Source organism: Klebsiella pasteurii (assembly GCF_018139045.1).
In the GTDB taxonomy this organism is placed as follows: Bacteria; Pseudomonadota; Gammaproteobacteria; order Enterobacterales; family Enterobacteriaceae; genus Klebsiella; species Klebsiella grimontii.
This window is the reverse complement of the sequence record NZ_CP073236.1, coordinates 5,282,088-5,397,430: the sequence shown is the minus strand read 5'-3', so window position 1 is coordinate 5,397,430 and position 115,343 is coordinate 5,282,088. Positions and strand designations below refer to the sequence as shown.

The following is a 115,343-nucleotide window of genomic DNA, read 5'->3' as shown; positions in this document are numbered from 1 at the left end:
TGACCATGACCAACATTCGTACCGTGCTGGGCTCGATGGAGCTGGACGAAATGCTCTCCCAGCGCGACAGCATCAACACCCGTCTGCTGCATATTGTCGATGAAGCGACCAACCCGTGGGGCATCAAAATCACCCGCGTTGAGATCCGCGACGTACGCCCGCCGGCTGAGCTTATCGCCTCAATGAACGCCCAGATGAAAGCCGAGCGGACGAAGCGCGCCTATATTCTCGAGGCTGAAGGGATACGTCAGGCGGAAATTTTAAAAGCCGAGGGCGAGAAGCAGTCGCAGATCCTCAAAGCCGAAGGCGAGCGTCAGTCGGCGTTTTTACAGGCAGAGGCGCGCGAACGTTCCGCGGAAGCCGAAGCGCGCGCTACGCAGATGGTCTCATCCGCTATCGCCTCCGGCGACATTCAGGCCATCAACTACTTTGTCGCGCAGAAATATACCGATGCGCTGCAGCAAATTGGCGCGGCCAACAACAGTAAAGTGGTGCTGATGCCGCTCGACGCCAGCAGCCTGATGGGCTCTATCGCCGGGATCGGCGAGCTGCTTAAAGAAGGCGCTGGCGCGCAGAAAAAATCATGATCGCGCTAATTCTCGCCCACCCGCATATTTTCTGGCTCAGCCTCGGCGGACTGCTGCTGGCGGCGGAAATGCTCGGCGGCAACGGTTATCTGCTGTGGAGCGGCATTGCCGGCGTCGTGACCGGGCTGCTGGTCTGGATGCTGCCGTTGAGCTGGGAGTGGCAGGGCGCGCTGTTCGCCGTGCTGACCCTGCTGGCGGCCTGGCTATGGTCGCGCTGGCTGCGTAACCGCGTTAAGCGCCAGAAGCCGGCGGACGCTCAGCTTAATCAGCGCGGGCAGCAGCTGCTTGGCCGCCGCTTTACGCTGGAAACGGCGCTGGTTAACGGCCGCGGACACGTCCGCGTGGGCGACAGTTCATGGCCGGTCATTGCCGATGACGACCTCGCTGCGGGCAGCAAGGTTGAAGTGGTCGCCATCGAAGGCATAACCCTACATATAAGAGTCGTATCGCAATAATCACGCCACAGGACATCCGTCATGGTCAGGAAGACAACGTTTACCCTTTCGCTCTGCGCCCTGCTCGCGTCAGCCGCTCAGGCATTTGCTTCTGCTGATATCGAAGATTGCTCGTGGAGCGACCCGCTATGCCTGTTAAAAGGCGAACCTGTACTGACGCCGGGAAATGACTCGCGCGACAACTTACTGCGCCTGCTGAGCGAAGCGAAATCTTTCGCCCTGCCCGTTCAGGCCATTCCCGCTGATGTCAGCCGTACCCGCGATGTTTACTTCGCCTGGCATCCTGAGTGGGATAGCGCGCCGCCGCCCCCCGCGCCGCCGGCGCAACGCGAAGATGAAACCTTCATCCAACAAATGACGGCGCTGAATATCGACCCCGCGCAGGTCATGCCAGCCAATTCGGCTGAACGGCTGGGAACATCCGACTATGAACTGGAAAACCGCTTTGTCAGCAACACCCTTGCCGCCGTCAGCCAGTTCAACGCCGCCCTGCTCGCCGCGCCCTCTCTAACTCCGCAGCAGCGTCATGACCTGGCGCTGGCGCGGTTGAAACTGTTTTATGGCGCCAATATCACCGCCGTCGCTGATATCCTCAATAGCTTCCCGGCAGATGCGGACGCCGACTTATTCGCTTATTACCTTTCCGGCATCGCCCACTTCTATGGCGGCAATTACACCGCCGCGACCCACGATTTCACCCTGTTGCTGGAGAGTCAGCAGCCCTGGCTGACCGAGACCGCGCAATATATGCTGATGCGCACGGCGCTCAACAAAAGTAGCCAGAACAGCGTCGGGCAGTACGGCGATTTTGATATTGCACGCATCAATCGTGATGATGCCGCACAGGCGCAAAAAGAAGCACAAACCTATTTGCAACGCTGGCCCGCAGGGCTTTATGCCGACTCCGCGCGCAATATGCTGCGCCGCATTAACTGGTATCTCCAGGCATGGCCTCAGCTGGCCGGACTCTATGAGCAGGCCTTCCGGCAGGCTGCCGACGCCGGGGAACTGCGTAGACTGGTGAGTGAATATGATAATGTCTTCGGCATGCCGTTCTACGCGCAGCCCGTTCTGGCAGCATTCCCGGACGCCCCTCAGGTCAGCTATGTCGAGCTTCTCCGCGCCCTGCGCCTGAATGCTGATAATAAGCCAACCTTAACCCAGGCACAGCTTGACGCCAGCAAAGCGGCGTTTGAGAAGAGCGGAAATCTGCCGCTGTGGCGCGACCTGCAGCTGCAGCTGTGGAACGCGACGGGCAACGATGCCGCCATCCTGCAGGCTGTCACGCCGGCGAAAACGCTGCCGTCGAATGATATTCTCGCCTTCAGCGAACAGGTCCTCTACGGCGAAGCGCTAATGGGACAAACACAGTGGCCCGCGGCGCGCGATTTTTGGCGGCAGCTGCTACAACTTAGCCAAAACCCCGAGCAACAGCAGTATATCCAGGCAAAACTGGCGGCAACGCTGGTCTACAGCGGTAACGCAGCGGCTATCTTTGCCGCCGATAGCCCGGTGACCAATCTACGCTTTCGCTCCCGAGTGCTGAAAACCCAGGCCTCTCCTGAACTGCTACGCCAACAGGCGGCCAACGGTCCCAATAACGAAGAACGTACTATCGCTCTGCATACGCTGCTGGTGCGGGACCTCACGGAAAGTCGTTTCAGCGACTGGCTGAACGACAAAAAGCTCGCCACCGCCATTACCCAGCCGGTAATCAGCGAGGCCTTTAACGACGTCAACCTTAGCAGCTTCGACTGGGATGGCGAGGCGACCGAAGCCGGTTATGCCTGCCGCAGCCTGGATGACACCGTCAACGTGCTCAGTAAAAACGCCGACGACGCCCATGCGCTTAACTGCCTGGGCGAGTTCTTCCGCACCACGCAGACGCATGTTGATCTGTGGAAAGACCAATCCGGCAACGATATGCTTGAGGCCGCCATCAACCGCCAGCAGCCTCTGGGACAGTACGATCGCCAACGCTATTACCAGCAGATTATCACCTCGCCAAAAGCGGAGCCGGAAGATAAAAGCTATGCGCTCTATCGGGCGATTCTCTGTTACGCCCCCTCCGGTAGCAACGAATGTGGCGGCGAAGATGTCGAAAAGCTGCAGCGTAAGGGCTGGTTCACGCAGTTGAAAACGCAGTATCCGGGAAGCCCGTGGGCGCAAAAACTCAAATATTACTGGTAATCGCGCTGCTGTCCGGGTCAGCGCAGGCGGCGGAGCACGTGGATGCGCGCCAGCATTCCGCCTTCTGGCTGTGGTCCGGGGTAAAAGCCAGCAACGATCTGCAGAACGCCCAGACGGTGTATCTGCATCAGGGCGAGGTGCTGACGCGTTCGGGCGAGGTCATATTCCAGCGCCTCGGCCTGCCGGTCAGCCGCCTGACGTTTCCCGCAATCTGGCTTACCGTCCGGTTTACCACACTTGATGTGCCGCAGACGATTGTGCCGCGGATCGTACGCCTGATGCAGCGTTGGCGGGCGGCTGGCAATCAGGTGGTTGGTCTGCAGGTTGATTTTGACGCAGCCACATATCAGCTCGTCGACTACGCCCAGTTTTTGCAACAGCTACGCCAGCAACTGCCGCCAGAGTTCGCGCTAGGGGTAACGGGCCTGCTGGACTGGGCTAAAACCGGCGATATTGCCACCCTGAACGCGCTTGCGGTTGATGAACTGGTGGTGCAAAGCTATCAAGGACGCCACACGGTGGCGAATTATCAGGTCTATCTCCCCGCGCTCAGCCGGCTGCGTATCCCGTTCAAACTCGGGCTGGTGCAAAACGGCAGTCGCGATCGGCAGGCGGAAATGCAGCTGAATGACTCTCCCTACTACCGCGGCACGGTGGTCTTTATGCTCAATCCGGCGCGGCGTTAAGCCTGCGCCTTGCGGTGACAGCAGCCCGAGAGATTATCGATGATCGGGCAATCCGCGCTGTCATCGCCGGGGCAGGAGTCCGCCAGCGCCAGCAGATGCGCGCGCATGCCCTGCAGCTCGCTGATATGGCGCTCAATGTCCGCCACTTTCTCCAGCGTCCGGCGTTTCACGTCGGCGCTGTGCCGCGACGGATCGTTAAACAGAAATATCAGCTCACGGCACTCTTCCAGATTAAACCCCACCTGGCGCGCCTGGCGCAGCAGAGTCAGTTCATCCAGATGCTGCTGGCTGTAGCTGCGGTAACCGTTTTCGCTACGCAGCGGCGGCGTCACCAGCCCCTTCTCTTCGTAAAAACGGATCGCTTTACTGGTTAAGCCGGTTTTTTTCGCCACATCGCTAATATTCATCTTTCCCCCTTGACCTTCCCCTTGCTGGAAGGTTTAACCTTGCTAATACTCGATGAAAGAGTGTGTTCGGTCAATCATTAACCGGAAATTATTCAGGAGTTATTTATGTCTAACACTATCGACCTTGCGCTGGATGGCCTCTCCTGCGGCCACTGCGTTAAACGGGTAAAAGAGAGCCTGGAACAACGTCCCGACGTTGAGCAGGCGGAAGTGACCGTTACCGAAGCTCACGTGACGGGCAGTGCCAGCGCGGAAGCGCTGATTGAGACCATTAAACAGGCCGGATACGGCGCGGAGCTCAGCCACCCAAAGGCTAAACCGCTGGCAGAATCATCAATCCCGCCGGAAGCACTGACAGCGGCCACCTCTGAGCTTCCGGCAGCCCGTGACGAAGATGACAGCCAGCAGCTGTTGATCAACGGCATGAGCTGCGCCAGCTGCGTATCCCGGGTTCAAAACGCGCTCGCCGCGGTGCCGGGCGTCTCACAGGCGCGGGTTAACCTGGCGGAACGCACTGCGCTGGTGATGGGCAGCGCGTCCGCCGCAGAATTAGTTCAGGCCGTAGAGAAAGCGGGCTATGGCGCGGAAGCCATCGAAGATGACCTCGAACGCCGCGAGCGCCAGCAGGAAACCGCCGTCGCCACCATGAAGCGCTTCCGCTGGCAGGCTATCGTCGCCCTGCTGGTCGGTATCCCGGTGATGGGTTGGGGGATGATCGGCGACAACATGATGGTCAGCGATGATAACCGCTCCCTGTGGCTGGCTATCGGGGTTGTCACGCTGGCGGTGATGGTCTTTGCCGGCGGCCATTTCTACCGCAGCGCGTGGAAAAGCCTGAAAAACGGCACCGCGACGATGGATACGCTGGTGGCGCTGGGTACCGGCGTCGCCTGGCTCTATTCAATGAGCGTCAACCTGTGGCCGCAGTGGTTTCCGATGGAAGCGCGCCACCTCTATTATGAAGCCAGCGCGATGATTATCGGTCTGATTAACCTCGGCCATATGCTGGAAGCCCGCGCGCGTCAGCGCTCTTCGAAAGCGCTGGAAAAACTACTCGATTTAACCCCGCCGTCAGCGCGGGTGGTCACCGACGAAGGCGAAAAAGATCTGCCGCTGGCGGAGGTTCAGGCGGGAATGACCCTGCGCCTGACCACCGGCGATCGCGTACCGGTCGATGGCGTCATTAGCCAGGGCGAAGCCTGGTTCGACGAAGCGATGCTCACCGGCGAGCCGGTACCGCAGCAAAAAGGCGACGGTGACGCCGTTCATGCCGGGACCGTGGTGCAGGACGGCAGCGTACTGTTTACCGCCAGCGCCGTCGGCAGTCAAACCACGCTGGCGCGCATTATCCGCATGGTGCGCCAGGCGCAAAGCAGTAAACCGGAAATCGGCCAATTGGCGGACAAAATCTCTGCCGTGTTCGTCCCGGCGGTCGTGGCGATAGCCCTGTTCAGCGCCGCGATCTGGTACTTTTTTGGCCCGGCGCCGCAAATTGTCTATACCCTGGTGATCGCCACCACGGTGCTGATTATCGCCTGTCCGTGCGCCCTGGGGCTGGCGACGCCGATGTCGATTATCTCCGGCGTGGGTCGCGCGGCGGAATACGGCGTACTGGTACGCGACGCCGATGCGCTACAGCGCGCCAGCACCCTCGATACGCTGGTCTTCGATAAAACCGGTACCCTCACCGAGGGTAAACCGCAGGTGGTGGCGATAAAAACCTTTACCGCTATGGATGAATCCGCCGCTCTGCGTCTGGCGGCCTCTCTGGAGCAAGGTTCCAGCCACCCGCTGGCGCGCGCCATCCTCGACAAAGCCGCAGACCAACGCCTGCCTGCGGTAGATAATTTCCGCACGCTGCGCGGGCTGGGCGTTAGCGGCGAAGCCGAAGGCCGCCGTCTTCTGCTCGGCAACCAGGCGCTGCTGACTGAGCACAAGATTGCAACGGCTGAAATAGAAGACGACATGACCGCCCAGGCGTCACAGGGTGCGACGCCGGTACTGCTGGCGGTGGATGGTCAGGCGGCGGCGCTGTTCGCCATCCGCGATCCGCTGCGCGAAGATAGCGTGGCGGCATTAGCCAGGCTGCACCGCCAGGGCTATCGGCTGGTGATGCTGACTGGAGATAACCCCACCACCGCCAACGCTATCGCCAAAGAGGCGGGCATTGATGAGGTGATTGCCGGGGTGCTGCCGGACGGTAAAGCCGATGCGATTAAGCGCCTGCAAAGCCAGGGGCACCAGGTAGCGATGATCGGCGACGGTATCAACGATGCGCCCGCGCTGGCGCAGGCCGATGTGGGCATCGCTATGGGCGGCGGCAGCGATGTCGCCATTGAGACGGCAGCTATCACCCTGATGCGCCATAGCCTGAACGGCGTCGCCGATGCGCTGGACATCGCCAAAGCCACGCTGCGTAATATGAAGCAGAACCTGCTGGGGGCATTTATTTATAACTCGCTGGGCATTCCGATTGCCGCCGGGATCCTGTGGCCGCTGACCGGAACGCTGCTCAACCCGGTGGTGGCGGGCGCGGCCATGGCGCTCTCTTCAATTACCGTCGTGAGCAACGCCAACCGTCTGCTGCGCTTTAAGCCGAAAGAGTAGATGTTGTATCCCATACGCGCTAGCATGAAGCCTTCACTTCATGGAGCACGTATGGGCCTGTTAAACCGAATAAAAATGCTGTGGCAAGCCGCCGTCGGCTCGTCTTATTCCTGGCCCGCGCTGGATATCACCCTGCCCGGCGAGCGCTATCTGCACCTGGTCGGCAGTATTCATATGGGCACCCGCGACATGTCGCCGCCGCCCGCCCGGCTGTTAAAAAAGATCCGCCAGGCCGATGCGCTGATTGTGGAAGCGGATATTAGCGGCAGCGAAACGCCATTCAGCAACCTCCCCTCCTGTCCGCCGCTGGCGGAACGCCTGAGCCCATCCCAGCTTGCTGAACTGCAAGATCGTGCGGGAGAAATGGGGCTGTCCATCGCGCTGTTCGACAGCCAGCCGCTGTGGCAGGTGGCGATGGTATTGCAGGCGACTCAGGCGCAAAAACTGGGGCTCAGGGCGGATTACGGCATTGATTATCAGCTATTGATGGCGGCGCGCGAGAGCCATATCCGCGTGATGGAGCTGGAGGGGGCCGATAGCCAGATAGCGCTGCTGCGGGATCTGCCCGACGGCGGCCTGGCGCTGCTGGAGGATACCCTCACCCACTGGCGCACGAATGCGCGTCTGCTACAGGTGATGATCGGCTGGTGGCTGGAGCAGCCGCCGTCAACGGGCGCAACCTCGCTGCCAACCACCTTTAGCCAGTCGCTATATGATGTGCTGATGCACCAGCGCAACCTCGCCTGGCGCGAAACGCTGCTGGCGCTGCCGCCTGGGCGCTACGTGGTTGCCGTCGGGGCGCTACATTTATACGGGGAAGGGAATCTGCCGGATATGCTGACGTAAAAAAATGGCCAATATTGCTATTGGCCCGTCAAAGAGGAATTTCATCATTATTATTATTCCGGGGTTCGCGCCCCGGATCGTCTGATTGTCGCTCAAAGTGACCATCACTGCCAACACTATTGCGCAAGATGATACTATTTTTTAGACAGCCGTCGGGCGTATGCTTATGCCACGTTAAATCGGTTGGTAAGAAGGATAACGATGACTCCCGCCGTAAAATTACTCGAAAAAAACAAAATAACTTTTCAGATCCACAGCTACGATCACGATCCGCACGAAACCAATTTTGGCGATGAGGTGGTGCGTAAGCTGGGGCTCAACGCCGAGCAGGTCTATAAAACGCTGCTGGTCGCCGTTAACGGCGACATGAAGCATTTGGCCGTCGCGGTTACGCCAGTAGCGGGTCAACTGGATTTGAAAAAGGTGGCGAAGGCTTTAGGCGCTAAGAAAGTCGATATGGCAGACCCGATGGTCGCACAGCGGGTCACCGGTTATCTGGTGGGCGGTATCAGCCCGCTCGGGCAGAAAAAACGTCTGCCGACGGTGATAGATGCGCCGGCCCAGGCGTTCGCCACCATTTTTATTTCCGGCGGCAAACGTGGCCTGGATATTGAACTGGCAGCCAGCGATCTGGCGAAGATCCTTGCAGCGAAATTCGCCGATATCGCGCGGCGCGATTAATTGACGGTTTTTCGTCAGAGGACACTCCCGGAGGCGGCGCTGACGCGCCTTGTCCGGGCTACCAAATCCAAAACCGCTTAGACCTGAAGCCCCGGTGAGCGCAGCGCCACCGGGGAGTCGCTCGGACGTTACTGCCAGCTCACCTCGCCTTTCGGCTCATAGGCCGCCGCGTCCAGCGGTGAGTTTTTCTGGATATACTCTTTCAGCACTTCGGCATCGATAAAGCCGGTATTCACATAGCCGGGCCTGGTATCGATATGCGGGTAGCCGTCGCCGCCGGTGGCGTTAAAGCTCAGGGTCGCCATACGGTAAGTCTTCGCCGGATCCACCGGTTCGCCTTTGATGGTCAAATTGTTAAGCTTGCCGTCTTTGGCCACAAAACCGACGTTGGCAAACTGCGGATAGGCGCCGGAGTCGGGCTTCATCTGCGCCACTGCGGTCAGATACTCCGTCACTTCCTTACCGCTCATATCGACATACACCAGCACGTTGCCGAAAGGTTGTACCTTCATCACGTCTTTATAGGTGATATCGCCCGCTTCAATCGAGTCACGTATCCCGCCGCCGCTCATCACCGCGAAATCAGCATTGCTCCGCGCCATCTGCGCCGCCAGCAGTAGACGTCCCATATTGGTTTGCACAAAACGCACTTTGCTGCGATCGCCCTCCAGATGCGCGTTCACGCTACCGATTTTCACCTGCAGCTGCGCTTTGCCTTTATTCTGGTACGGCGTTAGCAGAGAGAGCATCTGCGGGCTTTCGGCGATTTGCGGCGTATAAAGCACGCGCTCGCTCTCGCCGTTGTCGTAAGTGACCTTTTTCTTCAGGTTGACCGGGATCAGCTGATAGTGCACCAGCTTCATTTCACCGTTGCGGAATTCAAAGTCGGCGCGGCCTACATATTTACCCCATTCATGTGCCTGCACGATCCAGATACCGTTCTGCTTGTCCGGCGCGCACGGACTGCCCGGGACATAATCCACCTGCTTTTTATTCTCCGACGCCATGCATACCGGATCCTGCGAGTGACCGCCAACGATCATCGCCAGCGCCCCCGTCGGCAGGCTGCGCGCCATCTCAACGTCGCCAGGCGCATTAGAGCCGTGGGCGCCGTTGTCATAATGTCCCATATGGGTAGTGGCCAGAATCACATCCGGTTTTTCGTTCTGCTGCAGTTCCTGGATAACCAGTTTGGCCTCTTCCGCCGGCTTACGGAACTCGATATCGGTAAAGAACTCGGGATTGCCAATCTTAGCCGTATCGTCGGTCGTCAGGCCGATAACCGCAATATTCAGTCCGCCGCGCTTGAACAGCGCCCACGGCTTGAACAAACGTTCACCGGTGCTTTTCTGGTAAATATTGGCGGAGAGGAACGGGAACTTCGCCCATTTTTCTTGCTGACGCAGTACGCTAAGGGGATTATCAAACTCGTGATTACCGACTGCCATCGCATCATAGCCAATCAGGTTCATCCCGCGAAAATCGGGTTCCGCGTCCTGCAAGTCGGATTCCGGCACGCCAGTGTTGATATCACCGCCGGATAACAACAGCACGCTGCCGCCCTCGGCCGCCACCTCTTTGCGAATGCCGTCCACCAGCGTTTTTTGTGCTGACAGCCCGTATTCGCCATAGTCGCTGCGCCAGAAGTGGCCATGATGATCGTTCGTATGCAGGATGGTAATTTTATAGGTTTTATCCTGCTCATAAGCCTGCGCAGACAGGCTCCCCAGCGATACCGCGGTGAATAGCGCCAGCGCGACGCCTCGCTTAATAAGGTGCATATTTCTCTCCCTGACAAAGTAACAAGTGCCGAAAGTATAGCGAGTTAGCGGATTAGACAAATATGTTTTCAGAATTGCGACTTCCTTCAAACCTTAGCGGCAGGTATGTTAGGCAGATAATAATTCCACCTGCATCCTCTATAAAAAACACTTAAGCGAACCTATGGCAATGAATCAGACCGCACAACCCTTATCCGGCCCTGCTGCTGCGCCGCAAAAAGCACGCACCTCGTTTCGCATTCTCGGGGCTATCAGCCTCTCGCATTTGCTGAACGATATGATCCAATCGCTTATTCTGGCTATCTACCCGCTGCTCCAGGCCGAGTTCTCACTAACCTTTGTGCAGATTGGGATGATCACCCTCACTTTCCAGCTGGCCTCATCGCTACTACAGCCTGTTGTCGGCTACCTGACCGACAAACATCCGATGCCGTGGTCGCTGCCGATTGGCATGTGCTTTACCCTGAGCGGTCTGGTGCTGCTGGCAATCTCGGGAAGCTTTGGCATGGTTCTGCTCGCTGCAGCGCTGGTCGGGACCGGATCGTCGGTCTTTCATCCGGAGTCTTCTCGCGTGGCGCGCATGGCCTCCGGCGGGCGCCATGGCCTGGCGCAGTCGATATTCCAGGTCGGCGGCAATTTCGGCAGCTCGTTGGGGCCGCTGCTTGCGGCGCTGATTATCGCCCCCTACGGCAAAGGGAACGTTGGCTGGTTTGTCCTGGCGGCGCTGCTGGCGATTGTCGTGCTGGCGCAGATCAGCCGCTGGTATGCCGCTCAGCACCGTCTGAACAAAGGTAAACCGAAAGCGGCCATTGTTAATCCGCTGCCGAAAAATAAAGTCATTCTGGCGGTTAGCATCCTGTTAATGCTGATTTTCTCGAAATATTTCTATATGGCGAGCATCAGCAGCTATTACACCTTTTATTTGATGCAAAAATTCGGATTATCGGTACAAAATGCCCAGTTCCACCTGTTTGCCTTTCTATTTGCCGTCGCAGCAGGAACGGTGATTGGCGGGCCTGTTGGCGACAAGATTGGGCGTAAATATGTTATTTGGGGCTCTATCCTTGGCGTAGCGCCATTTACCCTTGTTTTACCCTATGCATCGCTGGAATGGACCGGCATTTTGACGGTGATTATTGGTTTTATCCTCGCATCGGCCTTTTCCGCTATTCTGGTCTATGCCCAGGAGCTCCTCCCGGGGCGGATCGGCATGGTTTCTGGTTTGTTTTTCGGTTTCGCCTTTGGCATGGGCGGCCTTGGAGCCGCGGTGCTGGGGCTTTTAGCTGACCATACCAGTATCGAACTGGTCTATAAAATCTGTGCTTTCCTGCCTCTTATCGGCATCCTGACGATATTTCTACCTAACAACCATCAAAAGTCCTGATTTTTCGGCAGCCAAAGTGTAACTTTGGCTGCCACAATCCCTTACTCCACCAGCATTACCCCGCATAAGCTGATGCCATTTTGCGCTCCGTGCTTTTTAGCACGTCAATTGCATTTTTCTGCAAAATTCAACGATTATTCATAAACAAAACCGCTAAAAGTGTCATAAACTATTATTCGATTTTTTGGTTTTTGTGCCGAAAATGGATCAGCTCACCACTGCAAGGAGACGGAATGCACCACGCAACACCGCTAATCACCACCATTGTCGGCGGCCTTGTGCTCGCCTTTATTCTCGGCATGATTGCCAATAAGCTACGTATTTCTCCTCTGGTGGGATATTTATTAGCGGGCGTGCTGGCCGGACCTTTTACCCCGGGTTTTGTTGCTGATACCAAGCTGGCGCCGGAATTGGCCGAGCTTGGCGTGATCCTGCTGATGTTCGGCGTGGGTCTGCATTTCTCCTTAAAAGATTTGATGGCGGTTAAGGCCATCGCCATCCCGGGCGCTATCGCCCAGATAGCCGTGGCGACGCTGTTGGGTATGGCGCTCTCTGCCATGCTGGGCTGGTCGTTAATGACCGGCATCGTCTTTGGTTTGTGTCTTTCTACCGCCAGTACCGTGGTGCTGCTGCGCGCGCTGGAAGAACGACAGCTTATTGATAGCCAGCGGGGGCAAATCGCCATCGGCTGGTTGATTGTTGAAGATCTGGTGATGGTGCTGACGCTGGTGCTGCTGCCAGCGGTCGCAGGCATGACGGAGAAAGGCGACGTGGGTCTGGCTTCCCTGGCCCTTGATATGGGTATTACCATCGGCAAAGTCGTCGCCTTTATCGCGATTATGATGCTGGTGGGCCGCCGCCTGGTGCCGTGGATTATGTCGCGCAGCGCGGCAACCGGTTCGCGCGAGCTGTTTACCCTATCGGTACTGGCGTTAGCGCTCGGTATCGCTTTCGGCGCCGTTGAGCTATTTGACGTCTCCTTCGCCCTCGGCGCCTTTTTCGCCGGTATGGTGCTCAATGAATCCGAACTCAGCCATCGCGCGGCCCACGATACGCTGCCGCTACGCGACGCCTTCGCCGTGCTGTTCTTTGTCTCCGTGGGAATGCTGTTTGACCCAATGATTCTGCTCGAGCAGCCGCTGGCAGTACTGGCGACGCTGGCTATCATCATTTTCGGTAAATCGGCTGCCGCCTTCTTCCTGGTGCGGATGTTCGGCCACTCGCCGCGCACTGCCCTGACCATTGCCGCCAGTCTGGCGCAAATCGGTGAATTCGCCTTTATTCTTGCCGGTCTGGGAATGGCGCTGGATCTGCTGCCGCAGGCCGGGCAGAACCTGGTGCTTGCCGGCGCCATTATCTCCATCATGCTCAACCCGGTCCTGTTTACCCTACTGGAAAAATACCTCGATAAAACCGAGACGCTGGATGAACAGACTCTCGAAGAAGTGCTTGAAGAAGAGAAACAGATCCCCGTCGATATCTGTAACCATGCGCTGCTGGTCGGTTTCGGCCGCGTCGGGAGCCTGCTCGGTGAAAAACTGATGGCGCAGGGCGTTCCGCTGGTGGTGATTGAAACATCGCGGACTCGCGTAGACGAACTGCGCGCACGCGGTATTCGCGCGGTATTAGGCAACGCCGCCAATGAAGAGATTATGAATCTGGCGCATCTGGACTGCGCCCGCTGGCTGCTGCTGACCATTCCTAACGGCTATGAGGCCGGTGAAATCGTCGCTTCCGCGCGAGAAAAATGCCCGAATATCGAGATCATCGCGCGCGCGCATTACGACGATGAGGTGGAATATATCGTCGAACGCGGCGCTAACCAGGTGGTGATGGGCGAACGGGAAATCGCCCGCGCCATGCTGCAGCTGCTTGAAACGCCGCCAGCCGGCGAGCTTATTACCGGTTAATGTTTCGGCCCCGGTTGACCGGGGCCAGCTTTATCCGGGCTCTTAACGATCCCAGTAAGCTTCTTCCAGGCTGTCTTCACGCTCCGGCAGGCCACGGGTCAGGCGCGGCGAATGCTGGTTCAGCACCTGATAGCTCACGCGGTTAGCGTATTTACACACCTGTGCCAGCGAGGAATAGGTCAGCCACTTGCACTTGTGCTTGCTGGAGTTCGGCACGTTGTTGCGATGATAGTTATTGGCGGTAATATCGTGCAGCAGCGCCGCCAGCGCGCCGTCTCCCGCGCCGTTGGTATTCATGATCTTCTCCGGCCCGCCCATATAGGGTGCGATATGCGAATAAATACGCAGCGGATTTTCGCAATCCTGATGGCGCATCGCACGGCTGAATTCATACTGGTTAAACTCGGCAATCGCACCCGGCAGCAACGGATGCTGCGTTTTGCGCTTAGCCTCATCCTCAGTAAAGCTGGCCATATACAGCCCAGCAGGCCCGGCGGTGCACAGCACCAGGTCAACCCATTCCAGCGCCTTGTCGGAAGCCAGCAGCGGGTCGGACAGCCCGGTCAGCGCCTCCGCCTCCTCTTCATTCATCGCCAGAATGGAAACGTGCTCTTTAAGGAACGTCTGCCACCACGCCGGGTTATCGGCGACGACGTATTTGGTGCCCAGCGTCAGAACCACCGGTACATCGTGCTTTTTCGCATATGCGATGGCCTGCATCGTCGCGTCCGGCATCGGCTCGCCCGGCTTACAGCGTACGAGATAGGAGGTCAGCACCAGCGCGGAAGCGCCGGCGATCACGCTTTCCGGAATGCTTTCCGGACGGAGCTTGTTCATATGCCCGGGGCTGATCGCAAAGGTGCGCTCGCCGGAGTCGCTAATCAGCGTAAAGCAGCGCCCAATCGCCCCATCCACCCCTTGCAGATAGTTCAGATCGGTACGGCTGGAGGTGTTGCACAGGTAGCGGTAAGCGTAGCCGCCGATTTCAATATTGCTGCACATGACGCCAAGCAGAACCGAACGGTCATCCGCCAGCACCGAGTAGTTGTGCATAGTGTTACCGATGGTGCCGCCGGCGAACTGGTGGGTAATCAGGTCGTTGCGAACCAGTTCCTGATACAGCGCTTCGGCGACATCATCTTCAATCACCAGCGAATGCCCGGCGCTCAGGCCGTAGCGTACGATAAACGCCTCATCCACTTTCGCTTCGATATCGACCAGGGTTTGATCGATACCAACCACCCAGGCGACGTTAGACTCATTGTCCGGCTGAATTTGCTGCAGCAGCGGATCGCGAGCGTTGACGGGAAAATAGTGTTTGGATTTGCGTTTACCGGGAAATTTCATAGTGGCGATTTATTGACAGTGAACAAGCGGGGAATAGTAGCATACTCCCCGCCGCACGCGCGATCAGCGATATTTCGCCGTCAGGTTGACCATCATTTCAATATGCGCGGTGTCCGCATTAAGCGCCGGAATGTACTCATATTGCTGGCCGCCGGCTTCGAGGAAGATTTCCCGGTTCTGCACCGCGATCTCCTCCAGCGTCTCCAGGCAATCGGCGGAAAAGCCGGGGCAGATAACCTGAATATGCTTCACCCCTTTCTCACCGAGCATTTTCAGCGTTTCGTCGGTGTAGGGCGTCAGCCAGGGCTCTCGACCAAAGCGCGACTGGAACGTCATCATCACCCGGTCAGGCGGCAGCCCCAGGGCTGAAACCAGCTCACGGGTGGTATCGCGACAGCGCTGAGGATAGGTGTCCCCTTGCTGGGCATACCGCTGCGGGATGCCATGATAGGAGAGCAGCAGTAAATCCGGCTCGCCGTGCACCGCAAAGGACGCGCGCACGCTGGCGGCCAGCGCGTGAATATAGTCCACGTCATCGGCGTAGTCGCGAATAAAAGAAATTCCGGGGATCGCGCGTTTTTTGGCAAGGATACGTCCCAGCTCATCCCACACCGCCGCCACGGTGGAGCAGGAGTATTGCGGATAAAGCGGTAGCACCACGATGTGATCCACCCCCTGCTCCAGCAACTCATCAACCGCGCTCTCCAGCGACGGCGAACCGTAGCTCATTCCCAGCGCCACCGGCGTATCCGGAAGCCGCGCAGCCAGCGCCTGCCGCTGCTGCTGGCTATAGACCATCAGCGGCGAGCCGTCTTCCATCCAGATGGACTGATAGAGCTTAGCGACCCGGGGCGCGCGCAGGGGCAGTATCACGCCGCGCAGCAGCGGCCACCACAGTAGGCGGGAGGTATCCACCACGCGCCGATCGCTAAGAAACTGCCGTAGATAGCGCTTTACCGCGTCGGGCGTGGGCGCATCGGGAGTGCCTAAATTGGCTAATAAGATACCTGTTTTCGTCTGATGCATTACCGCCTCTTAACCATTTGAATCGCTGACAATTGTAGCTGAAATGGCGCTAAACGGAACCAATCATAGAAAAAGGTAAAATGAGAGGAGTTCTCACCCCGCCGCGACGGGATGAGAACTAACGGAATTAACCGAGGATTTTTTCCAGTTCAGCGCGAACGTCGGCCACCGCTTTGGTGCCATCGACTTTCGCGTATTGGGTGTTGCCCGCTTCTGCTTCTTTCTGATAGTAGCCGATCAGCGGCGCCGTCATCTGATGGTATTCAACCAGACGCTTACGCACGGTCTCTTCCTGATCGTCTTTACGGGTGGTCAGCTCTTCGCCGGTCACGTCGTCTTTGCCTTCAACTTTCGGCGGATTAAATTTAATGTGATAAACGCGGCCGGAAGCTGCGTGAACGCGACGGCCGATAATGCGGTCAACGATCAGTTCGTCAGGAACGTCGAATTCCAGCACGTAATCCACGGTGATGCCCGCTTCTTTCATGGCGTCAGCCTGCGGAATGGTGCGCGGGAAGCCGTCCAGCAGGAAACCATTGCGGCAATCTTCCTGAGTAATACGCTCTTTAACCAGGGCGATAACCAGTTCGTCGGTGACCAGCTTACCGGCGTCCATAATATCTTTCGCCTGTTTGCCCAGCTCGGAGCCTGACTTCACCGCGGCACGCAGCATGTCGCCGGTGGAGATTTGCGGAATACCGTATTTCTCCATGATGAACTGAGCCTGAGTTCCTTTACCCGCGCCCGGAGCGCCAAGCAGAATAATACGCATTACGAAAATCCCCTCAAAAGTTGATTCAATTTTTCAAAAAACGCTAAACCATACCACCAGAACGCGGATGGCTCAAGGAAGGCGGGGCGGCTGAAACGGTTAATGGTGAGATATTTTACGTAGCGTGCGGTTTGATACCCTCACCCCGGCCCTCTCCTGCCGGGAGAGAGTGAGGGTGAGGGTAAAGATTACGACGCCAGCAGCTGGTTCATACGGCGGATAAACTGGTTCGGATCTTCCAGCGTACCGCGCTCGGCCAGCAGCGCCTGATCGAGAAGCAGCTCAACCCACTCGCCGAACTGCGTATCGTCCTGAGTATCCGCCGCGCGTTTTACCAGCGGATGCAGCGGGTTCAGCTCAAAGATGTACTTCACTTCCGGCGCGGCCTGGCCCGCAGCGGCAAACAGTTTCGCCATCTGGGTGCTCATTTCATCCGCGTCGGTGGTGACGATGGCCGGCGTATCGGTCAGACGATGGGTCAGACGAACCTCTTTCACCCGGTCGCCGAGCAGGGTTTTGGCACGCTCAACGAACGGCTCCAGCGCCTTCTCGGCTTCTTTAGTGGTTTCATCCACTTCGTCCGTCAGCTTATCCAGCGACTCATCGGCTTTCGCCACCGACTGGAACGGTTTGCCGTCGAACTCGGTCAGATAGCTCATCATCCACTCGTCGATGCGATCGGAAAGCAGCAGCACTTCAATGCCTTTCTTACGCAGCAGTTCCAGATGCGGGCTGCTCTTCGCAGCGGCGTAGCTGTCGGCGGTAATGTAGTAAATCTTCTCCTGCCCTTCTTTCATGCGGGAGACGTACTCTTCCAGCGACACGGTCTGCGCGGCGGAGTCGGTATAGGTACTGGCGAAGCGCAGCAGTTTGGCGATGGCCTGCTGGTTAGCCTGATCTTCCGCTGGGCCTTCTTTCAGCACGAGGCCAAACTGCTGCCAGAAGGTCTGATATTTTTCCGCGTCGTCTTTCGCCAGTTTTTCCAGCATCTGCAGGGCGCGCTTGCTCAGCGCGGTGCGTAGATTGCGGGTGACGCTGCTGTCCTGGAGAATTTCACGCGACACGTTCAGCGGCAGATCGTTGGAGTCGACCAGGCCGCGAACGAAGCGCAGATAGTTGGGCATAAACTGCTCGGCGTCATCCATGATGAAGACGCGCTGCACGTACAGCTTCAGGCCGTGTTTATGATCGCGATTCCACATATCCCACGGCGCCTGCGACGGGATATACAGCAGGCTGGTGTACTCCTGCTTACCTTCAACGCGGTTGTGGCTCCAGGTCAGCGGATCGCTGTAATCGTGGGCAATATGCTTGTAGAACTCGTTGTACTCGTCGTCTTTGATTTCCGACTTATTGCGCGTCCACAGCGCCTGGGCTTTGTTAATTTTCTCCCAGGAGATCACGGTTTCGCCGTCCACTTCTTCGCGTTTTTCAATTTCTACCGGCAGCGCGATATGATCGGAGTATTTACTGATGATCGAACGCACGCGCCAGTCGTTGAGGAAATCATCCTCGCCTTCGCGCAGGTGCAGCGTGATCTCGGTACCGCGATCGGCTTTGTTAATGTCGGCAACGGTATATTCGCCTTCGCCAGCGGATTCCCAGAATACGCCGTTTTCGGCGCTGTCGCCCGCCGCGCGGGTACGGACGGTGACTTTATCGGCGACAATAAACGCCGAGTAGAAACCTACGCCGAACTGACCAATCAGCTGGCTATCTTTCGCCTGGTCAGAGCCCATGGACTCAAGGAACGCCTTGGTGCCGGACTTCGCGATGGTGCCGAGATGGTCGATGACTTCATCGCGGTTCATACCAATACCGTTATCGGCGATGGTCAGGGTGCGGTTGTCTTTATCAAATGAAACACGCACGCGCAGTTCGCCGTCGCCTTCGTACAGATCCGGCTGGGACAGCGCGCGGAAGCGCAGCTTGTCGGCCGCATCGGAGGCGTTGGAAATCAGCTCACGCAGGAAAATTTCTTTATTGGAGTAAAGAGAATGGATCATCAGGTGCAGAAGCTGTTTGACCTCTGACTGAAAACCACGAGTTTCTTGTCCTTTCATCTAAATCAACCTCAACAATGCCATTGTTAATGGTAAAAAAACCGTTGAGGGTGAGATGGGGACAGAGGGAGAGGTTTTCAAGCGGAGGCCCCGAAAAGCGCCTCCGTTTGATTAAAAACGAATCTTATGCCGCCCGGCTAGAGAGTGGGACAGCGTCGTGCCGTCAACCATTTCCAGCTCGCCGCCAACCGGAACGCCATGGGCGATACGGCTCGCGTCTACGCCATACTGCGCGCAGAGCTCGGCGATATAATTCGCCGTCGCCTCTCCTTCCACCGTTGGGTTGGTCGCAAGGATCACTTCCTGCATCGATTCGTCACGCAGACGCTGTTCCAGACGATCGAGCCCAATGTCATCCGGCCCAATCCCGTCAAGCGGCGACAGGTGGCCCATCAGCACAAAGTAGCGACCGGAAAACTGCCCGGTCTGCTCGATAGCGTAGATATCCGCTGGGCTCTCTACCACGCAAATCTGGCCGTTTTCCTTGCGCCGAGGGTTGCTGCAAATATTGCACACCTCCTGCTCGGTGAAGGTGCGGCAATCGGCGCAGTGGCCGATTTCCGACATCGCGCGCGTTAGCGCCTGCGCCAGGCGCATCCCGCCGCTGCGGTCACGCTGCAGCAGGGTAAACGCCATGCGCTGCGCCGACTTCGGGCCGACGCCCGGCAGGCAGCGCAGTGCTTCCATAAGCTGCGTTAACAGCGGACTGGTCTGCATCAGAACGGCATCTTAAAGCCTGGCGGCAGCTGCATACCGGCGGACACGGACGCCATTTTTTCTTTCTGCGTTTCTTCGATGCGGCGGGCGGCGTCGTTAAACGCGGCGGCCACCAGATCTTCCAGCATGTCTTTGTCGTCTTCCAGCAGGCTCGGGTCGATCTCAACGCGACGGCAGTTGTGCGCGCCGTTGATGGTGACTTTTACCAGCCCAGCGCCGGACTCACCGGTCACTTCCAGACGGGCCACTTCTTCCTGCATCTGCTGCATTTTTTCTTGCATCTGCTGGGCCTGCTTCATCAGGTTACCCAGACCGCCTTTTCCACCAAACATAGGCTTCTCTCTCAGTAAGTCATCGTTAAGGATGCTGACCGCAAGTCAGACTTGCAATCAAATGGGGCGAATACTCTCTTCATCCAGGTCCGCATCGAAGAATCGACGCAGGGTCTGAATGTTATTATCCGCAATAATCGCTTCACGCGCCTGCGCGAGCTTTTCTTCATAAATTGCCTGCCGCCACTCAAGCGGCGTTCGCATCGCGGGATTATCATCTTCCACGATGGTCAATTCAACCGGCGTACCGTACAAAATGCCGAGCGCTTCCGCCAGCTTTTGCTGCGCACCCGCCGAATTCAGGTGACGCTGGCTCGGACGCAGATGCAGGCAGACGCGATTGTCCTCCTGCTCTTTCCAGGCGTTAAGGGCCACCTGCTCCACCAGTTTTGGCACCGCGAGCTGGCTGACTTCCGCCGCCCAGCTATCGCGCTCGACCGCTTCGACTGCCAGTTTCGCCGCCAGTTCCGGCGTTTTTTCATGCTCCAGCGCTTTTTTCAGCGCCTTTGGCGTCGCCACTTCTTCTTTTACGGTTTCAACAACCGTCGTTGATTTCCAGCGATAGGCTTCTTTTTTCGCCGGGGCTTTTTCCAGCGCAGCCGCAGCCGGACGCGCCTGTACGCGCTCGGTAATCGAACTCAGTCGTTCCAGCGCAGCGTTATTCACCGGCCGCGCGCGAGAAGCGGCTGCCGGTTCACTCTTTTTTGGGGTGGGCGCTCCCTGGCTACGCTGCAGCTGGCTGCGGGCCGCCAGCACCTGGCTAGTGGTCTGCGGCAAATTCGGCGGCGGCGGCGCGGATTCTGGAACGGCCTGCTGGACGGGTGCGGCCTGAATGGCCGGCACCGGCGGCGCCTCCGGTTCCGGTAACGGCATACGCGGATGGAAAGCCAGCGCACGCAGAAGCGTCATCTCAACCCCCATTCGTCTGTCCGGGGCGTACGGGAGCTCTTTGCGGCCAATCAGTAGCGTTTGATAGTACAGCTGAACATCGGTTGGCGGCACCGTCCGCGCCAGCTCGCGCATGCGCAGCTCAATCGCGGCCATATCCGTTCCCAGCGCCGACGGCGAGAGCTGAACCATCGCAATACGGTGCAACAGGCTCTGCATCTCCACCAGCAAGGCCTCCCACTCTACGCCGCGGGCGGCAGCCTCATTCACACCGGCCATAACCCGCTCGCCGTCGGCAGCCACCAGCGCCTCAATCAGCGATAACGCCTGATCGTCGTCAAGGGTGCCGAGCATGGCGCTGACGGATTCTGCCGTCAGACGACCATCGCCGCTGGCAATGGCCTGATCGGTCAGGCTTAACGCATCGCGCAGGCTACCGTCCGCTGCGCGCGACAGCAGCTGCAGCGCGCGCGGTTCAAACGCGATCTGCTCGGCGCCGAGAATATGCTCCAGCTGATGGCGAATCTGTTCGACGTCCAGCGCCTTGAGATGAAACTGCAGGCAGCGGGAAAGAATGGTCACGGGCAGCTTCTGCGGATCGGTCGTCGCCAGCAGGAATTTAACGTGCGCCGGCGGCTCCTCCAGCGTTTTTAACAACGCGTTGAAGCTGTGGCGCGAAAGCATATGGACTTCATCGATCAGATAGACCTTGAAGCGGCCGCGGGCCGGCGCGTACTGAACGTTATCCAGCAGATCGCGGGTATCTTCGACTTTGGTACGCGAGGCGGCATCGATCTCGATCAGATCGACAAAGCGCCCCTGTTCTATTTCACGGCAGTTATCGCAGACGCCGCAAGGCGTGGCGGTGATGCCGGTTTCGCAGTTTAATCCTTTTGCCAACAGACGCGCGATAGAGGTTTTACCCACGCCGCGGGTGCCGGAAAAAAGATATGCGTGATGAATGCGCCCTAACGACAAGCCGTTCGCCAGTGCGGTCAGCACATGTTCCTGGCCGACGACGTCAGCAAAGGTTTGTGGGCGCCATTTACGGGCTAAGACCTGATAACTCATGGGCTGGCTCTGAAACGCTGGAAGGTGAAATCACGAGGGGTCATGCTATCACAGCCCCGCTCAATCAGCGAGGCTATGTGGCGGGAAATGCTTAGTGGCCCGGGAAAGGGACCAGGCTATAGCAGTTGATTCCCAGTTTTTCCAGGCGCTGCTCGCCGCCCAGATCGAACAGATTGATAATAAAGGCCGCGTCATGCACTTCACCGCCCAGACGACGGATGAGCTTCACGGTGGCGTCGATGGTGCCGCCGGTCGCCAGCAGATCGTCAACCACCAGCACCTTATCGCCTGCTTTAATGGCATCAACATGGATTTCCAGCTGATCGGTGCCGTACTCCAGCTCGTAGCTTTCCGCGATGGTTTCACGCGGCAACTTACGCGGCTTGCGTACCGGAACAAAGCCTACACCCAGCGCCAGCGCAACCGGTGCGCCAAACAAAAAGCCGCGCGCCTCGGTGCCCACCACTTTGGTAATACCCGCGTCTTTATAACGCTCGGCCAGCAGTTCAATGCTGAGCGCATAGGCCTTTGGGTCTTCCAGCAAGCTGGTGACATCACGGAAAAGGATGCCAGGTTTCGGGTAGTCCTGGATGCTTTGGATGCTGTTCTTCAGATATTCAAGCTGCTGTGCTGTTGCGGTCATAAGTTTATGCCTGATTAAAACGGTATTACTCGCGGACATGCAAAATGGGCCAAGGAAACTTTTGTTTAACCTTTGACCAGGCTTACCCGCGCTCGAAAACGCCAGAATTTACTGGCTGTCAGCGACAATTGCAACCATCATTATTGCGCATCAGTGCTTTTGTTGCTTTGCATCAACCACCGGAATGCGCCACATAAATATCAGCAGACAGGCCAGAACGATCAGCAGAAAGATGCGCACCCAGGTAAGATTAACCAGCCATAGAGAAATAGCAAAGGTCAGTAAAATCATCACCACCGCCCGCGGCTTAGCGCCTGGCGGCATGGCACGGTATTGCTGCCAGTGGCGCAGGTAGCCGCCAAACCATGAGCGGTACAATAGCCAGTGGTGAAAGCGCGGCGACGAGCGGGCGAAACACCAGGCGGCAAGCAGGATAAACGGCGTCGTCGGCAGTAGCGGTAAAAAAACGCCCAGCGTTCCCAACGCCACCGACAGCCAGCCAATGATGATCAAAATAATACGTGGCATAATGCGAATCGTTATCAAGAAGATAACGTTAATGTAGCACAGTTGCTTATCAGGGGATGGAGGAGTTATTTGAAAACCACCCGGCTTTTACATTCGCTGGAAAATCAGCTTGCGGAACTGGCCGCTCAGGTAGCGCCGATGGCGAATCACGCGACCCTCAGCCCGCGTTTCGATCGCCAGTTGTTCCGAACCCGCAGCACGCAGATGCAGGCTTATCTTGATGAAGCCAGAAGTCGCTTTACGGAATTAAAACAAGCGGTCGAGCACCAGCAGCTGGCGCAGGTTGCCTGGCTGGCGGAACAGCTTGTGGCCCAAATCGCCGCAATTAGCCGGGAAACGGCGACCTGGTCATTACGTGCCTGGGATAGCGCGTCGCCAACGCTTGGCCGCTGGCAGCGGCGACGGATACAGCATCAGGAGTATGAACGGCGCCTGCTGGCCATGCGCAACGATCGCCAGAGACGGCTGGCGCAAGCCATCAGCCTTGATGACCAGCAACGGCTGGCAAAGGAAGTTGAAGCCTATACCGGGCGCCTCGCCCGCTGTCGCGATGCGCTGGAAAAAATTGAAAACAGGCTGGCCCGCTTAACACGCTAACTGGAGGTAGAAGTATGTCGCTGGAAAATGCGCCTGACGAGATCAAGCTCGCGGTCGATTTAATTATGCTGCTTGAGGAAAATAAAGTCCCTGCGCAAACCGTACTAGCCGCGCTGGAAATTATCCGTCGTGACTATGAAAACAAAGTAAAAAGTGCGGAAGAAGCCTCGCAAAACGCGCCTGAGTAGTCTGTTGGCGGATCGGTAGGGGTGGCAGAGTCATCGCCTGCCCTTTACCACAACGGATAGATGCTCATGGAAAGATTCTCACGTACGCCGCACGATGCCATTTTCCGTCAAATGCTGACCCAGAAAGAGGTCGCTCGCGACTTTTTACAGCTTTACCTTCCCGCGCCGTTTTTAAGTATCTGCGATCTCAATACGCTGCAGCTGGCGTCCGGCAGCTTTATCGAAGAGGACCTGCGATCCAGCTACTCCGACATTCTCTATTCCCTGCAAACGAGGCACGGGGCTGGGTATATCTACGCGCTGATTGAACACCAAAGCTCGCCGGATAAGCTGATGGCTTTTCGCCTGATGCGCTATACGCTGGCGGCCATGCAGCGCCACCTTGACGCCGGCCACGAGACGCTGCCGCTGGTGGTCCCAATCCTGTTTTATCACGGCTCCGTCAGCCCCTGGCCACATACGCGCAGCTAGCACCAACTTTTTGACCATCCTGAGCTTGCCGGCGCGCTGTACGGCGGCGATTTTCCGCTGGTGGACCTGACCGTTATGCCAGATAATCACATCCTCCGCCACCAGCGTAAGGCGATGCTGGAACTGTTGCAAAAGCATATCCGCCAGCGCGATCTGGCCGAACTGCAACCCATGCTGATTACGCTACTGGCGCAAGGATATCTGACGGAAAATCAGATCAATACCTTAATCCGCTATATGCTGCAGGCGGGATCCACGGAAAAACCCAGGCCACTCATTCGCGAACTGGCGAAGCAGTCGCCCAGGCACAAGGAGCTCATGGTGACGATTGCCGAATGGCTGGAAGAGAAAGGTCGTAAAAAAGGTAGAAAAGAAGGAAGGCTGGAGGGGCGTAAAGAAAACTCGCGCAGCATTGCCCTGAAAATGCTCGCCAGCGGGCTGGATCCAAAGATGGTGATGGAGCTGACCGGCCAGAATCAGGAAGAACTCTCCTCGCTCAGCCATTAAAACCTGCGGGGCGGCATCCCCGCCGCCCCATTATGCTTAGCCCATCGTCGGCGAGGCATCGCCGCCTTTATCACGCTTCACCTCAGTGACTTCATCGCCTTTCTCATTGCGCAGATGAACTTCAAGCTGGTTAAAGGCAATATCAATATTGTTCTCGCGACACAAACGATCGATAGCGCGGTTAAGCTCATCCACCGCGTAGCTGCGATCGCGAAGTTCACGCACGTACAGGCGCAGTTCATGATCGAGCGTACTGGCGCCGAAGGTGGTAAAGAAGACCGCTGGCGCGGGCTCTTGCATGACTTTCGGATGCTCATGCGCGGCCTGGAGCAGCACTTCTTTAACCTTATCCAGGTCGGAACCATAGGCCACGCCAAGGCGGATGACCACGCGGGTGACGGTGTCGGATAGCGACCAGTTGATCAAGCGTTCCGTCACGAAGGCCTTATTCGGGATAATGACCTCTTTACGGTCAAAATCGGTAATGGTCGTGGCGCGAATACGGATTTTGCTGACGGTACCGGAGAAGGTGCCTATGGTCACCGTATCGCCAATACGCACCGGGCGCTCAAAGAGAATAATCAAACCGGAAACAAAGTTACCGAAGATCTCCTGTAGGCCAAACCCTAAACCAACCGACAGGGCGGCTGCCAGCCACTGAAGTTTGTCCCACGAGACGCCCAACGAGCCAAATACCGTCATCGCGCCAATAACAATAATGGCGTAATTAAGGATGGTCGTAATCGCATACGACGCCCCCTGGCGCATATTGAGTCTCGATAGCACCAGCACTTCCAGTAGGCCCGGCAGGTTGCGAATTAACGCCCAGGCGACTATCGACGCGACAATCGCGAACAGCAGGCTGCCCATGGTGACGCTTTTCACGGCGCTGACGCCGGCTTCCGTACCGTTGTAATGCCACAGCGTAATACTGTCGAGATAGGCGAAGACGGTGATCAGATCGGACCAAATCGCCCAGAAAAGCACGGCAAACAGCGCAATCATCACCAGCATCGTAATACGCAGCGTTTGCTGGTTAACCTGCTCCAGGGCAATGGTCGGTTCTTCCTGGGGTTCGGCCCCTTCAGCGCCCTCTTTAACCAGATGCTGACGGCGCGCCAGCGCACGGCGCCAGGCAATACGCCGGGCGGCCACGCTCAGGCCGCGCAGAACGGTCTGATAGAGCAGGTTCCACAGCATCACCAGATAAACGGTTTCAATCCAGCGGCCGGCAAGACGCAGCGTGGTGTAGAAGTAGCCGGTTGCCGTCAGCACCATCAGGGCGATAGGAACAATCGATAGCACGGTGACCGTAATAAGGCGCAGGCTGTGGGATTCTTTATCGCGCCAGCTCTCGCGGCACATCGGCAGGACAAGCACCGCGATCAACAGCAGGTTGAGGAAAATCACAAACTGCCCGAGCACGTCATCCATCAGATGAAGCGGCGACAGCTCCGACATCACGGACCAGAAATTCAGCGGCAACAGGGCAAGGCTTACGCGGACAATCTGCCGCCGCCAGTGGCTGGTCAACTGCGACGGCATATTAAAGTGGCTCACCGCCACACCGTCTTTTTCCAGCACCTTCCAGCACAGGCCAAACACCAGCCAGAACAGCGCCAGCTTCTTGCTGTAGGCCCACAGCAAATCGCTGATATTCAGCTGCATCGTCAGCAGAATCAGACCAATGGCCAGAATCAGCAGCACCACCGGCAGCGCGCGGATCAGATCGATAAGAATCGCTTTCGGCGTGTGGAGCTGAGTATCATTGCGCAGTTGCCCCACCTGTGAAGCCAGCTTCGCCTGATACGCTTTAAGCCACTGCAGACGCCAGCGAATAAGCCCAGCGATCAACAGCAGCGGCAGCCCGGCAAGGAAAGCGATAAATACCGCAGGCCAGGCCTTTTCCCAGTTTACGGTGATTTTCATCGCCTTAAACTGCCCTTTCAGCGCTTCCGGGAAGGATTTAACCCATTCCCAGTCCATCGGACGGTTGCTGTTTACCCAAAAAATCTGCTGCGTCAGAATGGCTTTCAGGTTGGTCGACACGCTCATTAACTGCTGCTGGTTGATCTGCAGGTTAATCGCCATCATCAGCTGGTTACCCAGCTGTTTGTTAAACTGATCGAGCAGTTCACGGCGCATATCAACGATCTCGAGAAGCGCGTCATGCACCTCGGAATTCACCTCGCTACTATGCCCCTCCTCCAACTTCGCGACGTACGCATCGCTCTGGAACAACGCATCGCGCTGCTGGTTAACCTCAAACTGCTCGAGGCGCAGGTCAGCGATGCGGTTCGTCATATCGCTCAGCTCCTCCGCAGAGGGCAGCGTTTGCTGCTGCTGATAAAGGATACGCGACAGCAGCAGGCTGCCTTTCAGCACGGAGATCTGCTCTTTTATGTCACGCTCGGATTGCAAAGCGCGATCGAGCCAGGTCTTCACTTTGATATTGCGCTGAACCAGCTGATTACCATTTTCCGTCGCTGAAATAAGCCTTTCGCTAAGCTGGTGGTTAATATCCAGCTCCTGCTTCACCAGCGGGTTGGCCTGAATACGCGCCGTTTCGTCAGGGGACACGGCTTCCTGCGCCGTCTTTTCCGTCAGCGTCAAGCGCTTGCTATTCACCGCTTCCTGCAATAGCTGCAGCTGGTGTTCCAGGCGATTACTGTAGGCGGTGACGTAATCACGCTGCTTTTGCAGGGTATCCTGCAGCACCGTGTTGCCTTCCAGGCTTTTGCGCTGCTGGTCTATCTGCGCATTCAGCAGAGCCTGCTGCGCCAGCAGTAAATTCTGCTGGGTAGGACGCAGCGTCTCCTCGCCCGTCGAGGTGCCATTCAGACGATTACGGATCTGCTGCAGCTGCTGCGAAGCGGAATACATCGCATTCTGCACGCGTTCCGGCTGCGTCTGTAGAGAAACGAGCTGGCTGTTGTAGGTTGCCAGGTCGTTCTGCGCGTTTTGCAAATCGTCCAGCGTCTGGGAGACGCGCGCTTCCAGCTGACGTAACGATAACGTGCTCAGCGTTTTACGCGTCGCCTCATCATCGGGTACATCGCTTAGCGCGTTGAGGCTATCGATAGCCTGATTCATTTTCGCTGGCGCCTGAGTCACCTGCTGACGCAGTTGCGTCGTCTCCGTCTTAATGCGTTCGATTTTATCGAGGGTTTCCAGGGTCTGGGTCAGGTCCTGCTGAACCAGCTTGTCCTGCGGGGTCAGATCCTTTTGCTTACTCAGCGTCGTAAGCTGGCTTTGGACCTCAGAACGTTCAGGTAAATCAGCCGCCAGCGCCGGGTTAACGCTAATACAGCCGATAAAAAACATCAGGGTAAGAACAACAACGGATATGGCGTTTCGCCAACGGATAGTATGCAGCATAGTGTTAACATGAGTGATTGCAAAAGCCGGAGAATACCGGGGATCGTCGCAGCGCGAAGAATAGCACTTCTGTTATCGCGCGAATAGCGGCGGACAGCAGGAAAAATGTTCCTGATGCCCGCAAGGAGACTTAAGCTTCCCGTTCTTCACAACCGCGTAGGGAGGGACAAAATTGATACATTTCAAGCAGCGTTTCGACATAAGCCCGCGCTTCTTTTCGCAGATCGAAGGCGTTGGGCGCCAGCAGCCAGTTTTCCATCAGGCCAGAAAGGTAGCTGCGCATTAAAATCGCCGCCCGGCGGGTCAATAAATTCGCGGGCAGCATCTTCGCCGCAATGCACTCTTTTAATGTTTGTTCGATACGATCGTAGCTATCAAGGCATAAACTTCGCTGTGCTTCCTGCAACGTGACCATCTCACCGACGAATTCACATTTATGGAAGATGATTTCCATCATCAGGCGGCGGCGTTCCTCTGTCACAGTTGCTTCAAGGATATACACTAAGATCTCTCTGACAACTGACAGTGGATCGTTGGGGAATTTTGCCCGATACTCAACTTCGAGATCGTTGATGTTGGCTTCTGAAAGTACCCATATTTCATTAAATAAATCTGATTTATTTTTGAAATGCCAATAGATAGCGCCCCTCGTCACACCGGCCTCTTTTGCAATTGCGGCCAGCGAGGTGGATGATACCCCTTGCTGCGAAAACAAACGCAGAGCAACATCCAGAATATGTTGCCGGGTCTCAAGCGCCTGTTGTTTGGTTTTTCGTGCCATAGGTCGATGAGTTTATAGAGGTTACGTTTACATACATTTATGAATGTATGTACCATAGCATGACCATAATAGAAACACAGCAGTGGGTTTGTGGTCGATTGAGCCACTGAACAATTTGAAATTGGACACTCGAGGTTTACATATGAACAAAAACAGAGGGTTAACGCCTCTGGCGGTCGTTCTGATGCTCTCAGGCAGCTTAGCGCTAACAGGATGTGACGACAAACCGGCTCAGCAAGGGGCCCAGCAAATGCCGGAAGTCGGTATTGTGACGCTCAAATCCGCTCCTCTACAAATTACTACCGAACTACCAGGCCGTACCAGCGCTTATCGCGTTGCGGAAGTTCGTCCTCAGGTCAGTGGCATTATTCTTAAACGTAACTTCACTGAAGGGAGCGATATCCAGGCAGGCGTATCTCTTTATCAAATCGATCCGGCGACCTATCAGGCCACGTATGAAAGCGCGAAAGGCGATTTAGCCAAAGCGCAGGCGGCGGCAAATATGGATCAGTTGACGGTTAAACGTTATCAGAAACTGTTGGGCACTAAGTACATTAGCCAACAGGATTACGATACTGCCGTGGCGACGGCTCAGCAGAGCAACGCCGCCGTGGTCGCCGCCAAAGCTGCAGTTGAAACCGCGCGCATTAATCTGGCCTACACCAAAGTCACCTCGCCAATCTCCGGACGCATTGGTAAATCCGCCGTCACGGAAGGCGCTCTGGTGCAAAACGGGCAAACCACCGCGCTGGCGACCGTGCAACAGCTGGATCCTATCTACGTTGACGTGACGCAATCGAGCAACGATTTCCTGCGTCTGAAACAAGAGCTGGCCAACGGCAAGCTGCAGCAGGAAAACGGTAAAGCGAAGGTTGAACTGGTCACCAACGACGGACTGAAATACCCGCAGAACGGTACGCTGGAGTTCTCTGACGTCACCGTTGACCAGACAACCGGTTCTATTACGCTGCGCGCTATTTTCCCGAACCCGGATCACACTCTGCTGCCCGGCATGTTCGTCCGCGCACGCCTGGAAGAAGGTGTAAATCCTGATGCGTTGCTGGTTCCTCAGCAGGGCGTAACCCGCACTCCGCGTGGCGATGCCAGCGCTATGGTTGTCGGCGAAGGTGATAAAGTCGAAGTTCGCCAGATTACCGCCACTCAGGCTATCGGTGATAAATGGCTGGTCACCGAAGGGCTGAAAACGGGCGATCGCGTCATCATCACCGGTCTGCAGAAAGTCAGACCAGGCGTACAGGTTAAAGCGCAGGAAGTCGTTTCTGACGATAAACAGCAAGCCGCAGGCAACGCTCAGTCAGAACAAACCAAGTCTTAACTTAAACAGGAGCCGTTAAGACATGCCTAATTTCTTTATCGATCGCCCCATATTTGCGTGGGTGATCGCCATTATCATCATGCTGGCTGGGGGGTTGTCGATCCTCAAATTGCCGATAGCGCAATATCCAACGATTGCGCCGCCGGCAATTTCCATTACAGCCATGTACCCCGGTGCCGATGCTGAAACCGTGCAGAACACCGTGACCCAGGTTATCGAACAGAACATGAACGGTATCGATCACCTGATGTACATGTCTTCCAATGGCGACTCCACCGGTACAGCAACCATTACGCTAACCTTTGAATCAGGTACCGATCCGGATATTGCCCAGGTACAGGTGCAGAACAAGCTGGCGCTGGCGACACCGCTGCTGCCGCAAGAAGTTCAGCAGCAGGGTATCAGCGTTGAAAAGGCCTCCAGCAGCTTCCTGATGGTTGTCGGCGTTATCAATACCAACGGCACCATGAATCAGGATGACATTTCTGACTATGTCGCCGCCAACATGAAGGATGCGATTAGCCGTACCAGCGGCGTCGGTGACGTCCAGCTGTTTGGTTCCCAGTACGCCATGCGCATCTGGATGGATCCGAACAAACTTAATAACTTCCAGCTGACGCCGGTTGACGTTATCAGCGCACTGAAAGCGCAGAACGCCCAGGTTGCAGCAGGACAGTTAGGCGGTACGCCGCCGGTGAAAGGTCAGCAATTGAACGCCTCCATCGTGGCGCAGACCCGTTTAACCAATACTGAAGAGTTCGGCAATATTCTGTTGAAGGTTAACCAGGACGGTTCCCAGGTGCGTCTGCGCGACGTCGCGAAGATTGAGCTGGGCGGTGAAAACTATGACGTTATCGCGAAGTTTAATGGTCAGCCCGCATCTGGTCTGGGTATTAAATTAGCAACCGGCGCGAACGCGCTGGATACTGCCAACGCCATTCGTGCCGAACTGAAGAAAATGGAGCCTTTCTTCCCTTCAGGCCTGAAGATTGTTTATCCGTATGACACCACCCCATTCGTGCAGATCTCCATTCACGAAGTGGTGAAAACGCTGATCGAAGCAATCATTCTGGTGTTCCTGGTTATGTATCTGTTCCTGCAGAACTTCCGCGCAACGCTGATTCCGACTATCGCCGTGCCGGTCGTATTGCTGGGGACGTTCGCTATCCTCGCGCTGTTCGGCTTCTCGATAAACACGCTCACCATGTTTGGTATGGTGCTCGCCATAGGCCTGCTCGTGGATGACGCCATCGTGGTGGTGGAAAACGTCGAGCGTGTGATGGCCGAAGAAGGGCTACCGCCGAAGGAAGCCACGCGTAAATCAATGGGCCAGATTCAGGGCGCGCTGGTGGGTATCGCGATGGTGCTTTCCGCGGTGTTTATCCCGATGGCCTTCTTCGGCGGTTCTACCGGTGCGATTTACCGTCAGTTCTCGATCACCATCGTTTCCGCAATGGCGCTGTCGGTACTGGTGGCATTGATTCTGACCCCGGCGCTCTGCGCCACGATGCTGAAGCCCATCCAAAAAGGCAGCCATGGCGCAACCACCGGCTTCTTCGGTTGGTTTAACCGTATGTTCGATAAGAGCACGCATCACTACACCGATAGCGTAGGCAACATCCTGCGCAGCACCGGTCGTTATCTGGTGCTGTACCTGATCATCGTTGTCGGCATGGCCTGGCTGTTCGTTCGTCTGCCAAGCTCGTTCCTGCCGGACGAAGATCAGGGGGTATTCCTGAGCATGGCGCAGCTGCCTGCGGGCGCAACTCAGGAGCGTACCCAGAAGGTTCTGGATGAGATGACCGATTACTATCTCACCAAAGAGAAAAATAACGTTGAATCGGTATTCGCCGTTAACGGCTTTGGTTTCGCGGGTCGTGGGCAGAACACCGGCATCGCGTTCGTCTCTCTGAAGGACTGGAGTCAGCGTCCAGGCGAAGAGAACAAAGTTGAAGCGATTACCGGGCGCGCAATGGGCTATTTCTCACAGATTAAAGACGCAATGGTGTTCGCCTTTAACCTGCCGGCAATTGTTGAACTGGGTACCGCAACGGGCTTTGACTTCCAGCTGATCGACCAGGCAGGGTTAGGCCATGAAAAACTGACTCAGGCTCGTAACCAGCTCTTTGGTATGGTTGCGCAGCATCCTGATGTCTTAAGCGGCGTTCGTCCAAACGGTCTGGAAGATACTCCGCAGTTCAAAGTGGATATCGATCAGGAAAAAGCGCAGGCTCTTGGCGTTTCTATCAGCGATATTAACACGACGCTTGGCGCAGCATGGGGTGGTAGCTACGTCAACGACTTCATTGACCGCGGTCGTGTGAAGAAAGTGTATATCATGTCTGAAGCGAAATACCGTATGCTGCCGGAAGATATCGGTAACTGGTACGTACGCGGTAGCGATGGACAGATGGTGCCCTTCTCCGCCTTCTCGACTTCACGCTGGGAATACGGCTCACCGCGTCTGGAGCGTTACAACGGTCTGCCATCGATGGAAATCCTCGGCCAGGCGACACCGGGTAAGAGTACCGGTGAAGCGATGAACCTGATGGAAGAGCTGGCGGGTAAACTGCCTGCAGGCATTGGCTATGACTGGACCGGCATGTCTTATCAGGAACGGTTGTCAGGCAACCAGGCACCTGCGCTGTACGCCATCTCGCTGATTGTCGTCTTCCTGTGTCTGGCTGCGCTGTATGAAAGCTGGTCGATTCCGTTCTCGGTAATGCTGGTCGTTCCACTCGGGGTTGTGGGTGCGCTGCTGGCTGCCACCTTCCGCGGATTGACCAACGACGTTTACTTCCAGGTTGGTCTGCTGACGACCATTGGCCTGTCGGCGAAGAACGCGATACTAATCGTTGAATTCGCCAAAGATCTGATGGATAAAGAGGGCAAAGGTCTGATTGAAGCAACGCTGGAAGCCGTTCGTATGCGTCTGCGTCCGATTCTGATGACCTCGCTGGCGTTCATCCTTGGGGTCATGCCGCTGGTTATCAGCTCCGGCGCAGGCTCCGGCGCGCAGAACGCCGTTGGTACTGGCGTAATGGGCGGGATGGTGACCGCGACGGTTCTGGCGATTTTCTTCGTGCCAGTGTTCTTCGTGGTAGTCCGTCGCCGCTTTAGTAAGAAAAATGAGGATATTGAGCACAGCCATCCGGTTGAGCATCATTAATCTCTCTTCACAGGGCCGCATACGCGGCCCTTTTCTTTTCCCTGATTTAAAGCGCACGGATTGTTATTGTTTGTTTTATAACCTGAGATATAATATTTAATGATGAGTCGTGGTGCTTATCTCCGTTTTTCTCTGCGACTTTCCTTCCCGCTCACCCTAACTCAGAATATTCTCAATCACTGACTTTATGTATGGTTGTCTTCGTATAACGGCAAAACGCAGCGGCTAACTTGATGAAATATAAGGTCAGTATTCATTTTTACCGATCGGGTTAACGGCACGATATAATAAAGACCGAGGCATTGAAGATAAATGGACGCTGATAATTGTAATTTTTCGTAATAGCACGATGAAATCTTTTTAAGAGTGGATTATAGTTAAACAGCAAGATTACAATGTATGTGTCAGGTCTGTTAGTCGTGTTCATCCCACAACGGTCGTTTAAACCACTCAAAAGGGGATGCGTTATGGACGAATACTCGCCAAAAAGACATGATATTGCGCAGCTTAAATTTCTCTGCGAAACCCTGTATCATGACTGTCTTGCAAACCTGGAAGAGAGCAACCACGGCTGGGTTAATGACCCAACTTCGGCTGTCAATCTTCAACTTAATGAATTGATCGAGCACATTGCCGCGTTCGCGCTTAATTATAAAATTAAGTATGCTGAGGATAATAAGCTGATTACTCAGATTGACGAATATCTGGATGACACTTTCGTCTTGTTCAGCAACTACGGCATTAACAGTGCGGATCTGCAGAAATGGCGCAAATCTGGCAATCGGTTATTCCGCTGCTTTGTCAACGCCAGTCGGGAAAACCCGGCCAGTCTTTCTTGTTAGTATTATTACAATCAAAAGGTGGATTTATGTCTGATAAAACATTAACCAAAATAGACTATTTGATGCGCTTACGACGCTGTCAGACAATTGATACGCTGGAGCGCGTAATTGAAAAAAATAAATATGAACTTTCCGATAATGAACTGGCGGTATTTTACTCAGCGGCCGACCATCGTCTTGCTGAGCTGACGATGAATAAACTGTATGACAAGATCCCACCTTCAGTCTGGAAATTTATCCGCTAGTTTATTTCAAATGAAAGTCATACATCTCGTGTCGAAAACACCCCGCTTTGGTGATGAGAATAAGTGTGACTGTGCTCACAGATGTTGGCTTAATGCAAAGATGAAACCGGTTTCTTTTTATACTATGGCGGCCTGACGATAAGGAAATAAGGGAAGCGTCCATGAGTGAAGAGAAACAAAAAATGATTGCCGGCGAACTATATCTGGCAGGTGACGCCACGTTGAAAGCCGATCGCCTGCGGGCCAGGCAACTGTTGCACCGCTACAACCATTCGGCGCCTGAAGAACATGAATTAAGAAAAGCATTATTGTCTGAACTGCTTGGGCACGCGAGTGATGCGTATATCGAACCCACCTTTCGCTGCGACTACGGCTACAATATCTCCCTCGGCAAAAATTTCTACGCGAACTTTGATTGCGTCATGCTGGACGTCTGTCCGATTCATATTGGGGATAACTGCATGCTGGCGCCGGGCGTACATATTTATACCGCCACGCATCCCCTTGACCCTGTCGACCGCAATAGTGGTCAAGAGTACGGAAAACCCGTCACCATTGGGCACAATGTATGGATTGGCGGGCGGGCAGTAATTAATCCTGGCGTGGCTATCGGCGATAATGCCGTGGTGGCTTCGGGTTCCGTGGTAGTGAAAAATGTGCCCGCCAACGCCGTCGTCGGCGGAAACCCGGCACAGATTATCAAAATGCTGGAGAGCGAAAAACGGTAACTGTTATGCTTTTCTGCAACCAATCTGTTACTTTCCCCATAGATTTACGCAACATAAAATAGCCCTCAGGCTGAGCCCGATTTGTCACGCCTGCATACGGGCTCATGGCAGAATTTGGGGAATAAGATGACAGAAATACAGCGGCTGCTGAAGAGCACCATTGATGAACTTAATGTGAAAGAGAAACGCGACAACCGTCCGCGTTTTAGCATTAGCTTTATTCGCAACCACCCATGGCTTTTTGTCGCCATGTACGCGGCTTTCCTGGCCACGCTTATTGTGATGCTTCGTTCCGAAACGCTGGTGGATTCTGTCTGGCTGTTAATTGTTTTATTTGTTCTGCTAAACGGTTTCTTCTTCTTTGACGTCTATCCACGCTATCGTTATGAAGATATCGACGTTCTTGATTTCCGCGTTTGCTACAACGGCGAATGGTATAACACCCGGTTTGTCCCTGAACAACTTCTCGAGCGTATTCTGCAATCGCCACGCGTCGATCGCGAGCAAAAGGCGCAGCTACAAAAAATGATCGCCACCAAAGGCGACCTCTCATTTTACGATGTGTTTTCTCTTACTCGCGTCGGTTCTGCGCAATAAGACGATTGAGCGTCCGTACCGCAGCAATGAAATGTGAGGCGGACGTATTTCCGTAGCCCAGAACCAAGCCGCTTCGCGCCGTTTTTACATCTAGATAAAAACGGCTTAATGCCCCGGGCGCCAACTGAAAGCGCCGGGCCTGCTGCACAATCGCCTGGTCATCCATGTTGTCAATAGCGACGGTCAGGTGCAAGCCTCCCTCTCCGCCAAAGAGTTCATAAGGATGGTTAAGTTCTTGAGCCAGGACGTCCCGCAGGTGCTGCTGGCGTTTGCGGTACAAACGGCGCATCGCGGCCAAATGACGTGCGTAGTGCCCCTCTTCAATGAACAACGCCAGCGCCTTCTGTTCAGCCCGGTGCCCGCCGCGTAATAGCGCACCAATGACGCCTCGTGCAGCCTCCGCCAGCGCGGGAGGCATCACCATAAAGCCAATGCGCAGCGCCGGAAATAGCGTTTTGCTGAATGTCCCCAGATAAACCACCGGCGCCTGCCTGGCCATCCCCAGCATGGCCGGAATGGGCTCACCGCTATAGCGAAATTCGCTGTCGTAATCATCTTCGATAATCCACGAATCATGCCGGCGGGCATATTCCAGTAACGCCAGTCGTCGCCCGGCGCTCATCACGGCTCCGCAGGGGTATTGATGTGAAGGTGAAGTAAAGATCAATCGCGGCGCTTTGCTATCAGCAGAGGTATCTAAACGCATTCCTTCACGATCAACCGGTACACCCTTTATATGAAGACCTGATTTGAGAAATATGCTTTTTGCTCCCGGATACCCGGGCTCTTCCACCCATGCCATATCGCCGGCTACGCTCAGCAGGTGCGTGCATAAATCGACGCCTTCCAGCGCCCCTTCTGTAATCACTATCTGGCTGGCTTCGCAGCGGATCCCCCGGGAGAGCGCGAGGTGGCGAGCAATGGCTTTTCGTAGTACGAGCTCTCCCTGCGCATCGCCGTAGCCCAGTAATGTGCTGCCCTCTTCGCGCAGTACCCGATCGAGCAGCCGACGCCAGATGGAAAGTGGAAAGTAATTCACCGCAGGCATTCCCGGCGTAAAGAGCAACGCGGGCGAATCCCGGTGAATTGCTGCCGGCAATCCCTGTAAATATTCAGGAAGCACAATAACGCGCGCCTCAATGTCCTCTTCTCCCTGAGACCTCAGGGGCGCGACGTACGTTCCCTGACGACTACGCAATAGATATCCTTCTATTGCCAGCTGCTCCAGCGCGCTGTTGATGGTATTGCGCGAAAGCCCCAGATGCTGCGCCATGGCGCGCGAACCGGGTAGACGACTATCGCCCGCCAGCGTGCCCTGCAAAATAGCCTCGCGCAGTTGCTGATAGAGGGTTCGCTGTAGGGTTTCACTTCCTCTACCGCATAGGGCCTGCTCGAGTAAAGTAAAAAAAGCATCATCCGGAATATTCATCACCGCTCCTCGTGGCACCATATAAACATACTCTTATGGCACTTTTTATGGAACCAATAAGGGCTTAATCTCATGGCATTCACCCACAAAGGAACCCCCATGAGCCATCTTAATCAATTCGATCAACCCGTTGGCGCTGCCCTGCCCGACTGGCAGCCTCGTCAGCACCCCGAGAGATTGAATCTGCAAGGTCGCCTTTGCCGGCTTGAGCCATTGCGCTCCACGCACGCCAGCGCGCTGTTTGATGCCCATCGCTTAGCCCCGGACACCCGAAGCTGGACGTGGCTGCTGCGTGAGCCGGATAACAGCGTCGAGGAATATCGCGCGTGGATAGAGAGCGTGGCCATGCAGGCCGACCCCATTCACTATGCCGTGATAGATCAGCTGACAGACCAGCCCGTTGGCTCACTGGCGTTGATGAGAATTGATGCCAAAAATGGCGTTGTTGAAGTCGGCCACGTACACTTTTCGCCTCTGTTGAGCCGGACGGCGATGGCAACCGAGGCCCACTCGCTACTGATGCACTACGTATTTGATACGCTCGGCTATCGTCGCTACGAGTGGAAATGCAACAGCCTGAACGAGCCTTCACGCCGGGCGGCGCTGCGGCTGGGATTTCAGTATGAGGGACGCTTTCGTCAGGCGCTGGTGATAAAGGGCCACAACCGCGATACCGACTGGTTTTCGATTATCGATTCAGAGTGGCCGCAGATTCATAGAGCAATGCGACAATGGCTGGCCGCCGACAACTTTAGCGCCGATGGCCAGCAGTTACGGACGCTGGAGAGCTTCCGTTAACGTCTTTTCTTGCGACCCTGTACGGCCTTAAAGCGGGGATTACTTTTGCAGATAACGTAAAGCCGCCCTTTTCGTTTCACGATCTGGCAATCCGGATGGCGCTGTTTCGCGCTACGCAATGAGTTGAGTACCTGCATTATTTGCTCCTTTTCGCATCAATAAAACCGCCGAAGCGCTGGCGGAAACGAGCGGTGCTGCCTTCATTGTTGAAGGCCTTCTGTTTACCGGTGTAATACGGATGCGATTTGGAGGAGACGTCGAGCGTGACGTAGGGATACGTCTCGCCATCCAGCTCAATCTCACGCTCGGTGCGGATCGTTGAACCAACTTTAAAGAATTCGTTAGCGCTGGTGTCGTGAAAAACCACCGTACGATAATGCGGATGAATATTGGGTTTCATAGCGACCTCAATCATTACGTTATAACATAACAATATCGTACGCCGTGCGAATCTAAAGATCAACCCTGAGAATAAGAAGGATTATGGGCGGCGCAGGCCGCCCGTTACGGATTAAGGGCTCAGCTGATGCGCCAGGGCCCTGAGCTGTTCGGCAATAGACTGAAGGTTTTTGCCGGGCTCCGTTTTCGCCCCGGTAGAGTGGCGCACGACAAGACGGGCCGGAAGAATTGAAGAAGTATGGGAGGTTTCGTTATCGCCGCTATCGAGTAGGCGCCGAACGGCCTCTTTTCCTTGTAAGTCAAGATCCAGCGAAACGGTGGTTAGCGCCGGGTAAAAAAACGAGCTTTCATAGGTATCATCATAACCAATAACCGACTTTTCCCCCGGGATCGGTACCTGATGCTGATGAAACGCGCTAAGCACGCCCAGCGCCATCTGATCGTTCCCCACCAAAACGGCGGTAAAGTTTGGCGTCTCTCGCAACATTTGCAGCGCGCCGGCATAGCCGCTCTGCGCATCCCAGTTACCGCGAATCACCGTGACCGGCTGTAGCCCATAACCTTCGAGGGTTTCTATCCAGCTTTTCAAACGCAATTTGGCCGATACCGAGCTTTCCGGACCGGCCAACAGCGCTATCTCCCGATGCCCCATTTCATAGAGATATTTGACGCTGGCTCGGGTGCCGTCTGCCGGATTAAACGAAACGTTAAACACGGAGCTATAGGGATCGACATCTAAAAAAAGACAGACGATATCATCGTTATCAGCGGCAATTTTCTGAGCCTGATCAGTCTCCAGAGGCACGTTGATGATGACCTTATCCACCAGCTGAGATTTAAGTTCATTAATGGAATCTTGAATGCTTTGGTTGACGCTCTCATCGATCATTGAAATGAGTACCTGATAACCTTCCACATTCGCATAGCGTTTAACCGCCGCGGCCACCTGAGAAGGCGCATGCAATGCGAGGGAGATCGTAACCAGACCTACGGTACGGCTTTGCTTGCCTACCAGCTGTTGCGCCAGGCGGTTTGGGACATAACGCAGCTCCTCAATGGATTTCTCCACCTTGCTGCGCGTGGCTTTGGATACATTAGCAGATTTGTTGAGTACCCTGGACACGGTCTGATAGGAGACGCCCGCATGGCGAGCAACGTCTTCTAAGGTCGCGCTTTTAGACTTCATGGTCCGGTTCCTTATGTTGTTATCCCTGGATTGTAACAGGGGCAATGTAAAAAAACGCTCATTGCCGCCTTCCTCGAACAACAATCAACATTAAAAGTATTACGCTCACAATACAACAAATTGTGAATAGACTCACCACCTGCAACAAAACCCGCTAATTTATTTGCAGTTAATCACACTATAGCGATCATTCAATTGCCTGTATTTTGGTTTAGGGATTTTATAACACCGGTTATGTGAACGTAATACAAAAAATAAGAGGATAGACATGAACACTACGCTGCGCACACTCTCCGCTGCGTTGGCCGCTGCGCTGATTTCACCATCCGTGTTTGCTGCTTCCGCCACGCTTCCGGGTATCGATTTTCATGGCTATATGCGCGCCGGGGTTGGGGTCTCCGGCGACGGCGGTCAGGCCGAATGGCAAAAAAACAAAATTGGCCGTCTGGGTAACGAGTCCGATACCTACGGCGAGCTGGAGTTGGGCTCGGAGGTCTACAAGAAGAATGACGTGAGCTTCTATCTCGATAGCATGGTCAGCATGGTTTCTGACGGTTCGAACGATAACGAAACCACGCTCGATGATGATGCGCAGTTCGGCCTACGCCAGCTCAACCTGCAAATTAAAGGTCTGGTCCCGGGCGATCCTAACGCGGTCATTTGGGGCGGTAAACGCTACTACCAGCGCCACGATCTGCACATCATTGATACCAAATACTGGAACATTTCCGGATCCGGCGCCGGGATAGAAAACTATACCCTCGGCCCTGGCGCCGTCTCATTTGCCTGGATCCGCGGTGATGCGAATGACGTCGACTACCGCGTCGACGGCGACAGCAACGTGAATATTAACTACCTTGACCTGCGCTACGCAGGCTGGAAGCCATGGACCGGGTCGTGGACCGAATTTGGTATCGACTATGCGATGCCTAACACCACCAAAAAGCAGGACTCCTACGGCGGCCTGTATGATGCAGAAAACGGCGTCATGCTAACCGGTGAAATCAGCCAGGATATGCTGGGCGGTTACAACAAAACGGTGCTGCAGTACGCAAACAAAGGGCTGGCGCAGAACATGGTTTCCCAGGGCGGCGGCTGGTATGACATGTGGAACTACGTCAATGACGCCACCGGCTATCGGGTGATCAATACCGGTTTAATTCCGATTACCGAAAAATTCTCTATTAACCACGTTCTGACCTGGGGATCCGCGGACAACATCACCGATTACACGGATAAAACGCGCATGCTGTCGCTGGTGGCTCGCGGACAGTATCAATTCACGGAATACGTACGCCTGATTGGCGAAGTGGGCGGTTTTTACCAAAAAGATAGCTACAAGAACAATACAGACTATAAGCAGGCTGGTGAGAAATATACCATCGCGCTGGGCCTGGCCGATGGCCCTGACTTTATGTCTCGCCCGGAACTGCGTATTTTCGCTTCGTATCTGAATGACTCAGAAAATGGTAAACCTTTCGAAGATCAAACAGCCAATAACACGTGGAACTTTGGTGTACAGGTCGAAGCCTGGTGGTAGTCGTCATTTAACTGTTTTATCTCCAGCTGTAAGGTCGTTAATTACCCTCCGGTAATGATTATTGCCATTGATACTTTGTTTTCTTTTCGGGATAACCCATTATTGCGTTATCCCGTTTTATTTTATTTACGGCTGGCAAAGTGTTCGTCAAGTAATTGACGCAAAGCATCCGACTGTTTACCGAAAATAGCATGCACCTGCTGCCCAAGGATAATAACGCCAAGCGCTCCCTGCTGCTGTAGCTCCTGAGAGTCAACAATCGACAGATTATTCACCGTGACGCGTAAGCGGGTGATACAGGCGTCAACGTTGACAATATTCGCCTCGCCGCCGAAAGCCTGAATTAAACGTTCAATCTGTTGTTGTTCCCCAGGGCTTAACGTTACCGCCGGACGCGACTGGGAGAAGTAATTCAGAAAGGATTTTAAACTCACCATAATAAGCTCCTGATAAGCAGATAAAAAAACGCCTGCTCGCAGGAGCAGGCGCGGATAGAGAAAAATTACGCGTGACGACTGAGGATGCGGCAATCCCACGCTTTTAAGGTCAACGGCGCGTTCAAGTCCGTGCCGGTAAGGCTGTCCTGGTAGCCCTGCGGTAAGGTCACCTGCTGCTGCTGCGCGCTGTAGTTTTGCAGGAACACGTAGGTAGTCTCACCGTCCGTGCGCGCGGTCGCCACCACGCCCGGCGGGAAATCGGCCTCCACCGCGCGCGGCAGCGCCAGCTCTTTACTTATGGCGCTGAAGAAGTCCCGCTGGAAAGCCAGATCGTTGCGCGAAGCGACATGCCAGGCTTTACCTTTACCCACGTGATTAACGGTGACCGCCGGTCTTCCCGCGTAAAAATCATCGCGGTAGGTCGCCAGCGGCTGCGCCGTTTCGGCGTGGATCAGTTCACACAGATGGCGTACCTGATACGGTCCCTGCAAACCTCCTTCATTGCCCGCCAACCCCTGTACCAGATTACGTTCGCCATCGTTCAGGCAGTCAATCTCTTCCGCCCAGATGCCCAGCAGCTTGCGCAGCGGACCCGGGAAGCCACCGAGATAGCATAGGTCAGATTCGTTAACAATCCCCGTCCAGTATGTTGTAACTAAATGACCGCCGTTGGCCACAAACGCCTCGGCGCGTTCGGCAAAGCCGTCGCGAACCATATACAGCATCGGGGCAATGACCAGCCGATAAGCGCTCAGGTCGACGTCGGCATCAATGATATCTACCGCAATCCCCTGTTCCCAGAACGGACGATAGTGCTCGTTGACGGTATTTTCATACTCCATCCCGAGATTACGCGGCCCCTGAGCATCATCCAGCGCCCAGCGGTTTTGCTGGTCAAAGATAATCGCCACTTTCGCATCCGTCCGGCAGCCCACCACGTCCGGCAGCTGGCTTAACATCTCGCCAAGCTTTGTCACTTCACGGCCCACGCGCGTATCCAGGTGACCGACGTGATCGATAATTGCGCCATGGAATTTCTCTACCGAACCGCGGCTCTTACGCCACTGGAAATACTGTACCGAGTCGGCCCCGTGCGCTACCGCCTGCAGAGAAGAGAGAATATGCATTCCCGGTTTTTTCAGCTTGCTGGTCGGCTGCCAGTTAGTCGCGCTCGGCGTGGACTCCATCAGGACAAACGGTTTTCCGCCCTTCAGGCTGCGCATCATGTCGTGATACATGGCGGTGTAGCAGGCCAGCGTGGTTTCATCTTTATCGCGATGCCACATGGGGTAGCTGTCCCACGAGATGAAGTCCAGCGCCGGCGCCAGCTGCCAGTAGTCGTAATCGTAGAAATACTCCATAAAGTTGGTTGTCACCGGCAGCTCAGCATTCGCCGCTTTCAGTGGCGCAATTTCGTGGCGGCAGAAATCCGTCACCTGAGCGGTATTGAAGCGATGCCAGTCAAGGTTCAGACCATGAATGGAGACTTCCCCCTGCGGAGCCGGAGATTCAATTTGCGACCAGTCGCTATAGGTGTGGCTCCAGAAAGTGCTCCACCAGGCATGATTGAGATTATCCAGCGTTTCATAGCGCGCTTTCAGCCAGTCACGGAAACGCTCCTGGCACAGGCTACAGTGGCATTCGCCGCCATACTCATTGGAGATATGCCAGCCCAGCACCGCCGGATGCTGCGCATAGCGCTCCGCCAGCAGGGTGTTAATTTTCAGGGTTTTCTCACGATAGACCGGCGACGACATACAGTGGTTGTGACGCCCACCGTGCAGCGCAGGCACCCGATCGCGACCGACGCGCAGGACCTGAGGATATTTCTGCGACATCCAGGCCGGGCGTGCGCCGCTTGGGGTCGCGAGAAAGACATGTATTCCGGCGGCATACAGTTTATCCAGGATACTGTCCAACCAGCCAAACTCAAATACGCCTTCCTGAGGTTCAAGTTTCGCCCAGCTAAATATCCCTACCGACATGACATTACATTTTGCCTGCTGCATCATGGCAATATCTTTATCAATAATATCGGGATAGTTTTCCCACTGCTCCGGATTATAGTCGGCGCCATGCAATAGCGCATTGACCTTCGGACTCAAAGGCGCAAATTTTTTCATAATAAACATCCTGAAGTTTAAAGCTGAATAATTAATTAAATACCTTCATCGACGGCAACGCTTTCCCCTGGCAATCAAACAGCGCCTGATTTTCCCGGGCATTACCCTCTTTCCACTCATCGTGGATATATTTCATTCCGGCAGGTGTCGCCCAGGTATTTCCCGGTACGGCAATCCACGTCGGCTCCCAATAAAAAATACCTTTACCACGATGGTTTGGAACATCCGCAACGGCCTGCATTAAGTCGTGAATATAATTATATTGCCCCTGTACGGTGGCGGGATAACCGCCATCCTTTTCCTCTTTTGCCTGGAAACTATTTTCGGCGTTGTCGCAGTTCTCCAGGGTATAGGCATAAGCGGCCTCTACCACAATCACGTCTTTGTTATAGCGCTTGCTGATATCATCCATATTGGCTTTCAGCGCGCTAATCGGTCCATTCCAGTAGGTATACATCGACAGACCAATAATCTCGTAAGGCACGTTACGCTTGCTGATTTCATCAAACCACCAACGGAAGGTGTCGTTTTTCGTGCCTTCGGCCAGATGAAGCATAATTTTAACCTGCTCACCGGCGGTGAGGTTTTCCTTCAGGCCATCGATGGCGGCGTTAAGCAGCCCCGCCAGGCGATCGAACTCGCCGCCACCCTGCCCCCAGCTTTTGCCCTCCGGCCACAGCATACCGCCGTTGATCTCGTTGCCGATCTGCACCATATCCGGCAGTACGCCCTCCTGCTTAAAACGGGCGATCGTGTCGCGGGTGTAGTCATGAATAGTGGTTTTCAGCTGCGGATAATCCATTTTCTCCCATGCCTTCGGCTTGAACTGCTTGCCGGGATCTGTCCAGAAATCGCTGTAGTGAAAATCAAGCAGCAGCTTCATCCCCTGCGCTTTTGCCCGCTTCGCCAGCGCCAGCGTCGCCGCGAGATCGTTATCGCCGCCGCCGTAGCGCTGACCCTGGGCGTCTTTTGGATCGACCCACAGGCGCAGGCGAACATAGTTCACGCCGTCGGCCTTCAGAATCGCGATCGGATCCTGCTGCTGATTGTGGTGGTTAAAAAACTTTGCGCCATGCTTTTCCGCGTCCAGCAGCGTGGAGATATCCGCGCCTTTAATAAAATCAGCGGGCATGTTGCTAAACGCTCTGGTTTGTAGCGCGTCCGCTGCCAGCGTACTGGCGGAGAAACAGCATGCCAGAGAAACAGCAAGCCACGCGGGTGTTAATCTTTTCATGGGGTTATCCTTTTGTGCTGCCAGAGGTGAGGCCGGAAACAAAGTATTTTTGTAGCGCCAGATAGAGAATCGCTACCGGCACGGCAATCAGCACCGCGCCCGCCGCATAGGTGGTGTAGCTGGCGCCCATTTTCTGCGCCACCAGGTTATACAGGCCGATCGGCAGCGTGTACTTATCCGGGGTACGCAGAATGGTGCTGGAAAGGATGAAATCCCCCAGCGGGCCGGTAAACGAGAACAGCGCCACCACCGCCAGTATCGGCTTCGACAGCGGCATAATGATTTCGATAAAGATGCGGAAGCTGCTGGCGCCATCCATCCGCGCAGATTCATCCAGATCTTTAGGGATCGCGTCCAGGTAGCCCTTCATGAGCCAGGTATTCATCGGGATCATGCCGCCCACGTAGATCAGTACCAGCGCCAGATGGCTATTGATCAGCCCCAGCAGCTGAGAGAGAACAAAGATCGCAATCAGCGCCGAGAACTGCGGGATCATCTGCAACAGCAGAAATAGCATCAGCCCGTTCTGCCGCCCTTTGAAACGAAAGCGCGAAAACGCATAGGCGGTGAAGCTCACGCTGAATAAGGTCAACACCATAGTCATGAAGCTGATTTTCATCGAGTTCCAGTACCAGGTGAGATAATTCACATTGCCGTTAAACAGATCCGCGTAATGCTGGAACGACAGATTTTCAGGAATAATCGACGTACTCAGCAGACTGTTCCCGGCATTCAGCGACGCCCCTACCGTCCAGACCAGCGGGTATATAATGATCGTCGATACAAAGATGACCACCAGCCAGGTGAGTGACAGGCGAATCCACTTTTCGCGTTTAATACTCGGTGATTTAGCCATGTTGCTTCCCTTACGCCATGTCGTCGTTTTTGAAGGATTTCGTGGCGCGGAACTGCCACAACGCCAGGCCGACGACAAAAATCGACAGCAGGATCGTGATGGTGGCCGCGATGGCGTATTGCGAAGACGACATGGTCAATTTGTAGATCCACGACACCAGAATATCCGTACCACCGGCATTCGACCCGGCTACTGCCGGCCCGCCGTTGTTGAACAAGTAGATGATGTTGAAGTTGTTAAAGTTGAAGGTGTACTGGGTGATGATGATCGGCGCAATGGAGTAGAGTACCAGCGGCAGAGTAATGGTCCGCAGGCGGGTAAACGCGCTGGCGCCATCCATGGTGGCCGCTTCATACAGATCGTCCGGGATCGCCTGCAGGACGCCGGTGGTCATGGCGAAAACAAACGGGAAACCCAGCCAGGTCTGCATCATAATCAGCGCCGTCTTGGTCCAGAACGGGTCGGTCAGCCACGCCTTTGGACTGATGCCAAAGAAGGACAAAATGGCGTTGTTAATCACCCCGAATGAATCATTGAACATACCGGCAAAAACCAGAATCGTCACGAATCCCGGTACCGCCCACGGCAGAATGAAAATTGTACGGATCATCGGCTTAAAGCGCAGATCTTTCTGATTGACCAAAATCGCCAGCAGCACGCCGACAGTACACTGCAGGGTCGTCGCCAGCAGCGTCCACACCACCGTCCACTGCAATACATCAAAGAAAGTCGAACGCCAGATGGATAATGTGAAGATGTTGATGAAGTTTTTGAATCCCACCCAATCCACCAGCTTCGCCGGCGGCGTGTGATAGAGATTGTAGTTAGTAAAGGCGATAGCAAAACCAAACAGGATCGGGAAGATGACCACAAACACCAGCAGTATGAAGCCGGGCGTGATCATCAGATACGGGAACCCTTCGCTGAGCAGCATCTGATACTGCTTGCGTACGCTATTCAGCGCCACGCCTTCATCGCGCTTTTTGCCGTTAACCCAGGCGTCGCGCAGCGAGAGGAAATATACCAACAAACCGAATGCGATAATCAGTACACTGATTATCCCTTCCGCCAGCAGGAAAATAGAGTTATCCCGCGGGACTTCCTCGCCTAAGGTATATAACCCCCACAGGCCTTCGCTGAGAAAGTCATAGAAAATGCTCATAAAACTGCTCAGCAGCGCCAGGAAGACAATCCCCTTCAGCCACTGGCGGTGATAAAACTGCCCAAAACCCGGCACGATAGCCAGCAACAGGCCGCACCACGCATGGCGTCCTGCGCCGCGCGCTTCGGCAATATTTTCGCTGGGATTGATAATCACACACGACTCCTTCTGAAAACGGGAGGACGGCCCTCCCGTTCTGTTACATCACCGGATTATTGATTGCTGGCCTGCATGGCTTCGATCTGCATCTTGATCTGCTTCTCTGCGTTATCGAGCGCCGCCTTCGGTTCCTGTTTACCGGTCAGGCTAAGCTCCAGCGCGGCGTTCGCCGGGCCCCATACTTCGCCCATCTCCGGGATCCCCGGCATCGCCGTCGCCCGCGCTGACTGAACCGCCACCGCGCTGGCCTTTTCGTCATTCTTAATCAGGGGATCGTCAATCATGGCCTTCAGAGGCGGGATTTCCCCGGTGGCGACATAGCGCGCTTTCACATACTGCGGCTGGTTGATGAACTCGATAAACTGCTGCGCCAGCGCTTTATCTTTACTCCACGTCGAGACCACATAGCCTTTCACACCGAGGAAGGAGCTCATCGGTTTGCCATCCGGCAGCGTCGGCAGAGGCGCGACGCCATAATGAATGCCTGCCGCTTCATACGGCTGGAAGGCCCATGGGCCGTTAATCACCGCTGCCGCTTTCTTCTCGGTAAACAGCGAGTCGATGGCGTTCAGCCCGTTATCGCCGAGGATCCCCGCCGGGAATACCTTGTCGGTGTAGAATTTTTTCAGGAAAGTCACCGCTTCCACCGCACCGGGCTTATTCAGGCCGACATCCTGCGGGTTGAAGCCGCCCTTATCGTTTTTGCCAAAGATATAACCGCCCATCGGACCGATGGCGCCCCAGCTGTAATAAATTTGGTCAAACTTAGCCAACAGGCCGTACTTACCCTCTTCGCGCTGCTTCTTCGAATAGTCGAACCACGCCTGCAGGCTATCCAGCGGCTTGTCGATCAGGTCTTTGTTGTAAATCAGCACCAGGGTTTCCACCGCTTTCGGTACGCCGTAAAGCACGTTATCCATATGGAAAGCGTTGATTGATGCCGGCGTAAAGGCCTCCTGCTTCGCCTGGTCCAGCGTCAGGGGAGACAGCAGCCCCTGGACGACCGCACCGCCTAGCTGGTCATTAGGGATCACCAGCACGTCCGGGCCAATGCCCGCCGGGCCATCAAGGCGCAGCTTTTCCAGCTGCTGGGCATACGGCATTTCCTGCACGTTCACCTTAACGTTGAACTGCTTTTCAAAATCGCTTACCGCGGCCTTAATGCCGTCGGATTTTTTGATGTCTTCCCAGACGTTGAGCTGTCCGGCCGCGTGCGCCTGCAGGCTCACCAGCTGCCCGGCAGCCAGAGTAGTAAGGATCAGTGCAGCAAGAGTGTTCTTTTTCATTATCAACCTCATGTGAAGGTATAACAATTTAATGGTTTTTATTGGGCGATGTGACTTCCGAAAATCTTTCATTTAACTGATAAACGGTGATTCATAAAGAAATCTGCCGTTATTTTTGATTTGTTATACGGTACGCTTTGAATGCTGACAAAACTACTGAAAGCTGCCAGTTGTGTGATCGTGATTGCAGAAATGAAACATCGATATAGGGTGCTAAAACTCTGGAAGTTATAGTCACTGCATGATTTTAGTGTCGTTGAGCATCGCTCGGCTGAATTGTTACACGTTATACAAATAGCGCGTCACAGCCCAAATCCCAACGGCAAAAACGGCTACTAACCCGGGGAATGTTGATGTCCAATATACGACTGAGGAATGTCACCAAACGGTTCGGCAGTACAGTGACGCTGCATCAGGTAAACCTTGATATTGAAGATGGCGAATTTGCAGTTTTCGTCGGCCCGTCCGGCTGCGGTAAATCGACGCTACTGCGAATGATTGCCGGTCTCGAAGAGGTGAGCGAAGGTGAAGTACTGATCGGCGATGAGGTCATGAACGACGTTGTTCCCGCCCATCGCGGCGTCGCCATGGTATTCCAGTCTTATGCGCTCTATCCGCACATGACCGTGGCGGAAAATATGGGCTATGGCCTGAAGGTGAATAAAGTGCCAAAAGATGAAATTCGCCGCCAGGTTGAAATGGTGGCGAAAACGCTGCAGCTCTCTCATCTGCTGGATCGTAAACCTAAACAGCTTTCCGGAGGCCAGCGTCAGCGCGTGGCGATCGGTCGCGCCATCGTGCGTAATCCACGGGTGTTTATGTTTGATGAACCCCTCTCCAACCTTGATGCTGAGCTGCGCGTTGAGATGCGTCTGCATATTGCTAAACTGCATCATGAACTCAAAACCACCATGGTTTATGTTACCCATGATCAGGTTGAAGCGATGACGCTGGCCGATAAAATCGTGGTGATGAACTACGGCAAAGTTGAGCAGATGGGTTCGCCGATGTCGCTGTATTACAACCCGGTCAATAAGTTCGTTGCGGGATTTATCGGTTCGCCGAAAATGAACTTCCTGCCCGCGACGGTCACCGCATGGCAGCCGGGCCAGCTTAGTGTGAAGATGGCGCAAGACCATAATCTGACGCTCAATATCACCACATCGCCGCTGCAGCCCGGCGCTACCGTTACCCTCGGTATTCGTCCTGAACATCTCTCAACTGATGTGAATATTGGCACCGTGGTTGAATTTCAATGTGAAGTCGTCGAGAGACTGGGTAACAACACCTATCTGTTCGGTCAGTGCTATGGCCACGATAATGTCAAAATTCTGCTGCCCGGCGACGTTCATTTCCGTCCCTGGCAGAAAATTAGCGTCGCGTTCGACGATCGCTACTGCATGGTCTTCGACGAAAATGACCTGCGGATTAGCGCCGACATCGCCGCGCCGGACGCTCATTAAACGCAACATCTGATTGTCATGATTGCGCTTTAGAATATGAGTCTGTGCTGACAACGCTTATTGTCAGCATACCAGCCCTCGTTTTTCTCCGCGACGCTTCATGCCTTGAGCGTCGCGGTTCATCCACTGTTAGCCCGAATTCGTTGCTATCTTGCGATTCGGGCCTTTTTATCCCGCGTGGTGAATCCCTTTTTATCTTTCGCGTATACTCATCGAACCCCTCCATAAAATAAGGAAATACTCATGACGACCCGGCATCAGGTGAGTCTGGTTACAGGGGTATTGATACTTGCCATTATCTTGCCGGTCGCGCTGAGCATCTGGCTGGCAACGCAGCAGGCCAAAGAGCAGTTTTATAGCGAGCTGGACAACTTTTCCGTCCGCGTGCTGGCGCGCGTTCAGCAGGTTGCCGATCAGGCAAGAGAGGCGCTGAAAGAAGCAGATGCGCATACGGCCACGACCTGCAGCCCGGAGCATCTGCTCACTATGCGACGGATCGCCTATACCCACCGTTACATTCAGGAAGTGCTGTGGTTACGCGAGGGTATTCCGCAGTGCTCCTCTCTTGAAGAGCACCAGGTGTCGGCCACCTTTCCCACTCCCGACCATCTCACTGCCGATGGCTACCGTACCTGGCTGACGTCGGTTAGCGACCTGGGACTGAAACATAAAATGACGGCTATGGGCAGCGAGCATCACGTGGTGATGATCGATCCTGTGTCGTTTATCGATGTCATTCCGTTAGGCCATGAAGAAATTCACACCCTTTTGTTTGGCACGAAACGCGATCAAATCATCATCAGCAGTAAACCACTCAACGCTGACGTCTGGGAGAAAATTAAGCATCAGAATGCCGAAACCTTAACCCTCAATAGCACCGTTTATCGTCTTCATCGTATCCCGGAACTGGGGTTGGCTATCGTCACCTGGTCCTCGACGTTGCCGCTGCAGAATAAGCTACATCAGCAGCTGATGCTGTGGCTGCCGATTGGTCTGTTCACCAGCCTTCTGGCCTCATTTCTGCTGCTTCGCCTGCTGCGCAGGCTGCGCTCGCCGCGTAATGGGATGCTTGATGCGCTGAATTCCCATGCCATTCAGGTCTATTACCAGCCTATTATTTCGTTGCAGAGTGGAAAGATCGTCGGCGCGGAGGCGCTTGCTCGCTGGAGGCAGCCCGATGGAAGTTTTTTATCGCCGGATATTTTTATTCCGCTTGCCGAACAAACCGGGCTGATAACGCGCTTAACCGAAGATATTGTACGGAAAATTTTTGCCGATCTCGGTAACTGGCTGCGCCGGCGTCCGGAGATACACATTTCGATAAACCTGTCGGTTGATGATTTGCGCTCGCCAAAGTTGCCGCTCCTGTTGCAAGAGCAGCTTCAGCTTTGGGGCATCAGCGCTCAGCAGATCATTCTGGAAATCACCGAGCGCGGTTTTGTCGACCCGCAAACCACTTTACCGGTGATCGCCGGCTATCGTCAGGCCGGACACCGTATTTCCATCGATGACTTCGGCACCGGCTACTCCAGCCTGAGCTATTTACAAAAACTGGACGTAGACACCCTGAAAATCGATAAATCGTTTGTCGATACGCTGGAGTATGAACTGCTGACGCCGCACATTATTGAAATGGCGAAAGCGCTCAATCTGGCGACCGTCGCAGAAGGCGTCGAAACCGAAAGCCAGCGCGACTGGCTACGTATGCATGGCGTGCAGTATGCCCAGGGCTGGCTTTATAGTAAGGCGCTGCCAAAGGAGACATTTATCCTCTGGGCTGAGAATAACCTGAAGGCGGATTCCGCGCCCTCCGGTATTGCTCACGTCTGACTCTATTTCAGATAGGATTTTATTACCTGCATCACTACATCAAGGTCAGCTTCGCGCTGGCCCTCCTCCGGCTCTTTAACGACGTGATCCGTTAAATGCCCCTGGATAACCTGCATCATCATGCCGTTTACCGCACCGCGAATTGCAGCCAGCTGCTGTAAAACCTCGGCGCATTCATGTTCGCGGTTTAGCATTTTTTCCAGCGCGGCGCTTTGCCCCTGAATTTTCTTCAATCGGGTCAATAACATCTTCTTGTGACGAACGGTATGTGACATTTCGCGATCCACTATTTGATTAATCGATCGTTTCCACTAACGACCCTTGTATGCAATCAGAACAGCATAACATGCCCTACTCCCCCGGAGTATTTTTCTACTGGGGGGTAGTATTTATGTACTGGGGGGGAGTAGCATACAAGCACTTTTTAGTTAGGGATCACGTTATGAACGATTTCGCTTCACTCCTGCAGCAGGGCAACGCCTGGCTATTTATTCCAAGCGCGATTCTGCTGGGCGCGCTGCACGGCCTTGAGCCCGGGCACTCAAAAACCATGATGGCGGCATTTATCGTGGCGGTGCACGGAACATTAAAGCAGGCGGTGCTGCTGGGGCTGGCGGCGACGGTATCGCATACCGCGGTGGTCTGGCTGGTGGCCATGGCAGGCCTGTGGTTCGGCCGCGGCTGGAATGCACAAACGTCGGAACCCTGGTTTCAACTGTTCTCAGGGATCCTTATCGTACTGATTGCCTGCTGGATGCTGTGGCGTACCTGGCGCGAATCTCGTTCATATCACCATGAACATGAACATGAACATGAACATGAACATAAGCATGAACACGAACACGAACACGAACATAAGCATGAGCATCACCACCACCATCCGCATGAACATTATCCCCACGTTCATCAACATCCGCTGGTTGCCGCCGATGACTGGCAGGACGCCCATCAGCGCGCACATGCGCAAGAGATCAATCGCCGCTTTAACGGGCAACAGGTCACTACCGGGCAGATCGTCTTGTTTGGACTGACGGGGGGACTCATTCCCTGTCCAGCGTCAATAACCGTGCTGCTTATTTGCCTGCAGTTGAAAAAGTTCTCGCTGGGCGCAACCCTCGTGCTGGGGTTTAGCGTTGGGCTGGCGCTCACTCTGGTGGCTTCCGGTGCAATTGCCGCGCTGAGCCTGAAGCACGTAGCCAACCGCTGGCCCGGGCTGAACGATCTCTCGCGCAAAGCGCCGTGGATTTCCGGCACCCTGATTATGGTGGTGGGTTTTTATATGCTGCTGCATGGCTGGGGCCATCTGTAACGCGTCTATCGCCATACCCACAAACGATGGGGATGGCAAAGATGAATTATTCATCCAGAAGCGGGGCGAAGCCGCCGTATATCATTCGTTTTCCATCAAAGGGCATATTTTCGCCAAACTCTTTCATTCGCGGGTCGGCCATCATTTTGGCATTGGCGGCATCGCGAGCCTCTTTAGAGGGGTACTCAATCCAGCTGAACACTACCTCTTCACCCTCTTCAGCTTTCACCGCCATGCGAAAATCGGTCTGCTTGCCATCCGGGACATCATCCGCCCAGCACTCGACCACACGTAATGCGCCAAACTCTTTAAATAATGGCGCGGCCTTTGCTGCCATCTCGCGGTATGCCTCCTTATTTTCCGCCGGTACGGCAACGACAAAACCATCAACATACTTCATGAGTCTGATCTCCGAAGTGAACAGTACGACCGGAGAATCCGGCCGTATCTGAATTGATAAGTTTAGTCGCCAGGCCTGATAACAGCGTAAAATCAGGAAATAGCCTCACCGGGTTTCGCCAGAGCCTTACGCGCGGCTGGCTGATGGAACCACGGCAGGCACAGCTGGATCAGCGGACCGATAGTTAACGCGTAGAGTACGGTTCCCACGCCAAACTTGCCGCCCATCATCCAGCCAATCAGCAGAACCGAAACTTCAATCGCGGTGCGAATACCGCGCAGCGACCATCCCGTACGGGCATGCAGGCCGGTCATCAACCCATCGCGCGGCCCTGGACCGAAACCCGCGCCAATATACATCCCCGTCGCCAGCGCATTCAGAACGATAGCCCCAACCAACAGCAAGCTACGCGCCACCAATGAATCAAACGGCGGCAGCACGGCCAGAGTCGCGTTTGCCGCCAGCCCCAGCACAATGACGTTGCTTACCGTCCCCAGCCCAGGCATTTGCCGCAGCGGGATCCACAGCAGCAACACTGCCGCTCCCGTCAGGATCATGACCGTGCCGAAATCCAGATTAAACTGTTTGCCGATCCCTAAATGGAAAACATCCCACGGGTCGGCCCCCAGATTGGCGTGAACAAATAACGCGGTCGACACGCCGTACAGGACCAGACCAATATAAAGTTGTAGCAAGCGACGTACCATTTTTCACCTCAAGACAATTGCGATCTCCCCCATCATCAGCAAAAATGGATTGATAATTAATGGCCAGTTTTTAAAAAGTGGATTGCTATGTCATCTCGTCGCTTTGGTTCACAATCGCTGGTACGGCTGCTCGGCAACTGGCAGGAGTCCACCTCTCGTACGCCTATCTGGCGTCAGTTGGCGGAAGCGCTGCGCCTGCTTATCCTCGATGGCCGCCTGGCGCTGGAAACCCGCCTGCCGGGCGAACGTGAACTGGCGGCAGCCCTGAATATCAGCCGCACCACGGTTGCCAGCGCGCTCGGGCAACTGCGGGAGGAGGGCTATCTCTATAGCCGCCAGGGAAGCGGTTCGCGGATCGCCCTGCCGGAGCGTCCGGTGGAAACGTCAGCCCAAAAACCGGACCCGCTCTCGGTGAATTTGGCCGTTGCCGCCCTGAGCGCCGGACCCGAGATCCATCAGGCCTACAGCCAGGCCCTGAAGATTATGCCTGAGCATTTATCCAATACCGGTTACGATCAACAAGGGCTAGCGCTGCTGCGCGAAGCTATCGCCCGCCGCTATAGCGAACGCGGGCTGCCAACCCGCAGCGATGAGGTGATGATTGTCAACGGGGCGCTTAGCGGCTTTGCGCTGGTTCTGCGTTTATTCACCGGGCCCGGCGATCGAGTGGTGGTGGATGCGCCAACTTATCCCATGGCGCTTAGCGCGATTCAGGGCGCATCATGCCGTCCGGTTAGCGTTGCGTTACCGCAGCAGGGATGGGATTGCGACGGTTTGGCGGCAACGATCGCCCAAACGGCTCCGCGCCTGGCCTGGCTGATGCCGGATTTTCATAATCCTACCGGCCGATGTATGGATAGCGCCACGCGCCAGCGGGTAGCGGATATCGCCGCGCAAAGCCGCACCACGCTGGTGGTAGACGAAACGATGGTAGATTTATGGTACGACGCCCCGCCGCCGCCGCCTTTAGCGGCGTTTAATCCCGATGCCCCGGTGATAACCATCGGCTCGGCAGGAAAAAGCTTCTGGGGCGGTCTTCGCATAGGCTGGATCCGCGCCTCTTCACGAACCATTGCCTCGCTGGTTCAGGCACGCGACTCTCTCGATCTCGGTTCCCCACTGCTGGAACAGCTGGCCTGCTGCTGGTTACTTGAGAATGAGAACAGACTGCTGCCGTCACGCCGCGCCATGCTGGCGACCCGCAGGGACATGTGCGGGGCGCTAATGGCGGAATATTTTCCCCACTGGCGCTTCACTCCGCCGGAAGGGGGACTCTCTTTTTGGGTTGAATTACCCGGCATGCTGGCGACGCTCTTTTCCGTTCGCGCTGAAAGCCGCGGAATTCACATCGGGACAGGCACACGCTTTGGTCTGGCCGGCGCGTTTGATCGCTATCTGCGTTTGCCCTTTACTCTTTCGGATGAGGAACTACGCAGCGCGTTTAATACATTGCAGCCGCTATGGCATAGTCTTACGGAGCAGAAGGAGAACTTTCGTCTGAGGAAAATCATCTAATAAAATATCGACGGGCTGGAGCCAGCCCGTCAAAAACCATCATCCGTGATGCATATGAGATGTTTTTATAAAATTGCCGTTCAATTTTGTCTTTCTGACGTGTCAGCCCGATGACAAAATTGAAATAGTTTCATTAATGCTGACGCGGGATCGGAAACCCTTTCAGAGAAATAATAAAGCCGTCTTCATCTTTTTTAATTTTTGCACCTGTGTCACACCAATCGGAGGCAATGCGAAAAAACTCATCGCTACCGATATTCCAGTTCAGGCGTACGTGCTTGACGTAGCCGGAACGCAGCATGTCGCAGGCTTCGCTATAGTTGCTGGCTGTAGAGAGTTGTTGTTTCATTTTCTCTTCTTCAGAATTTTACGTAATGCTTTGATTTCTTTAGGGGTTAATGGAGACGCTTCCTCTTCGGTATGCTGGCTATCGATATCTTCTTCCGAAACCCCCGCCTCGTCTGCCGATTCCACTGCCTGAAAGGCCAGGAGTAGCAGTTTCTCCGTAGCCGTTCCTAGATTTTCGTTATTTTCTTCCGCATACTGACGCAGCTTTTCTTTTAACTCGCCATCAATTTTTACGTTCAGAACTACAGTGGTCATAGTCACGCTTCCCGTGAAATAAAATCATCATATAATTAATACACGAAGTTAACATGCTGATCCAGAGATATATTTTTAGCTTATATCTAACAACATTTTCCCATGAATAATCTGCACGTTATATATGACATAAAGATGACATTAATATTTCAGTTAAATTTCAATTTTATGACGTAGCGAATTTTTGGCATAAAAAATAGATGTTTTAGAAACTGAAAAAATACACACTTTATTTGTGGATATTAAATATGAAGGGATCAGCGAAGTCGCTTTTTGGCTGCACAGAGCGCTGGGGGCACGCTGAAATGGGTGGGGGCCCTGCCAGCTACATCCCGGCACACACGTCGTCTGCTCTGGCTGCTTCCTTCCGGACCTGACCTGGTAAACAGAGTAGCGTTGCGGGAGAACCAACAGAGCCCCCATTGAGAGCGCTAGTTACCTAACGCGCTGGCGCATTATCCCTGCTGAACCCCTGAATTGCAAGCCGCCGCCGATTGGGTGCTGGTTTATTGCGCAAAGTCGCGTAGTCAGAGCGATATCGCGGCTTTTTAGCGTAAATTCTCCCGTCCCTGAGAGGAGATTGCGAGCGTACTCTCAGCACAAACGCCTCTCAACATCCATAATGTTCGCTATAAATTGAATGTTTTTTACCATGGTATCTGAATGAGTGAATCACCGCGTTTAATCACTACCCTGGCGATGCCGCCAATCGACGAAGTCACCGTTTCCTTCCGCGGTTTAAACTTTCTGCGCCCGGATCTGCTTCTTGATTTTGTGACCATTAGCCAAAATCCGCTACTTGCCGTCACCCCGGTCGCGCTGCTCTACTCTAGCGTCGGCGTCCTCCAGCACATTGAATTACGTAAACTCCCTATCGAAGTCAGCGGTCGCGTGGTCTATCCAATATCAACGCTTAAGCTTCCGGCCATGCGCGCAAAACTGGTGATCAACGCTCAGTCAAAACGCCTGAAGTTTCTTGAAACCCTGTTGACCAATACGCCGAATGAGAATGTCCATGGCATGCAGGTGCTTGGCCTGGCACTGGAATTTACCGTCATTAAAACGGCTTAAGCCGTTATCTGTACAGCCCGTCGTACAACGATTATCCTGAGCCTTTACCGGCAGCAGGACGTACCATGGATTCTCACGATACTTTTCCGCAGCGAGTCTGGCAGATAGTCGCCTCGATCCCAGAGGGGTACGTTGCTACCTACGGTGACGTTGCTCAGTTGGCTGGTTCACCGCGCGCGGCGCGTCAGGTCGGCGGGGTTTTAAAGCGTCTGCCTGAAGGGTCCCATCTTCCCTGGCATCGGGTCGTCAACCGCCACGGCGATATCTCGCTTACCGGACCAGATCTACAGCGCCAACGCCAGGCGCTCCTTGCGGAGGGAGTCCAGGTCTCAGGCAGCGGTCATATTGACCTGCAGCATTACCGCTGGATTTATTAAAGGCAAAAAAATGCCCCTGAAAAGGGGCATAGTCGGGGTTATTGCGCGGCGGGAACGTTGGTATTTGCCACCGGTACCGCGGTTTGCTGGACCGGTACCAGCAGCAGGTCGGCGCGATTGCCGCCCTGATTAATCACCGTCTGCACGGTATCGGTAATAAACATCAGCTGACCGTTGACGGTAATCGCTGAACTTAACAGGATGCGTGCATTAGGCTTAATATCCGCCTGGTTGTAAGGCAGAACAAAGTTAAATGGCGCCTGCTTCCCTTCAGTCCTTACCGCTTTTTGCGACAGCACGTGCGCTGGCGCATCGGCCAGGGACGCATCCGACAAGGTTACGGTTAACACCGCATCCGGCGGTAACGCCACGCGCTGTCGAATATTAATGGTCCCGGAAACGTTAGGCTGCTGCTGCGAGGAGCTTAGTGAGGCAATGCCGTAAGGATCGGGCGCAGCCTGGTTCGCTGCATTGCTGCTGTGATTGTTCGCACAGGCAGACAACGTAGCCGCGACGGCTAAGGCACTTAACATATAGGCAAATTTCATTCTTTTCTCCTTTTCATCCCTTCTTTAACAGGAGTACATCCAGCCACAATCGGGGACAGGACATTAGTATCGTAAATAAGTGTGGCACAGATCTCAGATCTCTTCCTGGAAAAGAGCCCATATTCAGATTATTGCACCCATCGGACCACTTGCGATTCCAGGTTATACTTTGCCTCAATAACGCGCTGCGCAAAGCAGTCATCATTGATTGAGGGTCACTATGAGTCAGGCATTAACCAATCTGCTGGCATTGTTAAATCTGGAAAAAATTGAAGAGGGATTGTTTCGCGGTCAGAGCGAGGATCTGGGATTGCGTCAGGTCTTTGGCGGTCAAGTGGTTGGCCAGGCGCTATACGCAGCAAAAGAGACGGTCCCCGCAGAACGCCTGATTCACTCGTTTCACAGCTACTTCCTGCGTCCCGGCGACAGCCAGAAACCCATCATCTATGATGTTGAAGTCCTGCGCGACGGCAATAGCTTCAGCGCCCGCAGGGTGGCGGCGGTTCAAAACGGGAAGCCGATTTTCTATATGACCGCCTCTTTCCAGGCGCCAGAACCCGGCTATGAACATCAAAAAACCATGCCCGCGGCGCCCGCTCCGGACGCCCTGCCCTCCGAAACGGATATCGCCCGCAAACTGGCCCATCTGTTGCCGCCGCAGGTTAAAGAGAAATTTCTCTGCGATAAACCGCTGGAGATTCGCCCGGTCGAATTTCATAACCCCTTGAAAGGCCACGTTGCAGAACCGACGCGTCAGGTTTGGATCCGCGCCAACGGCGCCGTTCCGGAAGATCTCCGCATCCATCAGTATCTGTTAGGCTACGCTTCGGATTTTAACTTCCTGCCCGTCGCCCTGCAGCCGCATGGCGTCGGTTTTCTGGAGCCCGGCATGCAGGTCGCCACCATCGATCACTCAATGTGGTTCCACCGTCCGTTCAATATCAACGACTGGCTGCTTTACAGCGTTGAGAGCACCTCCGCCTCCAGCGCGCGCGGTTTTGTGCGCGGCGAATTCTATACGCAGGACGGCACGCTGGTAGCTTCCACAGTGCAGGAAGGCGTCATGCGTAATCGCAATACATAAAAAAACAGAGCCTCCCCTTGGGGAGGCTCTGCAGCTTCAGGAGATAACGCAATTTATCAGGCGTTGTAGGCGTTTTCGCCGTGGCTGTTTACGTCCAGCCCTTCACGCTCTTGATCTTCCGGTACGCGCAGACCAACGGTCATATCGGCAACTTTGTAACCAATGAAAGCGACAACGCCGGACCAGACAATGGTAATACCGATACTTTCCAGCTGTACCAGAACCTGATGGCCCATGGTGACGCCTTCCGCGTAACCGACACCGCCCAGAGAAGTCGCGGCGAAGATACCGGTCAGGATGCAGCCTACGATACCGCAGACGCCGTGTACGCCAAACACATCGCACGGGTCATCAACGCGCAGCCAGCGTTTCAGTACGGTGACGCCCCACAGACCCGCCAGGCCCGCAGCGATACCGACAATCAGAGAGCCGCCGACGCCGATGTAGCCGCACGCCGGAGTGATGCCGACCAGCCCGGCAATCGCACCTGAACAGGCGCCAAGCAGAGACGGTTTACCGCGGGTTGCCCACTCGCCGAAGGTCCACGCCAGGATTGCTGCCGCCGTTGCCACCACGGTATTTACGAACGCCAGACCGGCAATTTCGTTCGCCGCGCTTGCAGAACCGGCGTTAAAGCCGAACCAGCCAACGTAGAGGATCGCGGTGCCGGTGAATACCATCGGCAGGTTATGCGGTTTGAACGCTTCTTTACCAAAACCAACGCGTTTGCCCATCATATAGGCACCCACCAGACCCGCTACCGCGGCGTTGATGTGAACCACCGTACCGCCGGCGAAATCAAGCGCGCCGTGCGTGGCCAACAGACCGCCGCCCCATACCATGTGCGCAATCGGCACATAAGAGAGCGTCATCCATACCACGACGAAAATCAGTACCGCCGAGAAGCGAATACGTTCCGCCAGCGCACCGACGATCAGACCAACGGTAATACAGGCGAAGGAGCCCTGGAAGGCAACGTGGATGTACTGATAGAAGCTTCCCATCAGCGCTTTCAGTTCAATGTTTTTCAACAGTACCCAGTCGAAGTTGCCGAAGAAGCTGCCGCCAGCGCCGAAGGCCAGCGTGTAGCCATAAACCACCCACAGCACGCAGACCAGCGCAAAAGTCACGATCACCTGAGTCAGCATGGAGAGAACGTTTTTACCGCGGATCAGCCCGCCGTAGAACAGCGCGATGCCCGGAATCGACATAAACAGCACCAGCGCGGTGCAAATCATCATAAAAGCATTGTCGGCTTTATCCGCTACCGCCGGTGCGGCCATCGCCAGCCCCGGAAGAAGAGCCAACGCTCCCAGACCTGTTTTCATTGTTGCTATCTTCATTGTTTCGTTCCCCATCACTGTGTGGTCTGAAAGTTACAGTGCCGCTTCGTCAGATTCGCCGGTACGGATGCGAATCACGCGCTGCAGCTCGGCGACAAAGATTTTGCCGTCGCCAATCTTTCCGGTATACGCCGCTTTACTGATGACATCGACGACTTCGTCCAACTGATCGTCGGCAATCGCGACATCAATCTTCACTTTCGGTAGAAAATTGACGCTGTATTCGGCGCCGCGATAGAGCTCCGCGTGGCCTTTCTGACGGCCGAACCCTTTAACTTCAGTGACCGTCAGGCCCTGAATACCCATTGAAGACAATGCTTCACGCACGTCTTCCAGTTTGAATGGTTTGATTACCACCGTAACCAGCTTCATAAGTCCCCTCCAGTCAGAATTCGGTAATGGCCGCAGCTAACACGTATCTACTAAAGCAAGGGCTATGCCAGAAATGAAAAAGGACCGCCAGGCGGCCCTTTTTGAGGGAGAAGGTGAAGAATTCGCTGGAAACGAAGCGGCAAATTGGCTCTTTCGGCTAAAGTTGCACCATTTCAGTGCGCAATGTGTGACGTTTTTGCACCACCTCAGGCCGCGCTATCGCGACTGCCTGATTATGGTGCATCAGGCGATCAGCGACTCTTCCTGCGAGCTGGCCGCCAGTTCTTCGCCAACCAGCTGCAGCTGATACATCTGCCAGTAGCGGCCTTTGGCCGCCAGCAGCTGCTGATGGTTTCCGCGCTCTACGGCCTGACCGCGGTGCAGCACCAGGATCGTATCGGCCTCGACGATGGTCGATAAGCGGTGCGCAATCACCACCAGCGTCGTGTGCTCACGCACTCGCGCCAGAGCTTGCTGAATCGCCTGCTCGGTACCGGAATCAATATTGGCCGTCGCCTCATCAAGAATCAGCACCTGCGGCGTATCAACCAGCACCCGCGCCAGCGCCAGCAGCTGTTTCTGACCAACGGAGAGATTATTCCCCTGCTCGCCCAGCAGCGTATAAATCCCCTTTTCCATTTCACGGGCCAGATCTGCCAGCTGGACCGCTTCCAGCGCCTCCCAGACCTGCTCTTCGCTAATGTCGCGACCGAGGGTAACGTTGGCATAGAAGGTATCAGCCAGCACCACCGGATCCTGCTGCACCATCGCAATCCCCTGACGCAGCGCGCTGTGGCTCAAGGAAGAAAGCGGCCGACCGTCGATGCGAATCTCTCCCTGAGTTAACGGGTAGTAGCCCATCATCAGGCTGGCCAGGGTGCTTTTACCGCTCCCGGTATGGCCAACCAGCGCTACAAAGCTGCGGGACGGGATATCGAGATTAATATCCTGCAACACCAGGCTATCGTCGCGGTAGGCAAAAGAGAGATGATCGATGCTAATTGCTCCGCTGCGCAGCGGCTCGCTATCTTCACCCCACGCCTGACGCGGTTTATCCATCAGCTCGAAGACGCGCTCGCCCGCGACGACCGCCTGCTGCAGCATTGACTGCTGGGTGGTCAGCTCGATCAGCGGCTCGTTCAGTCGTCCAAGATAGCTAATAAAGGCGTAGAGCACCCCGACTTCGATCGTTCCGCTACTGCTGAAACCAAACAGCATCAGCAGGCCGCAGAGAATTAATGAAGAGAACAGGCTTAGCAGCGGACGCAGCAGGAAGCCATCAAGACGCAGAGTTTGCATACGCGCCAGATAGTGCGCATAACTGGCCTCGCGCATCCGCTCGCCGAAACGCGCCTGCTGGCGGAACTGCTGGATAACGCCCATGCCGTTAATCACTTCATTAAAACCATCGTTGATATCCGCCAGCCAGGCGCGGACCCGTCTGACGATTGGCGTGCTGTAGCGCTGATAAATCATCATCACGATCAGCACCGCCGGGAAAATAGCGATAGCCACCAGCGCCATCCGCCAGTCAAGGCTGAACATCGCCACCAGCATCGCGCCAATCAAGGCGGCGCTCCGCAGTACGGTGGCCACCACGGTCACGTACAGATCACGAATGACTTCGGTATCGTTGGTCACCCGTGAGATGAGCTGCCCGACCGGCTGCGTATCAAACTCGCTGAGCGGCTGGCGCAGCGCGGCATCCATGACGTCGCTGCGCAGCTGCTGCACCACGCCGACCGCCGCACGATTAAACAGCAACGCCTGGCAGTAATGCAGGCCAGCGGCAAGGAGTTGCAGGCCGATATAGGCTACGGCGAGACCACAAACCAGCTTCAACGGCAGCGAGTTCTTCGCCACCATATTGTCGATGAAATAGCTGATCAGCAGCGGACCGCTGACTTCCGCCACCGCCGCAACCCACATGATGGCAACGGCAATCACCAACGGTTTACGCCACGGGGAGCCGTAGGCCAGCAGGCGCTTTAAGGTCGGCCAGAGTTCAGTGAAACTACGCACCGGTGATCTCCTCATCTTCCAGCGGGACATCATCCAGCGCCGCTTCCAGCTGCTGATAACGGTACATGTCCCGATACCAGCCCGGCTGCGCCGCCAGCGCCTCATGGCGACCGCGCTGGGCAATATGCCCGTGCTGCATTACCAGAATTTCGCTGGCCTCGGTCAACGCCGACAGGCGATGGGCGCTAATGATCACCGTCCGCCCTTCTCCCCACTGCCGCAGGTTATGCAAAATCTCGTGCTCTGTTCTGCCATCCACCGCCGACAGGGCATCATCAAGGATCAGAATCTCCGCCTCCAGCAGCAGCGCGCGGGCGATGGAAATTCGCTGCTTTTGCCCGCCGGAAAGCATCACGCCACGCTCGCCGACTTCGGTGTTATATCCCTGCGGCAGGCGCAGGATATCCTCATGCACGCTGGCAAGCCGCGCAACGTGCTCGATTTGCTCCTGCGTGGCGTCCGGTTTACCAAGGGCGATGTTGCTGGCGACGGTATCGGAGAACAGGAACGGTGTCTGATTAACCACCGCCAGGCGGGCGCGCCAGCTATCGAGCTGTAGCTGGGTCAGGGGAACGTCGTGGAAGCGGATATCGCCTTCAGTCACGTCAAAGTGGCGCTGAATCAGCGCCAGAATAGTGCTCTTGCCGGAGCCGGTCGGCCCGCAAATCCCCAGCATCTGCCCGGGCTGTAGCGTAAAGTTGACCTTTTCCAGCGAGCTCTTATTCGCCTGTGGGTAGATAAACTCGCGCACGGCGACGCTGAGCGTACCGCGGCCTTCCGGCGTCGGCTCGCTGCCGTCGTTCACCGCCGGCGCCTCTTCCAGCATGGTGCGAATGCGCGCATAGGCCGCGCTACCGCGCTCAACGATGTTAAACATCCACGCCAGCGCCAGCATCGGCCAAATCATCAGGCCAAGGTACATCACAAAGCTGGTGAGCTGTCCAAGGGTCAGACTGCCCTGGATCACCATCCAGCTGCCGCCGCCGATGGCCAGCAGGTTAGCAGTACCGATGGCGATATAAATCGTCGGGTCGAAGCGCGCGTCGATGCGCGCCACGCGCATATTTTTGGCGCCGGTATCCGCGGCATCGGCGGCAAACAGCGCCGACTGTCGATCTTCGAGACCAAAGGCTTTGATCATGCGGATGCTGGTGAGGCTCTCCTGGGTGCGGTCGTTAAGGCTGGAGAACGCCGCCTGAGCGACGCGAAAACGCTCGTGTAATGCATCGCCGTTACGTTTGATCGCCAGCGCCATCAGCGGCATCGGCAGCAGCGCCAGCAGGGTTAACTGCCAGCTGATTTGCGTCGACATCACGATCAGCACCGCGCAGCCCATCACCAGGGAGTCCACCAGCGTTAACACCCCTTCGCCAGCGGCGAATACCACCCGATCCACGTCGTTGGTCGCCCGCGCGATCAGATCGCCGGTACGATGGCGCAGGTAAAAGGCCGGATGCTGGCGGCTGAGCTGGCGATAGAAATCCTCACGCAGTTCGACGGCCAGCTGATAAGAAGCGCCGAAAAGCAGCACCCGCCAGACGTAGCGCAGCAGATATACCATCACCGCAATAACGACCAACAGGCCAATCCACATCCACACCTTTTCCGCGGTGTAATGTTGTTTTGTGACGCCATCAACCACGATGCCCACCACCTTTGGCGGCACCAGTTGCAGGATGGCAATCACGATCAGCAGAGCAATAGCGCCAAGGTAACGGCGCCACTCCCGGCGGAAATACCAGCTAAGTTGAGCAAATAATCGCAAGCAGTTAAATCCTGAGTGTGTAATTCGTAGCGGCTGATGCCGTTAATCAATCGGCAAGGCTGTCGTGTATTTTATCTGTTCCATGGCAAAACTCGAAGTGACATCCGAGAGCCCCGGTACGCTGTTTACCAGGCGTTTATAAAAATCATCATAGCTTTTCATATCCGCAACCTGGACCCGCAGCAGGTAGTCATACTCCCCCGCCATACGCCAGAAACCGAGAACCTCCGCCATCTGGGTGACCTCGCTGACGAAGCGGCAATACCAGTCGCTACTGTGGTGCTGAGTCTTAATCAGCACAAACGCCGTCAGCCCAAGCCCGACCTTTTCCGCATCCAGCAGAGCGACTCGCCCGCGCAGGATACCTTCGTCTTCCAGACGCTTCAGGCGCTTCCAGCATGGTGTGGTGGTCAGATTAACGGCATCAGCCAGCGCCTGCAAAGAGAGGGTACAGTCGGTTTGCAGTAAAGAAAGCAGCTTACGGTCAATTTTATCTAACATTACTCACCTCAGGAGAAAAATTTACTCCATTAATTGTAATTCAAAGGCTAAATGGCAACAATTTTTCCTTCGAATTCCGCTAAGCTGGGCACAAAATGACAAACAGGAAACCGAGATGAACAGCGCCTGGATAAAACACGCGATTAGTGAAATTAATGCCGATTATCAGCGTTCCGCCGATACGCACCTGATTCGTCTGGCGCTCCCGGAGTTCCCTGGGATCCAGCTCTATCTGAAAGATGAAAGCACCCATCCAACCGGTAGCCTGAAGCATCGTCTGGCCCGCTCGCTGTTCCTCTATGGTCTGTGCAACGGCTGGATTAAAGAAGGGACGACGATTATTGAATCCTCTTCGGGTTCGACCGCCGTCTCCGAAGCCTACTTCGCCCGTCTGTTAGGTCTGCCGTTTATCGCCGTGATGCCTTCCTGTACGGCAAAACGTAAAATTGAACAAATTGAGTTCTACGGCGGCCGCTGTCATTTTGTCGATAGCGCCTGCGAAATCTATGCCGCCTCCGAGACTCTGGCTCGAGAGCTGAACGGGCATTATATGGATCAGTTTACCTTTGCCGAACGGGCGACCGACTGGCGGGGAAATAATAATATCGCCGACAGTATCTTCCGTCAGATGAGCCATGAGCCGCACCCGCAGCCGTCGTATATCGTGATGAGCGCGGGCACCGGCGGTACCTCAGCAACCATTGGCCGCTACATTCGTAGTCAGGGTTACGATACGCAGCTGATGGTGGTTGACCCACAAAACTCAGTGTTTTTGGACTACTGGCAAAGCCGCGACGCCAGCCTGCGCAGCCCGGTCGGTAGCAAAATTGAGGGTATTGGCCGCCCACGCGTCGAACCTTCATTTATTCCCGATGTGGTCGATGAGATGCTGCGGGTACCGGATGCCGCCAGCGTCGCCACTGCCCTATGGCTGGAAACGCTGCTCGGGCGTAAAGTCGGCGCATCAACCGGCACCAATATGTGGGGCGTGCTGCAGCTGGCCGTACGGATGCGCCAGGAGGGGCGCAGCGGCTCCCTCGTTACGCTGCTGTGCGACAGCGGCGAACGTTATCTGGAGAGCTACTACAATCCGCAGTGGGTGACGGCCAATATTGGCGATATTTGCCCGTGGCAGGCACAGATCGCCGACATGCTGCGAGCAAAATAAAAAAAGCCAGATATCACAGGATATCTGGCTTGCTGGCAGGGTCTCTTTATTCGGGGGAATAAGGAAGATCAGGATTATCCAGCCAATGAGTCAAAAAGTGGGAAACGGCCTGATGACGGCAGTCGCCAATAACCGGTAGATGCGGAAGTTCATTTTTCAGCTGATGCATCGCATTGCCCATAATCACCCCCCGGCCAACGCTGCCGAGCATTTCCCGATCGTTCATGGCGTCACCGAACGCCATGCAATCCTGCAACGTCAGGCCAAGATGCTGGCTTAGTACCGCCAGAGCCGCTCCTTTGTTACAGCCGCCGGGCAAAACTTCAAGACAATCCATCGCTGAAAAACAGAGATCCGCCCGGCCGCCGAGCGCTTCATTCAGCTGGATCCGCAGCCGCCGCAGATCGTCATGATCGCCGCAGAAGCAGATTTTCGTAACCTGATGCGCCGGCATCCGTTTTGGATCGTACAGCTGGTAACGAAAACCGCTAAAAACGTGCGCTTTCAAAATTTCGGGAATCTCCTGCCCGGTGTACCAGCCGCCGTCGTTGAAGAAATGCATACTGGCCGAGGTTTCCCAGGCGCTGTGCAGCACCTCTTCCGCCACATCGGGGGCCAGATCGCGGCGATACAGCTCTTCGCCCTCCAGAGAGTGAATGCGCGTCCCGTTGCCGGTAATTAAAAACGCATCCAGAGAAAACTCGCCAATAACGTGGCGCATCTCCAGGGCATGACGGCCGGTGGCGAAAGTCAGGGTGATATCGCGCTCGCGCAGACGTTTTAGCGTCGACAGCGTTTTTTCTCCCAGACGATGGTCCGGCATCAGTAGCGTACCGTCCATATCAAATGCAGCCAGTCTTGCCATCTCCTGCTCCCCAATGGTGGTGGATTTTGCTTGTGTTGCAGTATCGCCTGAGATATACGGAAGTAATAGTGAATAGATGAATTTTATTGTTCCTGGTTTACGAATATAGCGCAGGATTAAACAGATATGAGGCTATTAAACCGTCTCCATCAGTACCAGCGGCTCTGGGAACCCTCCTCGGGCGAGCCGCAGCAGGTTACCGTCGGCGAGCTGGCGGGACGCTGCTTTTGCAGCGAACGCCATATCCGTACCCTGCTGCGCCAGGCGCAAGAATCCGGCTGGCTAAGCTGGCAGGCCAGCTCCGGTCGTGGAAAGCGCGGATTGCTTCAGTTTTATAAAGCGCCGGAAACGCTGCGCAACGAAATGATGGAACAGGCGTTGAATAAAGGGCAGCAGCAAAATGCCCTCGAGCTGGCCCAGCTTGCGCCGGTGGAGCTTAAAGCGCTGCTTTCCCCCTTTCTCGGCGGCCAATGGCAGAACGATACGCCAACCCTGCGTATTCCTTATTACCGTCCACTGGAGCCGCTACGCCCGGGTTTTATGCCGGGAAGGGCGGAACAGCACCTGGCCGGGGAGATATTTTCCGGCCTGACCCGATTTGATGCGCGCAGTACCTGTCCAATAGGCGATTTAGCCCATCACTGGGAAGTATCGCCTGACGGTCTGCGCTGGCATTTTTATATTCGTTCAACCTTGTTCTGGCATAACGGCGATCCGATTAAAACCTCTCAGCTACAGCAGCGGCTTTTGATGCTACTGCAGCTACCCTCACTGCGTAAGCTATTCGCCAGTATTAGCGAGATTAACGTCCCCCACTCCCAGTGTCTGACTATCACCCTGCATCGCGCCGATTACTGGCTGCCGTTCCGCCTTGCCAGCTACTGCAGCGTGCTGGCGCATCCGGACAATTCGGCGATCGGCAGCGGACCATTTCGCCTGAAATTATTTACTCCGGACCTGGTACGGCTGGAAAACCATCAGCGCTATCATCTCACTCACCCGCTGCTGCAGGCCGTGGAATTCTGGATCACGCCGCAGCTGTTCGAGCAGGATCTGGGCACCAGCTGTCGTCATCCGGTACAGATAACCATTGGCGATCCTGACGAGCTGACCAGACTACGTCAGGTCAGCAACAGTATTAGCCTCGGTTTTTGCTATCTAACGCTGCGCCAAAGCCCTCGTCTTAACAAAGCGCAGGCGCAAAGGCTGGTCTCGCTGATTCATCGCTCCACTCTGTTAGAAACCCTACCGCTGGATGAGGATCTGATCGCGCCCAGCAATGAAGTATTGCCGGGCTGGTCTATTCCGCAGGGGCCTGAAAATCATGATACCCCTCTGCCTGAACGGCTTACCCTGCTCTATCATCTTCCCGTAGAGCTACACGCCATGGCGGAGCAGCTTCGGCAACGACTGGCAGAGCTGGGCTGCGAGCTGACGATTATTTTTCATGATGCAAAAAACTGGGATGGCTGCGAGCAGTTTGCGAAAGCAGACCTGATGATGGGCGACCGCCTGATCGGCGAAGCGCCGGTCTATGCTCTGGAGCAGTGGCTACGCTGCGACGCGCTGTGGCCTAATTTGTTGACCGGGGCGCAATATGCACATCTTCAGGCGACGCTGGATGCCGTTCAGGCCCTACCGGACGAGCGCAGCCGCAGCGAAGCTTTGCGCAACGTCTTTGACAGATTGATGGATGATGCCATCATGACCCCACTGTTCAATTATAATTATCGGATCAGCGCACCGCCGGGGGTTAATGGGCTACGACTCAACGCGCGAGGCTGGTTTGACTTCGCCAGCGCCTGGCTACCGGCCTCAGCGCCGTGACAGAGCTGGTGGTCGCGCTCATCAGGCGCTACCATATGCGCCTCACTTCGATTGTCAGGAATTATCATGAAACGCGCCGTAGTTGTCTTCAGCGGAGGACAAGATTCGACGACCTGCCTGGTGCAGGCTCTGCAACAGTATGATGAAGTGCATTGCGTCACTTTTGATTATGGCCAACGCCACCGCGCGGAGATTGACGTTGCTCGCGAACTGGCGCTAAAACTGGGGGCCGTCGCCCATAAGGTCCTTGATGTCACGCTGCTTAACGAACTGGCGGTCAGCAGCCTGACCCGCGATAGCATTCCGATTCCGGATTACGAGCCGGACGCCAGCGGCATCCCCAATACTTTTGTCCCCGGTCGCAACATTCTGTTTTTAACCCTGACGGCGATTTACGCGTATCAGGTTAAGGCAGAAGCTATTATCACCGGCGTTTGTGAGACCGATTTTTCGGGCTATCCGGACTGCCGAGACGAGTTTGTGAAAGCGCTGCACCATGCCGTCAGCCTCGGAATGGCGAAAGATATTCGCTTCGAGACGCCGCTGATGTGGCTTAACAAAGCCGAGACCTGGGCCTTAGCCGATTACTGGGGCCAGTTAGAGCTAGTGCGCCATGAAACCCTGACCTGCTATAACGGCATTAAAGGCGACGGCTGCGGGCAGTGCGCCGCCTGTAATCTACGCGCCAACGGCCTGAGCCACTATCTTGGCGATAAGGTTGGCGTGATGACGGTGATGAAGCAAAAAACCGGGCTCCAGTAAGCGGTTACTTCCCGGCGGCGCAATAGCCCCGCTGGCGGCCGAAGGCGATTAGCCCGGTCAGATACGCTGCAGCGCCTACGGGGAAATTCCGCAACTTTCTGCGCCCTCGCCCCGGGGACGGCGCGATGCGCCTGCCCGGGCTGCCGGAGCGCAGGCTGCCGGGGGACGTGTAGCCCCGGCAGGTGCGCAGCACCGCCTCCGGGACATCTCCCTCCGGCTGGCCAGTTAGCGCGGCTCAAGCTGCTCCAGCTTCTCCCGCAGTTCGCCCTCCAGCGGCAGCGCTTTCTGGGTTTTAAGATCGATACAGACAAAGGTGATAAGCGCATCGGCGACCACTTCGCCGTTAGGATTGAGGGTAACCACCTGGCTTAACGTCCCGCTTTTTCCATTGAGCTTTTCGAGCTTGCTGGTGACGGTTAACACATCGCCCAGTACCGCTGGTCGGCGATAGTTGATATTGATATTCACCACCACAAAAGCGATGTTGCGCTCGGTCATCCAGTGGAAGGCCGGGCTGCTTTCCAGACCATCCCAACGCGCCTCTTCGAGAAACTCCAGATAACGCGCATTGTTGACGTGCTGATATACATCCAAGTGATAGCCGCGAACTTTGATTTGAGTCTGCATAGCGCGAATGCCTTATCTCTAATTGTTGTTTTGAGGTCAGAGGTCACACCACTGGTGTAACCTCTTCATTCTGGCAAATAATAACAACTGTGCAAACTTCCGCTGAAAATTTACAGCTTCAGATGTGACAGATTTCTCTCTACCAGCGAGTTGCCCATACCGGGGACCTGCTTAAGGTCGTCAACGGTTTTAAACGGCCCGTACTCTTCGCGATAGCTCACGATAGCCTGCGCTTTCTTCAGACCGACGCCATTCAACGCCTTAGCCAACTCCTCCGCACTGGCGTGATTAATACTCACCCTGGTGCCCTCACTGTCGGCCGCGTTTAACCCATCCGGCGCTTTTGCCTGCGGCGACTGCACGCTCTCCTTTACCGTCGACGACGCTTTACCCGCAGAGGGCGCCGCCTGCGCTATCTGACTCCCCGCCGCCGCACAAACCAGTACTGCGGCAATAAGCGTTTTCATTCCTCGTTTCATGCTGTTATCTCCTTGTTTGTTGACAGCAAGAGCACGATAGCGATGAGGGAAAAAGAGTACAAAAGGCAAAATGCAGAAATGGAAAAGGCCGCGAAAGCGGCCTTTGAGGATTACATCACGTTACTTGCTTTTGCGAAGCAGCGCGAAATTATTGTTGCTGGTCGATGATGTCGCCGACCTTAATTTTAGCCGCTTTACGCAGGTTGCTCATCAGCGCTTCGAAGGCGATCTGGGCGTTATTCTGGGTGATCCCCTGAATCATCGCTTTTTTCTGCTCTTCCGGCATCGTACCCGCTTTCACTTCCTCCAGCGCCAGCAGCACTACGTTGCCCTGCAGATCGGAGCCCACGCCGTAGCTTGGCTTACCCGACTGCGGCAACGGTAACGCAAAGACTGACTGGCTCAGCGCTTCCTGACCGGTGCGTGACAGCGTCTGCGGCGCGCCAAAGCTCAGGCCTGCGGCTTTCATCGCTTCATCGCCTTTACCCTCTTTCAGGGCCGTCAGCAGCTTATCAGCATCCAGCTTTGCCTGCTGTTCCGCTTTGTTGCGCTTAACAATATCGCTTACCTGCGCTTTCACATCCGCCAGCGGCTTAACCGCCTCCGCTTTGTGCTCGCTGATGCGCAGAACAAACGCGCGATCGCCGTCAACGGTGATGATATCGGAGTTGCTGCCCGGCGTGCCGTTGTCGCCAACCAGGCCGCCGTTGAAGATAGCTTCAGAGACCGGCTTGAAGTTCAGCTCTTGCGGCAGGCTGTCACGGCCAAACCAACCTGTTTCAACCACTTTCAGACCGGCAACCTGGGCGGCGCCCGCCAGCGACTCATTATCGTTGCTCGCCGCGTCGCTCACTTTCTGCTGCAGCGCGTAGTACGCATCCAGCGCTTTTTCCTGCTTCACTTTCGCCGCGATATCATCGCGAACCTCAGCCAGCGGTTTAACCTGCGCAGCCTGAACGTCGTCCAGACGGGCAACGAGGAAACCCACGGAGGATTTAATCACGCCAGAAAGCTGGCCTTTTTCTTTCAGACCGGCTTCTTTCAGCTCCGGCACGGTTGCGGCATCGTCCATCCATCCCATGTCGCCGCCGTTGCGGGCAGAGATGATGTCGGTTGATTTCTCTTTTGCCAGAGCGGCGAAGTCTGCTCCTTTCTTCAGCTCATCGAGCACAGCCTGGGCATCCGCTTCGGTTTTGGTCTGAATGATGCTGTAGCGGTTACGCTGCGGCTGAGTGAACTGATCCTGATGCTGGTCGTACCATGACTGAATTTCTTCGTCAGAGGCGTTTTCCTGCATGCTCGCAGCGTCCATCTTGATATAACTTACGCGGAACTGCTCCGGGGCCATAAAACGCGCCTGGTTCTGCTGGTAGAAGGCGTTGATTTCATCGTCGGTAGCGGTTTGCTTCGCCGCCAGCGCGTTCACGTCGATAGTTGCTTCACGGACGACGCGCTGTTGAGAAACCAGCGCCGCCAGCTGGTCGGATTCGCCCTGCAGCATAAAGTCGGTACCGGCTACGGCGTTGATCAATTGCTGAGTCGTCAGCTGATTACGAAGCGCCTGCGCGTACTGATCCGTCGTCATCCCCATCTGATTAACGATACGACTGAAGCGCTCGTTATCAAATTTGCCATCCGCCTGGAAAGCCTGGGTCTGGAAGATCGCCTGCTTAACCTGGTCATCGCTGATGCTGAGACCAAGCTCACGGGCATACTGATCGAGCAGCGCCTCGTCAATCAGACGGTTCAGCACCTGCTGACGCATGGTCTTCATGTAATTTTCATTAGCCGCCAGCTCTGAGAACTGGTCGCCAAGCTGCTGCTGCATGCGATTACGCTCGCTGGCAACGGCATTCTCAAACTGTGTGCGACCAATCTCCTGGTCATTAACTTTTGCGGCATAGTTGTTGCCACCGCCAATCAGGTAACCACTCACCCCGGTCAAAATGAACGAGACGATAATGATACCGAAAATAATCTTGAGCACGACGCTGTTGGCGGCCGTGCGTAGGTTGTCCATCATGGTGTAACAACGCTCCGCTGTAGATGACTTTAGCTCGCGCAGCATAGCATGTGATGGCCGCCGCGCGTGAGGACGTATTTTGACAAGAAAACGGGGTGATTGTCAGCCCACAAGTGCGTATAAACTCACATTAAGTCGCATTCTGGCAAATAAAAAAGGCACATCTTGCGATGCGCCCTTGTACTTCGTCACAGACCCCAGTGGGGAAGTCGATCAGTTTACCGCGTCTTTCAGCGCTTTACCTGCGCGGAAACCCGGTACTTTAGCAGCAGCAATGGTGATTTCTTTGCCTGTTTGCGGATTGCGACCAGTACGGGCAGCGCGCTCTTTAACAGCAAAAGTACCAAACCCTACCAGCGCAACGTCATCTCCAGCCTGCAGAGATTCAGTAACAGAAGCGATTAAAGCATCTAACGCACGTCCAGCTGCGGCTTTAGAAATGTCCGCACCGGCAGCAATTTTGTCAATCAGTTGAGATTTATTCACTGTTCTCTTCCTCTCTTTATAATTTATATCGCACCAGAATCCTTCGTGGTGCGACCGCGCAGCAGTTATATCAGGACTGTCATGCCCTTACAACAGAGTTGTAATTGACCCCCCTGCCAGCGATCTAAGTTAGCTACACAAAAAAAGGCTGGCAAGTACGAATTTACTTACCAGCCCTATTTTTCTTAGCGCTATTTGCGCGAAATCACTATTTTGCCGTGACGACTTCCATTCCAAACGGTTCGTTCTGCAGCGCAAGTGCCAGAACTTCCTCGATTCGTTTTACCGGATGGATATCTAAATCAGCGATAACGTTATCCGGAATTTCTTCAAGGTCGCGTTTATTTTCATCAGGAATCAGAACAGTCTTAATGCCGCCACGATGCGCGGCCAACAGTTTTTCCTTCAGACCACCAATCGGCAATACCTGGCCACGGAGGGTAATCTCGCCGGTCATCGCCACGTCAGCGCGTACCGGATTACCCGTCAGGCAGGAAACCAGCGCGGTGCACATCGCGATACCGGCGCTTGGACCATCCTTCGGCGTAGCGCCTTCCGGCACGTGAACGTGAATATCACGTTTTTCGTAAAAGTCTGAGTTAATACCCAGCTTATCCGCACGTGAACGAACCACCGTCAACGCCGCCTGGATGGATTCCTGCATGACTTCACCCAGTGAACCAGTGTAGGTCAGCTTGCCTTTACCCGGAACGCAGGCGGTTTCAATGGTCAGCAGATCGCCGCCCACTTCCGTCCACGCCAGGCCGGTCACCTGACCTACGCGGTTTTCGCTATCCGCACGGCCATAGTCATAGCGCTGCACGCCAAGGAAATCGTGTAGGTTGTCGCCATTAATCTCGATGTGTTTCAGCGACTTATCCAGCAGAAGCTGTTTCACTGCTTTGCGGCACAGTTTCGAGATTTCGCGCTCCAGACCACGCACGCCCGCTTCACGGGTGTAGTAGCGAATGATGCCGATAATCGCGCTATCATCCACCGTCAGCTCGCCTTTCTTGAGCGCGTTACGCTCAATCTGTTTTGACAGCAGATGGCGTTTGGCGATGTTCAGCTTCTCATCTTCGGTATAGCCGGAGAGGCGGATCACTTCCATACGATCCAGCAGCGGCGCCGGAATATTCATGGAGTTAGAGGTCGCAACGAACATCACGTCGCTGAGATCGTAATCCACTTCCAGATAGTGGTCGTTAAAGGCCACGTTTTGTTCCGGATCCAACACCTCGAGCAGCGCCGATGCCGGATCGCCGCGCATGTCAGAAGACATCTTGTCGATCTCATCCAGCAAGAACAGCGGGTTTTTAACGCCCACTTTAGCCATTTTCTGGATCAGTTTGCCCGGCATTGAGCCAATATAGGTACGGCGGTGACCGCGGATTTCCGCTTCATCGCGCACGCCGCCCAGCGCCATACGCACATATTTGCGTCCGGTTGCTTTGGCGATAGATTGGCCGAGAGAGGTTTTACCTACCCCCGGAGGCCCAACCAGGCACAGGATCGGCCCTTTAAGCTTGTTAACACGGCTCTGCACCGCGAGGTACTCAAGAATACGATCCTTCACGCGCTCAAGGCCGTAGTGATCGGTATCGAGGATCTCCTGAGCCTGACGCAGGTCTTTTTTAACCTTGCTGCGGGCGTTCCACGGTACCTGCACCATCCAGTCAATGTAGCCGCGAACGACGGTGGCTTCCGCCGACATCGGGGACATCATTTTCAGTTTTTGCAGTTCCGCTTCGGTTTTCTCTTTTGCCTCTTTCGGCATTTTCGCCGCGTCGATCTTACGCTTCAGCGCTTCGTTCTCGTCCGGAGCGTCATCCATCTCGCCGAGCTCTTTTTGAATGGCTTTCATTTGCTCATTCAGATAGTACTCGCGCTGAGATTTCTCCATCTGCTTTTTCACGCGGTTACGAATACGCTTTTCAACCTGCAGCAGATCGATTTCCGACTCCATCATCGCCATCAGATATTCCAGACGTTCGTTCACGTCGGACATCTCCAGCACGGACTGTTTGTCCGCCAGCTTCAGCGGCATATGCGCAGCGATGGTATCCGCCAGACGCGCCGGATCGTCGATGCTATTGAGCGACGTCAGCACTTCCGGTGGGATTTTCTTGTTCAGCTTGATGTAGCCTTCAAACTGGCTGATGGCGGTACGAACCAGCACTTCCTGCTCGCGTTCGTCAATCGCCGGCGATTCAAGATATTCCGCTTTCGCCGAAAAATGCTCGCCGTTATCAGACAGCGCAGAGATGCGCGCACGCTGTAAACCTTCGACCAGCACTTTCACAGTCCCGTCCGGTAGCTTCAGCATTTGCAAAATAGACGCCACGGTCCCGACGGTGAAAAGATCGTTTACACCCGGCTCATCCGTCGAGGCTTCTTTCTGCGCAACCAGCATGATTTTTTTGTCATGGTCCATGGCTGCTTCGAGACAACGGATAGATTTTTCCCGCCCTACAAACAGGGGTATGACCATGTGCGGATAAACCACCACATCGCGCAACGGCAATACGGGGATTTCAATGCGTTCAGAACGCTCAGGATTCATAGAGCTCTCTCTTAGTTTAAAGTCCGCCAGGTAGCCGACGACGCAATTCAACGACGCGTCGCCGTTAATATGTAAACCAGTATATGGGGATGTATTCCATACATTCAACGGCGGGAATGCAGGAAAAATAAAAGGGGAGATAAAATCCCCCCTTTTTGTTAACTGCTTGAGCAAACTGGTTAATTATTCACCAGACGCCTGCTGCGCTTCCGGTTTGCCGTAAATCAGCAGCGGCTTGCTCTGACCATCGATAACCGAAGCGTCGATGACCACTTTTTCCACGTCTTCCATTGACGGAAGATCGTACATGGTATCGAGCAGCGCGGCTTCAACGATAGAACGCAGGCCGCGAGCACCGGTTTTACGCGCCATCGCTTTCTTAGCGATAGCGTCCAGCGCTTCGTCGCGGAACTCCAGCTCGGCGCCTTCAAGGCTGAACAACGCCTGATACTGCTTAGTCAGGGCGTTTTTCGGCTCTTTGAGGATCTGAATCAGCGCTTCTTCGCTCAGCTCGCTCAGGGTCGCCACCACAGGCAGACGGCCAATGAACTCAGGAATCAGACCAAACTTGATCAGATCTTCCGGCTCAACCTGGGACAGCAGTTCACCTTCGCTGGCTTTATCGGACTTCGCCTTAACCGTCGCGCCGAAACCAATGCCGGAGCCGGTTTCGACACGGTGGGAAATGACCTTATCCAGACCGGCAAACGCGCCGCCGCAGATAAACAGGATTTTAGAGGTATCAACCTGCAGGAACTCCTGCTGCGGATGCTTACGCCCGCCCTGCGGCGGAACCGCGGCCACGGTACCTTCAATAAGCTTCAGCAGCGCCTGCTGCACGCCTTCGCCGGAAACATCGCGGGTGATCGACGGGTTATCCGATTTACGGGAAATTTTGTCAATCTCATCAATGTAGACGATACCGCGCTGGGCTTTCTGCACGTCGTAGTCGCACTTCTGCAACAATTTCTGGATGATGTTCTCCACATCCTCACCCACGTAACCCGCTTCGGTCAGGGTGGTGGCATCAGCCATGGTGAAAGGCACATCCAGCAGGCGCGCCAGCGTTTCCGCCAGCAGCGTTTTACCGGAGCCGGTTGGCCCGATCAGCAGAATGTTGCTTTTACCCAGTTCAACGCCGTTGCTGGTGTCGCCATTGCGCAGACGTTTGTAGTGATTGTATACCGCCACTGCCAGCACTTTTTTCGCCGGCTCCTGGCCGATAACGTAATCGTCCAGATGGTGGCGAATCTCGTGGGGAGTCGGCAATGCACTGCGCTCGCGATGCGGCGCGACTTCTTTAATTTCTTCGCGAATGATGTCGTTACATAAATCAACGCATTCGTCGCAGATATACACGGATGGCCCGGCGATTAGCTTACGCACTTCATGCTGGCTTTTGCCGCAAAAAGAGCAGTACAACAGTTTGCCCGAACCATCTTTGCGTTTATCTGTCATGAGTCCAAACCTCTTATTAAGTTCTTTGTGCCGCACACGACGACGCAAATGCCATTCTCAGGCGCAAACCGCTGGAAAGCGTTGTGCCGCCCTCTTACAAACAAGTATAGCGGCCCCCTTGCGCCCGGGGCATCAATTACGATGAGTCAAAATGGAGTCGACGAGGCCGTATTCCACTGCTTCTGAGGCAGACAGGAAACGATCGCGCTCGGTATCACGCTCGATCTGCTCAAGGGATTGACCCGTATGATGTGCCATTAGTTCATTCATGCGGCCTTTCACTTTCAGGATTTCGCGGGCGTGGATTTCGATATCCGTCGCCTGGCCCTGATAGCCGCCCAGCGGCTGGTGAATCATCACGCGGGAGTTCGGCAGACAGAAACGCTTACCTTTAGCCCCAGCGGTCAGCAGGAAGGCGCCCATCGAAGCCGCCTGCCCCATACAAATAGTGCTGACGTCCGGTTTGATGAACTGCATAGTGTCGTAAATCGACATCCCGGCGGTAATCACGCCGCCCGGAGAGTTAATGTACAGATAGATATCTTTTTCCGGGTTTTCCGCTTCCAGAAACAGCATCTGCGCCACGATCAGGTTAGCCATGTGATCTTCTACCTGGCCAGTCAGAAAAATGACGCGCTCCTTGAGCAGACGGGAGTAAATATCAAATGAACGTTCGCCGCGTGAGGTCTGTTCAATGACCATCGGCACCAGGGCCATATGGGGTGCAAAGTTGTCTCGTTCGCCACTGTATGACATTTCCGTCTCCTGGATTAATTTGAAAAAAACCGCTGCACTGATTGTAACCTTACGGACGGATTATCAGCCAGAATTTCTGCCATCGGGCAGAAGTGCATTGATGCACGCTTCATTACGGCGCATGGTTATACCGCTGCGGTTACGTCTCCCGGTTATGGGGATGACGTTGCCTTAATTCAAGCATAACAATCTTTTGTCGTAACGCTATCACTGAAATCGCCTTTTCGCACGTATCCTAAGGCTATCATTGCAATAAAAAAACCCGCGGCCTTTCGGCAACGGGTTTTTACTCAAACCTTAAACCTTGCGGCGAAATTACGCTTGCTGGTTCATCAGTTCGCTGAAGGAAGTGGCTTTTTCAGACACTTTAGCTTTCGCCAGCACGGCTTCAACAGCCTGCTCTTCCAGAGCGACGTTGCGCATGTTGTCCATCAGCTCTTTGTTTTTGCTGTAGAACTCAACGACTTCTTTCGGATCTTCGTAAGCGGAAGCCATCTCTTCGATCAGGCCTTTCACGCGATCTTCGTCAGCTTTCAGCTCGTTGGTACGAATCACTTCGCCCAGCAGCAAGCCAACAACAACGCGGCGTTTAGCCTGCTCTTCGAACAGCTCACGCGGCAGTTCCAGAGCCTGTTGCTCGTTACCGCCGAAACGCTGAGCAGCCTGGCGGCGCAGAACGTCGATTTCGCTGTCAATCAGCGCAGCTGGAACATCGATATCGTTAGCTTTAACCAGACCTTCGATAGCCTGAGATTTAACGCGGTTACGCACAGCGCCTTTCAGCTCGCGCTCCATGTTTTTACGCACTTCAGCGCGCAGACCGGCTACGGAACCATCTTCAACGCCGAAACGCTTGATGAACTCTTCAGTCAGCTCTGGCAGTTCACGTTCTTCAACTTTCTTCAGGTTGATAACGAACTTAGCCGCTTTACCTTTCAGGTTTTCAGCGTGGTATTCTTCCGGGAAGGTCACGTCGATGGTGAACTCTTCGCCAGCTTTGTGGCCTTTGATACCATCTTCAAAGCCCGGGATCATACGACCCTGGCCCATCGCCAGTACGAAGTCAGAAGCTTTGCCGCCTTCGAACTCTTCACCATCAACGGAACCGGTGAAATCAACGGTAACGCGATCTTCGGCATCAACAGCGCCGTCTTTGTCTTTCCAGTTAGCCTGCTGCTTACGCAGAGTATCCAGCATGGTGTCAACGTCAGCGTCGGTCACTTCAACAACCGGTTTTTCAACTTCGATCGCTTCCAGACCCTGCAGTTCAACTTCCGGATAAACTTCGAACTCGACCGCGTAGGTGAAATCTTCACCCAGCTTGTATTCGCCCGGAACATAGTTCGGCGCGCCGGCCGGATTAATTTTTTCTTTGATGATCGCGTCAACGAAGTTACGGCTCATCAGGTCACCCAGCACGTCCTGGCGAACAGATGCGCCATAACGCTGAGCAACAACATTCATCGGCACTTTGCCTTTACGGAAGCCGTCAATGCGAACTTTTTTCGCTACGTTGACCAGCTCGCTTTTGACAGCATTCTCGATGCTGTCAGCGGCGATAGTAATCGTTACACGGCGCCCAAGGCCCTGAGTGGTTTCAACTGAAACTTGCATCTTGTTACCTCAAAAAAATCACAGTGCTCGGTCAACTCTGGAAGCGCGAACAGGTTGCTTCGCAGAACCGGGATGCCCTCTTCAAATCAGAAACACATTCCCTGTCGTCAGAATCATCCCGAAGACATTCATAATAAAAGACGCGGCATTATAGCGGCATCACTTTTGTGAGTCGAGAACGGTTGTCGCCCACTGCTGCGGCTTTTTTCACATTTCCCGAGCAAATTTGCCTGTAAAAAAGCGCAAACTGCACATTTTCCAGGCAAAACAAAACGGCCCGCAGGCCGTTTTCTCATAAATCTTCACGCAACATACTGGAAAAGCTCCAGCGGTTGCAAATGCGATTTCTACGCGATACTCCCAGCCCCGCGACAAGGAGGAGAAGCAAAGACGGTATCCTGTAGCCCTTCCCACTCTTTGATTGTGTAGGTATGCAACGCCAGAGCGTGCACGGTGCTTGATAGTTCCTCAGTCAACGTTCCGTAAATCATACGGTGACGATTAAGAAAACGCTCGCCAAGGAAGCGATCGCTCACCAACACCACTTTAAAATGACTTTCAGAGCCCGCAGGAACGTTGTGGCGATAACTTTCATCCACGACTTCAAGATACACCGGGTCGAACGCTGCCCTAAGTTTTGCTTCGATCTGTTCACGTATCATCATGAATTTTCTCCTCCGACAACGCTGTATTGCCGCCATTCCCTTTAAATGTTAGCCGCTTTTACCGCTTCCATTGGGCGAAAACAACAAAAAATTGGCATTCCTCTGATATTTTCATGCAAAAGTATCGGCTTTACTGGTCTGGTATCCTGAAAGCCCCATCTGAATTGCGATATGCGATGCTGCAAGGACAGAAAACGCACAAGACGATGAATTTACATGCGTTGCCACTTCCCCTTGCCGTTGGCGATGTTATGATGGCGGGAATTGTCCTCATTACTACTCCCATGCGTTGAGACCCTGAACATGTTTAAGAAAATTCTTTTGCCTTTGGTCGCGCTGTTTATGCTGGCCGGATGCGCCACTCCGCCGACCACTATTGATGTATCACCGAAAATTACCCTGCCGCAGCAGGATCCCAGCCTGATGGGCGTGACCGTCAGCATTAACGGCGCCGATCAGCGTCCGGATCAGGCGCTGGCGAAAGTCACTCGCGATAACCAACAGGTTACGCTGACCGCCTCCCGCGACCTGCGTTTCTTATTGCAGGAAGTCCTCGAGAAACAGATGACCTCCCGCGGCTATATGATTGGTCCGAACGGCGCCGTTGACCTGCAAATTATCGTCAATAAACTGTACGCCGACGTGTCACAGGGCAACGTGCGTTACAACATCGCCACCAAAGCCGATATCGCCATCATCGCCACCGCCGCCAACGGCAACAAGATGACCAAAAACTATCGTGCCAGCTACTCTGTTGAAGGCGCATTTCAGGCCTCGAACAAGAATATCGCCGATGCGGTTAATAGCGTTATGACCGATACCATTAGCGATATGGCGCAGGACACCAGCATTCACGATTTTATCAAGCAAAACGCTCGTTAATTTAAGTTGCAGACCCGGCCCCGCGTCGGGTCTGCACGACAAGACATGTCCAATCATTACTTACGCATTTTTACGCAGCCAAAATCAGCGATCCTGCTGATCCTTGGTTTTGCGTCTGGATTACCGCTCGCCCTGACCTCAGGCACGCTGCAGGCGTGGATGACCGTTGAAAATATCGATCTGAAAACCATCGGTTTTTTCTCTCTCGTCGGCCAGGCCTACGTCTTTAAGTTCCTCTGGTCGCCGCTGATGGACCGCTACACGCCGCCGTTTCTCGGCCGTCGTCGCGGCTGGCTGCTGGCAACCCAGTTTCTGTTACTGATTGCTATTGCGGCGATGGGATTCCTTGAACCCTCCACGCAGTTGCGCTGGATGGCGGCGCTAGCGGTCGTCATCGCCTTTTGCTCCGCGTCTCAGGATATTGTGTTTGACGCGTGGAAAACTGACGTGCTGGCCGCGGAAGAGCGAGGCACCGGCGCGGCAATCAGCGTGCTGGGCTATCGTCTGGGGATGCTGGTTTCCGGCGGGCTGGCGCTATGGCTGGCCGACCGCTGGCTAGGATGGCAGGGAATGTACTGGCTGATGGCCGCGTTGCTGATCCCCTGCATTATCGCCACGCTGCTGGCCCCGGACCCCAGCGATGTCATTCCGGTGCCGAAAACGCTGGAACAGGCGGTTGCCGCGCCGCTTCGAGACTTCTTCGGTCGCAATAACGCCTGGCTTATCCTGCTGCTTATCGTCCTTTATAAGCTTGGCGATGCTTTTGCCATGAGCCTGACCACCACCTTTCTGATTCGCGGCGTCGGTTTCGACGCCGGCGAAGTGGGCATGGTCAATAAAACGCTCGGCCTGTTCGCCACGATTGTCGGCGCCCTGTACGGCGGCGTGCTCATGCAGCGCCTGACCTTATTCCGCGCACTGTTGATTTTTGGCGTGCTGCAGGGGATATCAAACGCCGGATATTGGCTGCTATCCATTACCGATAAGCACCTTTTCTCCATGGCGACGGCGGTATTTTTCGAAAACCTGTGCGGCGGGATGGGCACCGCGGCGTTCGTCGCGCTGCTGATGACGCTGTGCAACAAATCCTTTTCAGCCACCCAGTTTGCCCTGCTCTCGGCGCTTTCCGCCGTCGGGCGCGTTTACGTCGGCCCCATCGCCGGCTGGTTCGTCGAGGCTCACGGCTGGCCGGCCTTCTATCTCTTTTCCGTCGTTGCCGCTGTGCCGGGTATTTTGCTGCTGTTAATTTGCAGGCGTACCCTGGAACACACCCAGCGGTCAGAGAGTTTTATGCCGCGCACGCTCTTTCCTCAGATCTACGCGCTGGCCTTAATTATTCTGGCGGTTGGCTGCCTGATGCTGGCGATATGGCTACTGCTGCTGGTGCTGAACGCGCTGGATTACACCAATTTCTCCTTCCTCGCGGGCCTGCTGGAGATCGCCGTACTCACCGCCGTTGCGGGTATTTTACTCGGCGCTTTCCTTGACTACCTGGCATTACGCAAAACCGAGCTGATTTAATCGTTACAGAAACGTTATTGGACGTTGTAATTACCATGGGTAATTATAACGTCTTATTAACGATTTTATATTTAGACTACTGAGTTTGTTGTTTTGTGCGTTTTAGATTTCTGGAAATTATTGACAATTTTTATGCGAATCTTTAAATAATTTAAACGATTCAGCTTTACTGGTTTTATTTTCCGCTTTTATGATGTCTTTTATTTGATAATTAATTGTTAATTATTTGTGTTGTTTTGCAGATGGTTATGCTCATTCTCTTATAAACCCCCTGGTTCTTATCCCTTTCGTTATCAATCCCGCGTAAATCAAGCTTTGCAAGCGATAATGTCACACTCCGTAACATATGTGACAAGGCAGGCAGAAGCCGCTAACATAGAACAGACACAGCTCCAACTATGTTTACAGTAATGCAACCTTCCCGTAAAATGCCCGTACACTTTAAGCGCCACCAGATTCCGTGGAATTGAGGTCGTTCAATGAGACTTAGGAAATACAATAAAAGTTTGGGATGGATGTCATTAATCGCAGGCACTGTATTACTCAGTGGTTGTGATTCTGCACTCCTCGACCCAAAAGGACAGATTGGACTGGAGCAACGCTCTCTGATTCTGACGGCTTTCGGCCTGATGATGATCGTCGTTATTCCAGCCGTCTTGATGGCAGTAGGATTTGCCTGGAAGTATCGTGCGAGCAATAAAGATGCGAAGTATAGCCCGAACTGGTCACACTCCAACAAAGTTGAAGCCGTGGTCTGGACGGTTCCTATCCTGATCATCCTGTTCCTGGCCGTTCTGACCTGGAAAACAACTCACGCATTAGAGCCAAGCAAACCGCTTGCTCACGATGAAAAACCCATCACTATCGAAGTCGTTTCGATGGACTGGAAATGGTTCTTCATCTATCCGGAACAAGGTATTGCTACCGTCAACGAAATCGCCTTCCCGGCGAACGTACCGGTACACTTCAAAGTGACCTCCAATTCCGTGATGAACTCGTTCTTTATCCCACGTTTAGGTAGCCAGATTTACGCAATGGCCGGGATGCAGACTCAGCTGCACCTCATCGCGAACGAAGCTGGTACTTACGACGGTATCTCCGCCAGCTATAGCGGCCCGGGCTTCTCTGGAATGAAGTTCAAAGCTATCGCCACGCCGGATCGTGCAACCTTCGATCAGTGGGTAGCGAAAGCCAAACAGTCTGCGAATACCATGGACTCCATGGAAACATTCGACAAACTGGCTGCGCCTAGCGAATACAACAAAGTGGAATACTTCTCTAACGTGAAACCGGATTTGTTTAAAGATGTTGTTAACAAATTTATGTCTCACGGTAAGAGCATGGATATGACCCAACCGGAGGGCGAGCACGCAGCGCACGAAGGAATGGAAGGCATGGACATGAGCCACGCGGAAACCGCTCACTAAGGGGCCGAGGAAGAAAACGATGTTCGGAAAACTTACACTGGATGCAGTGCCCTACCATGAACCCATTATTGTGGTTACGGTGGCTGCAATTATCATTGGGGGACTGGCGCTTCTGGCAGCCATCACTTACTTCGGTAAGTGGTCCTACCTTTGGAACGAGTGGCTGACTTCGGTTGACCACAAACGTCTCGGTATCATGTACGTTATCGTAGCAATCGTTATGTTGCTGCGTGGCTTTGCTGACGCCGTTATGATGCGTAGCCAGCAGGTGCTGGCCTCGGCCGGGGAAGCAGGTTTCCTGCCGCCTCACCACTACGATCAGATCTTTACCGCCCACGGCGTTATCATGATCTTCTTCGTAGCGATGCCGTTTGTTATCGGTCTGATGAACCTGGTGGTTCCGCTGCAGATCGGCGCACGCGACGTTGCTTTCCCCTTCCTTAACAACCTGAGCTTCTGGTTCACCGTTGTGGGTGTGATTCTGGTTAACCTCTCTCTGGGCGTCGGTGAATTCGCGCAGACCGGTTGGCTGGCCTATCCGCCGCTGTCGGGAATTGAGTACAGTCCGGGAGTCGGGGTCGATTACTGGATCTGGGCTCTCCAGCTATCCGGTATTGGTACAACGCTTACCGGTATTAACTTCTTCGTAACGATTATCAAGATGCGTGCCCCTGGCATGACCATGTTCAAGATGCCGGTGTTTAGCTGGGCATCTCTGTGCGCCAACATCCTGATTATCGCCTCCTTTCCAATTCTGACCGTCACCGTCGCGCTGCTGACCCTGGACCGCTACCTGGGCACCCATTTCTTTACCAACGATATGGGTGGCAACATGATGATGTACATCAACCTGATTTGGGCCTGGGGTCATCCGGAAGTGTACATTCTGGTTCTGCCGGTATTCGGTGTCTTCTCCGAAATCGCAGCGACCTTCTCGCGTAAGCGTCTGTTTGGCTACACCTCGCTGGTATGGGCAACAGTGTGTATTACCGTTCTGTCGTTCATCGTTTGGCTGCACCACTTCTTTACTATGGGTGCGGGCGCGAACGTAAACGCCTTCTTCGGTATTACGACCATGATCATCGCTATCCCAACCGGGGTTAAGATCTTCAACTGGCTGTTTACCATGTACCAGGGCCGCATCGTCTTCAACTCAGCAATGCTGTGGACGATTGGCTTTATCGTGACCTTCTCCGTAGGTGGTATGACCGGCGTTCTGCTGGCGGTACCGGGCGCAGACTTCGTGCTGCACAACAGCCTGTTCCTGATCGCGCACTTCCATAACGTCATCATCGGCGGCGTAGTGTTCGGTTGCTTCGCAGGTCTGACCTACTGGTGGCCGAAAGCCTTTGGCTTCACCCTGAACGAAACCTGGGGCAAACGCGCTTTCTGGTTCTGGATCATCGGCTTCTTCGTCGCATTTATGCCGCTGTACGTGCTCGGCTTTATGGGTATGACCCGTCGCCTGAGCCAGCAGATTGACCCGCAGTTCCACCCGATGCTGGTTGTTGCAGCCTGCGGTGCGGCGCTGATCGCCTGCGGTATCCTCTGCCAGCTGATTCAGTTCTACGTGTCTATCCGCGATCGCGAGCAGAACCGTGACCTGACCGGCGACCCGTGGGGCGGCCGTACGCTGGAGTGGGCAACCTCTTCTCCTCCGCCGTTCTACAACTTCGCTATCGTTCCTGTGGTTCACGAGCGTGACGCGTTCTGGGAAATGAAAGAGAAAGGCGACGCGTACAAGAAACCGGCTGGCTATGAAGAGATTCATATGCCGAAAAACAGCGGCGCGGGCATCGTTATTGCTGCTTTCGCAACGGTGTTTGGTTTCGCAATGATCTGGCACATCTGGTGGATGGCGATTGCAAGCTTCGTCGGCATTCTGGCGACCTGGATTATTAAGAGCTTTGACGAGGACGTGGATTACTACGTGCCGGTTGCAGTAGTCGAAAAACTGGAAAATCAGCATTTCGATGAGATTAACAAAGCAGGGCTGAAAAATGGCAACTGATACTCTTGCGCATAACGCCCACGCGCACGAACACGGGCACCATGATACAGGACCGATGAAGGTATTCGGTTTCTGGATCTACCTGATGAGCGACTGCATTATCTTCGCCACTCTGTTCGCGACCTATGCCGTTCTGGTGAACGGCACGGCAGGCGGGCCGACCGGTAAAGATATTTTCGAACTGCCGTTCGTTCTGGTTGAAACCGCGCTGCTGCTGTTCAGCTCCATCACCTACGGCATGGCGGCTATCGCCATGTACAAAAACAACAAGAGCCAGGTGGTTTCCTGGCTGGCGCTGACCTTCCTCTTCGGGGCAGGGTTCATCGCAATGGAACTCTATGAATTCCATCACCTGATTGTTGAAGGTATGGGTCCGGATCGCAGCGGCTTCCTGTCAGCGTTCTTCGCGCTGGTCGGTACCCACGGTCTGCACGTAACCTCTGGTCTGATCTGGATGGCGGTGCTGATGGTACAGGTTTCTCGTCGTGGCCTGACCAACACTAACCGTACCCGTATCATGTGCCTGAGTCTGTTCTGGCACTTCCTGGACGTCGTGTGGATCTGCGTGTTCTCTGTTGTTTATCTGATGGGGGCGATGTAATGAGTCATTCTACCGATCATAGCGGCGCTTCTCACGGCAGCGTGAAGAGCTACATGACGGGGTTCATCCTGTCGATCATTCTGACGGTTATCCCGTTTGCAATGGTGATGAGTGGCTCCGCATCGCATGCGGCTATTCTGGGAACCATCCTGGTCACTGCAGTTGTGCAGATTGTGGTACACCTCGTGTACTTCCTGCACATGAACAGTAAATCGGACGAAGGTTGGAACCTGACCGCATTTATCTTCACCGTAATCATCATTGCTATCGTAGTCGTCGGTTCCATCTGGATTATGTGGAACCTGAACTACAACATGATGATGCACTAAGAGCGGCGAGTATGTTTAAGCAATACCTGCAAGTAACGAAACCAGGCATTATTTTTGGCAACCTGATCTCCGTGATTGGCGGTTTCCTGCTGGCCTCAAAGGGCCACATAGACTATCCGCTTTTCATCTGGACGCTCCTCGGAGTATCCCTGGTGGTCGCCTCGGGTTGTGTTTTCAACAACTATATCGACCGTGATATCGATCGTAAGATGGAACGGACGAAAAACCGGGTGCTGGTCAAAGGGCTGATCTCGCCAGAAGCTTCGCTGGTATACGCCACCCTGCTGGGTATTGCTGGCTTCATGCTGCTGTGGTTTGGCGCCAACCCCCTCGCCTGCTGGCTGGGGGTGATGGGGTTTGTGGTTTATGTCGGCGTTTACAGCCTGTATATGAAGCGCCACTCCGTCTACGGCACGCTGATTGGTTCTCTCTCCGGCGCTGCGCCGCCGGTGATTGGCTACTGTGCGGTGACCGGTGATTTTGACAGCGGCGCCGCTATTCTGCTGGCTATTTTTAGCCTGTGGCAGATGCCTCACTCTTACGCTATCGCGATTTTCCGCTTCAAGGATTATCAGGCGGCGAATATTCCTGTTCTGCCGGTAGTGAAAGGCATATCTGTGGCGAAAAACCATATCACCGTTTACATCATCGCTTTCGCCGTTGCGACCCTGATGCTCTCTCTGGGCGGCTACGCCGGATACAAATATCTGGTTGTCGCTGCGGCAGTGAGCGTCTGGTGGCTCGGAATGGCGCTGCGCGGTTACAAAGTGGCGGATGATAAAGTCTGGGCGCGTAAGCTGTTCGTCTTTTCCATCGTGGCCATTACCGCACTGTCGGTGATGATGTCCGTCGACTTTATGGTACCGGATTCACATAATTTACTGACTATGGTTAGATAAAACCCTAATCAGCACCTGCCGAACGGCTCCCGCTTGCAAGACCGGGAGCCGTTTCTTTATCCCCCCTTCACTCTTCTGATTCATATTATGCAAATCAACTCCCTCCATTCGTTCATATCTATCGAAGTTACCTTCCTTCTCAACTCATTAGGTTCATAGAAAAATCATATAAAAATCATAGCCCTGGCCGGAACACCATCTGGTTTATCTCTATTTAGCGGTGTTAGTCTTTCGCGGTGAGCTTGTGCTCACTTATCCCGTTTAATAAGGAAATAAAAATGAAAGAATTAACATTTAACGAAATGGAGTACGTTTCTGGTGGTTTTAATTTAGTTGGCGCCGCAACCGGCTTTACCGATTTTGTGGTCAATTCCGGGCTGGGATTCAGCTCTTTTGTCGCTACCTCAGGAGCTGCATTCGCAAGCTTCGTGATCGACAGCACCGTTGAAATTGGCAAGTTTGTTGCTGGTCAAACCAACTGGAATACCTTTGTTACTAACGGCGCCAATAACTGGAATGGCTTTGTCAACACCGCGGCAAACAGCTGGTCAACATTCGTGAACAACGCTGGTGCAGACTGGAACGGCTTTATCGACACCGCTAAAGCATAATACATCGGGCAGGTGCCCACCTGCCCTCTCTCTGACTACCCCACCAGCATTGCCTGAGCGCTATAAAGCAAATCCAGATGATCGCGGCACAGGGCCTCAATCGAGGTTCTGGACTGATGGCTGGTTAAGCTCAGCGCTCCCCAGTAGATCCCTTCCCGGTCTGACAGCGGTACGGCCAGCACTAGCATGCCAATTTCAAACTCCTGCTCAATCGCGGCATATCCCTGGCGGCGCACCTGGGCGATCTTCTCCAGCAGGGTCGTAACGTCGGTTACCGTATAGGGCGTGCGCTGTTCGCGTTTGATCCGTTGCAATACATTCTCACACTCGGCTTCCGCTAACGACGCCAGCCATAGCCGACCACCAGCGGTACAGTAAATCGGCACCCTCTCCCCCAGGCGTACTGAAGTCGAGTTAAACGGCGTATGCTTACTGCGGGCGATATACACCAGCTCATCATCATCTATCACCCCCACCGAAGCGTGCTCTTCCGTCCGGCTGGCGATGTACTCAACGATCGGCCGTACCATGCGCGGGAACTGCGCTGAATCAACATACGCCTGCCCCAGCCTCAACGCTTTGGGCGTCAGCCAGTAGTAACGTCCGTCGGTTTGCAGGTAGCGCTCGTGCAGCAGGGTAAGGAAAAACCGCCGCGCGGCGCTTTGCGTCAGGCCGCTCATTTTCGCCGCCTGCGGCACGGTGAGCCGCGGATGCTCTTTTGAAAATAGCTGGATCAGCGCCAGCCCCTTTTGCAGGCCGACGATCAGATCGCGGGGATGAATCTGGTTTTGCATACTTGTTCACACTTTCGCAACAATTAGATCGGTTTAGTGCGATTATCGCAGTGGTGGTGCGATTAACAACCAGTATGGTCGAATTCTGCGTTGTCGCTCTCAGCTTCCGCTGAAATACTTTCACAACATTCATTTAACAAAATGAGGTTTGAAATGGTCAGTGGATTCACTCAGGTCGTCGCCGTCATCGGTCACCCGATTACCCAGGTTAAATCGCCGGAGAATTTCAACCGCTACTTTGCAGACCAGCAGATGGACAGCGTCATGATCCCGGTGGATATCGCACCGGAAGCCGTTGCTGACTATCTGAAGACGCTGCGCGGCTGGCACAACATGAGCGGCGTGCTGGTCACCGTTCCACACAAACAGCGGGCCGCCGCCCTGGTCGACGAGTTAACACCGCGAGCTCAGCACCTCAATGCCATTAACGTCATCCGTAAGCTGGCCGATGGCCGTTTACAGGGCGATATGCTCGATGGCGTCGGTTTTCAGCTTGCCGCAGAGGCGCACGGCTTTAGCGCCGCCGGTAAAAAGGGGCTGCTCTCCGGCTGCGGCGGCGTCGGCAGCGCTATCGCGTGGGGGCTTTGCGAAGCAGGCATCCATCAACTGGCGCTTTATGATCAGAATCCCGCCACGCTCCAGCTGCTTCATAACCGACTGGCGACGCATTTTCCGCACGTTCACCTTACCGATCTGCCCGCTACGCTCAACGGCCTGGATTTGCTGGTGAACGGTTCCCCGGCGGGAATGGCCGGTTTCGATCCGTTACCGCTGCCGCAAACGCTGCTGGAAACACTCCCGGTATCAGCGCATGTCGCGGACGTGGTTACCGCCCCGGTTATCACCCCGCTCCTCGACTTCGCCCGGGATCGCGGCTGCACGATCCAGACCGGGCCGGAGATGGCGCTGGCGCAGATGAAACTGATGGGGCAGTTCATCGGCGCCATTGCGCAGGAACAGGGAGCGGCGGCATGAAAAGCTGGGACGTCATCGTTATTGGCAGCGGCGCCGCAGGCTTTGCCGCGGCAGTGACCGCCTGCTGTAAAGGACTGTCGGTGCTGATGCTGGAAAAAGCTCCGCAGTTTGGCGGCACCTCCGCCATTTCCGGGGGCGCGGTGTGGATCCACGACAGCGATCAGGCGCGGAAAAAGGCAGCAGGCGGCAGCCCGCAGGAAATCGAAACCTATCTGCGGACGATTATCGGTGAGCCTTATTATCGTCAGGATCTGGTAGATGCCTTTATCGCTTCGGGACGCGAGGCGCTGGCGTTTCTGGAAAAAGAGGGGGCAGTGAAATATAACCTGCGCCCGCTCTCTCCAGATTATTACCCGGATGAGCCCGGCGCCGTTGATGTCGGACGGGCGCTGGAGGTGGTGGAGTTTGACGGGCGGGAGCTGGGTGAGCATTTTCGCGACCTCCGCTCTCCCCCACCGGGAATGCTATTGTTTGGCGGGATGATGGTTAACCGGGTTGATATCCAGCACTTTCTCGATATGCGCCGCTCCCTTAGCGCGTTCGCGCACTGCGGCAGACTGCTGCTGCGCTACGGTCGCGATCGCCTGAGGTACCATCGCGGTACCCGCCTGGCGATGGGCAACGCGCTGATCGCCCGCATGGCGACGCTCGCCTTTCGCAAAGGCATGCAGCTCAGGCTCAACGTCAACGTGCTTTCGCTGAGCGAACACAATGGCGAGGTGACCGGCGTAGAAATTGAGCACGAGGGTCAAAAGCAGGCTCTTGAAGCCCGCTGCGGCGTGGTGCTGGCAGCAGGAGGTTTTGCCGCAGGCAAGCTGGCTGAACGCTATCGCCCCCAGACCCGCGAGCACTACACCATGTCCCCCGCCGCCAACGACGGCGCCGCGCTGCGCCTTGCCGCCGCGGTCAATGCACGGGAAGGGGCTGACTTGCCGTCTAACTTTTTCTGGGCGCCGGTCTCGGTTTTACAGCATCCCGACGGCACGCAAGAGCGCTTCCCTCATCTGGTCACCGATCGCGCCAAACCCGGCGTGATTGCCGTCAACCAGCGCGCGGTGCGCTTCGTGAACGAGTCTAACTCTTATCACCACTTCGCCAGCGCCATGCAAAGCCGGGCAGAAAATGCCCCCTGCTTTCTGATTTGCGATGCCCTGGCCATGAAGCGCTACGGCCTCGGCCTGGCGCGCCCTGCCCCGGTCAATAATGACGCGCTGGTGAAAGCGGGCTATCTGCATAAGGCCGATACGCTGCCTGAACTGGCGCAGCGGCTCGGGCTGGATCCGCATACGCTCGCTGAAACGGTGGCTCGCTATAACCGCGATGCCGCTCAGGGCCTCGACCCGGCGTTCACCAAAGGCGGCAACAGCTATAACCGAGCGATGGGCGACCCTGGCCACCGGCCAAACGCCTGTAACGCTCCGCTGACCCGCGCACCGTTTTATGCCGTCACCCTCTATACCGGCGATCTCGGTACCTCACGCGGCCTGGTCACTACCGCCGATGCTCAGGTGATTAACCAGCAGGGTGAACCGATTAAAGGCCTCTACGCCGTGGGTAATGATATGGATTCGATGATGGCCGGAACCTATCCCGGCCCCGGCATTACGCTCGGCCCGGCGCTAACCTTCGGCTATCTCTCAGCCAGCCATATGGCGCAACAACACGCACTGTAAACAGGAGAAGATCATGATCTATGAAAAACGCACCTACACCATCAATCCGTTGAAAATGGTCGACTGGCTGGCGCTGTACAATAGCGATGCTTACGCCGTGCAAACCGAGCATCTCGGTAAGCTCATCGGTTTCTTCTTTACCGAAATTGGCGTGGTCAATCAGGTGGTACATATCTGGGCCTACGAGAGCCTCGACGATCGCCTGGTGCGTCGGGCGCGTATGGCGCAGGACGAACGCTGGCTGACGTTCTCGCGCAAAAACCGCGAGCTGGCCGCCGTCGAGCGCCTGGAGTCGGTGCTTCTGCGCCCCACTGATTTTTCACCACTGCAATAAGGAGAGAGTTATGAGCGGGCAGATGAACGTGGATGTTCTGGTCGTCGGCTCCGGCGCTGCGGGGCTCTCTGCCGCCGTCACCGCCGCGCTCGGCGGCGCCAGCGTGCTTGTTGCAGAGAAAGAGTCGGTCATTGGCGGCACCAGCGCCTGGTCCGGCGGCTGGCTGTGGATCCCGCGTAATCCGCTGGCGCGTGAGGAGGGTATTGAAGAAGAACCCGACGCGCCGCTCGCTTATTTACGCCATGAAATGGACGGTGAGCCTGCCGATGCGCGTCTGCTCGCTTACTTACAGTACGGACCGGAGATGATCGACTTTTTCCGCCGCCGCACCGCCGTGCAGTTTCTCTCCGGCAGCAAAATGCCTGATTTTCACGCTTCGCCAGGCGCTGCGCTGGGCGGCCGCTCAGTCACGGCACAGCCTTTTGACGGGCGGTTGCTGGGCGACTGGCTACATCGCCTGCGGCCTCCGCTGGAGACCATCAGCCTCGCGGGGATGGGCATTGCCGGCGGTACGGATATGGCGCACTTTTTTAACGCCACCCGCTCACCGCGCTCGGCGCTGTACGCCACCCGCCGCCTGCTGCGTCACGGCTGGCAGCGGCTGCGCGCCGGCCGCGGACAGCATCTGGTTAACGGCAACGCGCTGGTCGCCCGCCTCCTGCGTTCGGCGCTGGATGCGGGTGTGAATTTTCAGCTTAACGCGCCGGTAGAACGTCTGCTCACCGACAACAATGGCGTTACGGGCGCGATAGTACGTAGCGACTGCGGCGCGCTGGAGGTTCGCGCCGGCGCGGTGATCCTCGCCTGCGGAGGCTTTCCCCACGACAGGCAGCGTCTGGCCGAACAGGTGCCGCACGCCGCCAGCGGCTACGGCCACTTTTCCGCCGCGCCTCCGGGGAATCAGGGGGATGGCATTCGGCTCGGCGAAACGGTCGGCGGCCAGTTTGATCATTCGCTCAGGCACGCCATGGCCTGGGCGCCAGTGTCGCGTGTTACCCTCGCCAGCGGAGTGCAGCTCCCCTTTCCGCATCTGATTGAGCGCGCGAAACCCGGCTTTATTGCCGTGTTGCCCAACGGCAAACGCTTCACCAATGAGGCCGACTCTTATCATGATTTTATTGCCGCGCTGCTGGAGGCGACGCCGCCGGGCGACACGCCGCAGGCGTGGTTGATTGCCGACAGCCGGGCGCTGCGGCGCTACGGATTGGGCCATGCTCGCCCCTTCCCGTTTACCCCAGAGGCCTGGCGCAGGACCGGATATCTGCAGACGGGCGAAACGCCGGAAGCGCTGGCAAAAGCCTGTGCCATGAATCCGCAACAGCTAACGGAAACGATCGCCCGGTTTAACGACTTTGTAGACCAGGGCGAGGATAAGGATTTTCAGCGCGGCGCATCGGCATACAACCGCACGCAGGGCGATGCCAGTCGCTCTTCGCACCCAACGCTTGGGAAGCTCAGCCATGCGCCTTTTTATGCGGTACGCATTTTGCCCGGCTCGCTGGGCTCCTTCAGCGGATTAATCACCGATGAAAATGCGCGGGTTCTCAACGCGCAGCAGCAGCCGATTCAGGGGCTTTTCGCCGTCGGCAACGACATGTCGAGCGTGATGCGGGGATTCTATCCCAGCGGCGGTATCACGCTGGGTCCGGCGATGACCTTTGGTTATTTGGTCGGAAAAAACCTGGCAGAAAATATAAATAAAACAACTCAGTAAAAGCATTCCACCAGGGACGGCAATACGCATAACAACAACCTGCAACTGTACTGGAGTCCTTCATGAACATGCGAACCCTGTCACTCGCCGCGCTTACCCTACTTGATGTCCCACCACCGGAACAGGTGCGCATTGCGGCCCAGGCCGGCTTCACTCACGTTGGCCTGCGCCTGCTTCCCGCAACCCCGTCGGATCCGGATTACGCCATGCTCGGCGATACCCCCGCCGTTCGCGATACCCTGGCGGCGCTGATGGCAACCGGCGTTCGCGTTTCCGACGTTGAGATTGTCCGCCTGACGCCGGATTTTGCCCTGAATACCCGATTGAGGCTGTTCCTTGATACCGCCGCGCGCCTTGGCGCGAAGCAGGTTTTAGTCGCCGGCAACGATGATAACCGGGCCCGCAGTGCGGAAAATCTCGCCCAACTGGCCGAAGCCGGCCAGGAGTATGGTTTAACCATGAACCTGGAGCCTATGCCATGGACCCACCTGCGCACCATCGCCGAAGTCCAGGCGCTGATCGCCGTCAGTGGCCGCAGCGATATCGGTATTTTAATTGATGCCATTCACTTCTGGCGGGCAGGCGAATCCCTTTCGACCCTCGCCACGCTCCCGCAAAATTGCCTCAACTATATGCAGCTTTGCGATGCCTTAGCGCAATCCCCCGCTAACGAGCAAGAGTTGATTTACCAGGCGCGCGCCGCGCGCCAGGTGCCCGGTGAAGGCGGACTCGACCTGCACGGTCTGATGGCAGCGCTTCCGGCCACGCTACCGGTATCCATCGAGGTTCCGCTAAGCGGCGCTCGGGGGGCGCTGCCGGCGCTCGCTCGCGCTCAGCTGCTGTTTAACGCCGCGCAGTCCTACCTGCGCCCTTGCGCATAAGGAGAGTCCCATGACACAGACTCAACGCCTGGACGTCAGGGAGTTAATCAACGCCAATCCGCTCAGCCGCTTTCAGAAGCTGGTGGTGTTCTTAGGCTTCTGCGTTATCGCGCTGGACGGCTTTGATATCGCCATCATGGGATTTATCGCCCCAACGCTGAAGCAGGAATGGGGAGTAAGCAACCACGAGCTCGGTTTTGTCATCAGCGCCGCGCTGATAGGCCTGGCGCTGGGCGCTATTTTCTCCGGCCCCCTCGCCGACTGGCTGGGACGGAAGAAAATTATCATCAATAGCGTCTTCTTCTTCGGCTTTTGGACCATCGCCACCGCCCTTTCACAAAATATTGAGCAGATGATGGTCTTTCGTTTTCTGACCGGGCTGGGGTTAGGCGCCGCCATGCCGAATATCGGCACCCTGGTGTCAGAGTATGCGCCGGAGCGTCAACGCTCGTTCCTGATTACGATTATTTTTTGCGGCTTCACCTTTGGCGCGGCAGCGGGCGGTTTCTCTGCATCCTGGCTGATCCCGCAGTTTGGCTGGCACTCGCTGATGCTGCTTGGCGGGATCCTCCCGCTGCTGTTCGCTCCGGTCCTGATCTGGCTGTTACCGGAATCGGTGCGTTTTTTGGTAGTTAAGCGCGCGCCTGCTGAACGTATTCGGCGGATTATGCAGCGCCTCTATCCGGGACAAATTCCCGATGAGGCAGAGTTCAGCTTACCGGCCCAGCCCGTCCAGGCAAATGCCATGCGCATCGTTCTCTCCCGCCAGTATCGCTTCGGTTCGATGATGCTCTGGCTGGTTTACTTTATGGGGCTTTTTTTGGTCTATCTCCTCGGTAGCTGGCTACCGACGCTGGTAAAAGAAGTCGGCTTAACGGTCGGCCAGGCGGCGGTGATGACCGCAATGTACCAGGCGGGCGGAACCATCGGCTCGCTGTTTGCAGGCTGGCTGATGGACCGGATCAACCCCCATCGGGCTCTCGGACTGATTTACGCGGTTGGCGGCCTGTTTACGATGGCAATGGGCTATGCCGCGGCAAGCTTTGCGCTCATCTGCCTGCTGGCATTTATCAGCGGAGCCTGCTTAAACGGCGCCAATACCGGCATGAACGCGCTCTCCGCCCGCTACTATCCTACCGAAGCGCGGGCTACCGGCTCCAGCTGGATGCACGGTGTTGGCCGCATGGGCGCGATCCTGAGCGCCTTTGCCGGAGCGGAAATGCTGGCGCTGAATATCAGCTTCGAAAGCGTTTTCCTGATCCTTGGCATTCCCGCCGCGATAACCGTCGTCGGGCTGGCGGCCAAAGGTATTTTCGCTGCTGGTCCGACGGCAAAAGCCACCGCTTCAACCACGCCCGTCAGAAGTACATTTTAAACGGTGATGCTAAGGCAGGCGTGTTTCAAAAACACGCCTGCCAAAAAAGAAAAATTAATTTCATTTAAATAAATAATGAAAAATGAAAATACCGTGCAGTATCGATTCACTTCACAAAATCACAGCGCAAAATCATTAAACCCATACAATAAACAAATCAAATATCGTTCAGAAAAACACTTAATAACCTCATCAATCAGAATGACTTGATAGCTGTAGCCAAAAAATTTACGGCTCAATTCTTACGGTTTTTCGATCCGCCTCGCATATACAGAAATTAAATTCCAAACAAACATTGAAATGAAATAAATATTTCCTTATGTTCTGGCTGATATTCAGGATAAGGTCGTGCCGGCGGAACTGGCGCAGAGGTCCTGACTTGTCCTTCCAGACAAAGGAATTGACCATGAGTGAACAGCAGATTCTTCTCTCTCCCGCGGCAGCACGCGGCGATAAGCTAAGCTGGGCTACCCGAATCGCTTACGGCGGCGGTGATACCGCCTGTAACGTCGTTTTCGGCATGATCGGCACGGTTTTAACCCTCTTTTATACCGACTATGTCGGCATCAGCATCGCCACCGTTGGCCTGGTGATGCTGATCTCACGTCTGTTTGATGGCGTTTCCGATGTCATCATGGGCCTGATGGTGGAACGCACGAACTCTCGCTGGGGTAAATCACGCCCCTGGCTGCTGTGGATGAGCGTGCCCTACGCCGTATCGGCAATTTTACTGTTCACCGTCCCGCAGACCACTGGCACACTGCAGTTTCTCTATCTGCTGGTCGCCTATAACTTCTGCACCACCGTGTGCTATACCGCCATCAACCTCCCCTATGGCAGCCTCTCCGCGATGATGACCCGCGCCTCCTGGGAAAGGGATATGCTCAGCATCACCCGAATGTCGATGTCGCCTTTTGGTCGTATTCTCGCCGTTGCCTGCACATTGCCGCTGGTGAAGTACTTTGGCGACGATCAGGCGGCGTGGATCAAAACCATGTCTATTTGGGCTTTTCTGGCGCTGCTGTTGCTGCTGTTTTGCTTTTATAAATGCGAAGAGAAGGTCGTCATCAAAGCGCGAGAGAAACAGGGAAACGTACCGGTAAAAACCCAGCTTTCCGCGCTTTTTCGTAACCAGTACTTCTGGGCCAGCGCAATCCTGTGGACCGCACAAAGCGTTTACTACACCGTGGTAGGGATCGCCCTGCCTTACTACTGCCGCTACGTGCTCGGCGATGATACCTTCTATAGCTCCATTTTCGTTGCCGAAACCGCGTGCATTATTATTTTCACCTTCCTGAGCTCAGTGCCTATCCGTAAATACGGTAAACGCAACGTTGCCCTCTGCGGCATTGTGCTGGCGACCATCGGCCAGGTGCTGTTTATGTTTAACTCTGATGATTACCACTGGGCGCTGGCAAACGCGATTATTCGCGGTATTGGCTTCGCCCCGCTGAATGCCGTGCTGTTCGGCTTCTGCGGCGATGCCGTCGAATTCGGCCAGTGGAAAACGCGCGTCAGACAGGAAGGGATGATCTTCTCCGCCGGTTCCGTAGGGACGAAACTCGGTGCAGGTATTGCCGCCGCGGTTATCTCCGGCCTGCTGAGCATGGCGGGTTACGTCAGCTCCAGCAGCGGATCCGGCGTTCAGCCGCAAAGCGCTATCGACATGATTAACCACGTCTATCTCTACGGTTCTTTCTTCCTGTGGATAGTCGTCATTATCACCCTGCTGTTTTACCGCCTGGATAAGCAATACCCGCAGATCATGCATGACCTGAAAGAACGCGAAGCGCGTGGCGAGATGTAAAACCTTAGAACCAGGCCCGCGCTCGGCGAGCGCGGGAATACAGCAGAACATCTGAAATCCGTAGTATCTCTATCATTGAGGAGTGCACCATCATGTTAAACGGCATGAAACCCTTATCCCGCTCCCTGCGCTGGGGCATGGTCGGCGGCGGCGGAACCAGCCAGATTGGCTACAGCCACCGCTGTGCGGCGCTTCGCGACAACGTCTTTACTCTGCTCGCTGGCGCGCTTGATATCGATGCCGAGCGCGGCCGTCAATTCGGCGAGCAGCTCGGCATCGCTCCTGAACGCTGCTATGCCAATTATCAAACGCTGTTCGCGGAGGAGGCCAAACGCCCTGACGGCATTGAAGCCGTATCGGTGACTACGCCGAACAATACTCACTTCGCTATCACTAAAGCGGCGCTTGAAGCCGGGCTGCACGTTATTTGCGAAAAACCGCTGTGCTTCACCGCCGATGAAGCGCGCGAGCTGCTGGCGCTGAGCAAAAAGCAGAATAAAATTATCGGCGTCACATACGGTTATGCCGGGCACCAGATGATCCAGCAGGCGCGACAGATGATAGCGGAAGGGATGCTCGGCGAGATCCGCATTATTAATATGCAGTTCGCCCACGGTTTTCATAATGAAGCCGTTGAGCTGCAGGCTGAATCCACCCGCTGGCGGGTCACGCCAAAATATGCCGGCCCTAGCTATGTGCTGGGGGATCTGGCGACCCACCCGCTATTTATTGCCGAGACGATGGTGCCGAATCTGAGCATCACCCGCCTGATGTGTGCGCGTCAAAGCTTCGTCAAATCCCGCGCGCCGCTGGAAGATAACGCCTTTGTGCTGATGGAATATAACAACGGCGCCGTTGGTTCACTGTGGACCAGCGCGGTCAACAGCGGCGCAATGCACTCGCAAAAAGTCCGCGTCATTGGCGAAAAAGCCAGCATCGAATGGTGGGATGAGCGTCCAAATCAGCTCAGCTATGAGGTACAGGGCGAACCGGCCCGCGTCCTCGAGCGTGGGATGCCCTATCTCAGCCAGCAGGCGCTGGCGGACGACCGCATTGGCGGCGGTCACCCTGAAGGGCTGTTCGAGGCGTGGGCCAACCTCTATCGCCGCTACGCCATCGCCATCGACGCCATGGATCGCGGGGACCGGGCGTTCCTCGAGACCTTCTGGTATCCGGACGTCGAAGCCGGCCTGCACGGCGTTTACTGGGTTGAGCAGTGTGTCAAATCCGCCGACGCGGGCGGCCAGTGGGTTGACTTTAACTGCCATTAATCTCTGCACACCAGTGGAGGCTCCTCCACTGGTTTTTTTCTGCCTACCGTACTCACCTCATCATGCAACACAGTCGTAATATCTGTTAAACAAACATTTATTTACGCTTCTGTTTCCCCCCACTACACTAGGCGCAGTTTTTATATTGAGGTGGTAATGAACGATAATAAAATGACGCCAGGCGAACTGCGCGCGACCTGGGGTTTGGGGACCGTATTCTCTTTGCGCATGCTCGGCATGTTTATGGTTCTGCCGGTTCTGACCACTTACGGCATGGCGTTACAGGGCGCAAGTGAGGCCCTTATCGGCCTGGCAATCGGCATTTACGGGCTGGCCCAGGCGATATTCCAGATTCCTTTCGGACTGCTTTCCGACCGCATTGGGCGTAAACCGCTGATCGTCGGCGGCCTGTTAATCTTCGTCATCGGCAGCGTTATCGCGGCGCTTTCCGACTCTATCTGGGGCATTATTCTTGGCCGCGCTCTGCAGGGTTCCGGGGCGATTGCCGCCGCGGTCATGGCGCTGCTTTCCGATTTAACCCGCGAGCAGAACCGCACTAAAGCCATGGCGTTTATCGGCGTCAGCTTTGGCATCACCTTTGCTATTGCAATGGTTCTCGGGCCTATTGTTACCCACCAGTTGGGCCTGCACGCCCTGTTCTGGATGATCGCCTTCCTGGCGACGCTCGGGATCCTGCTAACGCTGTGGGTAGTGCCAAACAGCCAGAATCACGTGCTGAACCGCGAGTCTGGCATGGTGAAGGGCTGCTTCAGCAAAGTCCTTGCTGAGCCAAAACTACTGAAGCTCAATTTCGGTATTATGTGCCTGCATATCATGCTGATGTCGACTTTTGTCGCCCTGCCGGGACAACTGGAAGCCGCCGGTTTCCCCGCCGCCGAGCACTGGAAAATCTATCTGGTCACCATGTTGGTCTCATTTGTGGCGGTGGTACCATTTATTATCTACGCCGAAGTGAAGCGCAAAATGAAACGCGTCTTCCTGTTGTGCGTCGCCATCCTGCTGATTGCTGAAATCGTACTTTGGGGCGCCGGAGGCTATTTCTGGGAACTGGTTGCCGGCGTTCAGCTATTTTTTCTCGCGTTTAACCTGCTGGAAGCGCTGCTGCCGTCGTTAATCAGCAAAGAATCACCGGCCGGCTATAAAGGCACTGCGATGGGAATTTATTCTACCAGTCAGTTCCTCGGCGTGGCCATCGGCGGAGCGCTCGGCGGCTGGGTGGATGGCTTTTTTGATTCGCAAACCGTCTTCCTGCTCGGCGCCCTGCTGGCGATGCTGTGGCTGCTGGTGGCCAGCACCATGAGCGAGCCGCCGTACGTTAGCAGTCTGCGGGTCGAGATCCCTGCCGATGTGATGGCGGATGAAATGCTACAGCAACGTCTACAGGCTCAAGCAGGAGTTAAAGAGGTACTTGTAGTTAGCAACGAACGTTCGGTGTATATCAAAATCGACAGTAAGATTACTAACCGCTTTGAGATTGAGCAGGTGATTAAACAAGGAGCAGTTCAGACCGCTCCCATATAAGGTGGTTAAGCAGTCAGGGACATGATACGTGACTTATGTGATTGTCCCTGTTGCGTACTGGCAAAAGCTTGCGTTACGGTCTCCCCTCCCAATTATCTTCGCTGCTTTAAGCGTTGGTTATGAGTTATCCTTCTCATCGCCTTAAAGCTAGCGCTACGCTTCAAATTCTCACTTCAACCCACTATGAGTCCTCGACAAACAAGCAGAAAGCGGCATGAGAAGCATCGTAATAAACGCACCGGGAGGATACCAGCTCCGCAAAGTCCCCTGGAATTATAACCATTCAGTTGCCCTGGCCAGGAGATAACCTTCAAAAGTAGTTTTATTAGCATTGGAAATGATAAGCATGTGCTGACTGCGGGAGTATCTATGTTAGAACGAAGAAAACTATGTTCAACTATAGATAGCTTATTCTAATGGATAGCAGAATACAGCCATTCACAAACGACAACATAGCATCACTTTGTGAATTCACAATATCCGCAAAATAAATTTTAATATTCACGATAAAAAAAGGGACATAGTCACCACTTTCAGTAAAAGTGATAAAAGGTTGATAGTGAATTAATAGCCATAAAACATAAAGCTAATCAATTATAAAAACTCAATTATTTAGCATTTTGATTGGAAGCGCAAATTTATCATCACGCTAACGATTCATAATGAATTACCGATTCATTTGAATATTCACTATTATCGCAACAGGTCTCTGGTTAATATTTACGAGGGTTTACTCTGCATGCCCGCAACTAAGTAATTGTAAATAGTCATATCACAGGAATAAAAAATGAAAGAATTAACACAATATGAAATGGAAAATATCTCGGGTGCTGGCCTCTTTGACCTGCCTTGTGCACTAGTTGATTTCACTATTCAATCAGCATTTGGTCTGATTAAAGTCGGTATTGATGGCTCCCTGACCGTTGCCAAAACGGCGGTGGAAACCTCTCTGGATATATTCAGCAACTTACTAAGCGGCTCCCCATCCAGTATTGGGAGCATTCTGGGAGATCACTTCAATTCAATGATGTATGAAAAATCAGGTATCTGGTCAAACTTCGCCTATGATGCAGCGACGGGCTGGGGCGACGTGGTCTATTCTTTACAGAAATAAAAAACAAGCCAGTCAGGAAACTGACTGGCTTTATCCATTCAACAACACGTCTGTTCCGATTAATACTCAAATATGTAGTTCCATATAATCCGAGCCCTCTCATTCAAGACTGTAATGTGCAGTGCTATCGTGCATATCTCCTTAGTAACTCTGGTTACATTTTAACGTTGAATTCGATCACAACGAAAATACATATCACATGCGATGATATAATCATTATGCCAATGCCAGTAAGCATGAAAGTAGAAATAAAAAAACGAAGGCAGAGAGCTGGATAAAAAATAAATTACAAAACAAATCTTAAAACCAGAAAATGCCAAAATCACATTGAGCGAAATTATCCAAAAAAATTGAATGATTAAAACCAAGAATAATCTAAGCCATATTGCTTTATTATAGAGCCATGGCCAGGGTATTGACTTTGATAGATGGAAATCAAATTCCCGCAGGAACAATCTTCCGAGAAAAATGTAGCGTTTCGACGGGCGTATGAAGATCATGTCTAAGAACAAAACAATAACACAAAGAATAAACATCGCTATTATTAGTCTAGCTGAAAAAAAACCATCGGCCAAAGAAAAATCATCCTGATTTGCCAAAGGGCTTACTATCAAGCTATTCATTAAAAAGGTGATAAAAAGATTGAAACAGACGTAATGATGAAGATTCCTCCAGACTACCTTTTGAACAGTTAACTCCTTCATTCGCTTCACATAGCTATAACGTGCAAAATTAAATGCCAGGTAAATAGTAAATGGGGTAATAAATGCAATACAAAGTAGTGCATGAACAGATGACATAAACGACAGACAGCCCGTAATGAGAAGATAAAACATCACAAAGCATGCGAAGGTGACGACCGCCGGATGCCACAAAAAGGCCTCATGCGATGATATGGTTTTTCCCTGGAAGCAAGAAAAATCAATATGTTGCATGACACATTTATATCCCCAGTAATTTTTCAGCTCGTAAATAAAAGAAAATACAATTAATGCCAGGATGATGCTCAGGCTCAATATATTACTCGGCAGTAAGATATAACCATTGTTCTTCCAGAAAAGAAAAAGTAAAAAAACAGTTAAAAGGTAAAGATAAATAATCACTCGCTTATCCTGATAACGAGTAAATTTTGAATAGTCCGGGATCATAGCATCTCCATTACAAGCCAATCAGTTTTCTACAATGCACGATATTGTCTGGCGTTAAACGCCGGAAGTCATAAAGTAGTTGTCCTAAATAGGCTTTATTGCTGAACTCCAGAAAGGTTACCGGCTGAGAATTATTTAATTGAGCCGTAATAGAATTTGTCCATTGCACTGTATGAGTCAGATGTAAAGCCAGATTTTCTTTGATCTGTTCGGGAAGAAATTCTGCTTGTCCGGTAACATTCATCAGCACGCTGTGCTTAGGTGAACGAATATCGATTTTTTGCAAAAAATCTCGCATCAACTGCACACCATCGGTCATTAAACATGTATGCCATGCTCCGCTAACCCCCAACTTAACCACCTCCAAACCGGCACCGTTCAGAATATGTGATATGCGCCCCAGGTCAGCAGTTGCGCCGCCGATAACCTGCTGACGACAGCTATTATCGCAACTCACTTCCACAGGTATCCCAGATGCAGAAATCATATTAGTTAAGGTTTTAAAATCCGCCCCCTTAACCGCTAGCATAGTTCCTTTATGAATTTTACTTAAATCATTCATAATGTTTGAACGGGTTTGTATCATCTTAAAAAGTGCCTCCAGGCTAAATGCACCCGCAGCGAAAAGCGCACTGTATTCGCCAACGCTATGCCCACAAGAACCCACGATTGACAAATTGGTCATTTTTTCAAGACAGAGACAATGGAGCGTCACGTTAATAGCCGTAACGGCAACTTGCTGAGCTGTTGTCTGGACCAGGCGATTCATCGGCCCGCGCTCACATAAACGACGAATATCCATTTGGGTAATGTCGCTAGCGCAATCCCAAATATTCTTTGTCACTGCATTCAGATCCCATAAATCAGCCCCCATTCCAATAACAGGATTACCTTGGCCTGCAAAGATAAGAGCGACAGGACGTGTTGATAGCTGTGATACCATAAAATATCCTTATAGGTAGTATTTAAAACCGACATAAATGCTTAAGGTTTCACCAAAAAGAGCAAACTCTGATTCAGAACTTCCCAATGAGCTGTATGCACCGGAATATAACTCAAGCGGCGCCCACTTACCTTGCAAGGGTTTAATAAAATGGGCGCCAAACAATACACTTCCATCCGTTATATTTATCATTGTATAGGGTTGCAAAGTAGACTGGTCATTATTATGCAGACTAAAATAGGTATTAAAATAATGTTTGGATAACAGCATGCCTCTATTTGAAGTATTACTAATTTCTGAGGCCATAAGATACTTATAATTATCAAACGCCCGATCTAAAAAATCGTAGCCAGTCCTGTACCCCATCAAGCGAATGAAATCAATTTGATCCTGCCAGGCCTTTTTCGAATATCCCTCACTCTGAAAATAGTACTCTAAACCGAATACGCTAAAGCTATTTGTCGTATACTGCCCACCAAGCGCAAACTCAACGCCTTGTTTATCCTCCGCAGAATAGAGTGAGGATGGAAAAACACCAGCCAGTACAGCCTCTTTTTTATCGGTTGAGAAGTGGCGCCACTGCTGGCCTTTATGCCAGGAAAACTCTGCATTAATTAAAAACTGTGATGTATAATTATATATTTCTGATAATGAAAATGCCGAATTATCACCTAATAATAGATTAGCGGACAGCCGATGGTTAGCCAGGCGGTAATCATTATAGCTTAATAGGTAGCGCTCTTCGCTATTTGAGCGCTGTGCTGTAGACCAATTACCTGATGATTCATAGTACTTATCGATACTGCTGAATCGGGGAGCTACTGTAAGTAAAAAATTATACTCCTGGTACTCTTTGGATAATGTGGCACCCCAAAAAGATTCGCTATAAGCTGATTCCATTGCTGGCCCATAAATCCGAGTGGCTTTAAAGCCGGAATAATAATTTGTCAGCAGTGTAGCAGGGGATTTTAAGAAAAACGCCCCCTTCGAAGGTCGCAGCTTCCCACCTTCAAGTCGTGTTGTATCAGATAAAGCATAGGTAAAACGCAGTTGATCTATCAATATTCTTGCATGATTTTTATCTTTTTCAAAAGCTCCTGGGCTGCGAATCGCATAATAACCTAAGGAATAAAATGAAAAATCCATATTGAGGTTATTATCTATTAGTTCGCACTGGCCTTTTATACCTAACGCAACATCATTATAAGCGTTGTTGGTTGTGTACGGATTGCGACCATCAATTTTCCAAATTGACGGCGCTTTATTTACATATGAAATCTGCTCTGTCAAAGTAATATCCATATTATCTTTCAACTCACTCCCGGACAGGCAATGTCCATGAACCCAGGTAGAAACAAAAGTAAAAAAAGGAATAAGGACCGGGAGAGATATTTTCATTGCCCCCCCCTTAACATCGCCTCTTTCGTGAAGAAATACTCAGGTAATGTTTCAAGTCTGACGTTACTATATTTCATCACTGAATAGCCTTTAGCATATCTAGTACTCTGTACAACAATTTCAGATGGTCGATATTTCCCTAAAATCTGCTGATAATTCCTATATAAGACTTTTTTGAGCAATTGGTTGTCAAGGGAGTAATAAGATGCTTGATAGGGCCTGAAATCCTCTCCTTTTTCGACCAGATATATCACCTTTGGATAAGTTACCTTATCCGATTTACGCTTCAGTGATAGTCTGTAACAGACTTTCTGTCCGCAAGATTCAGTGCCTTCGATTATAGAATCGTAGGCGTACTCAAAATTAGTTACGATAACGTCTGCATTTGAAATTTGGCCACTCAGTCTTTGTGCCGGTGAAATAGGTATAGGTTTTCGCAGATCAGGTGTATAAAACCAGAGTTCGTACCAATCAGAGAGCATAATCTTCCCTTTATCCCGTGGAGGATAAACAAATCGAACTAAAGAACGTGCATCTGCCCGCGAGCCATTTTCAGGTTTCATAAAACGCATTGACACATCGAGAATTTGTTTACTCTCCGGTTGTTCGCCACCCTCTTTATATTCAAGAACCGTTACCGTATAGCGGAAAGGTACATTAGGCGAACGAATATCATCGGCCAAACGTATAATATCCGTGGCCTGTAGCGCCAGAGTCTCGGCTATTGAATAGGACGAAGAGAAAAAAGCAATAAAAATAAACAAGCGCCATTTCAGGTGTTTCATATTCATCCCTCAGGAATATTTAAACGCAGCAGAAATATTGAGCCGTGATGCACGATACGAAGGAAGAATAGACGCAAGAGCTGATGTTAAAATCGGTAAAACCAGCGTAGTCCAGAAAAGCTCGACATTATCGGTCTTAATAAATGCGGTATAACCTACCGATTGGCCGGGGGATGGCGACATAGCAATCCCATAAACATTGATCATCGCAGCCAAACAATATCCCACCACAAGACTCCCTATGGCACCAAACACGCCGATAAAAATGCCTTCCAGCCAAAATAATAATGTCACATGGGAGGCCTCCAGACCAATAGCTCTCAGGGTGGCTATTTCACGCGTTCTCTCAGCGATATTCATCGTTATTGAATTACCAATCATAAATACGACAATCAGCGCCACAATAAGTTTGATAAAAAAATATATACCTGAGAGCATTCCCTCAACCTGTTGATAAAAAATAGATGTTTCTTTCCAGTCCTTTGCAACCAGCGGCAAATTATTGTCAGTAATATATTTTTTTAGTTTGACCATAAATGCATCAACGTTATTATTATTCAGCAATATAAGCACTTTACTCACACCATCTGTGCCCATAATCCTTTGTGCTGTATCTAGCGGAACTTTCAATGCTACATCATCATAATCTTTAATACCGGATTCAAATATCCCACGCAATTTTAACGATAAAGCTCCCTGGCCACCTGACGTGTTAACCACCATAACATCAAGCCAGTCACCATAACCAGCGGCAAGCGTTTTTGCCAGCCCACTACCTATTGTTGTTTCATTACGTTTTACGCGAGATAAATCACTACCCAATATTATTTTATCAAAGGCGCCTAATTTCAGGGCAGGTAAAGGCTCAACCCCCTGAGCAGAAAAATAGCTTGAGGTTTCATTTTCATATTGAGAAATAATTCCTGTAAACTCAAGCTGCCCCGAAAGAGTCGATATATCACCAGCTAGCGAAGAATTATTCATCATATCATGCTTTAGATCAGCATAATTATTGATAAGGTATTTACTCTTATTTGCAGTATCAAAATACCCCTTATTATACACTTGTACATGACCAATATTTGTCCGGATTATTTGCTGCTGGAGAATCCAGAAAGAATAACTAATGAAACCGCCATATAAAAAAATGGCCACACCGCCAAGAATTATCGCACACGTCGTCGACAAAGATCTTCTGCGATGCCTTAATAAATTCAAAAAAGAAAACCTGGCATCACGAAAGCGGAAAATGACACAATAGATGAGAAATAAAAAAATTATAATCACAAAACCATTTACGAAAACCATATCCATTGACATTATTTGACCCTCGCTAAGGGATTAATAATTTGCGTAACTTCGTCAAGATCCCAACTAGATGAACCGTTATAATACATATCAATTTTTTTATTTGGGTTATGCGCCTGTAACATTGATAATAATTGGCTTGCCTGTTGATATAGTTTACAGTTATAAAGTGCTCTGTAACGCATATCATTGACGTTATCTCGAATTCTACTACTTAATTTTTGTTTTAATAGTATGTCGCTGTCCTCGAGAGTAATGACGCAACGTCCCAAATCTGCAGGTAGGTACGCATCGACCTTAGCACGCAGATATCTGATAAGTGGTTGGTTTTGATTTAAATCCACAGCTTCATCGAGATAAAAGAAACCTGTTTTTGCGTACTCAGAAGCCTTAATAATATCATTAGTACCCACAAAATAATTTGCTTGTCTCAACATCCCGTAGGCGTAAAAAACCAGCGAAGCAATGTTCCCTGTCTCTTTGAACTCATCGGATAAAGATTGGGTTGTTTTTGCTAACACGTCAGGCTGAGTTGGAAACCCATTATGGAGTATGCTTTCTACTACAGGCGCATAAGAGGCGGCAGCAGTGGCGGATACTACAATCATAGACAGGCTCAAGCATAGTAACCTGAATAAATTATTTATATGAATCATAAGCTAATTCTCCATCACGGATTTCCACCACTCGTCGCGCGCGCTCAGTTAGCTGAGTAGAATGGGTCGAGATGATAAAAGTGGTGCCTGTTTGATGATTGATATTTAGTAGAAGATCCAGAATTGCGTCTCCCGTCGCCTGGTCAAGATTTCCCGTAGGTTCATCTGCAACGACAATCTGAGGTTCATGTGCAAGTGCTCTTGCTATGGCGACACGCTGTTGTTGTCCGCCAGATAGCTGCCCCGGTTTCCGATGTCTCAGATCGGATAATCCCACGCTATTCAGAAAATGGAGGGTTCGCTCCTTTGCCGTTCTGGCATCAAAATGGCCATTTAGTATCAATGGATAAAAAACATTATCAAATACATTAAGTACTGGAATTAAATTAAAGAACTGGAAAATAAATCCCAGATGTTTACTACGAATTGCTGCCAGATTTCTCTCTGACAACGCATTCATATTTTTATTGAGAAAAATAACATGCCCCGCAGAGGGGTTATCAATTCCGGATAATATATTTAGCAATGTACTTTTGCCGCTTCCAGAAGGCCCACATAAAGCCATAAATTCTCCAGCAGCTATATCAATGTTAATATTTTTAAGCGCGACAACCTCATTCTCATCCATTCCGTAATTTTTATAAACACCACACAATGAAATATCTGGCAATTCTTTAATATTAGTTCTCATTGTTGCCTCACGGTTAATACCAGGTATCAAAATAACTAAAGCCGTTATTACAGTCAGGTAAGATTGTTCTCATGCGACCGCCATTAAATGCGTGCTGAAAAATATAACACCAGCTTAAAGCTGGTGTTATACAGCCACTGAAACCATATTTCTTCTCAAGATCAAGTAATTTTACAGAATTGTTAAAAAACGGCGTTATTGAACAGCCTTCGCCAGAAAATGCGATCAGATCAATATCTGATTCATGATATTTATCATACCGAGAAAAGTCTGTACTCAAATAGGGTCCACAGTTTATTTTTAGGTCACCGGTAGCCTGGCTAAAAATAAAACATCCTACGCGTTCAATGGATAAATTCATACCAGGGATGTTTCGCGATTTTTTCGTTTCACGCCGGGGGGTGATATTTGCTGCGGTAAAAGCTAACAATGGTATGGAACGATAACCACCACAAATAATGACAAAATCAAAGACATCCCAGTTTAAATAGTCCTGTGCCAGACGCATTGCCTGAATCAGCGCATTTTTTTCCCCGCGGATTTTACAAGTCACATTATCTACAGAAAATTTTTTTACTAAGTTTTTAGGTAGCGTATCAATAGTAGATAAATGCAGCGTACTAATATCATATTCAAAGCTAGCCGCTTCTCCCCATGAGTCAACATAGATGAAGGCGGTTCGTGATTTCATCAATAGCATACGTTCCTTCTGGGATAACGTCTGCATTGCGGCATCGGATACTTTTTCTAACGCCGAGATATACGCCATGTAATTAGTTCTGTTCACTACTTCTTTAACATAGGCATCTGTGCGAGTACCAAATCGCTTAAAAGCCCAGCTATTTGCATCAGTATTTTTCAAGGCCATATTATAGGAATGTGCTTCCCAAACATTAAGCCAACTGGGACTGTATAAAAATAAAGGCGCCTCTGGCTCAATAAGAGACCATGATAATAAATGCATAACATCATCCATTTAGCTAGCTTCCCTGCCGGTATTGGACAGCAATGCTGTGATAATAGATCCATCTACCCCTAAGCCGGTTTTAAGTAAATAGTTTTTGTTATGTTTTATTACCCCCGGTCCGGTAAGAAAGTGGCGTGCTATATCATTAATAATAGGTTCATTAATTACCGGTTTTATTAGCTCATGACAACTAATTGTATAATGACCAATTATTAAATCTACCAATCCAGAACCAGTGGCGGTATAACCTATTTGTCCTTTGTAAGCGAGGACTGGTAGCGTATCCCCCCCTGCCAGAATAGCAATAGCTTTTGCTTCAATGCTGTCACTGAACGCTGTACCATTACCATGAGGGATAAACGCGCACACATCCTCAATTTTAACTTTCGTATCATTCAATAGTTTATTGACTAGTTTTAATATACAAGTACTCTGCCAGTAAACATCGTTACTTCTATTGGCATTAATCTGTTTATAAGTAGTCTTGATACTCACTCCACCAACAATTTGTCTGGCCTGGCGATGGAGGTCACTTTCAAGTAGCATAACGCTATAACCTTCAGCAAAGATCACCCCTTTACTATTTACACCAAACGGTTGAACGATATCTGTATCCAACATTGATTGAGTTGAGAGAAACCAAATATCTTGGGATTTTATCTGAGATATATTAATAATGAGCGCAAGCTCTATACCACCGCTTTCAATTGCCTGACTTGCCAAATGCACGGCTGTAAGCCCGGAGTTACTGGTGCAATTAATATTAGGTGGTAGATGCCTCAAACAATATTTTTTAGCCAAAAGCGCTGCGATTATGTCCTGAGACATATTTTTGACGCATAAATTTGTTATTGAAGGAGTCAGCGCGAGATCTTCAATGTCATTATAAGTAGTGAAAGAATGATAATCGATAACATCAACTCGAGGCCCTATACCAGTAGTATAGACTCTGATATTATCTTCTCGAAGACAACTCACATCCAGCATTGACTGCTTCAAGGCCTCATCAATAAGGCGATAGAGTAATTCAGGAATACTATCATTGCTATATTCCATCTTTGCAACATTGACATTATTACGAAGCCCACACTTAATAGCTTCATCATTCGACTTGAACCAAGGTGAAGTTTTCACACTCTTTCCCTGTTTCAGATTTGCAATGAGCTGTGAACTATCATCGGCAAATGGTAAATGAACGCTATAGCCTGATATAATAGACTTCCTGTCCATCGTATTATCCTTTGATAATAATTGCGTAGTAGTTTCCGCCTTCCGTAGCCCCTACTAGCAATATGTATTTAATTTTGATACTCAAAGGCTGATGCACAAAATTTATACGTTGATCATTAAACTCGCTGGTATAGGGTATAGCCGGAACTGCCTGCTTTTTAATGCAATCAAGAAGTATGACCAGGTTCAACAAGCCTGAGCACGAAGCCACGAAGCCAAAAAAGGCGTTGTAGTTAACTACCGGGACTGCTGGATTAACCTGACGAAATGATTCATGTATAGCATTCAACTCGATAGTTGAATTCTCGATGCTTCCATTGCTAGTACCACATACCAAATCGATATCTCTGGCATTGATTCCTGCATCATTAAGCGCGCGTTCGATGGCTAACGCCATTGCGCTGGATTTTTCATCAATTTGAGTAACATCAAAATAACTGTTATTGCATGATTTACCATACCCGACAACTTCCGCTAAAACTTCTGCACCACGTGCAACCGCATCCAGCGGATCTTCGAGCATTAACATACACGCACCTTCACCAGGTACGTAACCCTTCACTTCTTTAGCATAGACCTGATAGTCACTGACTTCAGAAGCCTCGAGGATCTTCTGCGTCACAGCATCCATATATAAAGACATTGAAGGGAAATACTCATCAGCGCCCCCGACAATAACTTGCGGCTGAAGCTGCTGGCGAATGATTTCATAACCATATGTTAATGCACCAAGAGCCGCATTTTCACCGGTTGCAAGAGTAGTGGTGTAACCTTTTACCCCTTCAGAAATACCGCAAAAAGTTGCAATCGCATTCATCAATGAGCCAGGAAACTCCGACGTGCGTACCTTTCCAGGGTCTGGCTTAAGGCTCTGCAAATATTTATAAGTCGTCTCTTGTGGACCACGTGCCATGCCCATAATCAGACCGAGTTCTTCTCCATCACGCTTAATACGTCGCTTAGCCATATTTAGTGCTTCCGTAAGCGCAATTAGGGCAAAGGTGCCGCCGCGAGTAGCCTTACGCGAATCGAAACGGCGCAGGTGTTTACGCGGTTCAAGCCCTTTGACCTGGAAAGTTTTAAAGGTGGTTGGTTCATGCGAAACTTCATGGCGGGCGATGCCATAATTTTCCCCAAAAAGCTCCTCAAACTGTCTGCTCTTTATTAAAACATCCAACAAATCTTCAGCTTCATTTAATACATCTTGAGGGAAAATAATTTTCTCAAGCTCGACGGCACTGCTTTCAATTTCATTAATATTCGTAAGTATTTCATTGATACGATGCCCAATAGCGGATACAGCCCCTATGCCAGTTATCGCTACCCTTTTGGCCTCATATGAAGTAACCGGAACCGACCCTGGCCTGGTGCTAACGATCATGCAGCAGTTGTTACCACCGAATGCGTAGTTATTCTTCATAAAGATATTAATATCTTTTTTCAGGAACTCATTCGGGACATAATCCAGATCACAGTTAGGCCGTGCCTCAGTGAAATTAAGGGTGGGTAGAACCTGTTGGTCAGGCAAAGTTACCAGGCAAGCTATAAGTTCAACGATTCCGGCAGCGCCAATATTATGGCCAAAGTAGGATTTAGTAGAGCTGATCGGAATATTTTTAATGTCGCGAAATACTTTCTTCATCGCCAACGTTTCGATTTGATCGTTAGCTTCAGTACCGGTGCCGTGCGCATTTATATAATCAACCTGATCAGGTGTAATCCCCGCATTAGCCATGGCCTTTAGCATAACCTGTACTGCGCCGCTGGCTCGCGGATCGGGCCCTGTTTCGTGGTAAGCGTCGCAGGATGTGGCATAAGAAAGAATCTCGCCATAGATGGTAGCGCCGCGTGCAATGGCGTGTTCATACTCTTCTAGTACAATAGCCCCCGCACCCTCGCCAATTGACATACCGGATTGGCCGGAGAAAGGTGAACAGGATACAGGATGCATGACATTGAGTGCATAAAATCCAGCAAAGGTCGGTAAATAGATCGGTTCCGTCCCAACTGCCAGCATAGCTCTACTCTTACCATTCTGAATAAAATCGAATGCCATACCTACAGCATTAGGGCTCGCGGTACAGGCCGTTGCAACCAATTCGACCCCACCTTTCAGTCCTAACAATGTCGAAACGCTGGAGCAACAGGAAGAGAAGCCACCGGAGTACAACGCCTTACGTAAGGAAAAATCTTGAATTCGCTGCTCAAAAAATGGCAGGAAGGCTTCAGTACCTGCAGAGGAAACACCAACAATTAAGCCCATCTCATCAAGGCAACGATGGCTGTTTACCAGGCCGGCCTGTATCAAGGCGTCCCTACCAACCTTATATGCCCACAGCGCAGCATTATCGAGCGAAGCGATAATCTCCTCAGATAATTCAGAACAGTCGATATCATGTAGTACTTCGGCCGCCCGTGCGTTTTTAAACCATTCCGAAAAACGCACGCTATCTGTAATACCATTTTCCTTCTGTAACAGCGCTAGCCTGAAATCTTCAATGTTATCCGCAAGAGATGACAGAATGCCCATCCCGGTGATAACTACTCTTTTCCTGTTTGTTTTCATAATATCCGGAAAACCCTTGATTTAAACAACAAAAAAAATAACGACCGCTGGTTAGCTAGTTAACCTTAATACTATCTAAGCTTTATAAAACACTTTTTGCCTTTGATAGGTCAATATAACTATGCGTTGTTGGGTTAACCAGCAAACTAAAGTTATATATAAAAGGTAAGGTTTTGGTTTTTGCCGCAATATCACCATAAGCAGTTTTTATTGTATAACCATCTATATCTGATAGTGCATAAGGATTATTAATAAACGCCAACGCTATCCAACTTTGCGCAGCAGGAGAATATACGGCATTAATCACAAGCCCAACAGTCTGTCCATTAACCAGGATTTTATCACCCTTGCTAAGCGACGCGCAATTAACGCACGGAACAATACCAACGACTTTACGAGCAGTAGTCTGGGCAGACATCAGCTCTGCAGCAGCTTTACCATTGAAATCTTCCTTGTCATACTGGATAGCCCACTGCAATTGTAATTCGACAGGGTTTGTTGAATATTCGGCATAAATGCTTTTATCCCAACCAGGGTTTTCTACACGAACTATACGCTGGTAATCTAAGCCGCCAGTTTTAAGTAAGTACTTAGTTCCAAGTTTTTGTAATTTAACCCATAGCTCCACAAGCAAAATTTGAGGGCCAATCACCTGATAGGCAAACTCCCCATGCTTACCGCAGCGAAAGACAATTAAGCCATCGTCAGTATTCATATATTCGCAATAAGGAAGACCGATGATATCATATCCATAGATCTCGGACATCAACTCCCAGGAATATGGGCCTTCAAGCATGATAGCACCCCAGTCATCTTCTTCCATGGATTTTATTTCCGGGATCTCCTGAATACCTAAATCATCATAGTTTGCCGCTGCTATATTAAGGACTTCTATAATTCTGGCAACAGAAATATCTTCAGACAGGATATAATAACCATCCATTGTACATAGCACATACATATCACCAAGGATAGTCCCGTCGTCATTCAAGACGAGTGAATAAATGCCTTGTTCATCTCTTACAATTGAAATGTCAGCAGAGGCAATATGATTTACCAGGATCCATGCATCATCGCCTGTTACGCTAACAATTGCCATATGAGAATAGTCAACCAGCAAAGCATTTTCTCTCACCGCTTTATATTCATCTAAAATATCATGATAGGAAGAAGGTATGCTCCGGTTGTTATAATTTCCCATCACAGCATTACTTTTTAAATGTAAATCGAAAAGCGAGCTCATAAAACACCTTTATAAATTAACATTATTGATATCAGGAATGTTTTTTCTGAATAATAAATGACGCAAGGCTATTAA

Annotated in this window: 105 protein-coding genes, 1 other RNA gene, 1 pseudogene and 1 other annotated feature (2 of these 108 cut by a window edge); of the genes and pseudogenes, 48 read left to right on the top strand and 59 right to left on the bottom strand. The window is 53.3% G+C overall.

Annotated features, from left to right (window positions below; genetic code table 11):
• The 4 genes in view from KCG39_RS25235 to KCG39_RS25220 are tightly spaced (at most 21 nt apart) and all read left to right on the top strand, a layout consistent with a single transcriptional unit that may run on beyond the window.
• Window positions 1-587: the 3' portion of an SPFH domain-containing protein gene (locus KCG39_RS25235; protein WP_004129981.1), read on the top strand. Its footprint begins 331 nt before the window's first position; only the last 587 of its 918 coding nucleotides appear in the window; its start codon lies off the left edge, out of view; it ends in the stop codon at window positions 585-587.
• A complete protein-coding gene (locus KCG39_RS25230) occupies window positions 584-1,042 on the top strand; it encodes an NfeD family protein (RefSeq protein ID WP_004129978.1) in 459 nt (152 codons plus the stop codon). The genes KCG39_RS25235 and KCG39_RS25230 overlap by 4 nt, the downstream gene beginning before the upstream one ends.
• A 21-nt stretch (window positions 1,043-1,063) precedes the next feature.
• Window positions 1,064-3,232 (top strand): PA5441 family protein, encoded by a 2,169-nt coding sequence (locus KCG39_RS25225; RefSeq protein ID WP_087828749.1) that lies wholly within the window; start codon window positions 1,064-1,066, stop codon window positions 3,230-3,232.
• Window positions 3,202-3,918, top strand: a complete 717-nt coding sequence (locus KCG39_RS25220) for a DUF3142 domain-containing protein (protein WP_004129972.1) — start codon at window positions 3,202-3,204, stop codon at window positions 3,916-3,918. The genes KCG39_RS25225 and KCG39_RS25220 overlap by 31 nt, the downstream gene beginning before the upstream one ends.
• On the opposite strand, the gene cueR is transcribed toward KCG39_RS25220, so the two are convergent.
• A complete protein-coding gene (gene cueR, locus KCG39_RS25215; RefSeq protein WP_004129970.1) occupies window positions 3,915-4,325 on the bottom strand; it encodes a Cu(I)-responsive transcriptional regulator in 411 nt (136 codons plus the stop codon). The two genes, KCG39_RS25220 and cueR, sit on opposite strands and share 4 nt — an antisense overlap.
• A 105-nt stretch (window positions 4,326-4,430) precedes the next feature.
• On the opposite strand from cueR, the gene copA reads away from it, so the two are divergent.
• The 3 genes from copA to ybaK all read left to right on the top strand — a co-directional run bounded on the left by copA (window position 4,431) and on the right by ybaK (window position 8,459).
• Window positions 4,431-6,932, top strand: coding sequence for a copper-exporting P-type ATPase CopA (gene copA / locus KCG39_RS25210; RefSeq protein WP_142467851.1), 2,502 nt, complete (start codon window positions 4,431-4,433; stop codon window positions 6,930-6,932).
• 51 nt (window positions 6,933-6,983) lie between these two features.
• Complete coding sequence (locus KCG39_RS25205; protein WP_004129964.1) at window positions 6,984-7,778, top strand: TraB/GumN family protein; 795 nt, start codon at window positions 6,984-6,986, stop codon at window positions 7,776-7,778.
• 201 nt (window positions 7,779-7,979) lie between these two features.
• The gene (gene ybaK, locus KCG39_RS25200; RefSeq protein ID WP_004129961.1) at window positions 7,980-8,459 is read left to right on the top strand and encodes a Cys-tRNA(Pro)/Cys-tRNA(Cys) deacylase YbaK; all 480 of its coding nucleotides are present in this window, start codon (window positions 7,980-7,982) and stop codon (window positions 8,457-8,459) included.
• A 128-nt stretch (window positions 8,460-8,587) separates the two neighbouring features.
• Here ybaK and ushA read toward each other — a convergent pair whose 3' ends face one another.
• Entirely contained in the window at window positions 8,588-10,240 is a 1,653-nt protein-coding gene (gene ushA, locus KCG39_RS25195; protein ID WP_049115812.1) for a bifunctional UDP-sugar hydrolase/5'-nucleotidase UshA, read from the bottom strand.
• A 163-nt stretch (window positions 10,241-10,403) separates the two neighbouring features.
• On the opposite strand from ushA, the gene KCG39_RS25190 reads away from it, so the two are divergent.
• Window positions 10,404-11,624 (top strand): MFS transporter, encoded by a 1,221-nt coding sequence (locus tag KCG39_RS25190; protein WP_004129958.1) that lies wholly within the window; start codon window positions 10,404-10,406, stop codon window positions 11,622-11,624.
• Window positions 11,625-11,857: 233 nt separating this feature from the next.
• Window positions 11,858-13,534 (top strand): YbaL family putative K(+) efflux transporter, encoded by a 1,677-nt coding sequence (ybaL, locus tag KCG39_RS25185; protein ID WP_004129956.1) that lies wholly within the window; start codon window positions 11,858-11,860, stop codon window positions 13,532-13,534.
• 42 nt (window positions 13,535-13,576) lie between these two features.
• On the opposite strand, the gene KCG39_RS25180 is transcribed toward ybaL, so the two are convergent.
• From KCG39_RS25180 to KCG39_RS25140, 9 genes are all read right to left on the bottom strand, one after another.
• The gene (locus KCG39_RS25180; RefSeq protein ID WP_004129955.1) at window positions 13,577-14,881 is read right to left on the bottom strand and encodes an inosine/guanosine kinase; all 1,305 of its coding nucleotides are present in this window, start codon (window positions 14,879-14,881) and stop codon (window positions 13,577-13,579) included.
• A gap of 63 nt (window positions 14,882-14,944) precedes the next feature.
• Complete coding sequence (hemH, locus tag KCG39_RS25175) at window positions 14,945-15,907, bottom strand: ferrochelatase (protein WP_004129953.1); 963 nt, start codon at window positions 15,905-15,907, stop codon at window positions 14,945-14,947.
• A 127-nt stretch (window positions 15,908-16,034) separates the two neighbouring features.
• Complete coding sequence (gene adk, locus KCG39_RS25170; protein ID WP_004129951.1) at window positions 16,035-16,679, bottom strand: adenylate kinase; 645 nt, start codon at window positions 16,677-16,679, stop codon at window positions 16,035-16,037.
• Window positions 16,680-16,867: 188 nt separating this feature from the next.
• Window positions 16,868-18,742, bottom strand: coding sequence for a molecular chaperone HtpG (gene htpG, locus KCG39_RS25165; protein ID WP_004129949.1), 1,875 nt, complete (start codon window positions 18,740-18,742; stop codon window positions 16,868-16,870).
• Between the two features lie 111 nt (window positions 18,743-18,853).
• The gene (recR, locus tag KCG39_RS25160) at window positions 18,854-19,459 is read right to left on the bottom strand and encodes a recombination mediator RecR (RefSeq protein ID WP_004129946.1); all 606 of its coding nucleotides are present in this window, start codon (window positions 19,457-19,459) and stop codon (window positions 18,854-18,856) included.
• Window positions 19,459-19,791 (bottom strand): YbaB/EbfC family nucleoid-associated protein, encoded by a 333-nt coding sequence (locus KCG39_RS25155; RefSeq protein ID WP_004129943.1) that lies wholly within the window; start codon window positions 19,789-19,791, stop codon window positions 19,459-19,461. Before KCG39_RS25155 ends, recR begins: the two co-directional genes overlap by 1 nt.
• A 57-nt stretch (window positions 19,792-19,848) precedes the next feature.
• Entirely contained in the window at window positions 19,849-21,750 is a 1,902-nt protein-coding gene (gene dnaX, locus KCG39_RS25150; protein ID WP_123828388.1) for a DNA polymerase III subunit gamma/tau, read from the bottom strand.
• Window positions 20,452-20,516, bottom strand: a sequence feature (DnaX frameshifting element). (Overlaps the previous gene by 65 nt.)
• 91 nt (window positions 21,751-21,841) lie before the next feature.
• Window positions 21,842-22,393 (bottom strand): adenine phosphoribosyltransferase, encoded by a 552-nt coding sequence (apt, locus tag KCG39_RS25145; RefSeq protein ID WP_004129935.1) that lies wholly within the window; start codon window positions 22,391-22,393, stop codon window positions 21,842-21,844.
• 150 nt (window positions 22,394-22,543) lie between these two features.
• Window positions 22,544-22,921 (bottom strand): DUF454 family protein, encoded by a 378-nt coding sequence (locus KCG39_RS25140; protein ID WP_004129932.1) that lies wholly within the window; start codon window positions 22,919-22,921, stop codon window positions 22,544-22,546.
• Between the two features lie 69 nt (window positions 22,922-22,990).
• On the opposite strand from KCG39_RS25140, the gene priC reads away from it, so the two are divergent.
• The 3 genes and pseudogenes from priC (at window position 22,991) to KCG39_RS25125 (ending at window position 24,684) form a co-directional block, all read left to right on the top strand.
• The gene (gene priC, locus KCG39_RS25135; RefSeq protein ID WP_142446251.1) at window positions 22,991-23,518 is read left to right on the top strand and encodes a primosomal replication protein N''; all 528 of its coding nucleotides are present in this window, start codon (window positions 22,991-22,993) and stop codon (window positions 23,516-23,518) included.
• A 14-nt stretch (window positions 23,519-23,532) separates the two neighbouring features.
• Window positions 23,533-23,706, top strand: coding sequence for a pleiotropic regulatory protein RsmS (gene rsmS / locus KCG39_RS25130; RefSeq protein WP_004129925.1), 174 nt, complete (start codon window positions 23,533-23,535; stop codon window positions 23,704-23,706).
• A 66-nt stretch (window positions 23,707-23,772) separates the two neighbouring features.
• Window positions 23,773-24,684, top strand: a pseudogene (locus KCG39_RS25125) (Rpn family recombination-promoting nuclease/putative transposase).
• 36 nt (window positions 24,685-24,720) lie between these two features.
• Here the strand turns inward: KCG39_RS25125 and mscK are convergent.
• Entirely contained in the window at window positions 24,721-28,062 is a 3,342-nt protein-coding gene (mscK, locus tag KCG39_RS25120; protein WP_142467852.1) for a mechanosensitive channel MscK, read from the bottom strand.
• A gap of 130 nt (window positions 28,063-28,192) precedes the next feature.
• Window positions 28,193-28,843, bottom strand: coding sequence for a multidrug efflux transporter transcriptional repressor AcrR (gene acrR / locus KCG39_RS25115; RefSeq protein ID WP_004129917.1), 651 nt, complete (start codon window positions 28,841-28,843; stop codon window positions 28,193-28,195).
• Between the two features lie 142 nt (window positions 28,844-28,985).
• On the opposite strand from acrR, the gene acrA reads away from it, so the two are divergent.
• The 5 genes from acrA to maa all read left to right on the top strand — a co-directional run bounded on the left by acrA (window position 28,986) and on the right by maa (window position 35,163).
• Window positions 28,986-30,179, top strand: coding sequence for a multidrug efflux RND transporter periplasmic adaptor subunit AcrA (gene acrA, locus KCG39_RS25110; protein WP_004129915.1), 1,194 nt, complete (start codon window positions 28,986-28,988; stop codon window positions 30,177-30,179).
• Window positions 30,180-30,201: 22 nt separating this feature from the next.
• Window positions 30,202-33,348 (top strand): multidrug efflux RND transporter permease subunit AcrB, encoded by a 3,147-nt coding sequence (gene acrB / locus KCG39_RS25105; RefSeq protein WP_004129913.1) that lies wholly within the window; start codon window positions 30,202-30,204, stop codon window positions 33,346-33,348.
• Window positions 33,349-33,815: 467 nt separating this feature from the next.
• A complete protein-coding gene (tomB, locus tag KCG39_RS25100; protein WP_004129911.1) occupies window positions 33,816-34,190 on the top strand; it encodes an Hha toxicity modulator TomB in 375 nt (124 codons plus the stop codon).
• 26 nt (window positions 34,191-34,216) lie between these two features.
• Window positions 34,217-34,435: an HHA domain-containing protein gene (locus KCG39_RS25095; RefSeq protein WP_004099646.1), complete on the top strand. Its 219-nt coding sequence runs from the start codon at window positions 34,217-34,219 to the stop codon at window positions 34,433-34,435.
• Window positions 34,436-34,596: 161 nt separating this feature from the next.
• Window positions 34,597-35,163 (top strand): maltose O-acetyltransferase, encoded by a 567-nt coding sequence (gene maa, locus KCG39_RS25090; RefSeq protein WP_049114562.1) that lies wholly within the window; start codon window positions 34,597-34,599, stop codon window positions 35,161-35,163.
• On the opposite strand, the gene KCG39_RS27830 is transcribed toward maa, so the two are convergent.
• Window positions 35,135-35,269: a hypothetical protein gene (locus KCG39_RS27830; protein WP_224326009.1), complete on the bottom strand. Its 135-nt coding sequence runs from the start codon at window positions 35,267-35,269 to the stop codon at window positions 35,135-35,137. The two genes, maa and KCG39_RS27830, sit on opposite strands and share 29 nt — an antisense overlap.
• Before the next feature lie 20 nt (window positions 35,270-35,289).
• On the opposite strand from KCG39_RS27830, the gene KCG39_RS25085 reads away from it, so the two are divergent.
• Complete coding sequence (locus tag KCG39_RS25085) at window positions 35,290-35,760, top strand: YlaC family protein (RefSeq protein WP_004129906.1); 471 nt, start codon at window positions 35,290-35,292, stop codon at window positions 35,758-35,760.
• Here KCG39_RS25085 and pdxR read toward each other — a convergent pair.
• Window positions 35,735-37,189 carry a MocR-like pyridoxine biosynthesis transcription factor PdxR gene (pdxR, locus tag KCG39_RS25080; RefSeq protein WP_049114563.1) on the bottom strand — a complete coding sequence of 485 codons (1,455 nt, stop codon included), beginning with the start codon at window positions 37,187-37,189 and terminating at the stop codon, window positions 35,735-35,737. The two genes, KCG39_RS25085 and pdxR, sit on opposite strands and share 26 nt — an antisense overlap.
• Before the next feature lie 99 nt (window positions 37,190-37,288).
• Between pdxR and KCG39_RS25075 the strand changes: the two genes are divergently transcribed.
• The gene (locus KCG39_RS25075; RefSeq protein ID WP_049114564.1) at window positions 37,289-37,987 is read left to right on the top strand and encodes a GNAT family N-acetyltransferase; all 699 of its coding nucleotides are present in this window, start codon (window positions 37,289-37,291) and stop codon (window positions 37,985-37,987) included.
• Here the strand turns inward: KCG39_RS25075 and ykgO are convergent.
• From ykgO to KCG39_RS25060, 3 genes are all read right to left on the bottom strand, one after another.
• Window positions 37,984-38,124, bottom strand: coding sequence for a type B 50S ribosomal protein L36 (gene ykgO / locus KCG39_RS25070; protein ID WP_003859006.1), 141 nt, complete (start codon window positions 38,122-38,124; stop codon window positions 37,984-37,986). The genes KCG39_RS25075 and ykgO overlap by 4 nt on opposite strands.
• Window positions 38,124-38,387 (bottom strand): type B 50S ribosomal protein L31, encoded by a 264-nt coding sequence (locus KCG39_RS25065; protein WP_004129897.1) that lies wholly within the window; start codon window positions 38,385-38,387, stop codon window positions 38,124-38,126. Before KCG39_RS25065 ends, ykgO begins: the two co-directional genes overlap by 1 nt.
• A 111-nt stretch (window positions 38,388-38,498) precedes the next feature.
• A complete protein-coding gene (locus KCG39_RS25060) occupies window positions 38,499-39,572 on the bottom strand; it encodes a LacI family DNA-binding transcriptional regulator (protein WP_004129892.1) in 1,074 nt (357 codons plus the stop codon).
• A gap of 268 nt (window positions 39,573-39,840) precedes the next feature.
• On the opposite strand from KCG39_RS25060, the gene KCG39_RS25055 reads away from it, so the two are divergent.
• Entirely contained in the window at window positions 39,841-41,112 is a 1,272-nt protein-coding gene (locus KCG39_RS25055) for a maltoporin (RefSeq protein ID WP_004129890.1), read from the top strand.
• 122 nt (window positions 41,113-41,234) lie between these two features.
• On the opposite strand, the gene KCG39_RS25050 is transcribed toward KCG39_RS25055, so the two are convergent.
• From KCG39_RS25050 to KCG39_RS25025, 6 genes are all read right to left on the bottom strand, one after another.
• Window positions 41,235-41,549: a PTS sugar transporter subunit IIB gene (locus tag KCG39_RS25050; RefSeq protein ID WP_004129888.1), complete on the bottom strand. Its 315-nt coding sequence runs from the start codon at window positions 41,547-41,549 to the stop codon at window positions 41,235-41,237.
• 65 nt (window positions 41,550-41,614) lie between these two features.
• Window positions 41,615-43,672: a beta-galactosidase gene (locus KCG39_RS25045; RefSeq protein WP_004129885.1), complete on the bottom strand. Its 2,058-nt coding sequence runs from the start codon at window positions 43,670-43,672 to the stop codon at window positions 41,615-41,617.
• Window positions 43,673-43,703: 31 nt separating this feature from the next.
• Complete coding sequence (locus tag KCG39_RS25040) at window positions 43,704-44,906, bottom strand: glycoside hydrolase family 53 protein (RefSeq protein ID WP_211811495.1); 1,203 nt, start codon at window positions 44,904-44,906, stop codon at window positions 43,704-43,706.
• 4 nt (window positions 44,907-44,910) lie between these two features.
• Window positions 44,911-45,762, bottom strand: coding sequence for a sugar ABC transporter permease (locus KCG39_RS25035; RefSeq protein ID WP_004129882.1), 852 nt, complete (start codon window positions 45,760-45,762; stop codon window positions 44,911-44,913).
• 10 nt (window positions 45,763-45,772) lie between these two features.
• Window positions 45,773-47,080: a carbohydrate ABC transporter permease gene (locus tag KCG39_RS25030; RefSeq protein WP_004129879.1), complete on the bottom strand. Its 1,308-nt coding sequence runs from the start codon at window positions 47,078-47,080 to the stop codon at window positions 45,773-45,775.
• Window positions 47,081-47,136: 56 nt separating this feature from the next.
• A complete protein-coding gene (locus KCG39_RS25025; protein WP_004129876.1) occupies window positions 47,137-48,369 on the bottom strand; it encodes a maltodextrin ABC transporter substrate-binding protein in 1,233 nt (410 codons plus the stop codon).
• A gap of 353 nt (window positions 48,370-48,722) precedes the next feature.
• On the opposite strand from KCG39_RS25025, the gene KCG39_RS25020 reads away from it, so the two are divergent.
• Together KCG39_RS25020 and KCG39_RS25015 are read left to right on the top strand one after the other, a co-directional pair.
• The gene (locus KCG39_RS25020; RefSeq protein WP_049113924.1) at window positions 48,723-49,832 is read left to right on the top strand and encodes an ABC transporter ATP-binding protein; all 1,110 of its coding nucleotides are present in this window, start codon (window positions 48,723-48,725) and stop codon (window positions 49,830-49,832) included.
• Window positions 49,833-50,075: 243 nt separating this feature from the next.
• On the top strand, window positions 50,076-51,662 hold the full coding sequence (locus KCG39_RS25015; RefSeq protein WP_112165810.1) for an EAL domain-containing protein: 1,587 nt from the start codon (window positions 50,076-50,078) through the stop codon (window positions 51,660-51,662).
• Between the two features lie 2 nt (window positions 51,663-51,664).
• Here KCG39_RS25015 and KCG39_RS25010 read toward each other — a convergent pair whose 3' ends face one another.
• Window positions 51,665-51,937 carry a metal-sensing transcriptional repressor gene (locus KCG39_RS25010; protein ID WP_004129869.1) on the bottom strand — a complete coding sequence of 91 codons (273 nt, stop codon included), beginning with the start codon at window positions 51,935-51,937 and terminating at the stop codon, window positions 51,665-51,667.
• Window positions 51,938-52,104: 167 nt separating this feature from the next.
• Here KCG39_RS25010 and KCG39_RS25005 point away from each other — a divergent pair, with 167 nt between their 5' ends.
• Complete coding sequence (locus KCG39_RS25005) at window positions 52,105-52,971, top strand: nickel/cobalt efflux protein RcnA (RefSeq protein WP_142467853.1); 867 nt, start codon at window positions 52,105-52,107, stop codon at window positions 52,969-52,971.
• Between the two features lie 46 nt (window positions 52,972-53,017).
• Here KCG39_RS25005 and KCG39_RS25000 read toward each other — a convergent pair whose 3' ends face one another.
• Both KCG39_RS25000 and yczE read right to left on the bottom strand, forming a co-directional pair.
• Window positions 53,018-53,371, bottom strand: coding sequence for a DUF1428 domain-containing protein (locus KCG39_RS25000; RefSeq protein ID WP_004129864.1), 354 nt, complete (start codon window positions 53,369-53,371; stop codon window positions 53,018-53,020).
• A gap of 92 nt (window positions 53,372-53,463) precedes the next feature.
• Window positions 53,464-54,078, bottom strand: a complete 615-nt coding sequence (gene yczE / locus KCG39_RS24995; protein WP_049113919.1) for a membrane protein YczE — start codon at window positions 54,076-54,078, stop codon at window positions 53,464-53,466.
• A gap of 87 nt (window positions 54,079-54,165) precedes the next feature.
• Between yczE and yczR the strand changes: the two genes are divergently transcribed.
• Window positions 54,166-55,593, top strand: coding sequence for a MocR-like transcription factor YczR (yczR, locus tag KCG39_RS24990; protein WP_049113917.1), 1,428 nt, complete (start codon window positions 54,166-54,168; stop codon window positions 55,591-55,593).
• Window positions 55,594-55,726: 133 nt separating this feature from the next.
• Here yczR and KCG39_RS24985 read toward each other — a convergent pair whose 3' ends face one another.
• From KCG39_RS24985 to ffs, 3 genes are all read right to left on the bottom strand, one after another.
• Window positions 55,727-55,942, bottom strand: a complete 216-nt coding sequence (locus KCG39_RS24985; protein ID WP_004129860.1) for a hypothetical protein — start codon at window positions 55,940-55,942, stop codon at window positions 55,727-55,729.
• A complete protein-coding gene (locus tag KCG39_RS24980; protein ID WP_004129858.1) occupies window positions 55,939-56,196 on the bottom strand; it encodes a hypothetical protein in 258 nt (85 codons plus the stop codon). Before KCG39_RS24980 ends, KCG39_RS24985 begins: the two co-directional genes overlap by 4 nt.
• 316 nt (window positions 56,197-56,512) lie before the next feature.
• Window positions 56,513-56,609, bottom strand: an RNA gene (gene ffs, locus KCG39_RS24975) — signal recognition particle sRNA small type.
• Window positions 56,610-56,859: 250 nt separating this feature from the next.
• On the opposite strand from ffs, the gene KCG39_RS24970 reads away from it, so the two are divergent.
• Both KCG39_RS24970 and KCG39_RS24965 read left to right on the top strand, forming a co-directional pair.
• Complete coding sequence (locus KCG39_RS24970; RefSeq protein WP_004129856.1) at window positions 56,860-57,267, top strand: hypothetical protein; 408 nt, start codon at window positions 56,860-56,862, stop codon at window positions 57,265-57,267.
• Between the two features lie 65 nt (window positions 57,268-57,332).
• Window positions 57,333-57,644 (top strand): MGMT family protein, encoded by a 312-nt coding sequence (locus KCG39_RS24965; RefSeq protein ID WP_004129854.1) that lies wholly within the window; start codon window positions 57,333-57,335, stop codon window positions 57,642-57,644.
• 38 nt (window positions 57,645-57,682) lie between these two features.
• On the opposite strand, the gene KCG39_RS24960 is transcribed toward KCG39_RS24965, so the two are convergent.
• Window positions 57,683-58,192 (bottom strand): YbaY family lipoprotein, encoded by a 510-nt coding sequence (locus KCG39_RS24960; protein WP_004129852.1) that lies wholly within the window; start codon window positions 58,190-58,192, stop codon window positions 57,683-57,685.
• Window positions 58,193-58,412: 220 nt separating this feature from the next.
• Here KCG39_RS24960 and tesB point away from each other — a divergent pair, with 220 nt between their 5' ends.
• A complete protein-coding gene (gene tesB, locus KCG39_RS24955) occupies window positions 58,413-59,276 on the top strand; it encodes an acyl-CoA thioesterase II (RefSeq protein WP_004129849.1) in 864 nt (287 codons plus the stop codon).
• A 56-nt stretch (window positions 59,277-59,332) separates the two neighbouring features.
• On the opposite strand, the gene amtB is transcribed toward tesB, so the two are convergent.
• The 5 genes from amtB to KCG39_RS24930 all read right to left on the bottom strand — a co-directional run bounded on the left by amtB (window position 59,333) and on the right by KCG39_RS24930 (window position 65,279).
• Window positions 59,333-60,619: an ammonium transporter AmtB gene (gene amtB / locus KCG39_RS24950; RefSeq protein ID WP_004129846.1), complete on the bottom strand. Its 1,287-nt coding sequence runs from the start codon at window positions 60,617-60,619 to the stop codon at window positions 59,333-59,335.
• A 33-nt stretch (window positions 60,620-60,652) separates the two neighbouring features.
• Window positions 60,653-60,991, bottom strand: coding sequence for a P-II family nitrogen regulator (glnK, locus tag KCG39_RS24945; protein WP_004099573.1), 339 nt, complete (start codon window positions 60,989-60,991; stop codon window positions 60,653-60,655).
• A gap of 243 nt (window positions 60,992-61,234) precedes the next feature.
• Window positions 61,235-63,013 (bottom strand): SmdB family multidrug efflux ABC transporter permease/ATP-binding protein, encoded by a 1,779-nt coding sequence (locus KCG39_RS24940; RefSeq protein WP_049113915.1) that lies wholly within the window; start codon window positions 63,011-63,013, stop codon window positions 61,235-61,237.
• Window positions 63,006-64,778, bottom strand: a complete 1,773-nt coding sequence (locus KCG39_RS24935; RefSeq protein ID WP_049123374.1) for a SmdA family multidrug ABC transporter permease/ATP-binding protein — start codon at window positions 64,776-64,778, stop codon at window positions 63,006-63,008. The genes KCG39_RS24940 and KCG39_RS24935 overlap by 8 nt, the downstream gene beginning before the upstream one ends.
• 42 nt (window positions 64,779-64,820) lie before the next feature.
• Window positions 64,821-65,279, bottom strand: coding sequence for an Lrp/AsnC family transcriptional regulator (locus KCG39_RS24930; protein WP_004129831.1), 459 nt, complete (start codon window positions 65,277-65,279; stop codon window positions 64,821-64,823).
• A 115-nt stretch (window positions 65,280-65,394) separates the two neighbouring features.
• Here KCG39_RS24930 and KCG39_RS24925 point away from each other — a divergent pair, with 115 nt between their 5' ends.
• Window positions 65,395-66,447 (top strand): PLP-dependent cysteine synthase family protein, encoded by a 1,053-nt coding sequence (locus KCG39_RS24925; protein WP_142467854.1) that lies wholly within the window; start codon window positions 65,395-65,397, stop codon window positions 66,445-66,447.
• Window positions 66,448-66,493: 46 nt separating this feature from the next.
• On the opposite strand, the gene cof is transcribed toward KCG39_RS24925, so the two are convergent.
• Complete coding sequence (cof, locus tag KCG39_RS24920) at window positions 66,494-67,312, bottom strand: HMP-PP phosphatase (RefSeq protein ID WP_004129825.1); 819 nt, start codon at window positions 67,310-67,312, stop codon at window positions 66,494-66,496.
• A 126-nt stretch (window positions 67,313-67,438) separates the two neighbouring features.
• Between cof and KCG39_RS24915 the strand changes: the two genes are divergently transcribed.
• Entirely contained in the window at window positions 67,439-69,139 is a 1,701-nt protein-coding gene (locus tag KCG39_RS24915) for an SgrR family transcriptional regulator (RefSeq protein ID WP_049114025.1), read from the top strand.
• Between the two features lie 66 nt (window positions 69,140-69,205).
• The gene (gene queC, locus KCG39_RS24910; RefSeq protein WP_004129820.1) at window positions 69,206-69,901 is read left to right on the top strand and encodes a 7-cyano-7-deazaguanine synthase QueC; all 696 of its coding nucleotides are present in this window, start codon (window positions 69,206-69,208) and stop codon (window positions 69,899-69,901) included.
• A 225-nt stretch (window positions 69,902-70,126) separates the two neighbouring features.
• Here queC and KCG39_RS24905 read toward each other — a convergent pair whose 3' ends face one another.
• The 9 genes from KCG39_RS24905 to bolA form a co-directional block, all read right to left on the bottom strand.
• The gene (locus KCG39_RS24905; protein ID WP_004129818.1) at window positions 70,127-70,528 is read right to left on the bottom strand and encodes a YbgC/FadM family acyl-CoA thioesterase; all 402 of its coding nucleotides are present in this window, start codon (window positions 70,526-70,528) and stop codon (window positions 70,127-70,129) included.
• 110 nt (window positions 70,529-70,638) lie between these two features.
• The gene (locus KCG39_RS24900; RefSeq protein ID WP_004129816.1) at window positions 70,639-71,007 is read right to left on the bottom strand and encodes a helix-hairpin-helix domain-containing protein; all 369 of its coding nucleotides are present in this window, start codon (window positions 71,005-71,007) and stop codon (window positions 70,639-70,641) included.
• A 148-nt stretch (window positions 71,008-71,155) separates the two neighbouring features.
• Complete coding sequence (ppiD, locus tag KCG39_RS24895; protein WP_004129812.1) at window positions 71,156-73,030, bottom strand: peptidylprolyl isomerase; 1,875 nt, start codon at window positions 73,028-73,030, stop codon at window positions 71,156-71,158.
• Between the two features lie 213 nt (window positions 73,031-73,243).
• Window positions 73,244-73,516: a nucleoid-associated protein HU-beta gene (hupB, locus tag KCG39_RS24890; RefSeq protein ID WP_002444653.1), complete on the bottom strand. Its 273-nt coding sequence runs from the start codon at window positions 73,514-73,516 to the stop codon at window positions 73,244-73,246.
• A 208-nt stretch (window positions 73,517-73,724) separates the two neighbouring features.
• Complete coding sequence (gene lon, locus KCG39_RS24885) at window positions 73,725-76,079, bottom strand: endopeptidase La (RefSeq protein ID WP_004099539.1); 2,355 nt, start codon at window positions 76,077-76,079, stop codon at window positions 73,725-73,727.
• A 183-nt stretch (window positions 76,080-76,262) separates the two neighbouring features.
• Complete coding sequence (clpX, locus tag KCG39_RS24880; protein WP_004099538.1) at window positions 76,263-77,537, bottom strand: ATP-dependent protease ATP-binding subunit ClpX; 1,275 nt, start codon at window positions 77,535-77,537, stop codon at window positions 76,263-76,265.
• Between the two features lie 132 nt (window positions 77,538-77,669).
• A complete protein-coding gene (gene clpP / locus KCG39_RS24875) occupies window positions 77,670-78,293 on the bottom strand; it encodes an ATP-dependent Clp endopeptidase proteolytic subunit ClpP (protein WP_003021624.1) in 624 nt (207 codons plus the stop codon).
• A 315-nt stretch (window positions 78,294-78,608) separates the two neighbouring features.
• The gene (gene tig / locus KCG39_RS24870; RefSeq protein WP_004129807.1) at window positions 78,609-79,907 is read right to left on the bottom strand and encodes a trigger factor; all 1,299 of its coding nucleotides are present in this window, start codon (window positions 79,905-79,907) and stop codon (window positions 78,609-78,611) included.
• 347 nt (window positions 79,908-80,254) lie between these two features.
• A complete protein-coding gene (gene bolA / locus KCG39_RS24865) occupies window positions 80,255-80,572 on the bottom strand; it encodes a transcriptional regulator BolA (protein ID WP_004133447.1) in 318 nt (105 codons plus the stop codon).
• Between the two features lie 303 nt (window positions 80,573-80,875).
• Here bolA and KCG39_RS24860 point away from each other — a divergent pair, with 303 nt between their 5' ends.
• From KCG39_RS24860 to KCG39_RS24825, 8 genes are all read left to right on the top strand, one after another.
• Window positions 80,876-81,454, top strand: coding sequence for a lipoprotein (locus tag KCG39_RS24860; RefSeq protein ID WP_004129805.1), 579 nt, complete (start codon window positions 80,876-80,878; stop codon window positions 81,452-81,454).
• A gap of 45 nt (window positions 81,455-81,499) precedes the next feature.
• Window positions 81,500-82,975, top strand: a complete 1,476-nt coding sequence (ampG, locus tag KCG39_RS24855) for a muropeptide MFS transporter AmpG (RefSeq protein WP_049114023.1) — start codon at window positions 81,500-81,502, stop codon at window positions 82,973-82,975.
• 479 nt (window positions 82,976-83,454) lie between these two features.
• Entirely contained in the window at window positions 83,455-84,402 is a 948-nt protein-coding gene (gene cyoA, locus KCG39_RS24850; RefSeq protein ID WP_004129799.1) for a cytochrome o ubiquinol oxidase subunit II, read from the top strand.
• A 19-nt stretch (window positions 84,403-84,421) separates the two neighbouring features.
• Window positions 84,422-86,413, top strand: a complete 1,992-nt coding sequence (cyoB, locus tag KCG39_RS24845) for a cytochrome o ubiquinol oxidase subunit I (RefSeq protein ID WP_004129794.1) — start codon at window positions 84,422-84,424, stop codon at window positions 86,411-86,413.
• Complete coding sequence (locus KCG39_RS24840; protein WP_004129790.1) at window positions 86,403-87,014, top strand: cytochrome o ubiquinol oxidase subunit III; 612 nt, start codon at window positions 86,403-86,405, stop codon at window positions 87,012-87,014. Before cyoB ends, KCG39_RS24840 begins: the two co-directional genes overlap by 11 nt.
• The gene (locus tag KCG39_RS24835; RefSeq protein WP_004099523.1) at window positions 87,014-87,343 is read left to right on the top strand and encodes a cytochrome o ubiquinol oxidase subunit IV; all 330 of its coding nucleotides are present in this window, start codon (window positions 87,014-87,016) and stop codon (window positions 87,341-87,343) included. The genes KCG39_RS24840 and KCG39_RS24835 overlap by 1 nt, the downstream gene beginning before the upstream one ends.
• An 11-nt stretch (window positions 87,344-87,354) precedes the next feature.
• The gene (gene cyoE / locus KCG39_RS24830; RefSeq protein WP_004129778.1) at window positions 87,355-88,242 is read left to right on the top strand and encodes a heme o synthase; all 888 of its coding nucleotides are present in this window, start codon (window positions 87,355-87,357) and stop codon (window positions 88,240-88,242) included.
• A gap of 278 nt (window positions 88,243-88,520) precedes the next feature.
• Window positions 88,521-88,853 (top strand): hypothetical protein, encoded by a 333-nt coding sequence (locus tag KCG39_RS24825; RefSeq protein WP_004129776.1) that lies wholly within the window; start codon window positions 88,521-88,523, stop codon window positions 88,851-88,853.
• A gap of 35 nt (window positions 88,854-88,888) precedes the next feature.
• On the opposite strand, the gene KCG39_RS24820 is transcribed toward KCG39_RS24825, so the two are convergent.
• Window positions 88,889-89,647, bottom strand: a complete 759-nt coding sequence (locus KCG39_RS24820) for an IclR family transcriptional regulator domain-containing protein (protein WP_004129774.1) — start codon at window positions 89,645-89,647, stop codon at window positions 88,889-88,891.
• Window positions 89,648-89,800: 153 nt separating this feature from the next.
• Between KCG39_RS24820 and KCG39_RS24815 the strand changes: the two genes are divergently transcribed.
• The 10 genes from KCG39_RS24815 to KCG39_RS24770 all read left to right on the top strand — a co-directional run bounded on the left by KCG39_RS24815 (window position 89,801) and on the right by KCG39_RS24770 (window position 102,333).
• Complete coding sequence (locus KCG39_RS24815) at window positions 89,801-90,622, top strand: shikimate dehydrogenase family protein (protein WP_142446258.1); 822 nt, start codon at window positions 89,801-89,803, stop codon at window positions 90,620-90,622.
• Window positions 90,619-92,295 carry an FAD-dependent oxidoreductase gene (locus KCG39_RS24810; protein WP_142467855.1) on the top strand — a complete coding sequence of 559 codons (1,677 nt, stop codon included), beginning with the start codon at window positions 90,619-90,621 and terminating at the stop codon, window positions 92,293-92,295. Before KCG39_RS24815 ends, KCG39_RS24810 begins: the two co-directional genes overlap by 4 nt.
• 13 nt (window positions 92,296-92,308) lie before the next feature.
• Window positions 92,309-92,629 carry an NIPSNAP family protein gene (locus KCG39_RS24805; protein WP_142467856.1) on the top strand — a complete coding sequence of 107 codons (321 nt, stop codon included), beginning with the start codon at window positions 92,309-92,311 and terminating at the stop codon, window positions 92,627-92,629.
• A gap of 10 nt (window positions 92,630-92,639) precedes the next feature.
• Entirely contained in the window at window positions 92,640-94,343 is a 1,704-nt protein-coding gene (locus tag KCG39_RS24800; RefSeq protein WP_142467857.1) for an FAD-dependent oxidoreductase, read from the top strand.
• 62 nt (window positions 94,344-94,405) lie between these two features.
• A complete protein-coding gene (locus KCG39_RS24795; RefSeq protein WP_049114704.1) occupies window positions 94,406-95,224 on the top strand; it encodes a sugar phosphate isomerase/epimerase family protein in 819 nt (272 codons plus the stop codon).
• A gap of 10 nt (window positions 95,225-95,234) precedes the next feature.
• Window positions 95,235-96,599 (top strand): MFS transporter, encoded by a 1,365-nt coding sequence (locus KCG39_RS24790; RefSeq protein ID WP_112165824.1) that lies wholly within the window; start codon window positions 95,235-95,237, stop codon window positions 96,597-96,599.
• A gap of 406 nt (window positions 96,600-97,005) precedes the next feature.
• Entirely contained in the window at window positions 97,006-98,406 is a 1,401-nt protein-coding gene (locus KCG39_RS24785; RefSeq protein ID WP_004129763.1) for an MFS transporter, read from the top strand.
• Between the two features lie 92 nt (window positions 98,407-98,498).
• Window positions 98,499-99,677: a Gfo/Idh/MocA family protein gene (locus KCG39_RS24780; protein ID WP_004129761.1), complete on the top strand. Its 1,179-nt coding sequence runs from the start codon at window positions 98,499-98,501 to the stop codon at window positions 99,675-99,677.
• 156 nt (window positions 99,678-99,833) lie between these two features.
• Window positions 99,834-101,219 carry an MFS transporter gene (locus KCG39_RS24775; RefSeq protein WP_087828764.1) on the top strand — a complete coding sequence of 462 codons (1,386 nt, stop codon included), beginning with the start codon at window positions 99,834-99,836 and terminating at the stop codon, window positions 101,217-101,219.
• Window positions 101,220-102,006: 787 nt separating this feature from the next.
• A complete protein-coding gene (locus KCG39_RS24770; RefSeq protein WP_004129757.1) occupies window positions 102,007-102,333 on the top strand; it encodes a hypothetical protein in 327 nt (108 codons plus the stop codon).
• Window positions 102,334-102,494: 161 nt separating this feature from the next.
• Here the strand turns inward: KCG39_RS24770 and KCG39_RS24765 are convergent, their stop codons facing one another.
• The 12 genes from KCG39_RS24765 to KCG39_RS24710 all read right to left on the bottom strand — a co-directional run.
• Complete coding sequence (locus KCG39_RS24765; protein WP_004129755.1) at window positions 102,495-103,481, bottom strand: hypothetical protein; 987 nt, start codon at window positions 103,479-103,481, stop codon at window positions 102,495-102,497.
• A 10-nt stretch (window positions 103,482-103,491) separates the two neighbouring features.
• Window positions 103,492-104,424, bottom strand: coding sequence for an ACP S-malonyltransferase (locus KCG39_RS24760; protein WP_004129753.1), 933 nt, complete (start codon window positions 104,422-104,424; stop codon window positions 103,492-103,494).
• A 9-nt stretch (window positions 104,425-104,433) separates the two neighbouring features.
• Window positions 104,434-105,822, bottom strand: coding sequence for a hypothetical protein (locus KCG39_RS24755; protein WP_142467859.1), 1,389 nt, complete (start codon window positions 105,820-105,822; stop codon window positions 104,434-104,436).
• Window positions 105,819-106,607 carry an outer membrane lipoprotein-sorting protein gene (locus tag KCG39_RS24750; protein WP_004129747.1) on the bottom strand — a complete coding sequence of 263 codons (789 nt, stop codon included), beginning with the start codon at window positions 106,605-106,607 and terminating at the stop codon, window positions 105,819-105,821. The genes KCG39_RS24755 and KCG39_RS24750 overlap by 4 nt, the downstream gene beginning before the upstream one ends.
• A 9-nt stretch (window positions 106,608-106,616) precedes the next feature.
• On the bottom strand, window positions 106,617-107,927 hold the full coding sequence (locus KCG39_RS24745; protein ID WP_004129746.1) for an ABC transporter permease: 1,311 nt from the start codon (window positions 107,925-107,927) through the stop codon (window positions 106,617-106,619).
• Entirely contained in the window at window positions 107,927-108,523 is a 597-nt protein-coding gene (locus KCG39_RS24740; protein WP_224325995.1) for a hypothetical protein, read from the bottom strand. Before KCG39_RS24740 ends, KCG39_RS24745 begins: the two co-directional genes overlap by 1 nt.
• Window positions 108,524-108,554: 31 nt before the next feature.
• A complete protein-coding gene (locus KCG39_RS24735) occupies window positions 108,555-109,262 on the bottom strand; it encodes an ABC transporter ATP-binding protein (RefSeq protein ID WP_004129744.1) in 708 nt (235 codons plus the stop codon).
• A 13-nt stretch (window positions 109,263-109,275) separates the two neighbouring features.
• On the bottom strand, window positions 109,276-110,238 hold the full coding sequence (locus tag KCG39_RS24730) for a hypothetical protein (RefSeq protein ID WP_004129743.1): 963 nt from the start codon (window positions 110,236-110,238) through the stop codon (window positions 109,276-109,278).
• Window positions 110,239-111,459, bottom strand: a complete 1,221-nt coding sequence (locus KCG39_RS24725) for a beta-ketoacyl synthase N-terminal-like domain-containing protein (RefSeq protein ID WP_142467860.1) — start codon at window positions 111,457-111,459, stop codon at window positions 110,239-110,241. It lies immediately after the preceding gene.
• 4 nt (window positions 111,460-111,463) lie between these two features.
• Entirely contained in the window at window positions 111,464-114,025 is a 2,562-nt protein-coding gene (locus KCG39_RS24720) for a beta-ketoacyl-[acyl-carrier-protein] synthase family protein (RefSeq protein ID WP_112165836.1), read from the bottom strand.
• A gap of 82 nt (window positions 114,026-114,107) precedes the next feature.
• Window positions 114,108-115,268, bottom strand: coding sequence for a glycine cleavage T C-terminal barrel domain-containing protein (locus KCG39_RS24715; protein ID WP_004129734.1), 1,161 nt, complete (start codon window positions 115,266-115,268; stop codon window positions 114,108-114,110).
• Window positions 115,269-115,299: 31 nt separating this feature from the next.
• On the bottom strand, window positions 115,300-115,343 hold the final stretch of the coding sequence (locus tag KCG39_RS24710) for an acyl carrier protein (RefSeq protein WP_004129731.1). It continues 238 nt past the right edge of the window; the window shows 44 of its 282 coding nt (coding positions 239-282); the start codon falls outside the window, past its right edge; it ends in the stop codon at window positions 115,300-115,302.

What these genes read in the sequence shown, in the direction of transcription:
- KCG39_RS25230 (WP_004129978.1), top strand. Translation starts at nt 584, where the DNA reads ATGATCGCGCTAATTCTCGCCCACCCGCATATTTTCTGGCTCAGCCTC.
- KCG39_RS25225 (WP_087828749.1), top strand. Translation starts at nt 1,064, where the DNA reads ATGGTCAGGAAGACAACGTTTACCCTTTCGCTCTGCGCCCTGCTCGCG.
- cueR (WP_004129970.1), bottom strand. Translation starts at nt 4,325, where the DNA reads ATGAATATTAGCGATGTGGCGAAAAAAACCGGCTTAACCAGTAAAGCG.
- copA (WP_142467851.1), top strand. Translation starts at nt 4,431, where the DNA reads ATGTCTAACACTATCGACCTTGCGCTGGATGGCCTCTCCTGCGGCCAC.
- KCG39_RS25205 (WP_004129964.1), top strand. Translation starts at nt 6,984, where the DNA reads ATGGGCCTGTTAAACCGAATAAAAATGCTGTGGCAAGCCGCCGTCGGC.
- ybaK (WP_004129961.1), top strand. Translation starts at nt 7,980, where the DNA reads ATGACTCCCGCCGTAAAATTACTCGAAAAAAACAAAATAACTTTTCAG.
- ushA (WP_049115812.1), bottom strand. Translation starts at nt 10,240, where the DNA reads ATGCACCTTATTAAGCGAGGCGTCGCGCTGGCGCTATTCACCGCGGTA.
- KCG39_RS25190 (WP_004129958.1), top strand. Translation starts at nt 10,404, where the DNA reads ATGGCAATGAATCAGACCGCACAACCCTTATCCGGCCCTGCTGCTGCG.
- ybaL (WP_004129956.1), top strand. Translation starts at nt 11,858, where the DNA reads ATGCACCACGCAACACCGCTAATCACCACCATTGTCGGCGGCCTTGTG.
- KCG39_RS25180 (WP_004129955.1), bottom strand. Translation starts at nt 14,881, where the DNA reads ATGAAATTTCCCGGTAAACGCAAATCCAAACACTATTTTCCCGTCAAC.
- hemH (WP_004129953.1), bottom strand. Translation starts at nt 15,907, where the DNA reads ATGCATCAGACGAAAACAGGTATCTTATTAGCCAATTTAGGCACTCCC.
- adk (WP_004129951.1), bottom strand. Translation starts at nt 16,679, where the DNA reads ATGCGTATTATTCTGCTTGGCGCTCCGGGCGCGGGTAAAGGAACTCAG.
- htpG (WP_004129949.1), bottom strand. Translation starts at nt 18,742, where the DNA reads ATGAAAGGACAAGAAACTCGTGGTTTTCAGTCAGAGGTCAAACAGCTT.
- recR (WP_004129946.1), bottom strand. Translation starts at nt 19,459, where the DNA reads ATGCAGACCAGTCCGCTGTTAACGCAGCTTATGGAAGCACTGCGCTGC.
- KCG39_RS25155 (WP_004129943.1), bottom strand. Translation starts at nt 19,791, where the DNA reads ATGTTTGGTGGAAAAGGCGGTCTGGGTAACCTGATGAAGCAGGCCCAG.
- dnaX (WP_123828388.1), bottom strand. Translation starts at nt 21,750, where the DNA reads ATGAGTTATCAGGTCTTAGCCCGTAAATGGCGCCCACAAACCTTTGCT.
- apt (WP_004129935.1), bottom strand. Translation starts at nt 22,393, where the DNA reads ATGACCGCAACAGCACAGCAGCTTGAATATCTGAAGAACAGCATCCAA.
- KCG39_RS25140 (WP_004129932.1), bottom strand. Translation starts at nt 22,921, where the DNA reads ATGCCACGTATTATTTTGATCATCATTGGCTGGCTGTCGGTGGCGTTG.
- rsmS (WP_004129925.1), top strand. Translation starts at nt 23,533, where the DNA reads ATGTCGCTGGAAAATGCGCCTGACGAGATCAAGCTCGCGGTCGATTTA.
- mscK (WP_142467852.1), bottom strand. Translation starts at nt 28,062, where the DNA reads ATGCTGCATACTATCCGTTGGCGAAACGCCATATCCGTTGTTGTTCTT.
- acrR (WP_004129917.1), bottom strand. Translation starts at nt 28,843, where the DNA reads ATGGCACGAAAAACCAAACAACAGGCGCTTGAGACCCGGCAACATATT.
- acrA (WP_004129915.1), top strand. Translation starts at nt 28,986, where the DNA reads ATGAACAAAAACAGAGGGTTAACGCCTCTGGCGGTCGTTCTGATGCTC.
- acrB (WP_004129913.1), top strand. Translation starts at nt 30,202, where the DNA reads ATGCCTAATTTCTTTATCGATCGCCCCATATTTGCGTGGGTGATCGCC.
- tomB (WP_004129911.1), top strand. Translation starts at nt 33,816, where the DNA reads ATGGACGAATACTCGCCAAAAAGACATGATATTGCGCAGCTTAAATTT.
- KCG39_RS25095 (WP_004099646.1), top strand. Translation starts at nt 34,217, where the DNA reads ATGTCTGATAAAACATTAACCAAAATAGACTATTTGATGCGCTTACGA.
- maa (WP_049114562.1), top strand. Translation starts at nt 34,597, where the DNA reads ATGAGTGAAGAGAAACAAAAAATGATTGCCGGCGAACTATATCTGGCA.
- KCG39_RS27830 (WP_224326009.1), bottom strand. Translation starts at nt 35,269, where the DNA reads ATGAGCCCGTATGCAGGCGTGACAAATCGGGCTCAGCCTGAGGGCTAT.
- KCG39_RS25085 (WP_004129906.1), top strand. Translation starts at nt 35,290, where the DNA reads ATGACAGAAATACAGCGGCTGCTGAAGAGCACCATTGATGAACTTAAT.
- pdxR (WP_049114563.1), bottom strand. Translation starts at nt 37,189, where the DNA reads ATGAATATTCCGGATGATGCTTTTTTTACTTTACTCGAGCAGGCCCTA.
- KCG39_RS25075 (WP_049114564.1), top strand. Translation starts at nt 37,289, where the DNA reads ATGAGCCATCTTAATCAATTCGATCAACCCGTTGGCGCTGCCCTGCCC.
- ykgO (WP_003859006.1), bottom strand. Translation starts at nt 38,124, where the DNA reads ATGCAGGTACTCAACTCATTGCGTAGCGCGAAACAGCGCCATCCGGAT.
- KCG39_RS25065 (WP_004129897.1), bottom strand. Translation starts at nt 38,387, where the DNA reads ATGAAACCCAATATTCATCCGCATTATCGTACGGTGGTTTTTCACGAC.
- KCG39_RS25060 (WP_004129892.1), bottom strand. Translation starts at nt 39,572, where the DNA reads ATGAAGTCTAAAAGCGCGACCTTAGAAGACGTTGCTCGCCATGCGGGC.
- KCG39_RS25055 (WP_004129890.1), top strand. Translation starts at nt 39,841, where the DNA reads ATGAACACTACGCTGCGCACACTCTCCGCTGCGTTGGCCGCTGCGCTG.
- KCG39_RS25050 (WP_004129888.1), bottom strand. Translation starts at nt 41,549, where the DNA reads ATGGTGAGTTTAAAATCCTTTCTGAATTACTTCTCCCAGTCGCGTCCG.
- KCG39_RS25045 (WP_004129885.1), bottom strand. Translation starts at nt 43,672, where the DNA reads ATGAAAAAATTTGCGCCTTTGAGTCCGAAGGTCAATGCGCTATTGCAT.
- KCG39_RS25040 (WP_211811495.1), bottom strand. Translation starts at nt 44,906, where the DNA reads ATGAAAAGATTAACACCCGCGTGGCTTGCTGTTTCTCTGGCATGCTGT.
- KCG39_RS25035 (WP_004129882.1), bottom strand. Translation starts at nt 45,762, where the DNA reads ATGGCTAAATCACCGAGTATTAAACGCGAAAAGTGGATTCGCCTGTCA.
- KCG39_RS25025 (WP_004129876.1), bottom strand. Translation starts at nt 48,369, where the DNA reads ATGAAAAAGAACACTCTTGCTGCACTGATCCTTACTACTCTGGCTGCC.
- KCG39_RS25020 (WP_049113924.1), top strand. Translation starts at nt 48,723, where the DNA reads ATGTCCAATATACGACTGAGGAATGTCACCAAACGGTTCGGCAGTACA.
- KCG39_RS25015 (WP_112165810.1), top strand. Translation starts at nt 50,076, where the DNA reads ATGACGACCCGGCATCAGGTGAGTCTGGTTACAGGGGTATTGATACTT.
- KCG39_RS25010 (WP_004129869.1), bottom strand. Translation starts at nt 51,937, where the DNA reads ATGTCACATACCGTTCGTCACAAGAAGATGTTATTGACCCGATTGAAG.
- KCG39_RS25005 (WP_142467853.1), top strand. Translation starts at nt 52,105, where the DNA reads ATGAACGATTTCGCTTCACTCCTGCAGCAGGGCAACGCCTGGCTATTT.
- KCG39_RS25000 (WP_004129864.1), bottom strand. Translation starts at nt 53,371, where the DNA reads ATGAAGTATGTTGATGGTTTTGTCGTTGCCGTACCGGCGGAAAATAAG.
- yczE (WP_049113919.1), bottom strand. Translation starts at nt 54,078, where the DNA reads ATGGTACGTCGCTTGCTACAACTTTATATTGGTCTGGTCCTGTACGGC.
- yczR (WP_049113917.1), top strand. Translation starts at nt 54,166, where the DNA reads ATGTCATCTCGTCGCTTTGGTTCACAATCGCTGGTACGGCTGCTCGGC.
- KCG39_RS24985 (WP_004129860.1), bottom strand. Translation starts at nt 55,942, where the DNA reads ATGAAACAACAACTCTCTACAGCCAGCAACTATAGCGAAGCCTGCGAC.
- KCG39_RS24980 (WP_004129858.1), bottom strand. Translation starts at nt 56,196, where the DNA reads ATGACCACTGTAGTTCTGAACGTAAAAATTGATGGCGAGTTAAAAGAA.
- KCG39_RS24970 (WP_004129856.1), top strand. Translation starts at nt 56,860, where the DNA reads ATGAGTGAATCACCGCGTTTAATCACTACCCTGGCGATGCCGCCAATC.
- KCG39_RS24965 (WP_004129854.1), top strand. Translation starts at nt 57,333, where the DNA reads ATGGATTCTCACGATACTTTTCCGCAGCGAGTCTGGCAGATAGTCGCC.
- KCG39_RS24960 (WP_004129852.1), bottom strand. Translation starts at nt 58,192, where the DNA reads ATGAAATTTGCCTATATGTTAAGTGCCTTAGCCGTCGCGGCTACGTTG.
- tesB (WP_004129849.1), top strand. Translation starts at nt 58,413, where the DNA reads ATGAGTCAGGCATTAACCAATCTGCTGGCATTGTTAAATCTGGAAAAA.
- amtB (WP_004129846.1), bottom strand. Translation starts at nt 60,619, where the DNA reads ATGAAGATAGCAACAATGAAAACAGGTCTGGGAGCGTTGGCTCTTCTT.
- glnK (WP_004099573.1), bottom strand. Translation starts at nt 60,991, where the DNA reads ATGAAGCTGGTTACGGTGGTAATCAAACCATTCAAACTGGAAGACGTG.
- KCG39_RS24930 (WP_004129831.1), bottom strand. Translation starts at nt 65,279, where the DNA reads ATGTTAGATAAAATTGACCGTAAGCTGCTTTCTTTACTGCAAACCGAC.
- KCG39_RS24925 (WP_142467854.1), top strand. Translation starts at nt 65,395, where the DNA reads ATGAACAGCGCCTGGATAAAACACGCGATTAGTGAAATTAATGCCGAT.
- cof (WP_004129825.1), bottom strand. Translation starts at nt 67,312, where the DNA reads ATGGCAAGACTGGCTGCATTTGATATGGACGGTACGCTACTGATGCCG.
- KCG39_RS24915 (WP_049114025.1), top strand. Translation starts at nt 67,439, where the DNA reads ATGAGGCTATTAAACCGTCTCCATCAGTACCAGCGGCTCTGGGAACCC.
- queC (WP_004129820.1), top strand. Translation starts at nt 69,206, where the DNA reads ATGAAACGCGCCGTAGTTGTCTTCAGCGGAGGACAAGATTCGACGACC.
- KCG39_RS24905 (WP_004129818.1), bottom strand. Translation starts at nt 70,528, where the DNA reads ATGCAGACTCAAATCAAAGTTCGCGGCTATCACTTGGATGTATATCAG.
- KCG39_RS24900 (WP_004129816.1), bottom strand. Translation starts at nt 71,007, where the DNA reads ATGAAACGAGGAATGAAAACGCTTATTGCCGCAGTACTGGTTTGTGCG.
- ppiD (WP_004129812.1), bottom strand. Translation starts at nt 73,030, where the DNA reads ATGATGGACAACCTACGCACGGCCGCCAACAGCGTCGTGCTCAAGATT.
- lon (WP_004099539.1), bottom strand. Translation starts at nt 76,079, where the DNA reads ATGAATCCTGAGCGTTCTGAACGCATTGAAATCCCCGTATTGCCGTTG.
- clpX (WP_004099538.1), bottom strand. Translation starts at nt 77,537, where the DNA reads ATGACAGATAAACGCAAAGATGGTTCGGGCAAACTGTTGTACTGCTCT.
- clpP (WP_003021624.1), bottom strand. Translation starts at nt 78,293, where the DNA reads ATGTCATACAGTGGCGAACGAGACAACTTTGCACCCCATATGGCCCTG.
- tig (WP_004129807.1), bottom strand. Translation starts at nt 79,907, where the DNA reads ATGCAAGTTTCAGTTGAAACCACTCAGGGCCTTGGGCGCCGTGTAACG.
- bolA (WP_004133447.1), bottom strand. Translation starts at nt 80,572, where the DNA reads ATGATGATACGTGAACAGATCGAAGCAAAACTTAGGGCAGCGTTCGAC.
- KCG39_RS24860 (WP_004129805.1), top strand. Translation starts at nt 80,876, where the DNA reads ATGTTTAAGAAAATTCTTTTGCCTTTGGTCGCGCTGTTTATGCTGGCC.
- ampG (WP_049114023.1), top strand. Translation starts at nt 81,500, where the DNA reads ATGTCCAATCATTACTTACGCATTTTTACGCAGCCAAAATCAGCGATC.
- cyoA (WP_004129799.1), top strand. Translation starts at nt 83,455, where the DNA reads ATGAGACTTAGGAAATACAATAAAAGTTTGGGATGGATGTCATTAATC.
- cyoB (WP_004129794.1), top strand. Translation starts at nt 84,422, where the DNA reads ATGTTCGGAAAACTTACACTGGATGCAGTGCCCTACCATGAACCCATT.
- KCG39_RS24840 (WP_004129790.1), top strand. Translation starts at nt 86,403, where the DNA reads ATGGCAACTGATACTCTTGCGCATAACGCCCACGCGCACGAACACGGG.
- KCG39_RS24835 (WP_004099523.1), top strand. Translation starts at nt 87,014, where the DNA reads ATGAGTCATTCTACCGATCATAGCGGCGCTTCTCACGGCAGCGTGAAG.
- cyoE (WP_004129778.1), top strand. Translation starts at nt 87,355, where the DNA reads ATGTTTAAGCAATACCTGCAAGTAACGAAACCAGGCATTATTTTTGGC.
- KCG39_RS24825 (WP_004129776.1), top strand. Translation starts at nt 88,521, where the DNA reads ATGAAAGAATTAACATTTAACGAAATGGAGTACGTTTCTGGTGGTTTT.
- KCG39_RS24820 (WP_004129774.1), bottom strand. Translation starts at nt 89,647, where the DNA reads ATGCAAAACCAGATTCATCCCCGCGATCTGATCGTCGGCCTGCAAAAG.
- KCG39_RS24815 (WP_142446258.1), top strand. Translation starts at nt 89,801, where the DNA reads ATGGTCAGTGGATTCACTCAGGTCGTCGCCGTCATCGGTCACCCGATT.
- KCG39_RS24810 (WP_142467855.1), top strand. Translation starts at nt 90,619, where the DNA reads ATGAAAAGCTGGGACGTCATCGTTATTGGCAGCGGCGCCGCAGGCTTT.
- KCG39_RS24805 (WP_142467856.1), top strand. Translation starts at nt 92,309, where the DNA reads ATGATCTATGAAAAACGCACCTACACCATCAATCCGTTGAAAATGGTC.
- KCG39_RS24800 (WP_142467857.1), top strand. Translation starts at nt 92,640, where the DNA reads ATGAGCGGGCAGATGAACGTGGATGTTCTGGTCGTCGGCTCCGGCGCT.
- KCG39_RS24795 (WP_049114704.1), top strand. Translation starts at nt 94,406, where the DNA reads ATGAACATGCGAACCCTGTCACTCGCCGCGCTTACCCTACTTGATGTC.
- KCG39_RS24790 (WP_112165824.1), top strand. Translation starts at nt 95,235, where the DNA reads ATGACACAGACTCAACGCCTGGACGTCAGGGAGTTAATCAACGCCAAT.
- KCG39_RS24785 (WP_004129763.1), top strand. Translation starts at nt 97,006, where the DNA reads ATGAGTGAACAGCAGATTCTTCTCTCTCCCGCGGCAGCACGCGGCGAT.
- KCG39_RS24780 (WP_004129761.1), top strand. Translation starts at nt 98,499, where the DNA reads ATGTTAAACGGCATGAAACCCTTATCCCGCTCCCTGCGCTGGGGCATG.
- KCG39_RS24775 (WP_087828764.1), top strand. Translation starts at nt 99,834, where the DNA reads ATGAACGATAATAAAATGACGCCAGGCGAACTGCGCGCGACCTGGGGT.
- KCG39_RS24770 (WP_004129757.1), top strand. Translation starts at nt 102,007, where the DNA reads ATGAAAGAATTAACACAATATGAAATGGAAAATATCTCGGGTGCTGGC.
- KCG39_RS24765 (WP_004129755.1), bottom strand. Translation starts at nt 103,481, where the DNA reads ATGATCCCGGACTATTCAAAATTTACTCGTTATCAGGATAAGCGAGTG.
- KCG39_RS24760 (WP_004129753.1), bottom strand. Translation starts at nt 104,424, where the DNA reads ATGGTATCACAGCTATCAACACGTCCTGTCGCTCTTATCTTTGCAGGC.
- KCG39_RS24755 (WP_142467859.1), bottom strand. Translation starts at nt 105,822, where the DNA reads ATGAAAATATCTCTCCCGGTCCTTATTCCTTTTTTTACTTTTGTTTCT.
- KCG39_RS24750 (WP_004129747.1), bottom strand. Translation starts at nt 106,607, where the DNA reads ATGAAACACCTGAAATGGCGCTTGTTTATTTTTATTGCTTTTTTCTCT.
- KCG39_RS24745 (WP_004129746.1), bottom strand. Translation starts at nt 107,927, where the DNA reads ATGTCAATGGATATGGTTTTCGTAAATGGTTTTGTGATTATAATTTTT.
- KCG39_RS24740 (WP_224325995.1), bottom strand. Translation starts at nt 108,523, where the DNA reads ATGATTGTAGTATCCGCCACTGCTGCCGCCTCTTATGCGCCTGTAGTA.
- KCG39_RS24735 (WP_004129744.1), bottom strand. Translation starts at nt 109,262, where the DNA reads ATGAGAACTAATATTAAAGAATTGCCAGATATTTCATTGTGTGGTGTT.
- KCG39_RS24730 (WP_004129743.1), bottom strand. Translation starts at nt 110,238, where the DNA reads ATGGATGATGTTATGCATTTATTATCATGGTCTCTTATTGAGCCAGAG.
- KCG39_RS24725 (WP_142467860.1), bottom strand. Translation starts at nt 111,459, where the DNA reads ATGGACAGGAAGTCTATTATATCAGGCTATAGCGTTCATTTACCATTT.
- KCG39_RS24720 (WP_112165836.1), bottom strand. Translation starts at nt 114,025, where the DNA reads ATGAAAACAAACAGGAAAAGAGTAGTTATCACCGGGATGGGCATTCTG.
- KCG39_RS24715 (WP_004129734.1), bottom strand. Translation starts at nt 115,268, where the DNA reads ATGAGCTCGCTTTTCGATTTACATTTAAAAAGTAATGCTGTGATGGGA.